This window comes from Leuconostoc sp. UCMA20149, assembly GCF_030400235.1.
Taxonomy (GTDB): domain Bacteria; phylum Bacillota; class Bacilli; order Lactobacillales; family Lactobacillaceae; genus Leuconostoc; species Leuconostoc pseudomesenteroides.
This window is the reverse complement of record NZ_VJYC01000008.1, coordinates 1-84,805: the sequence shown is the minus strand read 5'-3', so window position 1 is coordinate 84,805 and position 84,805 is coordinate 1. Positions and strand designations below refer to the sequence as shown.

The following is an 84,805-nucleotide window of genomic DNA, read 5'->3' as shown; positions in this document are numbered from 1 at the left end:
TGTAAGCGTGGCGACACGTTTCGAGGGTTCGAATCCCTTCCTCTCCATCATGGACGCTTAGCTCAGCTGGGAGAGCACCTGCCTTACAAGCAGGGGGTCACAGGTTCGATCCCTGTAGCGTCCATTGGTCGCATGGTCTAGCTGGTTAGGACGCCTGCCTGTCACGCAGGAGATCGCGGGTTCGAGCCCCGCTGTGACCGCTACAAGTTTTAAAAAGACATGTACAATTTTCAGTGTAAAGTAAGGCGCAATTCCTTACCATGTTATTTCGGCCTTGAGTCGATATATATTTTATTTAGTATTAGGGATATAGTTAAACGGTAGAATAGCGGTCTCCAAAACCGTTGATGGGGGTTCGATTCCCTCTATCCCTGCCATGGCGGTAGTGGTGAAGTGGTTAACACACTGGTTTGTGGATCCAGCATGCGAGGGTTCGATCCCCTTCTACCGCCCTAAGCTTTAGGGCTTTATCATATGCCGCTGTGGCGGAATTGGCAGACGCGCTGGACTCAAAATCCAGTGGTGGCAACACCGTGTGGGTTCGACTCCCACCGGCGGCATTATTAAACAACCTTTCAGGTTGTTTTTTTTTATATTTCATGTATAATTAGTACCTGTAGTACTGTGAATAAATATGATTTTTGCGAAATATTGTCCGCAAGTTCTTTATATTGAAGCAAACGTTATCTGCGGAAACAGGGGCGATTGCTTTTTTTGTGCTCATAGGTTACTTTTTCAAGCCACATAGCTTGATTTGTAATCAAACAGTAATGTAAACACGGTAAATAATTAATGAGGTGATAAGTGTGGCAGGACATTTAGTTAAGTACGGTAAGCACCGTACTCGTCGGTCTTATGCAAGTATCAAAGAGGTCTTAGATGTACCAAATTTGATTGAAATTCAAACGGCATCATATCAATGGTTCTTAGATGATGGTATCAAAGAAATGTTTGGAGACATCATGCCAATCGATGATTTCCAAGGAACATTATCATTGGAATATGTTGATTATCAGTTGATGGAACCCAAATATAACATTGATGAAGCACGTGAACATGATGCTAACTACTCAGCACCATTACACGTAACTTTGCGTTTGACTAACCATGAAACTGGTGAAATCAAGTCTCAAGATGTTTTCTTTGGTGATTTTCCATTGATGACGGAGCAAGGAACGTTCATTATCAACGGTGCTGAACGTGTTATTGTTTCTCAATTAGTGCGTTCACCAGGTATCTATTACAATCAAGAAACAGATAAAAATGGTCGTCCTCATTATGGCACAACCGTCATTCCTAACCGTGGTGCATGGTTAGAATATGAAACTGATGCAAAAGGTATTGCAAACGTTCGTATTGATCGTACACGTAAATTGCTCATGACTGAGTTGGTTCGCGCGTTGGGATTTGGCTCTGATTCTGATATTATTGATATTTTTTCAGATCAGTATGATGCTTTGAATATGACTTTGGAAAAAGACGTTCACAAAGACATGTCTGATTCTCGTGTCGAAGAATCTTTGAAAGATATCTATGAACGCTTGCGTCCTGGTGAACCCAAAACGGCAGATTCATCACGTGCGTTGTTGGTTGCACGTTTCTTTGATCCAAAACGTTATGATTTAGCATCTGTTGGTCGTTACAAAATCAACAAAAAGTTGTCTTTGAAGACACGCTTGTTAAATCAGACATTAGCAGAGACTTTGGCTGATCCTGATTCAGGTGAAATTATTGCCGAAAAAGGAACCTTAGTTGACAAGTCAGTGATGGCTAAATTATCACCATTTTTGGATCGTGATGATTTCAAGACAACAACTTATACACCTTCTGGTGATGCTGTTCTTGAAGAACCTGTAACATTACAAAAGATTAAAATTGAAGCACCTGAAAATCCTGATAAGACGCTGCTGTTGATCGGAAACGGTCATATTGATGAACATGATCGTACAGTTCGTCCAGCCGACATTTTGGCTGGCATGAACTACTTCTTGAACTTACAAGAAGGTGTTGGATCAGTCGATGATATTGATCATCTTGGAAATCGTCGTATTCGATCAGTTGGAGAATTACTACAAAACCAATTCCGTATTGGATTAACACGTATGGAACGTGTTGTACGCGAACGTATGTCAATTCAAGACGCCAATACAGTTACGCCGCAACAATTGATTAATATTCGTCCTGTTGTTGCTGCTGTTAAGGAATTTTTTGGTTCTTCACAGTTGTCACAGTTTATGGATCAAACCAACCCACTGGGTGAAATGAACCATAAGCGTCGTTTGTCAGCTCTTGGACCAGGTGGTTTGACACGTGATCGTGCCGGTGTTGAAGTCCGAGATGTTCATTACACGCACTATGGCCGAATTGACCCAATTGAAACACCTGAAGGTCCTAACATTGGTTTGATTAACTCACTGGCTACTTATGGCCGTATTAACAAGTATGGTTTTGTTGAAACACCATACCGTCGTGTTGATTGGACAACTCACAAAGTTACCGACAAAATTGACTATTTGACGGCTGATGAAGAAGATAATTACATTGTTGCACAAGCCAACTCACCATTGAATGAAGATGGTAGCTTTGTACACAATACGGTTATGGCGCGTTTTGGTGAAGAAAACATTGAAACACCAATTGATCGCATTGATTACATGGACGTTTCGCCTAAACAAGTTGTTTCCGTTGGAACAGCTGCAATTCCTTTCTTGGAAAACGATGATTCCAACCGTGCTTTGATGGGTGCCAACATGCAACGTCAAGCTGTACCATTGCTTGATCCACATGCGCCACTTGTTGGTACAGGTATTGAATACAAGGCCGCGCACGATTCAGGTGTTGCTATGATTTCTCGTGCAGCTGGTGAAGTTGAATATGTTGATGGACGTCAAATTCGTGTGCGTCGTGAAGATGGACAACTTGACACCTATGAATTGATGAAGTTCCGTCGTTCAAATGGTGGTAAAAACTATAACCAAAAGCCAATTGTTCATGCTGGTGAGCACGTTGAAGCTGATGAAGTTTTGGCTGATGGTCCATCAATGGAACAAGGAGAGTTAGCTTTGGGTCAAAACCCACTGATTGCTTTCATGACTTGGCAAGGTTACAACTTCGAAGATGCTATCGTTTTGAATGAACGTTTGGTTCGCGAAGATGTTTATACATCAATTCATATTGAAGAATATGACTCAGAAGCGCGTGACACAAAACTTGGACCGGAAGAAATGACACGCGAAATTCCTAATACTGGTGAAGACCAGTTGAAGGATTTGGATGCTGATGGTATTATTCGTGTCGGTGCTGAAGTTCATGATGGTGATATTTTGGTTGGTAAAGTGACACCAAAGGGTGTCACAGAATTATCTGCCGAAGAACGCTTGCTTCATGCTATCTTTGGAGAAAAAGCACGTGAAGTGCGTGATACATCATTACGTGTCCCTCACGGTGGCGGTGGTGTTGTTCAAAACGTACGTATTTATACACCAGAAAATGGTGATGAGTTAGCACCAGGTGTTAATATGATGGTACGTGTCTACATTGCTCAGAAGCGTAAGATTCAAGTTGGTGATAAAATGGCTGGCCGTCATGGAAACAAAGGAACTGTTTCTGTGGTTGTCCCTGAAGAAGATATGCCATACATGCCAGATGGCACACCAATTGACATTTTGCTCTCACCAATGGGCGTGCCTTCACGTATGAACATTGGGCAAGTTTTGGAACTTCACTTAGGATTTGCTGCAAAACAACTTGGTATTCACGTTGCCTCACCTGTCTTTGACGGTGCTAGTGATGATGAAATTGAAGCCGCATTACGCGAAGCCGGCTTGCCACAAGATGGTAAATCAGTTGTTTATGATGGCCGTACGGGTGAAGCATTCGACAAACGTGTTGGCGTTGGTGTCATGCACTATATGAAGTTAGCCCACATGGTCGACGATAAGATACACGCGCGTTCTATTGGACCATACTCGCTTGTTACGCAACAGCCTTTGGGTGGTAAAGCGCAATTTGGTGGACAGCGTTTCGGTGAAATGGAAGTTTGGGCATTGGAAGCTTATGGTGCTGCTTATACCTTGCAAGAAATCTTGACATACAAGTCAGATGATGTTGCTGGACGTGTTAAAGTTTATGAGTCAATCATCAAGGGTGAACCAATTCCACGCCCTGGTGTGCCAGAATCATTCCGTGTCTTGGTAAAAGAATTGCAAGCACTTGGTCTAGACATGCAGGTCTTGGATGGATCGGGCGATGAAGTAGAATTGCGTCAAATGGATGAAGATGATTCGATTTTACCAGTTGATGCACTTGAAAAATTGGCTCGTACAAATCCAGATTTGTTAAATAAAGAAGACGAAGAAGTTGCAGCAGCCTTTTCTAAGGTTGAAGCACAAGATACAGCTGCATCAGACGGCAATAATTAAGAAAGGTAACAGCAAATAGATGGCAATCGATGTTAACAAGTTTGAAAGTATGCAAATCGGTTTGGCATCACCAGATAAGATTCGTTCATGGTCTTATGGTGAAGTAAAAAAGCCAGAAACGATTAATTATCGAACATTAAAGCCTGAAAAAGACGGTTTGTTCGATGAACGCATTTTCGGACCTACAAAAGATTATGAATGTGCCTGTGGTAAATACAAGCGAATCCGATATAAAGGTATCGTCTGCGACCGTTGTGGTGTTGAAGTAACATCATCAAAAGTACGTCGCGAGCGTATGGGTCACATCGAATTGGCTGCACCTGTTACACATATTTGGTATTTCAAAGGTATTCCTTCACGAATGGGTCTTGTTTTGGATATGTCACCTCGTTCACTTGAAGAAATTATCTACTTTGCGTCATACGTTGTCATTGAACCTGGTGATGCACCAGTTGAGAAGAAGCAAATGGTGACGGAACGCGAATACCGCCAATTGAAAAAAGAATATGGTGCTGGCTTTAAGGCTGGTATGGGTGCGGAAGCAATTAAAGAATTGTTGGCTAATGTTGATTTAGCTGGCGAAGCTGATGAGTTGAAGCGCGAATTGCAAGAAGCTACTGGTCAAAAACGTGTACGCGCTGTACGTCGTTTGGACATTGTTGAAGCGTTCTTACAATCTGACAATAAGCCTGAATGGATGGTAATGGACGTTGTGCCTGTTATCCCACCAGACTTGCGTCCAATGGTCCAATTGGAAGGTGGTCGTTTTGCGACTTCTGATTTGAATGATTTGTATCGCCGTGTGATTAACCGCAACAATCGTTTGAAGCGTTTGTTGGACTTAAATGCCCCAGGTATTATTGTTCAAAACGAAAAGCGTATGTTACAAGAAGCTGTTGACGCCTTGATTGATAATGGTCGTCGTGGTCGTCCAGTGGCTGGTCCTGGTAACCGTCCATTGAAATCACTTTCACACATGCTAAAAGGTAAGCAAGGTCGTTTCCGTCAAAACTTGCTTGGTAAGCGTGTCGATTATTCTGGTCGTTCAGTTATTGATGTTGGACCTTTCTTGAAGATGAACCAAATGGGATTGCCTGTACCAATGGCAATCGAATTGTTCCGTCCATTTATCATGAAAGAATTAACAACACGTAAGTTGGCTGGTAACGTCAAATCTGCTAAGCGTAAGATTGATAAAGCTGACGGCGATGTCATGGATGTTTTGGAAGATGTTATTAAAGAACACCCTGTTTTGTTAAACCGTGCACCTACGTTGCACCGTTTAGGCATTCAAGCGTTTGAGCCAGTGTTAGTTTCAGGTAAAGCAATGCGTTTGCATCCGCTGGTTACTGAAGCCTATAACGCAGACTTTGATGGTGATCAGATGGCGATTCACGTGCCATTATCTGATGAAGCACAAGCTGAAGCACGTTTACTAATGCTTGCCGCTGGGCACATTTTGGCACCAAAAGATGGAAAGCCAATCGTTGCGCCATCACAGGACATGGTTATTGGTAACTATTACCTAACTACTGAGGAAGCTGGTCGCGAAGGCGAAGGGATGATTTTCTCAAGTGTTGATGAAGCACGCATTGCTTTTGCAAGTAAAGTTGTTCATTATCATACACGTGTTGGAATCCAAACGTCTTCATTCCCAGCTGAAAAGCCATTTACAGACGAACAACGTTCTAAAGTAATGGTTACATCAGTTGGAAAGCTAATTTTTAATGAAATTTTACCAACTGATTTTCCGTTTATCAACGAACCATCTGAGGATAACTTTAAGGGCGTCGATGATCGTTTCTTCATTGAGTCAGGTGAAGATATTCATGATTATCTAGCAGAAACGCCAATCATTGGTGCTTTCAAAAAAGGATTCTTATCAGATATTATTGCTGAAGTTTACAAGCGCTACAAAGTGACGGAAACGTCACTGTTACTGGATCGCATGAAAGACTTAGGCTATGAAAAGTCAACTGAATCTGGTTTGACAGTTGCTATGACTGATGTGACAGATTTGAAAGAAAAGCCTGCTATTCTTGAAGATGCGCATAACCAAGTTGCTACTGTAACCAAGCAATTCCGTCGAGGACTGATTACGGATGCTGAGCGCTACCAACGAGTTACTGAAATTTGGACAAAAGCCAAGGATATCATTCAAGATAAGCTGATTGAATCATTTGAACCAACTAATCCAATTTTCATGATGCAAGACTCAGGTGCTCGTGGTAACATTTCAAACTTCGTTCAATTGGCTGGTATGCGTGGTCTGATGGCCGGACCTGGTGGTAAAATTATTGAATTGCCAGTTACAGCTAACTTCCGTGAAGGTTTGACAGTGATGGAAATGTTTATTTCTACTCACGGGGCCCGAAAGGGAATGTCAGATACAGCCTTGAAGACGGCTAACTCAGGATACTTGACGCGTCGACTAGTTGATGTTGCGCAAGATGTTATTGTTCGTGAATTCGACAATGATTCTGATCGTGGTGTTGCCGTTAAAGCAATCATGGATGGCACATCAGTTGTTGAACCACTTTACGATCGTATTTTGGGACGTTATGCAATGAAGTCAGTGTTTGATCCAGAAACTGGTGAAAAGATTGTTTCTCGTAATGAAATGATTGATGAAGATGTTGCCAAAGCGATTGTCAATGCTGGCATTGAAGAAGTAACGATTCGTTCTGTCTTTACGTCAACAACAGAGCACGGTGTTTCAGTACTCGACTATGGTCGTAACTTAGCATCTGGTGAAGAAGTTGAAGTGGGTGAAGCTGTTGGAACTGTTGCTGCACAATCAATTGGTGAACCAGGTACGCAATTGACAATGCGTAACTTCCATACAGGTGGTGTTGCCGGTGGTAATGATATTACGCAAGGTTTGCCTCGTGTCCAAGAAATTGTTGAAGCACGTATTCCTAAGGGACGTGCAGAAATTTCTGAAGTGACTGGTGTTGTGACTGCAATTGAAGAAAACCCAGCAGAACGTACGAAAGCTGTCACTATTGAAGGTGAAACGGATACGCGTACGTATACTTTGCCGCTCACTGCACGCATGCGTTTTGCAGAAGGTGACGAGATCCAACGTGGTGATGCTATTAATGAAGGACCAATTGATCCTAAGGAATTATTAGCTGTTACAGATACGTTAACAACAGAATCATACATGTTAACAGAAATTCAAAAAGTTTACCGTTTACAAGGTATTGAAGTTTCGGATAAGCATATTGAAGTTATGATTCGTCAAATGTTGCGTAAAGTGCGTGTGATGGATCCGGGCGAAACAGACTTATTGCCAGGAACATTGATGGATATTGCTGATTTCAAGCGCGCTAATGAACCAGCATTGTTTGAAGGTCTTGTGCCGGCAACTGCTCGTCCAGTTTTGCTTGGTATTACTAAGGCTGCGTTAGAAACAAATTCATTCTTGTCAGCTGCGTCATTCCAAGAAACAACACGTGTCTTGACTGATGCTGCTATTCGTGGTAAAAATGATCCACTAGTTGGTTTGAAAGAAAACGTTATTATTGGAAAGATCATTCCTGCCGGAACGGGTATGGCGGAATATCGTAAGATTAAGAGTAAGGTTGTTGGTGATGTTATCGCACAACCTGAACTTGAGACAGAAGATACACCCGACATTCCAAAATTAGATGATGTCGCTAAGGCATTTGAAGATTAATAGTGATGACTACAAAGCCGCTCATTTTTCGAATGAGCGGTTTTTTTGATTTAAAGAAAATAAAATCAACAGGCGAATGTGCACGTTATGCCAAAAATGATGTCGATTATGCCAAAAGGGTATGTGTTTTCAGTTGTTTAAGATAAACTAATTATTGTTCTGCAGAACGATGTTTGAAAAGTTATACGCAATCTATCATAATTGCGTATAATTGAATTATGCATAATTTAAATTACGAACAAATGAACGGATTGGCATTGGCTTATATTGGAGATGCAATTTATGAATTAGAAGTGCGACAACATTTGTTAGCAATGGGTTTGACAAAGGTAAATGATCTTCAAAAAAGAAGTAAACATTACGTGTCGGCTAAAGCCCACGCAGCAATTTTTCAACGCATGTCAGACGATCAAATTCTTTTCGAAGATGAACTAATCTACTTTAAGCGTGGTCGAAACGCCAAATCACACACGAAAGCAAAAAATACTGATGTCGTTACCTATAGAATTTCGACAGGCATTGAAGCATTGTTTGGTTATTTATATTTGTCTAACCGTCAAAAACGATTGCAAACGTTAATGGCATGGATCTTTGACGAAATTGAAACTGGGAGAATAAAGAAATGAAACGTGATGAAGCAGGTGAATTCATTTATGGTCATCATGCCAGTGTTGAAGCACTAAAAAGCAAACAAGAAATCAACAAAGTTTGGGTACAAACTGGCCTGCAAGATAAAATGCGCAATGAAGTTTTGCAGTTTGCAAAAAAAAGGGGATTAGTTGTTCAGCAAGCCCCTAAATCGAAATTAGATGAATTAACTGATGGCGGGAACCATCAAGGTGTTGTGCTGAGTGTTGCCGCTTTTGAGTATGCCTCAATTGATGATTTATTTGATCGAGCCAGTCAACAAGATGAAGAGCCATTTTTTTTGATTTTAGATGGTATTGAGGATCCACATAATTTAGGATCAATTTTAAGAACGGCCGACGCTGCTGGCGTCCACGGTATTATCATTCCTAAACGTCGCGCGGTTCAACTGACCGCGACAGTGGCCAAAACATCCACGGGTGCTATCGAACACGTGCCAGTCGCTCGTGTGACTAATTTGGCAGCAGTTGTCGAGTCACTCAAAAAGCGTGGCGTCTGGATATTTGGTACCGACATGTCTGGTGAAGATTATCGTCGCTTGGATGCCAAGGGAGCCACGGCTTTAATCATTGGCAACGAGGGGAAGGGCATTTCGCCACTTTTGAAGAAAAAGGTGGATGGTATGTTAACAATTCCAATGATTGGGCATGTTCAGAGTTTAAATGCCAGTGTTGCAGCTAGTTTATTGATATATCAAGGATATAATTCACGTCATCCGTTATAATACGCATACCAAATAAACAGAATAGCACGATGATATCTATCTTATATTCTGTTAATGTATGCGACAAACGGGAGCATAATATTGACGAAAGATAGGCTGTTAGCCACAGTAATTGCGGCAAAAAAAGGACATGATTGTGCATACAGTGTGCTAATAAAACATTTAAAACCTGCTATTTTTAACGTTCATAAGCGAAAAATAAGTGGGCATATTAAAAAGGATGATTGGTATTCCGAGGGACTTGAAATACTAATGAAGTGTGTGAAACGGTATGAAGTAGCATGCCCACGTGCAAAATTTTCGACTTACTTTATTACTGCGCTATCAAATCGAGCTATTGATTTGTTGCGACATCATAACACTGAAAAAGCACAGTTTTGTCAAAAGATGATTTGGGTCGATGATGATGAAAAACCCATAGATATTGCTACAGACACGTATAATCCAGAAGTTATTGTTGGTTTACGAGAGTCTATTAACCAATTAAGTTTAGCAAAATCGACTTCATTCAAGCATGCAGTCCTACAAATGATAGGTGCTTTGAAATACGATATTGCTGAGAGTGATAAACGGCGGTTTGAACAAATGCAATATCGTCTCAAAAAAATGATAGAAGCTGGTGTGAAATAATGAAAAAAGCCTTGTAACGTGATTATTATTCACGCTACAAGGCTTTTTGAGTGTAGGAGTTTTAAGGTGTTGGACGGCCAGTATTATCTGTTTTTGTCAACAAATACTCTTGAATTAGTGAAACAACTTCACTATTTTCCGGTAAGCTTGAATGTTGGGCATCACTGCCAGAAACAGTGATTTGGGTATAGGCTTTAACATGTTTTTGAAAGATGTATTTTCCAGCGATGACACTTTGTACAGGCACAATACCGTCGTCTGTATAATCTTCTGTGCCGGCAATTGAGTAAACCGACAATCCTTTGGGCAAGTTTTTACTCTTGTTGATATAATCAGTTAACATCACTGTCCGACGAGCCAACGTCACTTCAGAAAAATTATAAGGCGTGCCTAACGTCATGAGCGTTGTCATGTTAAAATTGTCAGAGCTATAATAGTTTTCCAAAAATCCAGTCCAAATCAAACCGCCGTTGGAATGCCCGATTGCTTGAAAATTTCTAAAATGATAACGTTCTTGCAAATCGGTCATGGCTGTGTTTAGCCAACGATATTGTTTTTTGATATTATCATATCCATCTCGATTGTTTTGAAAACCAATGACGATAAATGGTTGTTCATCATTAGCTCTAATATGCCCTGAGTATACTAATTTGCCATCAGTATTGACTTGGACCTTTAAAATGCTGTGCGTTGATTTAGGATTATTTAATTTACTTAGTAAATTATCAAACCGATTAATTGTGGCGCTAGATCCGGGAATAAAAATAATCGGTGCCATTCGAGAGTTTTGAATTTTTGCTTGATTATTATTAGTATGTGTTACCCAATCGTGACCAAAAAAACCAATGATAGCCATGAGTAACAAACTTAATATGATAATTACTTTATTTCTCATAGCTGACCTCGGATGTTTCTATGACAATAAATGGTCTGTAAATAACAACGGATAGTGCAAAAATGATAACGACAATTAGCAATGACCAACTGTCATTACTCCCCAAGAAAGAAACGAGTGTGCTTGGTGTCGTGTTGGGTGTTGAAAGTGTTGCTGGCTTAATGAGATGGGTCACAATAGCGGTATAACCGATTAATGTGCCAAGTAGGCTTGTCAAAATCATGGGGACAAGCATTAACGGTCGTAAAAATATTGGTAAGCCAAAGTATAACAGCTGATTACTATTGAATAAGCTAGGTAGGAGTGACAGCATACCTAAATGCTGTTGCTTTTTTCTAATGGAGAATAGGAGAATAAAGCTGATTGCTAATGTGCTGCCAACACCACCAAATAAAGAAAAAGCTGTGTAGACACTATAAAGGTTAGTTGGATAAGGCAGTGTAGCATTTGTGTTTGTCAAAATTGTATCTAAATTTTTAATGACAGCATTAATAGTGCTGGGATTATTAATTAATTCACGCGGCAAACCAATTCCTAGCCACCACAGTAGTGGCGCCACTACGCTAATAATCACCAGACCAATGAAGGTTGTAAAAAAATTGTTAGATAACAAGGTATTCAATGCAGATCGAACCACGCTGCGTTGAATAGCAAAATGTAAAGCAACATCAATTAGTAAAATCAGGGCAGCCCAAATCAAAAATCTGACAGCAAACGGTTGCGGATTATCACCGCTGACAAATTTTTGATAAAAATAGAAACTTTCACAACTAATGAAAGACAGCAGAATGACTAACAAATACTGTGAAGTATCATAAGTTGGTGTTTGGCCTTTACCTAAAAATAAAAAATAAGTGCCTAAAAAATTAGTGAGGGTGGGTAAGGTCGTTTGCGTTACTTTCCGAACCGACAAATAGCGTTTGGTAAAAGTTGCTGATAGAATCATCAGAACAAATACTTCTAACAAGGAGAGCATTTCTTGTAATTGGAAAATAGCAGGTATTCTTAATCGCCAATCAAATAGTGTTACGAACAACGCATTTGGTGACAAGATGAGCTGCGAGATAAGTCGTGCGTAGACACAAACTGCCAGAAGAGGGAGTGTCTGTTTCATGGCGAAGAGCGTGGTACTAATCATCCTATTTTTAAGGACGAAGTTATCTAGTTTCGTAGTGATATCGATTGTTTTTTTTATCATGTTGCTCCAGTATTGAAACACAATATTAACATTTTGAAATATATGTGTTATAATTAGTTCTATTATGTCGTTGTAACTGTATTTTTTTGTTACTTCGATTATACATTAATCCATTCAGATGGGGGTATTTTGAATGATAAAACAGTTCTTTCAGCGTCCAATAGTTAATTTCATTGGTCGTACACTCTTTTATTTCATCATCATTTTGGTATTATTATACCTTTATGGTTATTCAGGTGTTGGTGAGGGGCACTTTATCTATAACGAGTTTTAAATGGGGGAATTAACATGATTAGTAACGTGATTAATCAAATTGATGCAATTGCGCAAAACACCGGTGACTTGATTGCATACGATGAATTAGGACGTACACACACATATGCGCAGCTAAAGTCAGGATCAGACAGTCTGGCGGCTCATATTGATAGCCTTAATTTACCAACTGGAGCGCCAATTATGGTTTATGGCGGGCAACAGTTTGAGATGATTGCTAGCTTTTTAGGTAGTACCAAGTCAGGACACGCTTATATTCCAGTTGACAAGAGTTCTGCTGATGAGCGTCTAACCGACATATTAGAGATTGGCAAGCCAGCGCTTGTGATTGCTGTTGATGAGTTGCCGATTGAGATTACTTCAGTGCCGGTGATTGATCCAAAAGCACTTACCAGTATTTTTGACAATGAAACGTCTTATCAAATAACACATCCAGTTGAGGGTGACGATAATTTCTATATCATATTCACATCTGGTACAACAGGTAAACCGAAGGGCGTTCAGATCTCACATCGTAACCTAATTAGTTTTGCAGATTGGATGTTGAGCGATGACTTCAATTGGCCAGAAAAAAGCCAAGTTTTGTCACAGCCACCTTACTCATTTGACCTATCTGTTATGGATTGGGCACCAGCACTATTGTCTAGCAGCACACTAAAAGCGCTGCCAAAAGAAACGGCAGATGATTTCAAAACATTATTTGGAACATTGCCTAAATTGGACCTCAATATTTGGGTTTCGACACCATCGTTTGCTGATGTCGCTTTGCTGGATCCTAATTTTACTCAAGAAAATTTGCCACAGTTGACGCATTTTCTTTTCTGTGGTGAAGTGCTGACGAGTACAACTGCTCAAAAGTTACTATCACGATTTCCAAATGCAACAGTATATAACACCTATGGTCCAACAGAAGCGACGGTAGCGGTTTCTGGTTTGCCAATTACCGAAGCGGTTATTGCAACTAACGACAAGATGCCAATCGGCTACGTCAAATCAGATACAACAATCAAAATTCAGGATCCCGATGGGCAAGACGTGCCAGCCGGAGAAACTGGCGAAATTGTAATTTGTGGACCTTCTGTTTCAAAGGGATACCTTAATAATCCTGAAAAAACGGCACAAGCTTTTAAACAAATTGATGGACATCAGGCTTATAAAACTGGTGATTTGGCAACCATGGATTCTTCTGGATTGTTGCATTATCGTGGTAGAAGTGATTTTCAAATAAAGTTGCATGGTTTCAGAATTGAACTAGAAGAGGTTGCACAACAGTTGCAACAGAGTCACTTTGTGGCACAAGCAGCAGCAGTACCACGCTATGATGACGAAGGAAAAGTGAAACAATTGCTAGCCGTCATTGTTGCTAGCGACAACTCATTTGAAAAGCCTATGCAATTAACCAATGCCATTAAAGACGAATTGAAAGACATTATGATGCCTTATATGGTACCTGGTCGTTTTATCTATCGAGAAGCGATGCCGCTCACACCCAACGGCAAAATTGATTTAAAAGGATTGATTGCTGAGGTGAATGGGGATGCTTAATTTACAACCTTATGCTGATCCAAAATATTTTATTATTTTGTTACTGGCATTATTGCCCTTGGCTATCGGCTTGTACTTTGGCAAGCGTTTTGCCTGGTATGAAGTAATAGTCTCAGTTGTCTTTATCTTTTTGATGTTTGATGGGCATAAGTATCATGAAGGATTCGCCTTAATTGGTTATATGATCTGGCAATGGTTACTAGTCTGGGCTTATACGATATATCGTAAAAAAGCTAACAATAGCTGGGTATTTTATGGCGCAACAGTCTTGGCGATTGTGCCACTGGCACTCGTAAAAATTGCTCCTGCTGCACATTGGACACATGTTACGACGCTGCTTGGTTTTATGGGAATTTCATATTTAACTTTCCGATCAGTTGCCATGATTATGGAAACGCGAGATGGGACTATTAAAGCGTTTAACCCTTGGCTGTTCCTGCGCTTCATGCTTTTCTTACCAACAATATCATCCGGACCGATTGATCGATATCGTCGTTTTGTGAAAGATATTGAAAGTGTACCGGCGCGAGAAAAATACTTAGACATGCTTGGAAAAGCTGTTCACTTTTTCTTTCTTGGATTTTTGTACAAATTTGTTTTATCTTACATTTTTGGCACCTTGCTTCTGCCAAGAGTTGAACATATGGCAATGCTATCGGCGCATGCTAATGGTGGATGGTCTTGGTGGCTAATTGGTGTCATGTATGCGTATGGATTTGATTTGTTCTTTGACTTTGCTGGATACTCATTGTTTGCAGTTGCAACTGGTTATGTCATGGGTATAGAAGTGCCAATGAACTTTAATTTGCCATTCTTGTCCAAAAACTTGAAAGAATTTTGGAATCGTTGGCACATGACACTATCATTTTGGTTCCGTGATTTTGTTTTCATGAGGTTGGTCTTCATGATGATGAAAAACAAATGGTTCAAGAGTCGAATTACGACTTCTAACGTGGCTTATATAGCCAATATGTTGTTAATGGGCTTCTGGCACGGATTAACTTGGTATTATATCGCCTATGGTTTATTCCATGGTGTTGGCCTAGTGGTCAACGATGCATGGTTGCGATATAAGAAAAAGCATCATGTACCGCATAATAAGTTTACAGAAGCGTTCGCCATTGTCTTGACGTTCCACGTCGTGATGATTAGTTTCTTACTCTTTAGTGGTTTTTTGGATACCTTATGGTTCCATCATCATCATTAATCGTTAGTAGTACAATATAACTTACAGGAGAAATAACATGGATGTAAAAACAGAAGTAGTAGAAATTTTAAACACTATTATTGGTGAAGACATTTCAGATCAAATGGACGACGATTTTTTTGAAAGTGGATTGCTCGATTCAATGGCAACTGTTGAATTGCTACTTGATTTAGAAACCAAGTTCGACATTCAAGCACCAGTTTCAGAATTTGATCGCAATGATTGGAACACGCCTAATAAGGTGATTGCTAAAGTTGAATCTTTGATGGGTTAATACGATGAATAAAAAGCGGGGGCTGTGGTGGATTTTTGGTCCGGTAATTTTGGCATTTGTCATGGTTACTGTACTGTTATTAGTACCATTTTCATTAAGTCAAATCTCAAATAAAGATATTCAAGAGGCGTCGGTTTCATTCTCAAAAAATGTGTTTAAAGGTGAAACAGTTAAAATGCAAGCATTTAATGATCCGGATACGCACTATGTGCCATTCTTTGGATCAAGTGAATTATTGCGATTAGATACGATGCATCCTAGCATGTTAGCAGAGAAGTATGATCGTAATTATCGACCATTTTTACTTGGACAGGCAGGAACTGAGTCATTGGCGCATTATTTGGGGATGCAGGAAATGACGCCAGCATTGCATAAAAAGCAGGCAGTTTTTGTTATTTCGCAACAATGGTTCACTAAGCGGGATACAAAATGGGCATTTCCAGAATTTTACTCACCTTTGCAAACCGTGAACTGGTTGCGTAATATTACTAAAATCACACCAACTGATCGGTTCATTGCGCGCCGATTGTTACAGCAAAAGCAAGTGTGCGATAGTGATTTTTATGCTAACCTAATCACTAAAATTAAGAATAATCAACCACTATCTGAAACTGATCAGAATATGTTGATTATTCGTAATCGTATGTTGGTTCGTGAAGATCAATTGTTCTCAAATATAACGCTAACGAATAACTGGAACAAAAAAGTTAAGCCGGCGTTAAAAAGATTACCAAATGCTGATAATCAAAGTCTTTTGATTAAACAGGCGGATAAGTTTGCTAAAAAGCAAACAAGCAATAATCCGTTTGGCATTAAAAATAGTTTCTTTAAACAACGTGTTAAGCCGCGATTGAAGCGCTTAGCACAATCACAGACAAACTTTGATTACCGCCAGTCGGAAGAATATGGTGATTTTCAAGCAGTTTTACAAGAATTTGCTAAGGAACATACAGATGTGTTGTTTATTATTCAACCTGTGAACCAAAAATGGTCAAAATATACAGGGTTGAATACTGAGATGTACTATCAAAGTGTTAACAAAGTTAAAAAGCAATTGAAGTCGCAAGGATTCAATAATATTGCTGACTTTTCACACGATGGTGGGAAAAAGTATTTCATGCAGGATACTATTCATATGGGCTGGCGTGGTTGGCTGGCAACCGATCAGGCTCTCAAACCTTTTTTTGCGAAAGGGTATCAAGCACCTAAATACAAAATTAACAATAATTATTTATCAGAAAAATGGCAAAATTTAATGCCAACGACTAATAATTTAGCTAATTTTAAATAAAACAGGAATGTAGAAGGTTAAGTGAGACAAATTAGTATTGTCATTGCTTAACCTTTTGCTACAATAGAGACATGATAATAGGAATTGGGAACGATACGGAATCAATTAGTCGCGTGAGACAAATTGTTGACCGACAATCAAACTTCATGCTGTCAATATTGACACCGGCAGAGCAAGAAGCGGCTAAACAGCGAAATGGTAAACATTTTGCTGAATTTGTTGCGGGCAGATTTTCCGCTAAAGAAGCGTTCTCAAAAGCTACTGGTTATGGCATTGGTGAAAAAGTTCATTGGCAGGATATTGAAATTCTAAATGAAACTAATGGACGACCAGTTATGACTGTTAAAAATTTTCCGTACCATACTTATGTTGCCATCACCCATAGTGGCGATCAAGTTAACACAATTGTTATTATTGAGCGTTTGACAATTTGGGAAAAAATAAGTGTAAGGTTATTGCCAAAAAGGGGTGTTCTCTCATGACAAATGATGAGATTTTAAATTTGAGACCAACATGGCTTGAGATTGATTTGAAGGCCATACAAGAAAATGCAAAAAAAGTTATGAGTTATGCCGGGGCAAAACGTTTAATTGCAGTGGTAAAGGCTAATGCATACGGGCATGGCATGGCGGCTGTTGCTCAAGCATTATTAGAGATTGGTGTGACGGACTTTGCTGTTGCAACAGTGGGTGAAGGTGTTGCATTACGCGAAAAACTGTCACAGGAAAATGTGACCATCACATTATTGGGTGTTCAAGATGTTAAGCAGACACCTATCATGGTTAAATATAGGCTGGCTCCTGCTGTGGGGACGACTGCTTGGTTAGAAGAGGCAATGAGCCAAATTACAAGTGGGCAACAGTTAAATGTTCAATTAGCGGTTGACACTGGTATGGGAAGAATGGGCGCACATTCTGAAGCAGCGGTTAAATCGCTCTATGATGTGATTAAATCTTCTGAACAGCTTGTTTTGTCAGGGGTATTCACGCATTTTGCAACCGCAGATGACAATAACGAGACCTATTATAAAAAACAAGTGGATAGCTTTTATCAATGGGTACAGGCGGCTAATATTCCCGCGGATTACTGGCATTTAGCTAATTCAGGTTCAGCAATTTGGCATCACAATGAAATTGATACTAATACTATTCGCGTCGGATCAGTTTTATATGGCTATAATCCAGGAACACCTGATTTGCCAATGCCTTTTGAGTTATCATCTGTTCTCTCACTAAAGTCTAAAATTGGTTCTGTACACCGCCTAGAAACAGGTGAATCTGTCAGTTATGGTGCAACATATACTGCAGAAATGCCACAATGGGTGGCCACACTACCAATCGGTTATGCCGATGGTTATTTACGCCGCATGTCGGGGATGAAAGTATTAGTTGATGGGCATATCGAGCATGTGATTGGACGTGTCACTATGGACCAAATTGTGATAACATTAAATAAAATGTATCCTGTTGGCACGGTAGTTACATTGATTGGTCAAGATGGTGAGCAGAAAATTACGTTAGAAGATGTTGCAAACTATGCAAAGTCTATCCCACATGAAATTTTAACAACGTTAGGGCCAAGGTTGCCCCGACACTACTAAAACAAAGCGCCAACTGGCGTGTACATATTAAAGCGAGAATATTATGACAATAGAACAACAAACAGTAATGCGTGGCGATGTTTTTTACGCCGATCTCAAACAGGGGCTTGGTTCTGAGCAAGCTGGTGTCCGACCTGTGTTAATCATTCAAAATGATGTTGGTAATGCTAATTCACCAACAACAATTATAGCGGCGATTACCTCACAGATTACGAAGCCAAAGTTACCAACGCATGTTTTACTTCCTGCACATTTAGGTGGGATGAAAAAAGATTCTGTCATTTTAGCGGAACAAGTTAGAACAATTGATAAACGCCGACTACGAGATAAAATTGCTCATATTCAGGCTAACTCTAAGGAAATGCAACAAGTTGCGCATGCTCTACGCATTAGCGTTGGGTTAAAATAAAAAACCGATTGATTTTATCGGTTTTTTGGTTGGTTTAAATTTGATATAGATGTATTGAATAAAATATCAGCACGATGTATGAGTTGGGGTACTGGTAAAAGAACGTCTGCTGTTAGCCAATCAACCATCAGCTTAATTAGCATTTGACTTAGAATGTTTGCAACAAATTTTTGTTCAGTTGTATGGCAGTTCTTAAATGGTAACCAATCACGGCGTAGGCGGGCGAGAAAGTCATCGAATAACTCGAAATCTAGGCCACCAGCATTTTGATAGGCAGCGGTGATAGCTTCACGGTAACGAATTAAAACGTTAAGGACAATTTTTGTTTGTTTATGATTGGTAACATCAAGTGTATGACCAATAGGATCGCAAGTTTGCTGTGTTAATTCATACAAAATTTCAGATAAAATTTTGTCCTCTAAACGGACGAGGAGAACTTGAGTGGGTGTATCAAAATATTTGTAAAAAGTTTTGCGATTGATGTTGGCACGTCGGGCAATTTCGGCAACTGTGATTTTTGATAATGGAACCTCGTGAAGTATGTCAATGACAGTCTCAAGAATTTTGTCTTGAGTTGCTTCACGACTTGCATTTTTCGACATTGTATTCTATCTCCTGATACACCAATAATCATATTATATGAGTTATTTTTTCATTTAAAATGGTCATATTATCGAAATGTGTCCAGTGGTTGAAACGATAACTATATTATTTTTGGTGCATATTTACTGAAATAGGCGTTTTGAATGCAAGAGAAAATATTGAAAATCATGGTAAAATGACGTGTAGTGTTATTTAACTTCCTTTTAACTTTGAATTCGTATAATAACGGTATAAAATAGGTACAATGGAGATATGAAAATGTCTAAAGCAATCAAAATATTATTAATCGAAGATGATGTCAATTTAGCGGATAACGTGGTTGGATTTTTGCAGGATTTTGCTGATGTTCAGGCAGTTACGGATGGTTTGGATGGTGAATTTGAGGCGCAAGAAGTGCCTTACGATCTGATTATTTCTGATTTAATGTTGCCTGGCGAGAATGGACTTGAGGTCATTAAGAATTTAAGGCATCACAATGTTGAGACACCAGTGCTCATTTTAACGGCGAAAAGCTCACTAGACGATAAAATTGAAGGCTTTAACGTTGGTGCTGATGACTATTTGACTAAGCCATTTCACAGAGAAGAATTGTTAGTGAGAGTGAAGGCTTTGTTACGTCGATCAGGTGTTTATTCTGAGGATAATACGATTACAGTTGGTGATGTGTTAATTAACTTGGAAAATAGAGGTGTCCAAGTTCATGGGCAACAAGTTAAATTAGTTGGTAAAGAATTTGATATATTAACTTATTTAGCTCAAAATAAAAATATCATTGTGACGCGCGATCAAATATTTGATCGCGTTTGGGGCATTGATTCTGATACCACAATCAATGTTGTTAATATTTATTTGAATAATTTACGTCGTAAACTAGAGGCGGTTGGTCAAAATGACTTAATCAAAACACTACGAAATATTGGATTTATTTTAGAGGTAAGCGATGCCTAGTATTATTAACAAAAAGCAGCAAGTCCGTGGATTTATTTGGCTCCTCGCCAGCTTTTTTGTTATCTTTTCGATTTTGGCCAGTGTGATTTTTCTATCGTACACACGGACAGTTTTTCAAAGCGCTGATAATGCAATTAACGAAGCCATTCGATTGTACGATAATCAAGGCCTATTATCGACCTCAGACAATAACGTAAAAAAATCTCAACCAATTGTAAGTTCGAGTACACGCGCAGATACTTGGTCATTTGATAAAAATGGCAAGTTGATTGTCGACACCTCTGTTACTGATCCAAGACAAAAAGCAATGCAGAAAGCGCTGCAAGCCACGGTTAAGTTTAAAAAGTCTACGTTAACGGACAAAGCGGAAACCTATAAAATAGCTGGAAACTATTATCGCGTTATTGGCGTTAAATTCAAAAAGAATGCGGCTAAAAGTTATGATACCATTGCTGCAAATGGCTTAATCATGGTAAATGTGACGGATACGATGATTAATTTAGCCCACTTCAAAAAAGTTCTTTTTTGGTCCTTTGGATTGTTTGGTTTACTAGCAGTGTTGGTTTCTTATATTATTTCACGTTTCAATATGCGACCTATATTGAAATCTTGGCAGCAACAACAAGATTTTGTCAATAATGCGGCACATGAGTTGCGGACACCAATGGCGGTCATACAAGGTAAGCTGGAAAATATGCTGATGAAGCCTGAGTCAACTGTGCGTGACCAATCGAATGCCATTATTTTGTCACTTTCAGAAGTTCGCCGATTAACTTCTTTAACTAACAATATGTTAACTTTGGCAAAATCTGGATCAAATATGACTAAAATCGAGAAAAAAGCGACGAATGTGTCGGAATTTTTGGGTGAAATCATTGCACCATACGAAGAAATGGCACAGTTTGATGGTAAGAAGGTGACGTTAAACGTTGATGTGGATCAAGAAGTTTTTATTGATCAAAAACGAATTCATCAATTGTTGGTACTGTTGCTTGATAATGCATTAAAATATTCAGATGAGGGCGCATTGGTCTCGGTTAAGGCCGGAATTGAAAAGAAAAAGTTCATTTTAAGTGTTGCGGATACTGGTCGCGGCATTAGTGATGAAGCTAAGAAACATGTTTTTGACCGCTTTTATCGCGAAGACAAGACTGGAAATCGTGAAACAGGTGGGACTGGATTAGGCTTATCAATTGCTGAATGGGTTGTACAGGCGCATGGTGGTAAAATAACGGTTTTGGATAATACCCCACAAGGTACTATTTTTAGGATTGCCCTACCACTTTAATATAGAATTTATGTTGATTAAATATGATAAACATATCAAATATGTTCACTGACATTTTTTTGAGCGACAGGGAACCAAAATGGAGGAAAAAACATGAAAAAATATTCTCTTTTTGTCGTTGCAATCGTTTCAGCTTTAGTCGCCAGTTTGACAGTATATACAGGCATGCAATCAAACTCATGGTTTCAACAAACAACTAAACAGTCAAAAACTTCGAACTCGGCTGGAACTGCAACGGTAGCGACTACCGCCTACACAAGTAGTGACACGGCAACGACGGCTTACAATAAGGTGAAGAATGCCGTTGTTACGGTACAAAATTTGCAAAAAGCAGCCACGCTGAGCGACGGGTGGTCGTCTTTCTTTAATCAAGAAGAACAAAGTAGTAGTTCAGAGCTAGAGACAGCTTCAGAAGGATCTGGTGTTGTTTATAAAATTGCTGATGGATATGCTTATATTATCACAAACAATCACGTTGTCGCTGATTCAGATAAGTTGCAGCTAATTACGGCTAGCGGGAAAAAAGTTGAGGCAACTATTGTCGGCACTGATACAACAAAAGACTTAGCATTGTTAAAGGCCACAGCGACTGACATCAAAGTATCCGCATCATTTGGTAATTCTAAATCACTACTAGCAGGACAACAAGTATTAGCGATTGGGTCACCTTTAGGATCGGATTATGCTACTTCATTAACTAGTGGTATCGTCTCAGCACCGCGTCGAGAACTCACAGCAGAGGAGACCGGCTCATCTGCTACGACGGCAATTCAAACCGATACAGCTATTAACCCTGGTAACTCTGGGGGCCCGTTGATTAATCTTAAAGGACAGGTTATAGGGATTACCTCCTCAAAAATTGTTTCATCGACTGATGGCACAAGTGTTGAAGGCATGGGATTTGCTATCCCTGCTGATATTGTTCAATCCTTTATTGCTAAAACAGAAAAGTAAAAACCACTGTCTCGTTTTGAATTAAACCTGCTAACTTGATGATTGTCAAGTTAGCAGGTTTAATTTAGTTTAGACAGCGGTTTTTATATTGTACTTTGATACCAATCCAGTACTTGCTGCGGTGTTAAGCGTTCACCATGACCAACACGAGAAATTTCTTTTCCATTTTCAAATAAAACAAAAGATGGAATGCCTCGCATGTTGTGACTCGTAGCAAAGTCGATGTTGTCATCACGATCTGCATCAATCCAATCGGCAGTGGTTGTAACGGTATCTTTAATATTTTGAACAAAGGGTTTAATTGCTTTACAATCACCACACCAGTCGGCCGATAAGAATAAGACGTGGCGACCAGATTGGGCGATAGTGCGATCGAGTTCTTCGTTTGTGTGATGTAATTGTTCGTACATGTTTTCATCCTTTCTAATACTTGTCAGCATTATAGCATATTTTTCAGGGCATAATAAGGTGAATGATTATAACTTTATTGACATCTAATCTCATATCTGTATAATAAAAATGTGATATCACTTGATATCAAAACGTTTTTAAATTAACTACGATGATGTTTGTCATCGTCCAACCCGTGTTTGGAGGTAGCGCAATGATTGCGATGAATAATAATTTTGATGTTGAGTGTGCACAATTTATGCAAGCATAACTTTCAAAATTGTGCACTAGATTGCATGTAGGTTGTTCGAAAGTTTGACCTACTTATTTAGAGTACAAGGATAAAAAAATTGAATAAAATAAAACAATATCATGTCTCTTGCTTGGTGGAGGTGCGTCATGACAACGATTGAGGTACGTCACTTAAGAAGAACATTTACCGAAGTAAGCGAATTTGTGGCAGTTGATGATGTCTCTTTTAAGATTGAATCTGGCCAAATAGTAGCGTTATTAGGACCAAATGGTGCTGGGAAAACGACGACTGTCAAAATGATTTCTGGTTATCTGGCACCAACGAGTGGTGATGTATTAGTCGACGGTGTGAATATACTAACGCATCAAAAATTAATGGCTACAAATATTGCTACGGTTTTTGGGGGTGAATTAGGTTTTTATGCACGAGCCACAGCCTATGATAATTTGAACTTTTTTGCAACATTGTTTGGTATTTCCCGTCGAGAGCGACGTAACCGAATATCTCAGGCACTACAAGATGTTGACCTCGCCAATGTTAGTGACAAACAATTAGGGCAATTTTCTCGTGGTATGCGACAGAGAATGCATATCGCTCGTGCTTTATTGAAAGCAACAAATGTTATTTTGCTTGACGAACCCACCAGCGGATTGGATGTGGAAATTTCCCATGAAATACGACGATTAATACGCAAATTAGCAGATCAAGGAAAGACAATTTTGCTGACGAGTCATACAATGACTGAGGTTGAAGATTTAGCAGATCGGGTCTTGTTAATCGGTGGAGGTAAAATTCTTCATGATGGAACGGTGGCAAGCGTTGTAGCTTTATCAGGTGTCACCAAAGTTGACCGTCCAGCAACGCTTGAAGAGTCCTATTTGGCGCTTGCGCCAGAATTGAGGCGTCAACATGATTGACTTTATGACGTTGACTTGGTTTCATTTGAAGTTGTTTGCTCAAAACAGCTATTTTCGTACGATTGTTTTTGTGACCACGATTGGTTATGTATTGATGCAATATGTCGCTGCAAACGCTGTTCATGATTTGGGGAACCAAACGATTTGGTTGCGAGCAGGCATTATCGGTACTTGGGCGGCTGGTACTTCTGCAGCAGGTGTCATACCATATCAACGTGCACAAGGTACATTGGCTTATATTCTTGACACCACTAAAGGAGAAGCGATTAGCTTAGCGACTCTGATAATACCGGCAGCCTGTTTTGGTTTGTTAGCTTTTCCTGTGGCTTGGCTGACGAGTTTGGTCTTAGGAGTTAGTACTACAGGCATTACTTGGATTTTGGTGTTAGGGGTTATAACGCTGTGGTTAAGTGTCATATTACTAGATTTTGTTGTAGCCGGTTTATTTGTATTAACGCCAAATGCCATGCTGTACGAAAGTCTTTTATTAATACCGATTTTGATTGGTGCTGGCATCTACACTGTTCCGCAACGCTATCAAATGGTAGTCGAAGTATTAGGGTTGTTTCTGCCTATGGCAACACCTGTAAAAATGATTTTACAGCCTAACTTAGTCACGGGTATCGATGTGTTGCAAATGTTAATACTCAGTGTAGTATGGTTAATAATGGCACATTTTTTGTTGAAAATTTCTTTACGGCGACTACGTGTTACTGGCGATATGGCGGTGATCTAATGTTAAAAATAGACTTGCTTTCATTGCCTTATTTCAGAAATTGGCGAACGTTTGTTGTTAGTTTTGTGATTACACCCGTTTTAGAAATTTTAATGATTGGATTATTGCGTGCCCAATTTAGTTCAATTGCAGCGATTAAATCAGTGGTTGCCATTAGTTTAATGACCGCTGTTGGCACACTACTAGGCAGTTTATCAGCGCTTTTTGTTAACGATCAAGTCCGCGGAGTTGCCTTGGAGATGGCTGTTGAATCACCATACTCAATAAAATACTGGACCAGTAAATTTACCGCAGCCTTGATTGTTGCGTTAGGGCAGGTAATCATTACCTTATTTTTAGTGACAATTGTAACGCGAGATACTTCGTGGATAAGTCGAGCTGCTCTAGTGTTACCATTACTCTTGATTTATGGTGAAATCATTGCTTTTGTGGCGATTATTATATCGTGGCAACATGACGACCCTTATTTGACTGCAAACATTTTAGGGACAGTTATCATATTATTGAGTGGTGTTATTGTACCGGTATCACTTTATCCCAAATGGTTGGCTTTTCTCACGCAATGCTTACCTTTTTCTCAGACGATGCAATGGTTTTTAACTGGATCAGGGAGTCTATTCCTTGATAGTATTGTTGCGGGAATCTGGCTGTTGCTAGGAATCAGCATGTATCACTATCAAATTAAACGTGTTAAACGGCATGCCATGATTCAGTGATATCTTTTTTTATGTGGTTATTGTGAGATTTCATTTGTTAATTATGAAAATGCTATTGACATTATGTGGATATAAAGTTATAGTTAAAAGCAACATAAACGTTGAAGAGATAAGTACCATAAAATGCCTTAAAAAGAGAGTCTGTCGTTGGTGAAAGCAGATAAGGTTGCTTCTGGGAAAATGGTCTTGGAGTTTTCACGGATACGAGCAGGCGTACACTCATATGTGCAACGCAGTAAGTTGAAATCGGGTGTCACCCGTTACCAGACAACGTATTACCAAAGACTTTCACAGATGTTCTCGACGAAAGATTAGCGGCGTACGTTTGGAGGTGTGGGTGCGAGAACCTACATGAACACCGGGTGGTAACACGTTTTTCACGTCCCGCAATCTATTATTAATAGATTGCGGTTTTTTTGTGTTATTTTGCTAAATTGTCAAATTAAGGAGGTAAGTTATGAGTGTTATTTTAGAAAATGGCTTGTTAAAACAGCAGCAAACAATTATTGGTTCATACAAATTACTACAACCAACAATAACCATTTTATTAGTTAATCTGATGCCTAATCGTTTACAAACAGAAAAACAATTTGTCCGGCTGTTGAATTTTCTGCCAGTCAACGTGCGGGTTACTTTTGCAATACCAGCCACTCATAATTTAAGACATAATGCAGTCGAAGTGACTAATCATTATTTGACATTAGGGGGCGTTTGGCACCAACAATATGATGGGTTGATCGTAACTGGCGCGCCTGTTGACCAAATTAAGTTTGAGCAAGTCGATTATTGGCAAGAATTTCAACATTTATTGGAATGGCGAAAAACGCATGTTACGGAAAGCTTATTTGCCTGTTGGGCAACTTATGCGGCAGGTTATACTGAAAGAAATTTTCCAGTCAAAGCGATTAAAAACAAAGTGTCGGGCGTCTATCGCCCTGGGCATGTCGCGCAAAGCGAGCTAACTTGGGACTTAGATGTGTTGAAAATGCCACAATCTCGATACTTTACTATACCGTCATTGGGTATACCACGACGGCTAAGAGTGGCTGATGATGACGAATTGGGTGCTTTTATTCTCCGAGATGAAAGCGTGAACTCGACGTATATCAGCGGTCATCTGGAGTATGACACAACAACTCTGGCTGATGAATATTATCGGGACTCAGCCGGTGACAATCAGACACTTGAACCGGAAAATTATTTTGTTAATGGGCGTCCACGCAACAGTTGGCAAGACACAGCAAACCAATTTTTTAAAAATTGGGGGCAACTAATTGTGGCAAAGACAAACAAAATAACAGCAATTAACCTAATATCAGCATTGAATTGAGAAACTTATGACAAATATAGATACTTTATTAGCACAAGGTGGTAATGGCACCGATGACATGAAAACTGGCGCCGTTGTAAGTCCACTGTATTTTTCAACGGCTTATCGGCATCCAGGTTTAGGAGAATCAACAGGATTTGACTACGCCCGAATGAATACACCAACCAGAAGCATTTTGGAAGAACAATTGGCCGAGTTAGAGTATGGTCGGCAAGCATTTGCTACAAGTTCCGGCATGGCGGCAATTGACCTAGTGTTTGATGCTTTAATTCAATCAGGTAATCATTTTATTACATCTGATGATTTATATGGTGGCACATATCGCTATTTTGATGGATTGGTCGAACATAATGGTGTGACCTATGACGTCTGGACAGATGGGGATGATATTTTGAAACTCATTAAACCAGAGACCAAGTTAATCTGGATTGAGACACCTTCCAATCCAACTATGAAAGTTATTGACATTCATTGGTTATGTGAAACGGTTAAAGCGGTGCGTCCGGATATACTAGTCGCGGTAGACAACACATTTTTAACACCCATTTTCCAAAATCCGATACCACTCGGCGCTGATATTGTCGTTCATTCTGCTACAAAGTATTTAGGTGGGCACAATGATATTTTAGCTGGTGTTGTCGTTGCTGGGCGAGATGATTTAGCCCAAAAAATTGAAGATACATTGGTCACACGTGGGCAGGTGCTAGATTCATTTAGTGCTTGGTTGTTGTTAAGAAGCCTGAAAACCTTACATTTGAGAATGGCAAGGCATAATGAAAATGGTCATTTTCTAGCTGAAAAATTAGCAAGTGTTTCAGGAGTAGATCACGTTTTGTATGCAGGATTAGGTGGTATGGTGAGTTTTTATTTGTCAGAAGATTATGATGTTGATCGTTTTTTAAAAGGGCTTAATATTTGTTCATTTGCTGAGAGTCTAGGTGGACCTGAGACGTTGATTACAATACCGTCTGTTCAAACACATCATGATATGACAGCCGAGCAACGAGAAAAACTCGGAATTACGGATCATCTTGTGCGTGTCAGTGCAGGTCTTGAGGAAAAACATGATATTCTAGATGATTTGGTAAATGCAATACAGGGGGCAAGGCAATGAGCGAGTGGACAGATATTATTCAGGCAGCAACTGTGCACGATCCTATATCTGGTGCGATTAACACGCCTATTCAATTAAGTTCGACATTTGATCAACCATCATTTGATCAGTTTGGTGAATATGACTACGCACGATCCGGCAATCCGACACGCGAGGCAGGCGAACAAGCAATTGCAACACTAGAGCATGGAAAATATGGTTATTTGTTTAGTACTGGCATGGCGGCAATCAGCAGTGTGTTGTTTACCTTATCGGCTGGGGATCATTTAGTTGTAAGTCAGCATGTATACGGTGGGACATTTCGCGTGTTAGAAGAAATTTTACCGCGTTGGGGGATTACACATGACTTTGTCGATTTTGCTGATGAATCGGCTATTGAAGCAGCTATTAAACCAGAAACCAAAGCGCTGTATATTGAAACACCATCCAATCCCATTTTGCATATTACGGATATTAAAGCAGTGGTAGCCATTGCTAAAGCACACGGGTTACTCACAATTGCTGATAATACATTTATGTCACCATTTCTGCAAAAGCCATTAGATTTAGGTGTAGATATCGTTGTCCACTCAGCAACCAAATTTTTGGCGGGGCATTCAGATATTTTGGCAGGTGCAGTAGTGGTCAATGACCAGCAATTAGCTGATAAAATTTATTTTATTCAAAATGCCGTCGGTGCAACACTTGGTGTTTTGGATACATGGTTATTATTACGAGGTATTAAGACATTGGGAGTTCGAATGTCTCACGCTGCTCATTCTGCACAAGAAATTGCGGAACATTTAGCACAACATCCTAAAATCGTCAACGTACTATATCCCGGCCTGGCAACACATCCAGGGCACGATGTTCACTTAGCACAAGCAAAAAATGGTGGCGCTGTACTGAGTTTTGATGTTGGTAGTGAAGCCAATGCCAGACGACTCGTTTCCGCACTTAAAATACCCGCATTTTCAGTTAGCTTGGGTGCAGTGGAAAGTATCATCAGCTATCCACCTAAAATGAGCCACGCTGAACTCAATCAAACAGAATTGGACAAGACTGGTATTAGCCCTGGATTATTGAGATTTTCAGTGGGATTAGAAGATGTGGCTGATTTAATTAGTGACTTAGACGCTGGATTGGCAACAATTTGAATATTAGAAGGAGAGAAAACATGACAACTGCAGGAAAATTAAACTATCATTTTGACCAAGTAGGTTCGTATTTGCGTCCCAAAAACTTGAAAGAGGCACGTGAACAGTACGCTGATGGTGAAATCACAGCTGATGCATTGCGCGAGGTACAACAGACAGAAATTAAAAAGTTAGTAACTAAGCAAGTAGAAGCTGGTCTATTGGCAGTGACTGACGGTGAATTTAATCGTTCATGGTGGCATTTGGATTTCTTGGGTCAATTGGGTGGTTTTGAATTTTATGATCAAGCAGATTCTTACAAATTTCATGGTGAAAAAACACGGTCTACTAACGTACGTATCAATGGTAAGGTCCATGCTAATTTGGATCATCCATTCTTTAAAGATTTTCAATATTTGAAATCAATCGTGCCAGACGGTGTGGAACCTAAACAGACGATTCCATCACCTAGTTTAATCATCAATCGTGATCACCGTTCTGATTTGTGGTCAAAGTATTATGATACATGGGAAGCCTTTTTAGATGATTTGGCACAAGCTTATCATGACACGTTACAACATTTTTATGATTTGGGCGCCCGTTATATTCAACTCGATGATACAACTTGGGCATATTTGATTTCACAACTCAATGCGAGTGCAGAAAATCCAGAACAACACGCACAATTTGTTAAGACTGCTGAAGATGATGTCTATGTCATTAATAAAGCACTAGCAGGGCTACCTGATGATCTTAAATTATCGACGCACATTTGTCGTGGTAACTTTAAGTCAACTTATTTATTTGAGGGTGGCTATGAACCGGTGGCTAAATATTTGGGCCAACTAAACTATGACGCTTTTTTCTTGGAATATGATAATGATCGTTCCGGTGATTTTGAACCTTTGACGACCATTTATAACGGACGAGACAATGTGGAAATTGTGCTAGGTTTGTTGACGTCTAAATCTGCGGATTTAGAAAATGTTGACGATGTGGTGGCACGGATTAACGAAGCTGCCAGATTTGTACCTAAAAAGCAATTAGCATTGTCAACACAATGTGGTTTTTCGTCCACTGAAGAAGGAAATATTTTGACAATTCCTGATCAGTGGCGCAAACTTGACTTGATTAAGCGGATTGCGGATGCAGAATTAGCTTAATTAGACTAAATAAGGAGATGGTATGGGCAAAAAAACTTGGTTTGTGATATTGGCCGTTTTGGTCATTATTGTGGGTGGTGTGACATATGCAAAGGCCTCAAAAAGGGCATCAACTAACACCATTACAATTGGTTCAGTCACCAGTGACGCCGATATTTGGCGACATTTAGCGAAAAGTGATGCTGCCAAACGCTTAAAATTAAACATCAAAGTCAAAGAGTTTACAGATGGCTTGACGCTTAACAAAGCAACCGCGGAGGGGCAAGTAGATGTTAACGCTTTTCAGTCATATAGCTACTTTCAAGCATTTAATCAAGACAGTAAAGATGGAAAGTTAGTTGCAATTGGAACAACTTATTTGGAACCGCTGGGTATTTATTCTGGTAAATATAAGTCGGTAAAAGATATTCCGGATGGGGCAACGATTGCGATTGCCAAGGACCAAGCAGATGAAGCGCGTGGGTTAAAATTATTAGCCGATGCTGGTTTGATTAAAATTGCGTCTAATTTTGGCGCTTTAGATGGTTTGGAAAAAGTAACATCTAACCCGCACCATTTCAAATTTAAAGAAATTGATGATACAACCGGTGGGCGGCTACTAAATGACAATGGCGTCGATGCTGTATTGATATCTAATTCGGTTTCACAAGCTGCTGGATTAAATGTTTTAAAGGATGCCATTTACTATGAACACATCAATAATCACACCCGCGCAAATGTCAATATTTTAGCAACAGCAGCTAAAAATAAAGGCAATAAGACGTATCAAAAGTTGTTAACGCTATACCGTGATAAAGCGTCACAAAAATACATCACCGACAAATATCATGGTACAAAAACTGAAGTGGTTAAGCCACTATCGTATTTTAAAGGAGTGAAATAATGTCAGAAACAGTTGTTGAAAGTTTTACCTTAGATCATACAAAAGTTAAAGCGCCTTATGTGCGTGTGATTGAAACACAAGCCGGTCCCAATGGTGGCAGTATTACCAACTATGATTTGCGCCTCACGCAACCTAACGAAACAGCCATTGAAACTGGTGGGTTACATACTTTAGAGCATCTTTTTGCGGGTCTAGTACGTGATGAAATTGATGGTATTATTGATATTTCGCCATTTGGTTGCCGCACTGGTTTCCATGTTATTTCGTGGGTAAACTATGATTCTGAAACATTGGCTAAGGTTTTCAAAAAGGTTTTGGAAAAAATTGTCAGTGATGAAGTGACTGAAGTACCAGCCGCTGAAATTGAAAGCTGTGGGAACTTTAAAGACCACAGTCTTCATTCTGCCAAAGAATGGGCTAAAATTATTTTGGCGCAAGGCATTTCAAGTGATGCCTTTGAACGCAAAATTGTTTAGATTTAAATGAAAATAAGTTGACAAAATAATTAAAATAAGATATATTATTTCTAACGTAGAAAAGATAAGTAGTATTCTATCAGATAAAGAGAGTTCGCGTTTGGTGAGAGCGGATTGTGAGAAAATACGAATATGGTCTTGGAGTGATTAATAGTGTGAGTGATCATTAGATATGAACACAAGCATTGTTCGGGTGCGCCCGTTATAGCCGCGCCAATTCTTAATTGTTTTTCAGCAATTGATGATTGATGTTGAGGTGTGCTCGCGTGAGCAGCACATAAACACCGGGTGGTAACACGACAAGTCGTCCCGCAGTCTATTAATTTAGACTGCGGTTTTTTGATGGTTGCATTTAGAAAAGGCAGCGCGGTGTGTCATTAGAAAGGAAGTCGCAATGACTAGATACCAAAAAATACAGTATTTACACGCAGATAAAGTTGCGACAGCAGTGTTTTTACGAGGCAGTGGTGCTCAAATGAGTGGGTAAATGCTTACTAATTTGATGTCAAAAAATATTGCATGATAACAACAGGAGAATAATAATGACAACACAAACATTACAAAAAATTGGATTCCAACATGTCGGTTCATTTCTAAGACCAGAAGCATTGAAGGAGGCACGGCAATCGTTTGCTGCAGGTAATATCACAGCTGAGGAACTCGAAGGTGTCGAAAATGCAGCAATCACAGAACTTGTGAACAAAGAAGTTGAGGCAGGTTTAGATGTCGTCACAGATGGTGAGTTTCGTCGTTCTTATTGGCATTTGGACAATTTCTGGGGATTTGATGGTGTAGAACGCTTTAATTACGGCGAAGGCTATTTCTTTGCACATGAAGAAACGCGTGATGATTCAGCGCGTTTGACGGGAAAATTAGGTTTTAATGCGGATACGCATCCATTTATCCAACACTTTAAATTCGTCAAAGCTTTGGCAGATGAAGCTGGTGTGGCAGCTAAAATCACGATTCCATCACCCTCGCAATTCTATGGTGAGCTGAGCCGTGGCGTTAATGTGGAACGCATTGCCGAACATTATGATAGTAATGAAGAATTGTTTGAAGATATTAAACGCGTCTACCATGAAGAAATACTAGCTTTGTACAATGCTGGTGCACGAACTGTTCAGCTTGACGACTGTACTTGGGGGTTGCTAGTTGATCCAAAGTTTAAGGATGTCTATGCCGCAACTGGATTTGATATTAATGATTTGAAAAGATTATACCTTGATTTGAATAATGGTGCGATTGCTGATTTGCCTGACGATTTAACCATTAATACACACGTTTGTCGCGGTAATTATCATTCTGATTGGGCAACAAGTGGTGGCTATGATGATGTAGCAGATGAGTTATTTGGTCAAGAAAATGTAACCAATTACTTCCTCGAATATGATTCTGAACGCGCGGGTGGCTTTGCACCGTTGGCAAAAGTATCTGGCGACAAGCAGGTTGTGCTGGGATTAATCACCACAAAATCTGGTGAACTGGAAGATAAGGGAACTATCATCGCAAGAATCCACGAAGCGACTAAATATTTGCCATTGGATCGGCTTTGGTTATCAACCCAGTGTGGCTTTGCGTCAACCGAAGAAGGGAACATTTTGACTGATGCACAACAATGGGCTAAATTACAGTTGGTAAAAGAAATTTTAGATGAACTTTGGGGATAAGCGAATTATTGTTTTAAAATTAAATTTATCTTTTTTAAATTAGACTATTGACATTTTAAAACAATGGTGTCATAATAATTTTATTAACTTAAAGGAAAAATGTTACATGCAACGTCTCAGTGTAAACAACTTCACACAAAGCATTCAAATCAACATTGTCGTCATTATTATTTGACTTCAAGGTTGGTTCACTTTGTGATGCTAGCCTTTGATAAAAAGGCTGGCGTGAAGTTGTCGACTTGAGTCGTATAACTTAAAGGAGCGCTAGTATATCTAGCGCTCCTTTTTTCTTAGAGTTTTTTCATAAGATGCGCAGCTTATGAGCAAAAAATGGAGCAAGGGCAACAAGCCCAAAGGGGAATTATTATGGACGCAACAGTATCAAAAACGCAATCATCACATGCGACTGACAAAACTGAAAAATTACGTGATCGCAAAGCAAATCCGCGAACTGTTCGAGAAGTTGTTTATGACGTCTCACAAGGCATTTCACACGCCATCCTTGCCGTCTTGGGTATGGGATTATTAATGGCATCGCTTGGTAACGCATTTCATTTCACACCATTAGTACAGGTTGGATTGATGGGTCAAAAAATGTTGGCACCTGCTTTGGGTGTTGGTATCGCAATTGCGATGCGTTCAAATTTGCTCACAACTGGTGCTGCCTTAATTGCGGCCACTGTTGGATCTAACGCTGTTTACTTTACTTCGGCAGTTGCACCAGCTACCCATACTGCTACGGGATGGGCTGCAGATCAGGCCGCTGGTTCACTAGTGATGACGTCTGGACAACCTATTTCTGCGGTGTTGGCTGCTTTGATGGCAGTGCTTGTCGGTAATTGGTTAACAGGCAAAACGCCTTTGGACATGATGCTAGTACCATTTGGTGCTGTGTTGGCTGGTACATTCTTTGGCTTAGCTACTGCATCTGTGACAACGCCATTCTTGAATTGGGTATCAGAATCACTTGCCTCAACCATGAAAATCAATCCATTCTTGGGTGCGTTTGTTGTCTCAGTTGTTTGGTTCTTGTTTTTGATGACACCTGCTTCTTCTGCAGCGCTGGCAATTGCGGTTATGCTTGATCCACTATCTGGTGGTGCTGCATTAATTGGTACCACTGCAGGGTTTGTCGTTTATACAGCAATGGGTTGGAAGCAAAATGATTTGGGTGCCAATTTTGCACAAACGATTGTCACGCCAAAAGTGCAATTTCCAAACTTGCTTAAGAGTCCGTTATTGATGTTTGGTCCAGCTTTGATTGCCGGAGTTTCTGCGATGGTAGCTGTTGGTATCTTCGGATTGAAAGTTCCATTTGCCATTGCTGGATTAGGATTGAATGGCTTTATCGCACCGATTGCTTTAGCCTCAAGTGACCCTCGCGGATTGCTGTTAGTGGCAGTCTTTGGTATTGTTGTACCAGTTGTTGCTTCATTAACCTTTTATTATTTCTTGCGCAAAACAGGACACACTAAAGAAAACGATTTGCATCTTGAAGTTGTTTAACAATGTGTGTTGTTTGTTACAAAGTCGTCATATTGACGGCTTTTTTAATACATAAAAGTAGCGTAGAATATGTTGAGTAATAAATAAATGTATTGAGAGATTATGATATGTTTCAAAATATCAAACGCATCTTGATTGGAAAGCCATTAAAAACGTTGGACGAGGGTGGGCAGTCTTTGTCAAAGACAAAAGCCTTGGCGTTGCTTTCATCAGATGCTTTATCATCAGTTGCTTATGGAACAGAGTCAATTACAACAGCCTTATTGGCTGCAGGTGCGGTTGCACTGTGGCTGCAGGTACCAATCGCATTGCTTGTTTTGGTGCTGTTAGCGGCTATTGTAATGAGTTATCGACAAATTATTCACGCTTACCCATCGGGTGGTGGTGCATATGCTGTGGCAAGTGAAAATTGGGGATCTAAGGCTGGTTTAGTGGCTGGTGGCTCACTGTTAGTTGACTATATGCTAACGGTTGCCGTTTCAGCGTCGGCAGCGGCAGACGCAATTACGGCAGCTGTGCCTGCGATTCTACCATTTACGGTACCACTGTCGATTATTGTGGTTTTGCTTTTAACTGGTATGAACTTGCGTGGCCTTCGGGAGAGCGCCAATTTCTTAATGATTCCAGTCTATTTTTTTATAACGGTTTTGGCGATTATGATTGCTTGGGGTGTTTTTCAAGCAGTGACTGGACAGTTGCCTTATCATGCTGCGGCTAAAATTGGGACTAGCTTTAGTGGCTTATCATTTGTCTTGTTCATGCGTGCCTTTTCAAGTGGGTCATCTTCTTTAACTGGAGTTGAAGCAATTTCCAATGCGGTACCTAATTTTAAGGTACCTAAAGAGAAGCACGCGGCATCAACATTAGCTTTGATGGCATTAATTTTGGCAGCATTCTTTGGTGGTATTACTTTTCTAAGTTATTGGTATGGCATCCACCCTAATGCCCATTCAACGGTATTATCACAGATTGCAATGACAACATTTGGGGGACAAAATATTGGCTTCTATATTGTGCAATTAGCGACAGCGATGATTTTAGCTGTTGCGGCGAATACTGGATTTTCGGCTTTTCCGATGTTGGCATTGAACCTAGCGCGTGATAAATATTTGCCACATCTTTACATGGATAAAGGTGATCGTTTAGGATATTCAAATGGTATTTTGTCATTATCTTTTGGGGCAATCATCTTATTGCTTATTTTTCATGGTTCTACGGATGCCTTGATTCCACTGTATGCTGTTGGTGTCTTTGTACCATTTACATTGTCACAATCAGGCATGATAATTCACTGGTGGCATAAAAAACCAAAAAATTGGGTTTTGAAAGCAGTTATTAATTTTGTTGGCGCCTTTATTTCAGCTGTTTTGGTGATAACGTTGTTTGCCACCAGAATTGAACATGTCTGGCCATACTTGTTGATTATGCCTGTGGTGATGTTTACTTTTCTAAAAATCAAACATCATTATTTGAGCATTGGTAAACAGTTGAGGCTCCAGTATGCCAAAAATGATAACGCCGTTCGTCATCATTACGATGGCGCAACGGTAATTGTATTGGTGTCAAATATTACTAAGGTGACGACTGAAGCGATTGATTATGCACAATCAATTGGCGATTATGTTGTTGCTATGCATGTTAGTTTTGATGTTAATCCAAAAAAAGAGCTGGAAACTTCAACACAATTTAAGTTGGACTTTCCAGATGTGAGATATGTCGATATTCATTCGTCGTATCGTTCCATTGTCAAACCAGCATTGAGCTTCGTTGACGCAGTGGCAAAACAAGCCAAAAAGCGCAATCATTCAGTCACTGTTTTGGTGCCACAATTCGTGCCTAAAAAGCCTTGGCAAAACGTTTTGCATAACCAAAACTCTTTACGCTTACGAACGGCATTTGCTTCGCGAGAAGATATTTCTGTTTCAACATATTATTATCATTTAACTGAGTAATGTGGTCTGCATCGGTGTCTCGACCGGTGCATCACGTACATAAATGTGCTATTTAGGCACAATTTTTACCATTATAGGAGGCTATAACCATGTCAATGGAAACAAAATGGACGCTATTTTTTATTTGGGTGGTCATTGCAATGACAATCTCAACCGTTGGTTTAGTTATGATTATACGGTGGTACCATCGTGAAGTTAAAAAGGTCAAAGCACAAAAACATGAAGAAACAGACCAAAAAAAATCATAATTTCTACAAAAATAGGTGTTCATGTATGAATATACGTGCATAAAATGCTATCATGACGTATAATCTTAGATATAAGATAATAATTAAGGATAATTGCGATGAAAATTTTGATGATTGAAGACAATAAATCTGTATCCGAGATGATGAGCATGTTTTTCAAAAAGGAAGGTTGGCAAGCAACATACAGCTATGATGGTAATCAAGCAGTTGTACTATTCGCTGAAGATCCTTTCGCATTTGATTTAATTACATTGGATCTCAATTTACCGGGATTAGGTGGCATGCAGGTAGCGGCAAAAATACGTGAGATGAATGATAACGTGCCACTAATCATGTTAACTGCAAGAGACAGTGAATCAGATCAGGTATTAGGTCTTGAAATGGGAGCTGATGATTACGTCACCAAGCCCTTTAGTCCGATTACATTAATTGCTCGTATTAAAGCGATTGCCCGCCGTGCAGAAAAGGCGGCCATCAATTCCCAACCGACCCACGAAAAATTTGACGTGACAACGGAACATTTCCAACTTAATTCGAATACTCGTGAGGCATTCTTGGATGGCAAACCAGTTAAAGCATTGACACCAAAGGAATTCGAATTACTCAAGACGCTAGCGCTTAAACCTCGACAAGTGTTTTCTCGAGAACAATTGTTGCAGATGGTGTGGGATTATGAATATTTTGGGGATGAACGTACCGTTGATGCTCATGTGAAAAAGTTACGTCAAAAAATTGAAAAAGCTGGACCTCAAGTTATTCAGACAGTTTGGGGAGTCGGTTATAAGTTCGATGATTCAGGAGTTGAACCAGAATGAAAATTATGCACCAACAGATGCTCGCTTTTCTCGCCATCCTTATGACGATGATTGTCATTGTTGGTTTTTTATTTGCGCAATTTATGTTTCACTCTGTTTACGAACAGACATACAGTAATCTCAATAATTACGCGACGACTTTTTTTTCATTGGTGGTTGATACTGAAGATGACAGTGGCAACAAATTAAATGTAGATCCTAGTGCATTTAAAACTGCTAAAAAAGTCATGTCAGATCAAGGTGTTGAAGTGTCGATTTATGATAACAAGACCCACAAGCGCGTTTATGGTAATACTGGCCCTAAAAAGATTAGTGAAACACTTTGGCAAGAAACTTTTTCTGGTGACTCACGAGTTAAACGAACACGAACAGGTGAACAACTATCAGTGTATCGTGGTTGGATGTATGGTGGTGAAAAACTAGGTGTGGTTCGTGTTTCACGCCAAATTGTAGGACGCAGTGCGCAATCAACAATGTTGTTAGAAGAAATGGTTGCTGCCATGGTGATAGGTGGTACGTTAGCAATGTCATTAGCAGCTGTTATTTCGTGGCGTTGGTCACACGTGATTACAGATATGCAACAAGCCACAGAGCAAATGGCCGAAGGTAATTATGAACTCAAGCTAAAGCGAACTGGTAAAGACGAACTCGGTCATTTAGCCGGTGATATCAATAATTTATCATTAGCATTACGCGCCCAAAGTGATGAAATTATTGAGCAAGAGGAACGACGAAAGCAATTTATGGCTAATGCCTCGCATGAAATGCGTACACCACTGACGACTATGTCAGGTCTGCTAGAAGGATTGGCTTATGATGTTTTTCCGGAAGAAGAAAAGTCGCGTGCTTATGCATTGATGCAAAAAGAGACACAACGGCTCATTCGTTTGGTAGAAGAAAATCTTGACTATGAAAAGTTAAGGGCGAATAAAATTGTCTTACGAAAACAAAAAATTGATGCTTACAAAATGATTAGTGATTTAAGCAACCAGTTAGCTAGTAAAGCAGCCCATGAAGAGACGACTATTGAGATTTCAGGTGATCAACAAGCTACGGTTTTTGGCGATCAGGATAGACTGACGCAGGTGCTTTTTAATTTGATCAATAATGCTATCCAATTCACGCAGAGGGGACAAATTAAGGTGTCAGTGGCCCGCCAAGGTAATGCCACAATCTTTAAGGTGGCAGATACTGGCATTGGCATGACAGCTGAACAAGTTGACAATGTTTTTGAGCGTTACTATAAGGCTGATCCGTCCCGTATGTCAACTAAGGGTGAATCAGGCATTGGTATGGCGATTGTCAAACAGATTGTCACATTGCATGATGGTGATATCACGATTGATTCCACACCAAAAGTTGGTACGACAATCACTGTTACTATACCAGATCAGCAGACTGTCAATTAATTTTCGTCAAGGGCATGTTTACAAGATTTTGACGGAAATATAACATCAATCCCTTATACTGAAACTATCAGATATGAGGAGATTGAGCCATGCAATTAACAGGCAACGATGCCAACATTAAGGCATTTGACACGACAGATACTGATTTTCAAACGACGGCCAGCGAGAAAAAAATACTCACAATTTTATTAGGTGTGGGTGTGCTGAGTCTCTTGGTGGCGACATTTTTTGATAAGAACGTCACTAATGCAGTTATGGACCAAAATTCAATTTTTGGTAATGTTTTTCAAAACTATGCCGACCAAGGCGCTGGCATTGTATTGTTTGCTGCATTTGAAATTATTGCGTGGACTATCTGGCGACGGGTACAAGATGATGTTTTGCGCTATGTGATGACGATTGGTGCGCTAGCGTTTGCGTTTAATCAAATGTTGGCTATTTTGCAAGATATGTTGAGCTATACTTATTCAATGTTGAATAATTTATCTAAGGGTATTCCAATGGGCGTGGCAAACAATACTTCTGCGGTGAAAAATTATCCCGAAGTTTTGCGCTGGGGACTGGCTGTCGTTTTAACCGTTGTGCTGTCATTCTTCTTTTATAATTGGTTACAAAGTAAAAGCGATGCAGACATTCGTTACTTGGTCACAGCGGCGTTAGTTGGTATTGCAGTGGTCTTTATCGCGCAAACGACGATTGGTGAAATGAAGTCATTATGGGGACGCTTTCGACCTTATGAAATGACGACAGTTGCCGGCAATACGATGAGTGAATTTACCCCGTGGTATCATTTAAATGGTATTAATGGTCATAACTCATTTCCCTCAGGTCATACCATGTCTGGGTGGTTATTCCTCTTCTTGGTTTTCTTTGTTCCTCGTGGCAACATTAGTGCTCAGAAGAAAATGACGATTTTTGGGATTGCTATGGGAATATTGACCGCAATGAGTCGTGTGCGCATTGGTGTTCACTGGTTGAGTGATGTTACGGTTTCAAGTATTATTGTTGGCTTGATTATTTTCATGGCAAGCCGCTTATTAGCTGCACACTTTGTTGAACCAACAAAATAAATATTTTAAAGCATACAAAAAGCGGTAATCAATGATTGCCGCTTTTTGTATGCTTTAAAATGTTTCGGTTGGAATAGCGTTGAGTTTTGATTGCCAGTCAATGGTTGGATATTTACGCGTTAACGCAGTGGTTAAGACGCGCTTTGCTAAATTGCCATTGCGGGTAAAAATAGGGCCGTGGAAGTAGGAACCGTAAACGTTACGGTAAATTACACCTTCTGTTTGATCCATACCATTATTACCATTTCCAGAAACGATAGTACCTAAGGCACGTTCACTTTCACCTAGAAATGTGCGGCCCTGGTGGTTTTCAAACCCATGATATTCTTCACCAGTTTCGTTATTTTTAATCACAATGTTGCCAGTCAAACGTTCATTGTTGCGCACAGTTAATTTAGGATCGTGCATATTGGTTGTGTAGTGATCCATGACACCAATACCGTCAACTTTTGTACCGTCAGCCATCATCATATAGTGACCTAGTAATTGGAAACCACCACAAACGGCCAATAACGGTCCGTCATTTTCAATATATTGTTTCACTTGAATTGCCTTGTCTTGTAAATCATGGGCAACGATTGTTTCTTCGTAATCTTGCCCACCACCGAAAAGAACAAAATCATATTTGTCAGCGTCAAAATCATCGCCTAATGATACTAATTGATAGTCAACATCTACATCAATTTGTTTGGCGTAGTAGGTTAACGCGATAATGTTGCCATAATCGCCATAAGTGTTCATTAAGTCGCCATAAAGATGGGCTACGGCAATCGTATAATCAGCCATTAGAATCCTCCTTTAATATAACCAGCGCTACGCAATTGTTCGCGTAATTGTAACATTGCAGTATAAGTGGCTGCAATGTAAACCTTTTGTGTGGGTAGCGACTTGATAGCATCAACAACTTTTGTCAAATCCTCGTAGACACTTTGGTCAGCAAATCCAGCCATTTTGAGACGAACCTGCATGTCACGGTAACGCTCACCACCAGTGGCGATGGCTTTTAAATGTGACTCATGTAATTTTTCAAACTCTGCATCCCAAATCCAACTTGTGTCAATGCCATCGGCATAGTTTGCGTTAAGTAGTGCCAATAATGAAAAATCATCGTTTTCAGTCAGCATCATATCAATCACTGAGTTAGTGCCAACTGGATTTTTGATTAGGACAATGGTGACGTCCTTGCCGTCAACATTAATGGCTTCTTGGCGACCAAAAATTTGTGCATTGGATTCAAAAGCTGCTTTGATGTCTCTGGCTGGCACTTCAAATTCTCGACCAACGGCAAATGCAGCCAGCGCATTATAGATATTGTACAAACCACCAATTTCAATTCGTAAAGGGGTATTGTCAATACTAAATTCAGAATATTTTGGCGTCAATTTGGTGACGTCGGTGACTTGATAGCGTAAGTTAGGTCGTGCAAATTGATCGGTTACGCTGAAATATTTGCCTAAATTAGCATAAGTGATGAAATCGTAATGTAGTACTGAATCATCGGTTGGTGACAGAATGCCATCAGTGTTAGTGGGTGCTTTACTTGGTTGGTAATCCTCAGGAGACACGTGGTTAAATCCGAAGTAAAGACGCTCATTTGGAAAATCACCACGCGTGAAAATGGGTGAATCACCGTTGGACAAGACCACTGCTTGTGGGGCGTTTCGGATACCTGCGACAATTTTGTCGTAGGTCGTATAAATTTCACCATAGCGGTCCATTTGATCGCGGAAAATGTTGGTCAATACAAACATTCTTGGTTTGATGGCGCTAGAGACTTTTTCGACATTGGCTTCATCAACTTCTAGCACCGCGATTGGTTTCTTGCCATTGTTTGATGTCACACGACTTGTTACCAGTGTGCCCGTGATGCCTTGAATCATGTTAGAACCAGATGGATTAGTAATCACTTGGTGACCACCAGCCTCTAGGACACGGGTGATCAGTGCTGTGGTCAAGGTTTTTCCGTTGGTGCCAGTTACAATCACCAAATCAAAGTCTTGTTGAATACTTTTTAAAATATCTGGGTCGATTGCCACGGCGAGCTTGCCGGGCAAACTTGTACCCCCGCGATGCAAAACATCATGTAACAGCCAATATGCTGATTTAGCTGTTGCTTTGGCTAATGAATTTTTAAGTGTCATAATATCCCCACTTTCATAAATATCATTTTAACATATCCCAAGCGGTGATGACGTGGTTTGTGAAAGGGGTAAGTGCCGTTGGACACAACTTCTTCACAAACTGTTTGATCTTTCTTCACACCCCCCCCCGAATTTTTAGCATATTCACACTGTAAAATGGCATTAAGGTCTGAAACTAAGGAGAAGCGCTGTGAAGGTGAGACAATTATTTTTGATAACAGTACTGATTATGAACAGTTTACTACCATTGATGTCTGTACAGGCAGACGCTATTGAAAAGCCACAGGCTAGTGCGAGTAGTAGTGCTGAAAAAACGATTGCGGATGTTAAAACGGTCACACAAGAACCTCAAACGAGTTCATCAGTAACTATTGCGTCGGAAAATAAGACAGAATTAAAAGCGCCAGAAAATCAGGCAATCACTTCTGAAACCACACCGCTGCAAAAAGCGGCAGGTATCGTAGAAGTAACTGACTCTGAAAGCTTTGTAGCGGCTTGGAACGATCCTGATACACAAAAGATTATTGTGACAGACAATTTCGATTACACACAAAGCGCAGTGACTCAGCCACGTCAAACTGATATTGAGATTACGAGCGATTCAACTTATCCGACTAACAAGACCATTACATTTGTTAATAACACAGTTTATGGCTTACAAGTTGATGGCACAGGTAGTGTTAGTCCTAATATTAGTATTCACGATATTAATTTTAAATCGACTAGTGGTGATAATAGTTTGCCAACTATCCAAAGATTATCCGATGTTCAGAACAGTATTCTGTACCGTAACACCTCAGAAAGTAACAGTAATACGGCTGGCACATTAACTTTGTCTAATGTGACCTGTGAGTTAGACAATAACAGCGCCCAACTTTCTGGAAATGCCATGTCAGCTTTTGTGGTGCCTGGCATGCAGATTACGCTGCAAAACCATTTAGCAATGTCCACCCGTGGCACGCAACTCGTTGGTTTGAGTATTCATGCTGAAGATACTGTTCGCTATAAAGGGGTTCACGATAATTTAGATTTATATTCAGGTAATACTCATAGTTTTTCTTTCCTGGCAGCGACTTGGAGCACTTATGCGAACTTAGCATACATTGGCACGCCCAGCAATGAGTATTTCTATAATACTAATGCTTCTTCTGGTGATATTGATATTGACTCAGGGGCAAAAGTTTATTTATCGCGATTAAATGATAGTTGTGGTGACGCCAATCTGTTGGCGGCTCAAACAGGTGTAATTGCCGGTGAGTACACTTCAGTCACAATTAAAGGACAGCTTGTAATGTCTGCTAAAGATGCTGCTTTTGTCTTTAAGTCGAGTCGTGGCCCAAATGCACCAGAAAAAATTGTTGAAATTAATGTCAACTCTGGTGGCGTCCTTGCAATTCAAGGGACAAAAACTTCGGCACCATCAACTGGGCAGAGGTCAGCATTGGGCGTTATTCAAGCGTTTGGGGATAAACAATTAGGGCGAATCAACATTAGAAAAAATGCAACTTTTTATCTGAAAACAGCTAATGGTTATGGGCAAACTTTTGTTTCTTATGCCCAAACGCGTAATTGTCGTGGGATTGAATTAAATATTGATTCCCCGAGATATGTTTTGATAGCAGATGCAGGGACGAGTTCTAGCACAGGTACTTGGGCCGGATATTGCCGTAGTGGTTCTAGTGGCGCGTTTAATGCCAATTTCAAAGCCGATATTACTGATTCTAATGTGAGTTTTTATCAGAATATTTCCAGTTTCAACAGTGGCAGTTATTTGACGAATAACCCACCTGCTGATTCTAGTAATTGGGGTAACATCGATATCAAGCAAATCTCACAGCGTAACGACGGTACAACGAAAAATGGTTACTACCAATTAACTGGGGCAACAGAAGCTGTTGAACAAGATTTAATGGTCAGAGGACAACAACATGTCCTTGAAATTACATCACATAAAATGAACTTTTTGGACTATGCATCAATAACTGACGCTGATACTGCAGCAAAACGAGCGGGAATACCTAACGCATCCGATCAGGCTAACGCTGTTAGTGATGCTGATCACTTCATTCGTGGTCAAATGTCAGCGACATCAAAATTAGTCCCTGTATTTACCACGCCAGATAGTGAGTGCAGTGGAATGGCTAATTTCGCAACTGAAAATGAAAACGATGGCATTACAGTAACATGGCAGTCACCCGGTTCACCTGGGGTAGTTGATGATACGGTGACAACTGATAGTAATGGTATCTTTGTATTTGAAAGTAAGAAAAGCATGGATGATTCTGTTCCTGAGGGGGTAGCAACAAGTCACGTTAAGTACCAAATAGGTAATAATGCTATCAGTGTGAGCGCTGGTGGTCAGACTTATGAAACTAATGTGCGCAAAACGCCAACTTATGCCCCTCCGGTATATGATTTGGCTTCAATGGTTATTGTCGGCATGCCAAATATTACGTTTAAAACAGCGATTGCTGCTGACGAGATAATACTTAATGCCGAAGACAGTGCTGAACTGTATGTACCATTGGTCACACTGACTAAAGCAGCTAACTCGGAAAATGGTGAAGGAAAAAATTGGACGTTTGATATGGCGGCGTACAATAATGACTATCCTGACAAACCAATTACGGCTAATATGGGAATTGAATTTTGGGTTAAAGCACAGCGTGATGGCGAATCCATTGAATCAACACGTATTACTCATGTTTATCATGATTATACGGCTGAGGCAGTAACATATCGCAATATTGCCCCAGATGCCGCAATGCCATTTATCAGTGACACAATTGAAATGATGCGTTTTAATCCGTTAAAACGTGGTAAAAACGGTATGTTTAACGTGGAACACCTTGATTTAAGTCGAAATTATGGTTATTTAACCGTAGATGATGGCTCGGTACATCACAACAAGCCATGGCAAATGACTGCTCGCTTAGAGTCAACGGGTGCTTTTGCAGATACAGGGTTACAACTACAATATGTTGATGAACAAGAAAATACTTCAACTTTGTCAAGTGCTGGGGACAGTTTGATAGTTGCAACCGCTCCTCAAGGAAATAATGGAGCATCCAGCGTGCGTTTAGACACATTGTGGAATCAAACAGCAAACGGGCACGGATGGTATTTGACGCTGAATAGTTGGCGCACTGATTATTCGCCGGCTAAGTTCAATTACGATGATGACGATGGACCGGTGCTATTATGGCAACTTGGTGACGTACCGGACATTGAATAAGGTGATGAGTAGAATATTCTGAATTTAGTCGATAATTCCTCGCAAAATGATCACAATTTTAAAGTATCCTAAAACACACGGCGTCATGACCAAAGTGTATGGGTCAAAATTGAAGTAAGCGGGGGGTGTATGAAATAAAATAATTATAAATGTGCATAGCATTGCGCTTTTAACGGCTAAATGACTAGTGAAAGAAAACAAGTAGTGTGATAGGAGAAAACATGATTAAGGCTAAAATTTTAATGACGTGTTTAGTGGCTATAATTTTGGCCCCGATAACTGTTTCTGCTGATAACTATGGTTCGATTTCAAACGGTTTTACATTTGACGTTGAAGACAACAACACGTTGCACACAACAAATACCAATCCAGATTGGGGCGATATGGGCGCTGCAATCAACGATTCTGAAATAAACTTAGTTGGTGGAGAAGGTTTTGGTATCTCTCATTTGCCAGTTTACAATTTTGGTGAAATTAGTGCTAATGATCTGCGAAACGAAAACATTGCTACTGATGTGGGTGGATCGTACCACATCAAGCCAATGGTCAATGCCAATCAAATTGCTACAAGCACAGGATACCAAACCAAGTATCTACGTCCATTTGTGCAATTGGTTGATCAACGTGCAGGAAAAGTGGCTGACTCACAACTAAATGTTTCAATTAGAATGTCACAACCGTTTACAGGTAGCTATACAGGTGATGATAGCGAGACATCTTTTGATATTCAACCGGGTATTTTACTGAAAGCAGATGCAGGATTTGACTACACAATTTCGGGTAATATGGTGGTTGCTGGAGATACTGGTCATGCAACACAATTCAAGTCAAGTTGGCATGGTGATTTGGGCGCCGGTCCTGCAACAACACTAAATGATAGTGTTACAACCATGGCTAGTGGTATGTCGGCAGCTAGTTTTGGCACGATTACTTATGAGTATGGCTCACTGAAAGGACAAATTAATAATCCAGATAGTGATAACTGGGCAACGGCAGGCAATATTGTTGGTAGTTCATTGTTTTCACAAGGGGATCGTGTTAATAACGGTTTTTACCTAGAAATTCCAAAGAACATCACGCTCAAAGCAAAATCATATCAGGCTGAATATACGTGGACGATGGGAGACACACCAACAGGTACTTGAAGCGGTAGTGACCTATAAATCACGAATGCGAGAAAAGAGATGAATCCATTTAAGTTTTTAATGGCGGCACCAGATGCCACCCAAAAAGTACCACAAGAAAAAATTGCAGCCACCTATAAGTGGCGCCAAGCAGGCGTACTATTTTCAGCTGTGGTGGGTTATATAGGTTACTATATTATTCGCTTGATTTTTACCACTGAGCAAAATGATATTATGAAAGCTTATCATTTTACGACCGCAGATATTGGTTTAGTATTAGCCTGTTTCGGTGTAGGATATGGGATTTCCAAGTTGTTTATGGGTGCGTTGAGTGACAAATCTAATCCACGTTATTATTTAGCAGCAGGATTAATGGGCTCAGCAATTTTGAATTTATTCCTCGGTTCAACTCGAAATATTTATGTCATGATGTTTCTGATGATTTTGATTTCTGTGACACAGGGGATGGGGGCACCTGCTGCTCAAAAACTCATTCAATTATGGTGGGGTAAAAAATGGCGTGGGACTGTTTATGCTGTTTGGTCTTCCGCCCATAATGCGGGCGCCTTTGCTTGTGTGGCAATTGTTGAGTTTTCGATTTTGATGTTTTCACACTCAATAGCTGCTATCTTTTACACAGCATCAGCCGTTTCTGCTATTATTGCGATTTTGATTGCGATTTTAGGCGCCGATCGGCCAGCAACCGTCGGATTGCCGTCGATTGCTGAATATACAGGTGAAGTGACTGTCCTACAAGATGGTGAGACAGTTGAAGGCGACACCACGCAACATTCAATTTGGTTTGTTTTCCGACACTATATTTTAAATAATAAAATTGTTTGGGCAATTACGTTGACGTCAATGTCACTTTACTTAGTGCGGTATGGTGTCATGTCTTGGATACCAAGCTACTTACATCAATTTAAAGGTTTTGATGCTTCATGGGCAAAATGGTTGGTTGGTATTTTTGAATTAGCGGCTGTACCAGGTGTGATTATTTTAGGTGCAGTCTCAGATTTTTTGAAAGGCAAACGTGCATTAGTATGTATCGTCTCAGTTTTGGCGCTGATTGGTTGCTTGACGGTCTATTTCACCGCAACTAATCATACGGTCATTGTCGTTGCGTTGATCTTGATGAGTACTTTAATTTATGCTCCGCTGACTTTGGTGGGTTTAATGGTTAACGAAGCAGTTCCAAAGTTTGCTGTTGGGTCATCAACAGGATTTATGGGATTTTTCCAATATTTAGTTGGTGAAGTGGCGGCGACGGCACTAATTGGTATTTTAGTGGCTCATTTTGGATGGACGGCTAGTAATACAGTGCTTTACTCGGCGGCAGGTTTGGCATTTGTATTATTAATTCTAATCATGATTTGGCAAAAGCAAGCGTTAAACAAAGCAAAGCGCGATAAGTAATATGCAAAGGATTCTGAATAATGACTATTCAGAATCCTTTTTGCTTGAGATAATTTTAAACAATTATTATCAGGGTAATAGTGAGTAAATTCACGATTACATTAACTTGACCTTTTGTTGACATTAACCAAATATTGGTTTAGTAACATTGATAATAGAGGTAAATCAAACGAACAGAAAATTTATCTCTTAAAAATAATTACTACGCTGCAACGTCCATGAGAAGGGAATCACAAATGATTAACAGCAAGCGCAAAAATATTTTACTTACTTCTGTCCTTTGTTTTAATGTATTGGCAACAGCGATCACACCAACTGCGGTTATGGCTGATACAGTGACAAATAATGACTTAAAAGCAACGAAGTCGGTGGTGTCAACCGGTAATGCTGACCATGCTTTATTGTCGATTGTTTCGGGCAATGATGTCAACCGTCCGATTAATCTACGGACACTGTTTCCTGATGACAGATTGCGATCGGCAGTCGTTGAAGCAGTTAAAAAATTAGGCTACAAAATTACAGTGAGCGCTAATAATGTTACATGGGATCAGTTACTATCTATTCATGAACTCGAAATTCACAATACCGATTTGAAAAACTTGGACGGTATTGAATGGTTAGTTAACTTGGAAAGTTTGGATGTATCAGACTCAGGTTTGTCAGGCACACTAGTACTCAAAAATTTGTCAACATTAAAAGAAATTGATATTAGTCGGACAAAGGTAATGAAACTTGATACTACTAGTGAGTTAAATGTGCATGCTGATGGTTTACAATTGGATGATCAAGTTAGCTTGAATCACCAAAAGTTAACTTATGAAGCTAAAGCTTTTTTGGAAAATGGTTTGAGTTTTAGTGAACTAACAGTGGCTCAAAATAGTCAACAGGACTGGTCACTCGAAAATGGCGAATTTGTCAGTCAGAATCAGAATGTGGATCAGAGTAAAGGCATTGACATTTTAGCTCATCAGGAAAATGGTGTTGTATTGCCCATTCATGTTTGCTTCACAAACGCTGTGGCACCAAGCCAATTGACTGAACCAGCACCTGTGCCAAAAACAGATCCGGAAATGACGATCAGTCATTTTAAAATTGGTGGACAGACTGAACAAAATGATTCAAAAAATCTCACACTATTTGATGATACAAAAGACGTATCGTTCGATTTGAAATTATCCGATGGTGTTAAACATGATTACGTCTTCTTGAACAAAATAGTGACACAAAATGTTGTGCCTAAACTCGTGCTAGGCGGTACGCTTTTTGGTGCTAATCAAGAAGTCACAATTGATGACAATGACAATAGTTTGTTGCACGTGAAGCTGACGGGTTTTGATGCACAGATTGGTGATGATTTTTCAATTGCTGTTGCAGAAAATAACAGTCGCTTCAATCAGAATTTTGTAATTGCCGGAAAAACGCAACAAATTAAATTGCAGCTTGACGCCAATGGTGTCAAGTCCGACTTCAAAGATGGTGAGGCACCTGAAGAAAGGCCGCATTACACAGCTAATCTCACTGTTAAATCTGGTCTTTTAGTAAATGATTTGAATGCCGGAGACATTAGCTTTGGTGGCGTTTTCAGCGATGCAAAAATTGAAAAGCTGACAACCGATATCACTCATAATCAAATTGTTGTACAGTTTAGCCATCCAGCTGTACGCTATATGGATCAAAGTCGAAATGGTCAAATTACGATTAAAAACGGTTTAGGTTATGCTGATAAACAAAATCGTAATGTTACGCGTCCAATTACCGTTAATGTTACAGACCCGTACCGACCAAAACTGCAATATGACAACTCAAATGCTAATACACCAAATATTAATGGCACTTTTATTGCCCAAACGGTCACAAATTCGGTCATCAAAGCCGTCTGTGATACTTTAAAAGAGTATGGTAAAGGTGCATGGTTGAAGGCTAATCCGTTGTTGACGGGTATGTCAAGCATACTATTTTCAATATTTGGGGATGACAAGAATCCCGTCATGGACAAACTCAATGAGATGGATAAAAAGCTTGATGACATTAAAGCAGGGATTGATCATCTCAGTACAGCGGTCATGGACGAAAATAAGAAATCAGAATTAAAAAATAGTATTGATAAAGTAGAAGATAAAGTACGAAATTTGTTAGAACCAGGTATTTCGGCGCGTATCAATAATGCTGGGCATGCCATTGATAGATTGAAAAAATATGAGGGTGACGTGACAAATAAAAATGATTCTCAGACGATTGATGATTATTTTCAGCAACTCTATTCAACAGGACGCAATGGCAAGAACACGCATTATGAAGATTTACGATCATTGCAAGATTTCATGTATGATGCCACCGGTATGAAAGCATTGACAACAACAAATTCGATTATGAATAAATTTGCAGAATATCAGTCTTATGAAAAGGATTTTAGCACGCAAGCTACCAACGACAGAAAGCAATTTGATACAGCGTTGAGTAATGCTTATGAACCGGCCTACCTCACAATCATGGCAGCTATTCAGTATGATAGGAATAAAATTGAACAAGAAGATGCGGCTGCTGATAAGTGGGCGGACCAATTAGCTGACGAAGCCAAAAAAGACCCTACTCAAAAAGCTAAGCTAGAAGCTACTGTGGCAAATATCAAAAACCAGATTAAAAAAGATACAGAGGATAACATTAAACAAGATAATAAATACTTAGATATGAGTGAGCAGCCCAATGCTGATAGCATGGTAAAACGAGATGATACATTTGTTAAAAATATTGAAACAGATGTGAATAATATCAAAAAAATTGACGATGATTTGAAAAATGGTAAAATTTACAGTTATCGTTTGAAAAAAGATTTAAACAAAACACTGGGGAACGATAGTGATTTACATTTTTATAAATTGAGTGGTAAACGAATTCCTGATGGTGACTGCAAAATTACTTGGCAGGGTAAAAGTCGGACAATCAATGATATTTGTAATGGTTCGATGCCCTCCTTGGGTGATTTTAATAAGCGTGTTAGCACTGAAGATATCAAAACACTAGTTAGTAATCAAAATGCACGTGCCAACTGCGATCCAGTTGGGGCGAATTTGGTCAAAGATTTGAAGTCAGCAGGTTTCGTGGTACCTAGTCAGGTGCAGTATTATGATAATATCTGGAATGGGACACTTGACGATTCCGACTATGAGCCATGGGGCCCTTTGTTTGATACAGGCCATTTGAAAGCAAAAGTTGGTGTCATTAAAGAAGATTCACCAAAAGAGGTGTTGCACCAAGTGATTGATTACAACATTGGTGCATTTAATAATATTACATCATGCCATTTTGAGGAATGGCAAATGAATTTTTTGCAATATGCTAATTAACTACAGTCATTTCATTAAATCATGGGAAACTTAATTGTTTATCATGATTTTTTTGTTACTTACTGATTTGGTGTAATTTGGTATAATTGAAATAGTTTGATTTGAGAAGAGGTAGTGATTTGGCACAATTATTTTTTGAATACGGCGCAATGAGCTCGGGCAAGTCAATTGAAATTTTAAAAGTGGCGCACAATTATGAATCGCAGGGACGCAAGGTGCTGTTAATGACACCAAGTGTCGATACGCGTGATGGTGTTGGCAAAATTGCTAGTCGTATTGGTATGTCGCGCGACGCCATGGCCGTACACGAAACAGAAAATTTGTACGAAGTGATTAAAGCGGCCAAAGATGATAAGTTAGCCGCAGTATTGGTAGATGAAGCACAATTTTTGCAGCCAGAACAAGTCGACCAATTGGCTTATGCGGTGGACACGCTACACATACCGGTCATGGCCTTTGGACTGAAACAAGACGCGTTCAATCAGTTGTTTGCTGGTTCCAAGCGCTTGATCGAAATGGCTGACAAATTAGAAGAAATGAAAACGATTTGTTCTTTCTGTGGCAAAAAAGCAACGACACAACTGCGAATTGTTGATGGCAAACCGCAACGTGAAGGGGCGCAAGTGTTTATCGGTGGTGATGAAGCGTATATTCCAACTTGCCGTTTTCACTGGTATCACCCCGATCAAGACAAAATTGACCAACTACTATCGCATTAATTTGATGAGAACTAATTGTTCTCGTACATAATAACGGAGGAAAATATGAATCCAATCTTTCAACAATTACAAACCGTCGTTGATCGTTACGACGAATTAAATGAACAACTCGCTGATCCCGAAGTGATGAATGATGGTCAGCACTACATGGCACTCTCAAAAGAAGCGGGTAGTATCCGTGAAACAGTAGAGGTCTATCATCGTTATCAGCAAGTTATCCAAGATATTCAAGATGCGCAGGATTTGTTAGATGATCCTGAAATGGCGCCATTAGCCAAAGAAGATTTGAATAGTCTCAAGCCTGAACAAGAAGAACTAGAAGATAAACTCAAGGTTTTGATGCTACCTCAAGATCCCAATGATGACAAAAATATTATCATGGAAATTCGTGGTGCTGCTGGTGGTGACGAATCATCTTTGTTTGCAGCCGATTTGTTAGATATGTATCGTCGCTATGCTGAACGGCAAAATTGGTCATTGAGTATTATTGATGAGTCCACAACAGAAGTTGGTGGTTACAAGGAAGTTGCGGTGATGATTACTGGTGACAGTGTCTACTCGAAGTTAAAGTTTGAAAGCGGTGCGCATCGTGTGCAACGTGTCCCTGCAACAGAAACACAAGGACGCGTCCATACCTCAACAGCAACGGTTGGTGTGATGCCAGAATTTGAAGATATTGATTTTGAGCTTAATGAAGCCGATTTGGAAGAAGAGTTCTTCCGTTCAGGTGGTGCCGGTGGTCAAAACGTCAATAAAGTTTCAACAGCAGTGCGCTTAATCCATAAACCTACGGGTATTATGGTTAAAATGCAAGAAGAACGCACACAAATTAAAAACCGTGATAAAGCGCGAAAGCTATTAGCGAGTCGTGTCTATGATTTTTACGCGCAACAAAATGAAGCAGAATATGCCGAAAAACGTAAATCTGCAGTGGGAACGGGAGATCGCTCTGAACGGATTCGGACTTATAATTATCCGCAAAATCGTGTTACCGATCACCGCATTGGTCTCACGTTGAACAAGCTTGACCGAATCATGAATGGTGATTTAGGTGAAGTTATTGACGCCCTTGTCATTGCTGATCAGACAGCAAAACTGGCGGAATTAAACAAATGACAGATAAGCATTTTGATACGCCGCCACAATTTGGTTCATCCAAGCCACAAGTCAACAATCAATCGGGCAAGCTAAATGCACCAAAATGGTTTGAATGGGATGACATTAAAAAGCCAACTGACTTAAGTCATGTCAAAATTTCATTAATTGAGGCCAAAAAGTGGGCGTTAATTGAATTGCGTCAAGCTGGTATGTCTGAGCAAGATGCGAAAGACAATCTGGACTTTTTGCTAAGTGGTGCGCTTAATATTAACTATGGCATGTTGCGCGCTAACATGAGTCGACAAATGCCAGCAGCACTAGCAACCATTTGGCCCAAGTGGGTCTCTGAGTTGGTAAAGAATCGGCCGCCACAATACATTTTAGGTCATGCCCCTTTCTTTGGTCGTGAGTTTTTAGTAGATGAACGGGTGTTGATTCCAAGACCGGAAACCGAGGAGTTAGTAGATTGGATTCTAAAAGACGCTGGATCAGGCGTTCAACCGGTCTCTGTGTTAGACATTGGTACTGGTAGTGGTGCTATTATTGAAACATTAATGTTGGAAAATCAGCGTGTGCGTGGCTTTGCAACAGACATTTCTGATGATGCACTAACTGTTGCACAAGCTAATGCCCAACGCTTTGAATTGTCATTCTTACACTTTGCCAAAAGTGATGTGTACAATCAATTAGATGGTCTGGTATTTGACATTATTGTTAGTAATCCGCCTTATATTGCGACTCAAGATAAGCACGAGATGGATGCGAGTGTGTTGACATTTGAACCGCATAACGCGTTATTTGCGGAACATGATGGTTTGGATATATATGAACGAATCGCTGCTGGTTTAGATGAACATTTAACAGCACACGGGCGTGCGTACTTCGAAATCGGTTATCAACAAGGACCGGCGGTAGTTGATATGATGCAAGCGGCGTTACCCAACGCCAAAATAACATTGCGGCAAGACTTTGCGGGACTTGATCGCATGATTCGAGTGGAGAAATGAAAACAACAATTTTTAAAACAGATGAACAATCGTTAGCTGAAGCAAGTGCATTATTACAACAAGGTGAGGTTGTCGCATTTCCAACAGAGACGGTCTATGGTTTGGGTGCTGATGCCACAAATGAAGCAGCAGTGCAAAAGGTATTTACTGCAAAGGGACGTCCAAGTGATAACCCGTTGATTATGACTGTTGCTGATGAATCGCAATTAGATGAGTTTGTGGTGATTTCTGAAGCTGCTAAGACTTTGATGGCGGCATTTTGGCCGGGTTCTCTGACCATTATTTTACCTATCAAGCCAGGACGTGTTGAGATGATCGTCACTGGTGGTTTGCAAACAGTGGCCTTTCGACTACCAGATAATGAAGCCGCGCGTCAATTAATCCGCGTGGCTGGTGTACCAATTGTCGGACCAAGCGCTAATATTTCTGGCAAGCCATCACCTACAACGGCGCAACACGTATGGCATGATATGCAGGGCAAAATTGCAGGAATTGTGGATGATGGTCCGACAACTGTGGGTGTTGAATCGACAGTAATTGATATGTCAGCAACGACACCCACAATTCTTCGTCCCGGTGCGGTGACACAACAACAGTTAGAAGCGGTATTAGGTGTCAGGGTTGTTGACGCAACCAGTACGAAATCAGTTGCTAGTGATGTCACACCAAAAGCACCAGGTATGAAATATCGTCACTATGCGCCAGACAAAAATGTGGTGATGTTTGACCGATTAGATGCACTGACATTAAAAGAAGTGTTGCAAAAAAATGATGTTGTGATGGCACAAGATGCAACGATTGCAGCAATGGCAATTCCCCAAGATAAAACATGGTCACTTGGCGAGTCATTAGAAACAGCCACAGAACAACTATTTGCTGGTTTACGTTATTATGACGATGAAGCCACAGTTGCTACCATCTATGTTGAAAAAATGCCACCAATTGGCATTGGTAAGGCATTTAACAATCGGCTGGGTAAAGCGGCAGGAAATCAAGAGTTTAACATCTAAACTAAACAGAGCGCCTAAGGACGCTCTGTTTTAATTTGCGCTAATATTTCCGACGCGGTTTTTGAAGGGTGATTGACGAAGTTGGTCAATTGACCATGAGTATTATAAAAAGGATGTTTAATATTATTCATTTGTGTTTGGTGGACTAGTAGTAGCGAACGAATGTTGGGATAGTTTATCGTTTGTAACGCACGATAAAATTCGTATGCTTCTGACTGCGTATTTTGATAATCTATGTAAAGATTGGTATAAAGTAATGTGGCCTTTAGGGTGATCTGAACTTCGGCATTACTATCATTTTGGAACAATTCTTGGCTGTGTTTCATGACCTGTTCTAAAAGCGTTTTTGAAAAATGTCTGAGTAAAATATTTTGGACCGTGTTGAAATAATGAGTGGCATGTTGCGTGATGATTTTGCTATCAAGTGCGTGAAATTTGAGGTATTGACGATCAACTGCCCAAAATAGTTTGGCAAATTCATTCTCATTTTCAATTGTCATGAAATAATTATCGGCGAGCTGTAATTCAAATAATGTCCAGCCATCCACGTCGGTTTCTCTCATAAAAGTGATGAGTTCAGTTAACGGTTCTAAAGAATACAAATTTTGATTGTTACCAGTGCCATAAAAAAGTAGATAGGCGCGCATCGCGACAAAACGAATATTGCGTGATCGATCATGTCGATATTTTTCAGACAATGGTAACAGGGCGGAGATGTTTCTTTCATTGTATAAATCATTCACGAGTTGCGTCAATTCATTTTCGTCATCAAAATCGTAATGATTAGCGATGAAAAGAAATTCTGATATATCAACGTTGAGATTCTTTAAGAGGGCGATGAATTGATCGACACGTATGTGGTGACGGTTATGTTCAAACTCACTATAAAACGATCTTGACATCACACCAGCATAAATTTCAGGTTGTGTAATACCTTTAGCAAGACGAATTTGTCTAATTGTTTGACCAAAGTTAATTGTCATCACACTATTTCTCTCTAAATTAAAATATGTCGCCAATTGGCGACGTTTGTTTTATTGTAACACGATAATAAAAAGATGATAATCGTTTTATAAATTTTATAGTGAGGGCATGATCATGTGGCAAATTATTAAAAAATTCAAGCGATTAAACATATTACTTTTACTAGGTCTTTTGATTCAACCTTTAGCGCAAACACTCGCCTCAGTGACGATTTCACAATCGATTAACGCATTGGCAGGCCACCACGTAGCAACTTATCTGTTTTATGTGATTTTAAACCTTATTGCATGGGTTGTTTTGCTTTATTGTGGCTATTATTTTGTGCCAAAATTTGAGGAGAAAGTGGTCCAAATTCAAAGCAATTATATTCGAAATCAGGTGATGAATCGACTATCACAAACTGATTTTCATCAGTTTCATCAAAAATCATCAGATGTATACGTCTCATATTTTACAAATGATATTAATCGGATTCAACAAGAGGGTATGTCAGCACTTTATAGCACTATTAATGCAACGGCACTCGCTATTTTTTCGGGTTTGGCTTTGATTTATTTTGACTGGCGCTTGTTAGTTTATGCCATAGTGTTTGGGGCGTTTTTAACGTGGTTGCCAAGGCTTTTTGCTAAAAGAATGCAAACCGTAACACAGAAACAAAGCGCTGCAAATGAGACTTATACCGGCAGACTCGCGGACATTTTAGCGGGATTTGATACCTTTAAACAGTTCAATCGCAGTTCGTTAATGGTAGATAAAATGCAATCGACTCAAGATAAAGTGATGACACAAAACATTGCTTATACGAAACAGCGTGGCGCTATGCAAGCCAATATTTCAATGGTTAATGTTTTAACGCAAGTTGGCATGAGTCTGTTGAGCGCAATTTTATTTTTTAATCATGACATAAAAATTGGGGCACTATTTTCGGTTGGTACTTTATCGGGACTGTTATTTAGTTCTGCCGCAACAGCTGCTGCGAGCTACGCTCAAATTGCCGGAACGCAAGCAATTTTTCAAAAATATCAGACGATTATCGTAGCACCAAATCAAGGGCATAGTATCAAAACAATTAAAAAAATTACGTTGCAAGATGTCGTTGTGCGATTTAAAAATGATGACACAATTCATTTTCCACCGTTAACATTCTTAGCTAATCAAAAATATATGATTGTCGGACCAAGTGGCAGTGGTAAATCAACACTACTCAGAGTAATTGCTGGTCAATTAGTGCCGGAACATGGTCACGTTTTGTATAATGACCGACCTGAAGAACTCATTGACAACCAATCCTTACGTCAAGGCATTGTTTTTGTCACACAAACGCCTTATTTATTTTCTGGTACATTGAAAGAAAACATCACTCTGGATCGCAACATTCCTGAAGCACAGTTAAGGCAAGCAATTAAACAGTCTGGTCTATCAGAATTTGTATCTGAAAAAGGATTAGACTGTCAAATTAAAAGTGGTGCAGAAAATTTATCAGGTGGTCAAAAACAACGGATTGCGTTAGCACGGGGATTGGCACTGAATTGTCAGGTCATTTTACTGGATGAGGTAAGCTCAGCTATTGATCAACAGGCTGCTGTCGCCATTGAGCGTGATATTTTATCAATGTCAAATAAAACAGTGCTGATGATCACACATCAGCAACATGCTGCTGTTTTACCACTAATTGATAAGGTGGTTTCGATTTCCTAATAAAGCGCTGAGATGACAGATATATTTTCAATTTACAGAAAATAAATTGTGAACAAAATGTAAACGTTTACATTTAAAACGTTGTTAGATAGGCGTTTTCAGCGTTATGGCTTGATACAACGGCGATTTGTGCTTTTTTTTACTTGATATTTTGTAAGCGCTTTGATAAACTATATTCAGAAGCTGATTAACAGCTAAAAAGGAGAAATTAATCATGGCACAATCAAAAGATTTTCATATCGTAGCAGAAACTGGTATTCACGCACGTCCAGCAACTTTGTTGGTTCAAGCAGCTTCAAAGTTTGCTTCTGATGTTACTTTGTCATATCAAGGTAAGGATGTTAACTTGAAGTCAATCATGGGTGTGATGTCATTGGGTGTTGGCCAAGGTGCTGATGTTACAATCAAAACTGAAGGTGATGATGAAGAAGCTGCTATGGCAGCTATCGTAGAAGCAATGGGCACAGAAGGACTCGCAGAATAACAATGACTAAGAACTTCAAAGGAATCGCGGCAAGTAATGGTGTGGCAATCGCCAAAGCCTACTTGTTAGTTGATCCTGATTTGTCTTTTGACAAAAAAACAATTAATGATGTGACGGCTGAACAAGCACGTGTCGACGATGCTTTGAAGGCTTCTAGTGAAGATGTAACTTTAATTAAATCAAAAGCTGAAAAAAACCTTGGTGCGTCTGAAGCACAAGTTTTTGAAGCGCATTTGATGGTGTTAGCTGACCCTGAAATGTCTGGCGCAATTAAGCAAAAGATTGCTGACGATAAGGTTAACGCTGAAACTGCTGTCAAAGAAGTAACAGATATGTATATTAGCATGTTTGAAGCGATGACAGACAATGAGTACATGCAAGAACGTGCAGCAGATATTCGCGATGTGACGAAGCGAATTATGTCGCATTTGTTGCATGTTTCGCTACCTAATCCTGCGCTGATTGATGAAGAAGTGGTGCTAGTCTCAAAGGATTTGACACCATCTGACACAGCACAGTTAGATCGCCAATTTGTTAAGGGTATTTTAACTGATTTAGGTGGTCGTACAGCGCATGCTTCAATCATGGCGCGTACATTGGAAATTCCTGCTGTTGTTGGTTCTGATGTAGCCACAAAGGAAATTGCTGCAGGTGATTTGGTCATTGTTGATGGTTTGACTGGGGATGTGATTGCCGATCCAGACGACGATACATTAGCAGCGTATCAAAAAAAGGCTGATGACTATCTCGCACAACGCGCTGAGTGGGCAAAGCTTAAAGATGAACAATCTGTCTCCGCGGACGGTAAAGAGTTTGTCGTTGGTGCCAATATTGGTTCACCAAAGGATATGGCTGCAGTCTTGGATAATGGTTCTGAAGGAATTGGGCTTTATCGTACAGAATTCCTTTATATGGAATCAGACCATTTGCCAACTGAAGATGAACAGTTTGAAGCCTATAAAGCTGTTGTTGAAAAGATGGGTGACAAGCCGGTTACTGTTAGAACAATGGATATTGGCGGTGACAAGCATTTGAGCTATTGGCAATTGCCAGAAGAAGAAAATCCTTTCTTAGGCTACCGTGCCATCCGAATTTCATTGGATCAAACTGAAATATTTAGAACACAATTACGTGCGTTACTAAGAGCGTCAGCCTTTGGTAATCTGTGGATTATGTTCCCAATGATTGCGACACTTGGTGAATTCCGTGCCGCCAAGAAAATCTACGTTGAAGAACGAACTAAGCTTGAAGAATCCGGTGTTAAAGTTGGTGACATTAAGCTTGGCATCATGATTGAAATTCCGGCAGCTGCCATGTTAGCGGATAAATTTGCTAAAGAAGTTGACTTTTTCTCAATTGGTACCAATGATTTGATTGGTTATACAATGGCTGCTGATCGTGGTAATGATCGGGTTGCCTATCTTTACCAACCTTACAATCCATCAATTTTGCGTTTGATTAATAATGTCATTGCTGCGGCACACAACGAAGGCAAGTTTGTTGCGATGTGTGGCGAGATGGCTGGCGATCCAATCGCTGTTCCTGTTTTGATGGGTATGGGCTTAGATGAATTTTCAATGAGCGCCCCATCAGTTTTGCAAACACGTTCATTGATGAAAAAATTAGATACAACAAAAATGGCTGAATTGGCTAAGCAAGCATTAGATGCTGAAACCAACGACGAAGTGATTGCACTCGTTAAAGAAGTCACACAATAATGTATTGAACGGCTGCCTTATGGCAGCTTTTTTGTGATAAAATTAAACCTATGAAGATTTTAGCATTTGATACAAGTAACCAACCACTGACAGTGAGTTTGGCAGAAGACGAACAAATTAAACAGATTTTTACGACCAATATAGCGCGAAATCACTCGATTCAGTTGTTGCCGGCTATTAAGTCTGCTTTGGCAAGTCAAAAATGGCAGCTACAAGAGATTGATCGGATTGTTGTGGCACAGGGACCGGGCTCATTTACTGGATTACGAATTGGTGTTACCGTGGCGAAAGTTTTAGCGGATACATTAAATACCGAATTAGTTGGTGTTTCCAGTCTTGCTATTTTGGCATCACAAATTTCTTTTAATGGTCTTGTTGTGCCATTATTTGATGCACGTAATCAAAATGTTTTTGCTGGTGTTTATCAAGAAGAAAAGTCAATTTTTCCAGAGTCTCATCAACCTATTAGTAACCTATTTGCTTTTTTGCAGACGCAACCAGGTAATATTTTATTCATGGGTGATACGACACCGTTCCTTGACCAAATTCACGACCAATTTGGTGATCGTGCGTCAGTATTGACGCCTGAAGATAGTTTACCTGAGGGAGAAAGCATCATCAAATTAGGTATTGCCGCAACGCCAACGTCTCATATTGCCAATTTCAATCCTAATTATTTACGGAAAACGCAAGCCGAATTGAATTGGCTTGCAGCCCATCCCGGTGAGGACAAGCCAGAAAATTATGTTTTTGAAGTTTAAACGACAACAGCATTTACCGTTTAATTTACCAAAATTTGAGGCACAACAGGTCGAAATTGGTGGGGTATCTTTTGCTTTGCGTCGTGCAACACTAAAAGATATCGATACTTTAATCAAGATAGAAGAAGCGGTTTATGAGGGCGTTGCACCGTGGTTATTGCGTGATTTCATGAGTGAATTATCGCGACCACATGTCCGTTTATATTTAGTCGTTGAACGTCGCGGACAAGTAATCGCTTTTGCCGGCGCAGCGTATCGCTCAGACATTGGTGATATGCATATTACTAATATTGCTGTGGTTCCAATTTGGCAGAAACACGGTATTGGTACGATGTTACTTGAATCAATTCACGAATTTGCACACAACATGCACATGTCGACAATGACATTAGAAGCGCGTCGATCTAACACCAATGCGCAGACATTATATCGTAAATTGGGTTATGAGCAAACAGAAATTAAGAAGGGCTATTATCTTGGTGACCACGAAGATGCGGTCTCAATGACATTAAATTTTGATAATCAGACGGGCAACAATTGAAGATCTTGATGACATTTGGCAATTAGCAAATGAGTCTTTTGCGCCGTCTCCTTGGCCAAAAGAAGTATTTGAGCATGAACTTGGTAGTCCACGTTCTATTTATTTTGTGACGACAGGTGGCTTTCTTGGCGCGACGCAAATCTTAGATGAGGTTGAAGTTGGTAGTTTAGGTGTTTCGCCTAAATTTCAACATCAAGGCATTGGACAAGCCTTACTGATGGCGGTCTTTGCTTTGCCTAAAACGAAGCGCGTACTTTTAGAAGTAGCTAGCACTAATACAGCAGCACAGGCACTGTATCACAAAGTTGGTTTTCAACCTTATTATCGACGAGAAAAATATTACAAAAATGGTGATGATGCCATTATGATGGAGCGAAAAATTGACTAAAATAATTGCATTTGAATCGAGTGCTGATGAAACCAGTGTAGCAGTAGTTGAAGACGGGCATATTGTGTTGAGTAATAGTGTTGCGACGCAAATCAATTCCCACCAACGCTTTGGCGGTATTGTACCTGAAGTAGCGAGTCGTCATCATATTGAGTGGATCACCAGAGTGCTTGATGATGCCTTGGCGCAAGCTCAGGTTAAACCATCTGATTTAGATGCGGTTGCAGTGACTTATGGCCCCGGTCTTGTTGGGTCGCTGCTGGTTGGATTGATGGGGGCCAAAACGTTTGCCTTGGCGCACGACTTGCCAATCATACCCGTTAATCATCTAGCAGGACACATTTCTGCTGCCAATTTTAATCAACCAATCGTATATCCAGCTATGGCCCTGATGGTTTCTGGTGGTCATACTGAATTAGTTTTAATGACATCTGAGAATAAGTTTGAAGTATTAGGTGAAACGAGAGATGATGCCGCTGGTGAAAGCTTTGACAAAGTCGGAAGGCTATTAAAACTACCTTATCCAGCCGGTAAAACCATTGATGAAATGGCACACCGAGGTAAAGCAACCATTAAATTTCCAACGGCTATGGCCCACGAAGATAACTATGATTTTAGTTTTTCAGGATTAAAGAGTGCCGTTATTAATTACGTGCATCATGCCGAACAAAAACAAGAAACGATTAATCAAGATGACTTAGCCACCAGCTTTCAAAATGCTGTTGTGGATGCGTTGATCGGTCGCACGGAGCGCGCATTACGTCATTATCCAGTTAAAAGCTTTGTTTTGGCTGGTGGTGTTGCCGCTAATTCACAATTGCGCGAGTCACTAACGACACTTTTAAATGACTTCAATGATACAATATTTATTCCAGTCCCACTGACATATACCGGCGATAATGCTGCGATGATTGGTGCTGCTGGTTACTGGAACTATAAACAAAATATCTTTGCGGATTTGGATCTTAACACGGATCCAGGATTAGATTTTGAATTGTTACAATCGTGACATCATTGTGAATATTTCACTATCTTTTCGCAAAAGCCTTAAATATATGGTACAATTACTATGCAAAAGTTCACAAGTGAAATTACTGGAGATATATTATGACGCAACAACCAAAAATACCACGCGCAACCGCTAAGCGGTTACCAATTTATTTTCGTTATCTAACTTTCTTACATGATGCTGGTACAGATCGTATTTCATCATCAGAATTAAGTGATGCCATTAAGTTCGATGCTGCGACAATTCGTCGTGATTTTTCTTATTTTGGTGCACTAGGTAAAAGAGGTTATGGATATGAAGTTAAAGCGTTACTAGACTTTTTTGCCAATGTTTTGGACCAAGATAGTTTGATTAACGTTGCTTTGATTGGTGCTGGAAATTTGGGACAAGCCTTACTTAACTTTAACTTCCATCAATCGTCAAATATGCGCATTTCTGCTGCCTTTGATGCTGATGAAAAGCGAACAGGCACTATTTTAGCCGGTGTTCCAATTTATAAAATGAGTGAATTGAAGGAACAGATTAGTGCACAGCGCATTAACATTGCGATTTTAACCGTGCCACAAGGTGTTGCTCAAGATATTACAGATCAATTAGTGAGTGCCGGCGTTAAAGGTATTTTGAATTTTACGCCTTTACGTGTCACAGTACCTGCCAACGTTCGTGTTCAAAACGTTGACTTAACCAACGAATTGCAAACGTTGGTTTACTTCATTGAAAATTACGGTTCAATTACGACAGGATTATAAGTTAAATGACAATTTTAAATTTAGATGATCAAGCAAAAGTCTCAGCATATCAAAAGTTTGTGCGTGAAAATCCAAGAGGACAAGTCACACAAGATCCACTATGGGGTGAATTGAAAGCAAACTGGAACCACGTGTATGTTTATCATGAAACAGATGGTCAAATTGATGCAGTTATGTCAGTGCTAACAGTTGAGGCCGTCCCTGGTAAAGTTTTAGCTTATGCTGGACGTGGACCGGTTGCCGATATCGAAGATGTTGATTTAATTAAGGAGTTGATTAAGGAAGCTTTAGCAGCCTTACCAGATAATGTCTTCTTGTTGAGAATGGACCCTGAGGTACAGTATTCTGATGAGTTGAATCAAAAATATCTTGATGCAGGTTTCCAAACGCGTAATACGCAGGTTACACACATGCATGGCAATATTCAACCACGCAAGAATGTCGTCTTATACTACGATGGTCGTGGTGAAGGTGCTACGCCAATTACCAATGAAGATGAATTGATGTTACATTTCAAACCTAAACTTCGTAATGATATCAGACGTGCATTTCGCGATGGTGTGACAATTACATTTGGTGATAGTGAAGATGACGTTCGGGCGTTATTTGATACCTACGTGGCAATGGCAAAAAACCATGGTATTACCCACAGACCATTAGACTACTTCCTTCGTATGCAAAAATTGTGGGCAGGGACAGGATTATTCCGTGTCTACTTGGCTCATTTTGAAGGACAAGTGATTGCTGGTGGTTTAGGCTTTGCTTATGGTGATGAAATTTGGTACATGTATGCCGGTTCTTATCGCGAATTTGGCAAACATAACGCACCCGCTGCCATTCAATATGAGATGCTTAAATGGGGATTGTCGCTGGGCAAAGTCGAATATGATTTTGGTGGCATTGGTGAATTTGATGTTTCTGATGGGCTTTATAAGTTCAAACATGAATTTGCTTATCACGATCCTAATGCTGAATATATCGGTGAACTTGATTGGGTCGTTGACGAAGAAGGTTATAAAGATTACCTCAAACAATTTGATTGATTAAAAAAACGCCTACTGGCGTTTTTTTAGTGCAGTAATTAAGGACCTAATATTCAACAATCGTGTGTCAATTCTTGACAATACCAAACAGGGTTATACCGAATTCGAGCTAACTACAAATGTAATCATTACAAAAGGAGATGAATCATCAGCGTAACTATTTTAAGTGAATAAGATGATACAATGGCTTGAGCAAAGAAATATGCTGATTTTAAAGGCATGAGTGTTACAGGTTTAATAGCTTACTTGATCGAAGAAGCACGCCAAGATGATGAAAAGAAATAGATTAAATTATTCCTTTTTCGTTTGTTTTAGGATTTACACGAACGTAATTGTCCGCAGATAACTGCAATAATTCAGTATTACGTTATTTAAATCGAGATGCGCTTGTGCTTGGTTGTGCGAATGGATTATGCTTCAAAATAAGCTGATAAAGGCTATAAATGACGTAGAGAAAAAGCCGGCGGTCGATTACTTCGAATCGGCTCATTTCTATCAATACTATAATGATACACTACCATATTTGCACAAATCATCATTTTTTGATAACCTGCTATAAAAAGAGGATGATTAATTCATGTATTTTGATTTTGACGAACTGGTGTCGAATTATGGCACCAAAACAGCTGTTATTGTGGAAGGGGAAAAATTTAATTATGACGAATTGGCTCAATATGCTCGTGAATTGCTAAAACAATATTCTTTTAAAAAAAAATACATTGTCTTAATTGCTGATGAAAGCCTGTTATTTATTGCTCAATTTATTGCTACCCACTACGCTAAACGTGTGCCTGTTGTAATTAGTAAACATGATGTAGATAGAATCGATAAAATACTGCTTAGAGTGGCAAATCAATGGCAATTTATAACAGATCATGATAACAATGATAATGACCAACAATATAATGATAATAACTATTTATTTTGTGGGGCAACATCTGGTACTACTGGAACACCAAAAATTTATCAACGGAATTGGCAATCTTGGCAACGAGGTTTTGAAATTTGTAATGAAATATATAAACTAGATGAGTATTGTTTTCTGACAACCACAAGTCCAATGTCAACATCACTTGGAATGCACACACTACTGTTGAGTTTATACTTGGGAAAAGCCTTCCAAATTTTTAATAAGTCATCAAAGCAAACAAGTGGCATAAAAACGTTGCTTTTCACTGTGCCTACCTATTTGTCGTCTGGAATTAAATATGAGCTTAACTATTATAATATTTTGGGTGTTGTGTCTTGTGGTGGCGAAATATCGAATCAATTGGTAGCAAAATGGCGGGCACAACATCCACAAATTAAATTATATGAATTGTATGGCTCTTCAGAAACGAGCCTAGTTGCTTGGCAGTTGCTTAATCGTGGTAAGAAAGATGGCTGTGTAGGACAATTGTTTCCTGATGTAAATGTTAGTTTTACCAACAACGAAGAATTAATAGTGCAAAGTCCTTATTTATTTAGTGGATATATTGGTGATGATTTTCGGAATTCGGTCATTACAGACGATGTTGGGACTTTACAAAACAATCTGTTATTCATTCACGCGCGAAAAAGTGATGTTATTAATCACGGTGGTAATAAAGTTTATCCTAGTGAAATTGAAAAGTATTTACAAAAATATTTAAATGAAGTAGTTGTTTTTGGCGCGCCTAATGTGATTTACGGTGAAAATATTATTGTGATGACGACAACTCATTTAATAGACACAGAAAAATTAGATAAAATTTTAGCTAATGTTTTACCAGCATATAAATTACCTTCAAAATATATTAGTGTTGATAAAATTCCAAAAACTGACAATAATAAGATTTCTAGACAACAAATACTATATTTATATGAACAAGGAAAAATTCAATGAGAAAAATAGTACCAAAAGCGGTTATTGTTAGCGCTAAAAGATTGCCAATAGGAAAAATTAACGGCATTTATGTCAACAAAACACCAGAAGAGCTATTTTCACAATTGATCCAACAGCAAATAGCAACCGTCCCTCATTGGTCAAAGAAAGAGATTGATCAAGTCATTTTAGGTAACGTTACTAATTTAGGCGGTAATTTGGCCCGAAGGTGCGCTTTAGCAGCACAATTACCAGTTGCCACACCGGCCTATACTATTGATTGTCAATGTGCATCTGGATTGATGGCTGTGATATCTGGCGTTCAAAGTATTGTTAGTGGGGATGCAAGATTTGTTTTGGCAGGTGGAGTTGAAAGTACATCAACTGCCAACCCTATTATAGATAGTCAGACAAATAAGCGAATGCAGCGCTTTCCTATGGTGCCCAAAGGGCAATTAGATTTAGACATGGGTATTATTGCAGAAAATATGGGTGAAAAATACCATATTTCAAGAAACATGCAAGATGAATACGCCTACAAAAGTCACATGAAAGCTAAAAAAGCATTTGAACGAAAAGAAATAATTCAAGAAATTATACCTTTTGATCTTGATCAACACATAGTTGATCAAGACCAATGTCCACGTTTTAATACTTCCGTGGAACAATTGGCTCAACTTAAATCGGCTTTTCGAGAACATGGGACAGTGACAGCGGGTAATAGCTGTCCAATCAATGATGGAGCAGCTGCAACATTTTTAAGCGACTGTCATCAAGTAAAAGATGCGCAAGGGTATTATTTAGATCATGCTACAGTAGGTGTTGCCCCCAATGAGTTTATAATTGCTCCCATAATGGCGACAAAAAAGCTATTATCACAGCTTCATCTAACCATATCTGATATTGATGTAGTTGAGCTGAACGAAGCATTTGCAGTGCAAGCCATACTATGTTGTGATCAACTCGGCATTTCAGAGAAGCAACTGAATCCTTTGGGTGGTGCACTAGCGTATGGTCATCCTTATGGGGCAACAGGTGCCATTTTGGTATCACGTTTATTAAATAGTTTAAACCGTTTGCATCGGCCGGCTCTAGGGATTATTACATTGTGCGTTGCGGGCGGCATGGGTGTCAGTGTTTTGATTGGTAATAAATTTTGGCAAAAATGACTGTGGATTATTATAAAACCACAGCATTCACTTCGATTAAGTTGCTCTTATAATTAGATGCTTATTAACATTAAAAGTTGACGATTATTCTCCATGGTGATAATCGTCAACTTTTTTTGATTGATTCAAAAATTAGTATTAGGAGGTTGTAGGAATTGTCCGAGACATACATATGCCAGAAAAATTCTTTGGTAGTTAAAAGCTATTTCTGTTGTACGGTCCTTGTTCTGGAAAATTTTTGGCAGGTCGTTTTTGGCAGTAATGTCAAGAGATGGTATAATAATAAAGTTTTAAGCAAACAGCATATATAATGTATAATACTGCGGCTTTATCACGTTTTTAATTTAATATACTGACTAAATTGCATATATATTTCATACATAGTTGGGGAAAAGTTGGGAGCTAGAAGAGGCTTATGATTTTTTCCATTGCGTCTGTTTGCCCTTCTTTAGTACCGTTATTATAATACAATGACATATCAATTTTTGAATGGCCCAGAATGTTTGCGATGTCTTTAGGATTCAATCCGGGTATACCGAAAGCTATGGTTGAAAATGCATGTCTCATTTTGTGTGGCCAAACATGTATATTCGTTTCGCGACTTATGATTTTGAATATTGTTGATAGCTCAGAATATCGTACTTGTTTTGCTAAATGATTGACAAATATCAGATTATTTTTTGACATGATCAAGTTGTTAGATGCATATACCAACTTCGACTGTTGAATGCATTGCTGTAGATGTTCTTCAATAATCGGTGGCATTGGGACCCAACGATTTGATGAGGAGGTTTTTGGTGTGGAAACTTGGCCATGTATATTGATAGTTTCAAAAATGCCTAACATGTTTTGTTTGACATACTTAACTCTTATCCCCATAATCTCTTCGTGACGTAGTCCAATAAGTGTTAACAAAGCCATTGTTCTTTGTTGGAGTGTTAATCTTTCTGAATCTTTAATGAAATTGAAGACAGTGTTAAATTCTGAACGTGTAATCGAAGTGTCCCTGGAGGGCGAGCCAGATACTTTTATCTTTTGTATAGGACTTTTGCTTATTACATCATTTAGAACTGCATCAGTAAATACTCCTGCAACAAGACCGTTAAGTAAGCGCATGTAATTTTTTGAATATCTTTTTGTTTTTGCGTACTTAGTAATCCATGATTGATAGTCTAGACGTGTTACGTCCTTTAATTTAAACTCTCCCCACGTAGGAAATACGTTTCTTTCAAACATATAAGTACTTTGTTTATATGTTGTATAACGCCAAGAACCATTGTCAATTTTTTCCTGGCAGTATTGGTTGAAATATTCGTATACGGTGATGTTTTTGTTATTAAAATTTGTTGAAACTTGATTCAAGAGATCTTGTTTAGCCGCCCTAGCTTCGTCAAAAGATCTAAAACCGTTTTTTTCAATGAATTTCTTTTGGTTGCGTACGGTAATTGAAAATTTTATTCGCCATTTTTTGCCTTGTGTAGTTATATAGCTTTGTATTTGTGGGTCTCGTCGTTCTTTCTTATATGTGTACCTCATTTTTTGTTATCCTTCCTGTATTTTAAACGATAGCAAGGTGTTTAACTAGGAAGTAGGGCAGTTTATAGTCATGACCATGTGGACTAATATCGAGATAAATTAAAGATAATATTAGAATATTTTTAAGCTTTTTTTTTTAAAGAACAACCACTCCAAAAATTGATGTTTCATGGTTGGCATTAATGGGCATATCATCATATTTTTTATTGAGTGAAACAAACCGTGCGCCACTATCATCACTAACAAACTTTTTGACATAAGCTTGCTGATCATAGTTTGCAATAACAATTTGTCCTGAGCGAATATCGGTTCTTTTTTTGACAAAAATTATCTGCTTGTCTTCAAATAAGGGTAACATCGAATCACCATTGACGATAACTGCATAATCATGATCAGGCACGATACCGTCATATGAGATGGTTTCTCGATATTCGTCACTCAAATATTCTCCTGTGCCAGCAGAGACGGCACCGTATAGTTCAATATCTTGTTTCGGACGCTTAAAAAGTCGTGGTTGACTATTTTGTAGTTGGTATTGGTGCTCGCTATAAGCTAATACCTTTTTTTGGCGGGTAATAGAGAGGTTGGCTAAAATGGCATTTACCTTATCACTAATATTTAACGAATTTTCGGATTCGATAAGGGTTGATTTTGGCACACCAAAATATTTTGACATCATTTCAATTTTATCAATTCGCGGATAAGTATTGCCTTTTATCCAGTCAGTCAGTGTTGTGTAACTAATTGCTAAATCGTCGGACATTTTGTTGCGTGTTACACCCTTTGATTTCATTAGTCGAGAAATATTTTGCGACATAATTTTTTTATTGCCTAATGAGCTCATAACGTTGACCTTTCAAGTGATTTTATATTAATATTATACGGCCAAACCGTAAATAAATCAAACCAAACTAGTCTCGATCATTATTTTCTATTGACATTACGATTTAACCGTAATATAATAAGGTTGTTCAGAAAGGAGAAGACATGAAGGTAACGTTGAAAGCTCTTCGAGCTAACTTTAATCTAAACCAACGTGAAATGGCTCGAATTGTTGGTATTTCTAAACGAACTTGGCAAAATTATGAACAGGGGAGAACTGTTCCCAGTACAGCCGTACTTAGGAATATTGAGAAATATTTTAATGTTAGTTATGATGAGCTTATTTTTTGTCCTGGAAAACGGTTTAATCGTAATAAAGATCCGGTCATACAGTATATAGAAAGTTAGGAAGTAGTAATCCATTGAGATAGCAAGGTATTTTATGGCTGAAGTTGAATTAAATGATGTAATAGATAATATGGAAAAATTGTTTTCTCAACAAATAACAGAACTTGACAAGCTTCATCGTCAAAATGATGTGATTGTATGGAAATCTGATAGCCAAGCTGCCGCAGAAACAGGTCTTGGTAGAACGTATTTTTCTCGTATTAGATATCAGTTACCGCACATTGAGATAGAAGATGCAGCCACCGGTGTTAAATCAACTGTCTATCCTAAGGCAGCGGTAAAAAAATGGTTAGAAGATCACATTGAGTATTATCATTAAATTTTGTAACTAGTAGAATCACAAGTTTAATTGTGAAATAAAAAAGGACACATAAGTGTCCCCAAATAATTGAATATCAAGTTACAAAGATAACCATCATTCGTTTAAAAGTTTGCACCTTTAGCATAACGGTTTTTGATGGAAAAAACAATAATTTGTTAAAAATTAAGGTTAAACATGGCAAGTTATTGTTGAAATTGTAGCGATAGTTACGGAGGGTCGATTGATTTCGGGTCGCAGCGTTACTTTGATTTGAGTTCTGACGTTGCACTATTAAAACACCGTAATCGTCTGGTTGATGTCAGGGGATCCAAGGACAATGAGATAAATAGAATATCAATGGTGTCCGAGAATAAGGTTTTATTCGATTTTAGGTTTATTTAGTGTGCCATGAAGCAGTGTGAATGTGGAGCGTGCAATTTGTAGCTAAAGATCAAAGTATAGTTACATTTTTGATTTTAATTTTTATAAGATAATAAGTTTTTTGATGATGGAGTTTAGTGAAAGAAAGGACGATAATGATGGATGATGACAAACAAAAATTTGTTCTCGTCGTACGTAGTGATTATCAACGTCTCATGACATCAAGGGAACATGCAGAATTGTTAGCTGATTTAAAGCCATTGGCTGGTAAGTATGAGTTCCATGTGTCGGTTGAGACTAAAATTTAATGTATTGTTGCTAAGAACATTTTGGTTATTTAATCTAGAGTGTTCTTTTTATTTTGATTAAGAAAGCGAGTTTTGATTTTTATGAGTAAGATGTTGAAGTTGTTACCTGAAAAGGGTAACTTGAAGTTTTTGTATTTAGGAACACCTGATAATGGACGACCACAGTTTTTGATTGAAGGTTCAGACGCTGATGCCTTGACTGTTACACCAGTTGGTAAGTTGCCAGAGGGTTTGAAGCCAAAAGATGTTGTGAATTTTGAAAATATGACGTTAGATTTGGTGCCAATTGGTGGTTCACGGACTAAGGTTTCTGGTTTGACCGCTGTTATTAAGAAAGAGAATGAAACAGTAGCGACTACCTGGGCAAATGAGTCAGCGCGTACTATGGTTGTGGTTAAGGGTGAGTATTTCCCTGTTGTTGATACAGATTTCTTTACGGGTTCATTTATGTATGGTGCCACTCGTGATGTCTTTGAAACTTTGAATTATCAGGAACAACAAGATCGTGGTTCCCGTGTTGGTGATTTGATTGCTAAAGATGTTCGTGTGAGTGATGAAAATGGTAAGGCATTAACAGTTCGTGTTCCTGTGGGCGTATTCCCAGAGGGTGCATTTAAGCCATTTGATAAGGTTGAATTTGAAAATTTGGTGGTATCGTTGTTTGACGGTTCAACTAATGATGATCCAGATCAAGATGTTTTGTTCTTCTCTGCTAGTGGCATTTCAAAGGCAAGCGCTGACAATAAGCCACAAACACCTGCTAAGCCCGCTGAAAGCAAAGCAAAGTAATGTTAGGAAAGGGGTTAATCAATGAGTAAATTATTTCCCCGTGGTTTCCGTGTTCGTTATTGGCATAGGCATTTAAGGCGTGATGTGTTTATTGCGATTGGACTGGTGCCAGTTGTCATATTTTTGATCACGATTATCTTTCGGTTACTTGCAAGTATGCCACCTAGTAAAGGGCTGGTAAGTTTCACAAAAGCACTGGTCACACAAGTTGATTGGTTTGCTTTTGTGAATAGTTTGTTACCAGGGCTTTATGTAACTTTGATTGCTATGGTGGTCTTAGTGCTTGGTGCTAGTTACTGGTATTGGAAGACTTATCAATTTCAAGGCTTCTGGGCGACTATTTTTCGTTTAGAACGCTTATCTAATTGGTTGATTGCTAATCAATATTATTTAGTCAAGGAAGTTGATGAAAAAGAACACCGTTTGAGTTTCAATTTGAGTGGTGAGAAAGGTGGTTGGCATTGGTAAAACAAAAAATTAAGCTGCCAAAAGTCAGTTTAAAGAACAATGGAAAGGTTGGTTTCTCAATCTATTTACCAATGGACGGACAAAAGTATCAAGATCGTTTTCGTGATCGACGTATTTCACAGCCTATGTCGGCTATGTTGTTTGCTGACGGTGTGGGAACAAATGACATTTTTGGGTTTAAGTCATTTGACTTTATTTCTAATCCGTTGGGATTACGCTTAGGGCTATCTGACATGACCATAACAGATCATACGATTGAAATTATGAAAGGTGTGGTTTGGGATTATGAAAAATATCCCCAGGCACTTATTTCTGGTGATACGGGTTCTGGTAAATCATTCTTTTTGTTTAGTTTGCTGAATGGTCTGATTAAAAGTGGTGCGATTGTTGATGTTGCGGATCCAAAAGAGACTGATTTATCAGTGCTTGGTAAAACTGCTTCACTTAAATATCGTGTGTCTTATGGTCGTGACCGTATTCTAAAATCGTTTTATCGTTTTTATCTGGAAATGATTAAGCGTGGTCGTGAATATCATGATTTGTTGAATGATAATTTAGAAGAAAATGTTGGGAACTATCGTAAGTATGGATTGAAACCACATTTTTTTGTTTTTGATGAATTTGGTGCGTTCGTTTCTGGTTTGAAATATAACGAAAGTGAAGCGATCCAGCAAATATTGGGACAAATTACTATGTTAGGTCGTCAATTAGGTTACTTTGTAGCTATTGCTATGCAGAAACCAACAGCTGATACGATTGGTAGTGCGTCTCGTGATCAATTTCAATTCCGTGTGGCACTTGGTAAGATGAAATCTAGTGGACTGACTATGATGTTCCCTGATGATGTTGACGAAGTGCAATTTAAGGAACTCTCAAAGAATTTAAAGGGTTGGGGTTATTTAGCTATGACACCAGGGCAAGCAAGATCGTTTTTTGCGACTGTTATTCCTAAAGATTTTGTTCCGTTTAAATATTTTGATGAATTAGGTCAGCAATATCCAGCAAATCCAGTTGAGCCAATGGGTGAAATTAAGGACTTTTTGGATAGTAAAAGCGCTAAATATGTAGAATTGAACTTTTAGTTAGTCCCTATTAGTTATTTGGCAGGTCTAATTTGATTTAGTGATTGTAGGCAGTCGGGGTACATGAGGCGTTAAGCAAAGCACTTACGGCACGTTGACCCTTTTCAGCCATGGAACAGCTCTGCTGTGGAAAAGGAAGCGCCCAGCTCTGCTGGTGCGCGACTGGTGGCGTTTGAAAAGGGGATTACGTGCCGTTGTGTCTTTGTAGCCGATTGTGCGCTGAATAACGTACAATCATTTGATCAAATTTGCCAATCCCCCAAATTACTAATAGGGGGGGTAAATTTACAGAAAAGCCAACAGGCAAAAAGCCCTCATTCTTACGGGGCGTTGATTTACAGCGATTTAAAAGCAGTGTGTAAATTTGTTTTTAAATTAAAAAATAGTGATAAAAAATAGGTTTAATATTAAATTTGACTAATAAAAACAGAAAAGAGGTTATTGAAACAGGATTTGTTATATCAATATCTTGGTATTCTACCAAATGAATTATATGGCACAACGCATAATACAGGTTATGCATTTTTATTTGGTCATTTTCTTGACGAACATGTCATTGATACACGGGTATATCAAGTTGCATTAGATAAATTACCCCCAGCGCTTGCATTGGGGACTATCGTGGATCCAGAACAGGTCTACCAGAAAGGAGAGGGTGATTGGTACATGACGTTTGCTACAAAGTCTGTTGATGAAAAAATGGATCGTATGCAGGTTTGGGACGTTATTTACAAACAAGTAAAACATGTCAGAGAGATATTTTAAGTTAGATTATGAAGTTACTAGAGGAATTGATTTAGTGGCGTTTCGTAAAGAGTTAGATTTATCGCAGGTTCAAATTGCTTTGTTTCTTAATGTTTCACGGTCAACTTACATCAAAAAAATTGAAGCTAGTGATGAAGTGATTGCCAGATTATTGAATGCTGATCAAAGGCATACGTTAAGAGTGCTGTTGAATGCAGACGGTATGAGTTTATGGCTGGATTATTTAAGTATTTCGTTTAAAATGCGTACAGCGGAATGGCTAGTCAAGACGCTTTTACAGTCAGGATATGATTTATTTATCCAACGTGACGGTGGACGTTTTGGTTACTCAATTACCTACGCTTTTGCAGGGCAAGCCTTTATTACGGTTTATGGCAAAAAAGACGCGCCAGAGAGTTTGATTACGGTATCAGGACAAGGCATACGTATTTTGGAAAATATGCTCATGCAACAGGATAGAAATATCTTTGATTTTCTAAGTCTTGCTTTGGATAACGGTGGTCATGTGACACGAATTGATTACGCTTTTAACGATATGGAACGAATTTTTAATATTTTCGATCTCTACAAGATTGTTGAAGCCAAACGCTACACGCAAAAATTTAGAAGTGAGCCAACCTTTATTGGTAATGGTCAATCGGGTGGTGCAACCATGTACTTTGGTTCTCGTAGTGGTCAAGTGTTCTTTCGTTTTTATGAAAAAGACAAGGAACAAGCAACTAAACGGCATATCCCACATGAAGACATTGGGATTAAAAACCGTTATGAAATTGAATTAAAACAAGATCGTGCACAAACATTAGCCCAGCACCTTGTCAAAACCCGCAAAGTCGGACCCGAATTATTTGCTTATTTGCAAGAGTACGTCAGATTTTATGAGGTGCCTGTCGATAAAATGGATAAGAAAGAAATTGACAAGTTACAGCAATGGGCGCCGTGGCGTGCCTTTTTGCAACAGGCTAGTGTTGTTGAGTATGTTGCGCAACCAGTCGATTTATCTATGGCGCGTTCACTTGATTGGTTTATCACCCAAGTTGCACCAACGCTAAAGGCCTTGATCTTATATTTTGGTCAAGAAACGATAGATGAAATTATTGATGACGCAGAATTAAGTCCGCGTCAAAAGAAATTATTGTCAGTTGCTGAAAAGGTCAACTTACCTTTTTAAAAGTTAAAAATTGGAGGACACACAGATGTCAGAACAAGGAACACAATTCAAAAAAGCACTTAGCGCTACTGCAACCGAAGTCGCTAATTTTAAGGCATTGTCAAAAATTGAAGACACTAATTTGTATGCTGCTGTGAACAAAGCTAAGGAAATCATGGAAAATGATCCAAAGTGGAGTGATTTAATTGGTGATGATCTTGCTAGCTTACGCCGTAACTTGTCTGTGTTGAACAAACAATACAAGTCATTGCCAAAGGTGGCGGATAACGTTATCAATTTAGCCGAGGAAATTACGCAAAAAGTAGATCGGTTTGGGGGTATGTAAAATTTGTGTTTGATAAGTTAAAGTCAATCAAAAAAGGTTATGTCAAATCTCGTGATAAACCTGATCAATCATTGCCTTATGCTAAAGTCCAAAAACGGGGCAAATGGATTAGGCGTTTTGTTAAAATTGCCCTGGTGTTAGTTGGATTGAGTGGTGCGGTTGCCTTTATTAAAGCTAGTAACGTGAGCCAAACTAATCATAAGCTGATTGCTAAGATGAAAACGTATGATGATAAGCTAGAAAAAGCTAGTATGGGACAAAGTGTTTATTCACCTAGTCTTAATCGCTATGCACAAGGCTTTTTTCAAACCTATTTCACACAATCAGATAATGATGATGATAAGCAAAAACGTTTGAAACCCTTAAAAAAGTATTTTGCACCAAATATTAGTAGCACCATTTATGATAATCAGGACTCCCAAAAAGAGACGTATGTGGGATCCAGATTATTAAATACGTTTACCAAAAATGACGTGAAGATTGCACAATATCAAGTCGGCTATACCGTTGGCAATGATAAAAATACAATTATTCGCGTTTTTAATTTGCCTTTTGCTCAAAAAGCAGGGCAGTACACTGTTTTGGCGTTACCTTATGCCACAACCGAACAAGATATTGTCGGTCATGTTGGCAAGATTGATCAAGATGACACCAATAATGCCACGTTGGCAAGCAGTGATAAAATTCAAAAGTTTGTACAAGCTTTTAGTGAGAAGTATGTGAGTTCAAAAGCTAGTGATATGTCGTTAATCATGAAAGAGCCAGAGGGACTAGAGGGACAATACGCTGTTAAGAGTATTGATCAAGTTAGTGTTTCAGGTTCAAAAGCTAACATGAATATTAAGTACCTTTTGACATTGACAGATACAGAAACAAAGCTTGAACATTCAGAACAGATTACCTTGACCGTTTCGCCAAACGGATCAACCTATTATGTGGTTAAAATGATCCATACACAAGGCGGTCTACTAAATTAAGAGGAGGTTATGATGAAAGCAATCGTAACAAATTTTATGTTTCAAATTCCCACAGGATCCATTAGTTTTACAGGTCTTCAACAAGAAGTAGCTGGCTGGGTGTCAGCTGGTATTGCTATGGTTATTATGTACTTAGTACTTAAACATTTTACCAAAGGGTCAATTGGACAATTAGTAATCAGTATTGCAATTGGTGGTTTAGTCTACTTTGTTGTTAAAAATCCAGATACTGTCCTTAATTCTGTTGGTGGTATCTTTAAAAATCTATTTAGTTAATATGGCAGAAGTTTATAACTATCAAAAGGCGTTGAAGCAAGATATTGTTATTCGCAAAATTTCAGAAGATAAGAGTTTACCTGTTGGCATTAGTTTGAAACCAGCGGTTATATTTATAGCTTCGTTTATCGTGATTTATTTTATTTTGCATGAGCCTTTGCAAGCCTTTTATCGTTCTAATTCAGACTTAGGTAAATTAGTTTATGTGGGTGCATACATTGGCATGCCTATCGGGATCGTCTCTTTATCAAATAGAGTGAAGCCTGACGGCTTAGGACTAGTGCAGTATGCCGTTTCAATCGCGACATTTGGTATTAAAAGAATACTCAATCGAACGGTTTATTATCATGATCATGTTTTGCCGACTGGTTATTTTGAAGCTAGTCACATGGCAGACACGCCTATTATTATTCAAAAATCTAAAAGTCGTGATTGACGTTAAATATCAGAAAGGATAAGCGCTAAAAATAGCGCTTTTTAATTACAAAATTATGGAAAATTCAAAGACGTACAAGTTGTATAAATCAGGTAAGTTGTGGGTGATTGGGGCCGTTGCAGTAGCTGGTGTTGCTGTGAGTGCTACCACCACACAAGTAAGCGCTGATACCGTTTCAAACGCTGATACACAAGCAGTGACAGCGACTGATACCACGCAAAATGATAAGCAAGTGCAATTGACTGCTTCATCAACTGATCAGGCTAAGACTGATGATACGGCAAAGGCTGACACTGTTTCTTCAACCGCTGAAAAAAGTACAGTGCCAACAACTGCTGGTACTAGTGTGACACAAGACCAGGCAAAGGATAGTGTCGATAAGGCACAAGATACAGTTAAAAATGACGCAGATACGGCTTCAAAAGCTGGTGTAGATGTCACAACTGGTAAGACAACTGATGTCACAATCAATGATGACAACGCTTCATCAAAAACAAATGAAGTGCTATCTGATTTGAACAAGCAGGATCAAGCAGTGAAAGACGCTACAGCAAAGCAACAAGCTAATGATCAAGCCTATGATAAAGCAACAACTGATCAAAAAGACGCTACGACAAAGGGACAGGCAGATATTGACAAGTCAACTTCTGATTTAGATAAAGAAGTTGACAATGCCAAGCAGGCAGGAATTGATGTCAGTGTTGAAGTGTCAAAGACTGCTCCAGAATACAAGTCATTGAAAGGACTTGAAGGGCAGGACTTGTTAGACGCAATGGCTTATAACATTGACTTGTACAATAAAGCGATTGCGGACGGTGTGGCAACTCAAAATCAAGACGCACAAACATTGGCTAACTTGACGGCTGAATATCAAAAGCAAGTCGCTGATTATCAAGCCAAAAAGGCAGCCGTTGATAAGGCAAACGCTGATAAAAAAGCAGCTTATGATAAGGCAGTGGCAGAGTTTGAAAAAGCGGTTAATACCGAAATTAGTATGAGTGCTAAGACACAAACGGACGCTTCAAGCGGTCAATACAAAACCTTTATGACTTCTACTGTTAATCAAAAGACAGGCGAATTTACGCTTGAACACGATATGAATGACGGTGTGCATGTGATTGGTCATGGTGTTTTGAAAGGTAAGGTTAATTGGAAAGTCGTTGCCAATGGTGACGGCTCAGAAACAATCACCGTTTCATCAATTGAGTTGTACTCATACACCTATACGAACTATTATCAAAACTCGGCTGTTAATCAAAACATTAACTTCCATGTTTATGATTTGAATGGTAAGGAATTGTTCTCTGTTTATCATGACGGCAATACGACCTTTACTAAGAACATCAACTCAACGACTGCAATTAACAAGACGTTTACTTTGGCACCGAATGCGACAAGTTCGGCTATTCAATTCCTAACCGTTGATGATAACTGGATTTGGAACACTCATGGTCAAGTTGATTGGCAGATTAAAAATACTAATGTCGCACCAAAGTCACCAACGTATGAACAAGAGCCAACAGCACCAGTTGCCCCAAAGGCAAGTGTTCATAAGATTACTGTAGCAGATATGCCAACGGCTGATAAGCCACAGGTACAAAAAGTGGATGTGCATTATTACAACATCAAAAAGACACCTAAGGTTGAAAAGACAGTAACGCCTGCAACACCAGCCACACCAAAGGCAGTTGAGACGGCAAGTATTTTGCCACATACCAATGCTAAAGAGCAAGGTAGCGGTGCGGTATTAGGTATTATGGCAAGTATTGCTAGTCTAGGTTTGCTTGGTGCAATTAGCAAAAAGTTTAAGAAACAAAACTAATTAGATTAACTGCTGGTCGTGACGTTATCACAGAATATAGCCAAATGGGGTGTGAAGCCCAAATAATGTAAAAGGGGGCAGTTATGTCATTGAGTACTAATCAGGAAGTGAAGAAACGTATCAATTACTTACAGTCACAGTTAGATTTAGTTGATATGGCAGTGCATTCGTTACCTATTTTGGTGGCTAATGTTGAAAATCATCAAACGGTAGAACAGTGTAATGAAGCAATTGATACATTCACAAAAGATTTACGCCAATTGTATCGTGATTTGTCTTTGTTTAAAGATATTAAATTTTAAGAAATGGAAGTATGGGAAATGCAAAAACAACTTTTAATCGCAGGGTCAGTGCTTGGGGCTTTGGCATTAGGTCATCAAGCAGTCAACGCTGATACTGTACCAACAACTGATACTAGTACCGCACAATCAGTACAAGCCACTTCTACTGTATTGCCACAAGTAAAAGCAGTCGCCTTAACGTCTAGTGTTGATCCAGTGGCAAGTACGACATCATCAAGTGATGATGTTTCAGATAATGATGATAGCAATTTGCCAGGTGGCGACACAGGTTCAAGTTCATCATCAGACAATGGTGGATCGAGTTCATCGGATGATAATAGTGGTACTGATACGCCAACACCAACACCAGGTGATGATGATGATAATGGTTCAACATTGCCAGATGATAATGGTGGATCACATTCATCAAGTGATCAAGGTGGCTCATCATCAAATAATGGTGGGACAGATAATTCAAACGCTGGTGGATCGAGTTCATCAAGCTATAATAACACAGTACCTTTGACACCGACAACACCTGATAAGAATGATAATGGTGAAACTAATCATGTTAAACCAGTTGAAGTAACGCCTGATAGCACTGGTAATGTTGTTTCAGTCCCAACACAAGTCGCTAGTGTTCCTAGTGTCGCCCGTACTGTTGAAGCCTATAATCAAGCGTTAACAGCTAATGATAAGGACGCTAGCAATGCTAAGGTGGTTGAAGCAAAGAAAAAGCTAGATGACGCTGTTGCTAAAGCCTTACCAGAAACACATGCAACACAAACAAAATCATCAATTGGCATTTTAAGTGCTATTTCAGGCATTTTGGCAATGACAGGCGCATTGGCATTGATATTCAAACGTTTTAAAAATTGATGAGTTCGCACCTAAAGGGGGTGTTTTTTTAATGATTAAGTTTAGTGAAATTAAAATATTTGTTGGCGCTGTGAATGTACCGTCTCTTGGTCAGTGGTTTACATTGCCAGTGGCACCTAGTCGGGTAACACAAGTTTTAACTGAAAAAGGCGCGATTGGATCAGATACTGGTAACAAAGAAATCATGATTAGTGATTATGAAGCACCATTTAAAATAGATCCTTATGAGTCAATTGTTAAGCTCAATAACATGGTTGAGAGCGCTAAAAGAGCGGTTGAAGATGGTGTTGATGAAAAAACTCTAGCTGATTTATATGATCAAGGGTTAGTCTTACTTGACAACACAATTGATAATCAAGTTAAGAATTTAGTGATTATTAAGGCAGAAGATGAAGATGACTTAGCCAACGAAGTGATCGCAAGGCGTGGTGGTGTTGGTCAACTATCCAATGATGAGATTGAGACCTATTTTGACTTTAAGAAGTACGGACATGATCTGATTTTGGGTGGTGATTTCACGAAGCTACCTCATGGCGATTATGTAGAGTTGTAGTGTTAGTTGCCGAATTTAAAGCGATATATAATGCTTATCTCTATGACCTTAATGTCACTGATATTAAGTGGACGTATCTCAAAACTACCCTTGAATTGCGCTATTTTGATGCGAACGGTTTAATTCAAATCAGGTGGCGTATTAAGAATGGTTTTGTGTTGGAAGATACAAAAAAAGTGATTGTCTATTAAAAAAGACCACTGATGATGAGGTCAGTGGTCAAAAATGGGTAAGAAAAGTTAGCATTATATTTTGTAAAACGAAAAGAGAGCTTCTTACCCAACAGAAACGATTATACACCTAAATAGAGAAAATAATCACATGAGTTAATGTCATTAAAAAAAACTACTGTTGATGCGACAACAGTAGTTAAGTTAGTTAAGTCATTGGATGATGAAAACGTCATATATTCATAAAAGGAAGATTTCAGATATTTTTGAGCGTTGCTGACAAACTTAACTAACTGATTTATATTATAACGCTATTGTCAATTGAAGATACTACAAAGCTTTGACTTTGTAGGTACATAACAAATAAAAAATAAGGGGACATCAATGAAACTAGCAGTACCATTTAAAGCCGTCAAAGATAATATTTTATTAACCCAGGACAATCAAGCTTGGGCGTATTTTAACATTGAAGCACTAAGTATTTCAGATAATGATGAGGAGGGTATTTCAAAACGACAGACACAATTGAGTTTGTTATTTGATCGTCTCGCTGATTTTGAAGATTTTGAGTTGCGTCTTTATAATCGTGATTTAGATTTGGTTAATCGTTATAAAGAGTTACAGCCCTCTTTGGCAACAGATATGGGTGATACACCCGTTCAAATGATTGTAGATGAAATTAGTGCAATCACTGCTACTGGTGTCTCACAAACAATTGAGCGCTTTGTTTTGGGTATTAAATTACATAATCAAAATTCTGGTAAAGTGATTAAACAAGCCACTAATGCTATGAATAATTTTGTAGATGAGTTGGCTGGTTGGTTTAATTATGAAAAGCCATTTGATGAAAAATTGTTTGATGACTTTAGACCTAGTGAAAAAAAGGCTTATGAAAAAGTTGGTTATTTGGATCATACTAGGCGTTTGACCACTGATGAATTAGTGCATTTAATGCGTAATAATTTTATCCAGGGACAGCTACATGATTTTAGAAAAGTCGGACAAGAACGTGATATTTTCAAATTAAGTGATACGGTGATTGATGACGGGGCAGTCAGTGGCTACGTTAAATTGGTTAATGATGACAATGTGCGTTATGTTGCCAAATTAGTGTTATCGACAACGCCAGAAAACATCACAGGCTTTCATTTATTCCGACTAGTACAAAATATGAGTTATCCAATCGACATCAATTTCAAAGCACATTATTATAAGTCTGAGGGTATCTATGGCTTATCGGTTCGTGCTGGTCAATCGTTAAAGACTGCTAGTAATAATGTGAAAGAGCGTTATCAAGCAGAGGGATTTTCTTCTAGTAAAGATGATAATACGGTTGAAATTGCCGAAGTGCTAAACGATCATATTTCAGAAAAGAAAAACTTCTTTTCAACTTTAGTGACGTTTACGGTATCAGCGGAAGATATTGAAACGCTACATGATCGTGTTGCTAATTTAATAGAATCATTTAGGAGTATTGACGTAAATATTGTGAAACCAATCGGTGAACAAAAACGTCTTTTCTATTACGATTTAATGGGGTCTGATGTGTCCCAAAACCGCTATTGGGTACAATTATTGACCAGTGAGGGTATCGGTGAGTTGTTGTTTGCGGTCAATCAACAAGTTGGTAGTAATATTGGCTTTTATATTGGACGTGGTGCGCCAAAAACAGTTGCCAATAGCACCCAAGACGCATTAGACAGTTCAAAGCGCTTGGTCTTTTTTAATCCGTTGATTACCAACGAAATTTTAGACGGATCCACCAGCACAACCAGCCCTAATATTATGATTACGGGTAAAACAGGTAGAGGAAAGTCTTACCTCACTAAAATTATTTTGAAAATTATTCAACTTTCAAATGCCAAAGCAATCTATTTTGATCCTAAGCAGGAAATGCGTAAATGGTATTCAGCGGTATTAAATGATCAGACCTTTAAAGAAGACTATCCAGATGAATATACATTATTGAATAATGTGCGTTTTGTGACGCTTGATGTTTCTGATAATACAAACTATGGTGTTTTAGATCCCTTTATAGTGATTGATGTTCGTCATACAATGGGACAAACGCAGTCAGGCGAAGAAAGCTTAAAAGCGACGGTGCAAGAAATTTTTAAACAAATTTACCGTGATTATGGTTCGTTAATTGCCGAAACAGAATTAGATCTAGCCATTAATAAAATTATTCAAAAACGACAAGCTGGTGAAACAGTTGGTATGTTAGATGTGATTGAAGAATTAGCCAAAAATGAAGATGATGACGTGAAGCATTTAGCTAAGTTTTTGTCAGGAAAGGTCACTCGTAGTTCACTATCATTGGTCTTTTCACATGGTGAAAGTGAGGGTTTGAAGTTAAATAATCGGATCACTATTCTTGAAACAGCAGGATTGACATTGCCACAACATGACAAATCGACACAGGATTACACTGAGTTTGAGGTGGCAAGTATGATTGTGATGACGGTGTTAGGGGTCTTTAGTCGGACGTTTGCGACACGGGATTATGACGAGAAAACGGTTGAAATATTTGATGAAGCCTGGACGTTTACAACGTCTGATATTGGTATTCGTATTTTTAATGAAATGGCACGTATTGGACGTTCTGCCAATAACTTGTTAATTCCCGTGACACAATCAGTTCATGATGTTAAAAGTGATAATTTTGGTGTTTTATTTGCCTTTGATGAGGATAAGGAACAGCCAGATATTTTACAACATATTGGCTTACCAGTTAATGATGACAACATCAAAGAATTAGGCAATATGGTCATGGGACAGTGTTTCATGAAAGATATTTATGGACGAGTTGAAAAAATAACGGTTGATGAGCCATTGGTTGCTATGCAACGTTCCTATCAGACGGTTAAAGCTGGTGACACGGCACAAGCCGAAAAAGCTTATCGCTAATATGTTAAAATAGAACAGTCGATAGTGATGTGAACCCGATAACTTGGACAGAATAAAAATCTGTTCAGAAAGTTATCGGGTATTCTTATGTCTAAATATTCAAATGCATTTAAACTAACGGTTGTCAAAGAATGGCTGTCTGGTCAAACTGGTTTACGTACGTTAATCAAAAAATATGATATTAAGAGTAACCAAGCAATCTCTGAGTGGCGAGATGAGTTTCTGATAACTGGATCAATTGGGTCTAAAAATCACAGAGTCTATTCACCAGAATTCAAAATGACCGTATTGAATTATCGTGTAACACACTCACAGAC

General features: G+C 39.1%; 78 protein-coding genes, 5 tRNA genes, 1 pseudogene and 1 other annotated feature. Of the genes and pseudogenes, 75 read left to right on the top strand and 9 right to left on the bottom strand.

The annotated features are described in order from the left end of the window. Positions 1-51 precede the first annotated feature (51 nt). The 10 genes from FF105_RS07715 to FF105_RS07670 all read left to right on the top strand — a co-directional run bounded on the left by FF105_RS07715 (position 52) and on the right by FF105_RS07670 (position 10,105). A tRNA-Val gene (locus FF105_RS07715) sits at positions 52-124 on the top strand. Between the two features lie 2 nt (positions 125-126). Then, positions 127-200, top strand: a tRNA-Asp gene (locus FF105_RS07710). Between the two features lie 103 nt (positions 201-303). Then, positions 304-377: transfer RNA gene (locus tag FF105_RS07705), tRNA-Trp, on the top strand. 2 nt (positions 378-379) lie between these two features. Further along, a tRNA-His gene (locus tag FF105_RS07700) sits at positions 380-452 on the top strand. A 24-nt stretch (positions 453-476) separates the two neighbouring features. After that, a tRNA-Leu gene (locus FF105_RS07695) sits at positions 477-560 on the top strand. Between the two features lie 246 nt (positions 561-806). Then, positions 807-4,421 carry a DNA-directed RNA polymerase subunit beta gene (gene rpoB / locus FF105_RS07690; RefSeq protein WP_148424296.1) on the top strand — a complete coding sequence of 1,205 codons (3,615 nt, stop codon included), beginning with the start codon at positions 807-809 and terminating at the stop codon, positions 4,419-4,421. 19 nt (positions 4,422-4,440) lie between these two features. Next, the gene (gene rpoC, locus FF105_RS07685) at positions 4,441-8,103 is read left to right on the top strand and encodes a DNA-directed RNA polymerase subunit beta' (protein ID WP_147651173.1); all 3,663 of its coding nucleotides are present in this window, start codon (positions 4,441-4,443) and stop codon (positions 8,101-8,103) included. Positions 8,104-8,321: 218 nt separating this feature from the next. Further along, positions 8,322-8,729: a Mini-ribonuclease 3 gene (locus FF105_RS07680; RefSeq protein WP_010278195.1), complete on the top strand. Its 408-nt coding sequence runs from the start codon at positions 8,322-8,324 to the stop codon at positions 8,727-8,729. Then, positions 8,726-9,475 carry a 23S rRNA (guanosine(2251)-2'-O)-methyltransferase RlmB gene (gene rlmB, locus FF105_RS07675; protein WP_147651174.1) on the top strand — a complete coding sequence of 250 codons (750 nt, stop codon included), beginning with the start codon at positions 8,726-8,728 and terminating at the stop codon, positions 9,473-9,475. The genes FF105_RS07680 and rlmB overlap by 4 nt, the downstream gene beginning before the upstream one ends. Before the next feature lie 81 nt (positions 9,476-9,556). After that, the gene (locus tag FF105_RS07670) at positions 9,557-10,105 is read left to right on the top strand and encodes a sigma-70 family RNA polymerase sigma factor (protein ID WP_010278193.1); all 549 of its coding nucleotides are present in this window, start codon (positions 9,557-9,559) and stop codon (positions 10,103-10,105) included. Positions 10,106-10,166: 61 nt separating this feature from the next. Here the strand turns inward: FF105_RS07670 and FF105_RS07665 are convergent, their stop codons facing one another. Further along, positions 10,167-11,000 (bottom strand): alpha/beta hydrolase, encoded by an 834-nt coding sequence (locus tag FF105_RS07665; RefSeq protein ID WP_010278191.1) that lies wholly within the window; start codon positions 10,998-11,000, stop codon positions 10,167-10,169. Beyond that, the gene (locus tag FF105_RS07660) at positions 10,990-12,114 is read right to left on the bottom strand and encodes a PTS transporter subunit EIIC (RefSeq protein ID WP_228934951.1); all 1,125 of its coding nucleotides are present in this window, start codon (positions 12,112-12,114) and stop codon (positions 10,990-10,992) included. The genes FF105_RS07665 and FF105_RS07660 overlap by 11 nt, the downstream gene beginning before the upstream one ends. 217 nt (positions 12,115-12,331) lie before the next feature. Here FF105_RS07660 and FF105_RS07655 point away from each other — a divergent pair, with 217 nt between their 5' ends. The 8 genes from FF105_RS07655 to FF105_RS07620 all read left to right on the top strand — a co-directional run bounded on the left by FF105_RS07655 (position 12,332) and on the right by FF105_RS07620 (position 18,797). Next, positions 12,332-12,472, top strand: coding sequence for a teichoic acid D-Ala incorporation-associated protein DltX (locus FF105_RS07655; protein ID WP_031940993.1), 141 nt, complete (start codon positions 12,332-12,334; stop codon positions 12,470-12,472). A 14-nt stretch (positions 12,473-12,486) separates the two neighbouring features. Then, entirely contained in the window at positions 12,487-14,016 is a 1,530-nt protein-coding gene (gene dltA / locus FF105_RS07650) for a D-alanine--poly(phosphoribitol) ligase subunit DltA (RefSeq protein ID WP_010278186.1), read from the top strand. Then, a complete protein-coding gene (gene dltB, locus FF105_RS07645; RefSeq protein ID WP_010278183.1) occupies positions 14,009-15,223 on the top strand; it encodes a D-alanyl-lipoteichoic acid biosynthesis protein DltB in 1,215 nt (404 codons plus the stop codon). The genes dltA and dltB overlap by 8 nt, the downstream gene beginning before the upstream one ends. Positions 15,224-15,260: 37 nt before the next feature. Next, a complete protein-coding gene (gene dltC / locus FF105_RS07640) occupies positions 15,261-15,497 on the top strand; it encodes a D-alanine--poly(phosphoribitol) ligase subunit DltC (RefSeq protein WP_010278181.1) in 237 nt (78 codons plus the stop codon). A 4-nt stretch (positions 15,498-15,501) separates the two neighbouring features. Next, positions 15,502-16,788 (top strand): D-alanyl-lipoteichoic acid biosynthesis protein DltD, encoded by a 1,287-nt coding sequence (gene dltD, locus FF105_RS07635; protein ID WP_010278179.1) that lies wholly within the window; start codon positions 15,502-15,504, stop codon positions 16,786-16,788. A 71-nt stretch (positions 16,789-16,859) separates the two neighbouring features. After that, a complete protein-coding gene (gene acpS / locus FF105_RS07630) occupies positions 16,860-17,270 on the top strand; it encodes a holo-ACP synthase (RefSeq protein WP_031940992.1) in 411 nt (136 codons plus the stop codon). Then, positions 17,267-18,388, top strand: coding sequence for an alanine racemase (gene alr, locus FF105_RS07625; protein ID WP_010278175.1), 1,122 nt, complete (start codon positions 17,267-17,269; stop codon positions 18,386-18,388). Before acpS ends, alr begins: the two co-directional genes overlap by 4 nt. Before the next feature lie 43 nt (positions 18,389-18,431). Then, positions 18,432-18,797, top strand: a complete 366-nt coding sequence (locus tag FF105_RS07620; RefSeq protein WP_010278174.1) for a type II toxin-antitoxin system PemK/MazF family toxin — start codon at positions 18,432-18,434, stop codon at positions 18,795-18,797. A 14-nt stretch (positions 18,798-18,811) separates the two neighbouring features. Here the strand turns inward: FF105_RS07620 and FF105_RS07615 are convergent, their stop codons facing one another. After that, the gene (locus tag FF105_RS07615; RefSeq protein ID WP_010278171.1) at positions 18,812-19,399 is read right to left on the bottom strand and encodes a TetR/AcrR family transcriptional regulator; all 588 of its coding nucleotides are present in this window, start codon (positions 19,397-19,399) and stop codon (positions 18,812-18,814) included. A 259-nt stretch (positions 19,400-19,658) separates the two neighbouring features. Here FF105_RS07615 and FF105_RS07610 point away from each other — a divergent pair, with 259 nt between their 5' ends. The 3 genes from FF105_RS07610 to FF105_RS07600 all read left to right on the top strand — a co-directional run bounded on the left by FF105_RS07610 (position 19,659) and on the right by FF105_RS07600 (position 22,590). Continuing rightward, positions 19,659-20,348, top strand: coding sequence for a response regulator transcription factor (locus FF105_RS07610; RefSeq protein WP_010278168.1), 690 nt, complete (start codon positions 19,659-19,661; stop codon positions 20,346-20,348). After that, positions 20,341-21,636 carry a sensor histidine kinase gene (locus FF105_RS07605; protein WP_010278165.1) on the top strand — a complete coding sequence of 432 codons (1,296 nt, stop codon included), beginning with the start codon at positions 20,341-20,343 and terminating at the stop codon, positions 21,634-21,636. Before FF105_RS07610 ends, FF105_RS07605 begins: the two co-directional genes overlap by 8 nt. A gap of 93 nt (positions 21,637-21,729) precedes the next feature. After that, positions 21,730-22,590, top strand: a complete 861-nt coding sequence (locus FF105_RS07600) for a S1C family serine protease (RefSeq protein ID WP_010278162.1) — start codon at positions 21,730-21,732, stop codon at positions 22,588-22,590. 83 nt (positions 22,591-22,673) lie between these two features. Here the strand turns inward: FF105_RS07600 and FF105_RS07595 are convergent, their stop codons facing one another. After that, positions 22,674-23,000 (bottom strand): thioredoxin family protein, encoded by a 327-nt coding sequence (locus tag FF105_RS07595; RefSeq protein ID WP_010278159.1) that lies wholly within the window; start codon positions 22,998-23,000, stop codon positions 22,674-22,676. Positions 23,001-23,379: 379 nt separating this feature from the next. On the opposite strand from FF105_RS07595, the gene FF105_RS07590 reads away from it, so the two are divergent. The 16 genes from FF105_RS07590 (at position 23,380) to FF105_RS07515 (ending at position 40,353) form a co-directional block, all read left to right on the top strand. After that, on the top strand, positions 23,380-24,150 hold the full coding sequence (locus tag FF105_RS07590) for an ABC transporter ATP-binding protein (RefSeq protein WP_010278155.1): 771 nt from the start codon (positions 23,380-23,382) through the stop codon (positions 24,148-24,150). Beyond that, positions 24,143-24,886 (top strand): hypothetical protein, encoded by a 744-nt coding sequence (locus FF105_RS07585; protein ID WP_010278148.1) that lies wholly within the window; start codon positions 24,143-24,145, stop codon positions 24,884-24,886. The genes FF105_RS07590 and FF105_RS07585 overlap by 8 nt, the downstream gene beginning before the upstream one ends. Continuing rightward, positions 24,886-25,602 (top strand): ABC transporter permease, encoded by a 717-nt coding sequence (locus FF105_RS07580; RefSeq protein ID WP_010278146.1) that lies wholly within the window; start codon positions 24,886-24,888, stop codon positions 25,600-25,602. Before FF105_RS07585 ends, FF105_RS07580 begins: the two co-directional genes overlap by 1 nt. A 457-nt stretch (positions 25,603-26,059) precedes the next feature. Continuing rightward, a complete protein-coding gene (locus tag FF105_RS07575) occupies positions 26,060-26,932 on the top strand; it encodes a homoserine O-acetyltransferase/O-succinyltransferase family protein (protein ID WP_010278144.1) in 873 nt (290 codons plus the stop codon). A gap of 7 nt (positions 26,933-26,939) precedes the next feature. After that, positions 26,940-28,046, top strand: coding sequence for a trans-sulfuration enzyme family protein (locus FF105_RS07570; protein WP_290046568.1), 1,107 nt, complete (start codon positions 26,940-26,942; stop codon positions 28,044-28,046). After that, positions 28,043-29,182 (top strand): trans-sulfuration enzyme family protein, encoded by a 1,140-nt coding sequence (locus FF105_RS07565; protein ID WP_010278137.1) that lies wholly within the window; start codon positions 28,043-28,045, stop codon positions 29,180-29,182. Before FF105_RS07570 ends, FF105_RS07565 begins: the two co-directional genes overlap by 4 nt. A gap of 20 nt (positions 29,183-29,202) precedes the next feature. Then, positions 29,203-30,324 (top strand): vitamin B12 independent methionine synthase, encoded by a 1,122-nt coding sequence (locus FF105_RS07560; protein WP_010278136.1) that lies wholly within the window; start codon positions 29,203-29,205, stop codon positions 30,322-30,324. Between the two features lie 22 nt (positions 30,325-30,346). Continuing rightward, a complete protein-coding gene (locus FF105_RS07555) occupies positions 30,347-31,207 on the top strand; it encodes a MetQ/NlpA family ABC transporter substrate-binding protein (protein WP_010278134.1) in 861 nt (286 codons plus the stop codon). Further along, positions 31,207-31,683, top strand: coding sequence for an S-ribosylhomocysteine lyase (locus FF105_RS07550; protein ID WP_010278132.1), 477 nt, complete (start codon positions 31,207-31,209; stop codon positions 31,681-31,683). Before FF105_RS07555 ends, FF105_RS07550 begins: the two co-directional genes overlap by 1 nt. Positions 31,684-31,730: 47 nt before the next feature. Further along, positions 31,731-31,998, top strand: a binding site (T-box leader). Between the two features lie 227 nt (positions 31,999-32,225). Next, positions 32,226-33,353, top strand: a complete 1,128-nt coding sequence (locus FF105_RS07545) for a 5-methyltetrahydropteroyltriglutamate--homocysteine S-methyltransferase (protein ID WP_010278128.1) — start codon at positions 32,226-32,228, stop codon at positions 33,351-33,353. 366 nt (positions 33,354-33,719) lie between these two features. After that, the gene (locus FF105_RS07540) at positions 33,720-34,859 is read left to right on the top strand and encodes a PTS transporter subunit IIC (RefSeq protein WP_290046567.1); all 1,140 of its coding nucleotides are present in this window, start codon (positions 33,720-33,722) and stop codon (positions 34,857-34,859) included. A gap of 107 nt (positions 34,860-34,966) precedes the next feature. Then, positions 34,967-36,811: an APC family permease gene (locus FF105_RS07535; RefSeq protein ID WP_010278122.1), complete on the top strand. Its 1,845-nt coding sequence runs from the start codon at positions 34,967-34,969 to the stop codon at positions 36,809-36,811. A gap of 89 nt (positions 36,812-36,900) precedes the next feature. Next, positions 36,901-37,059 (top strand): hypothetical protein, encoded by a 159-nt coding sequence (locus FF105_RS07530; RefSeq protein ID WP_010278119.1) that lies wholly within the window; start codon positions 36,901-36,903, stop codon positions 37,057-37,059. 98 nt (positions 37,060-37,157) lie between these two features. After that, a complete protein-coding gene (locus FF105_RS07525; protein ID WP_010278116.1) occupies positions 37,158-37,874 on the top strand; it encodes a response regulator transcription factor in 717 nt (238 codons plus the stop codon). Continuing rightward, positions 37,871-39,283 carry a sensor histidine kinase gene (locus FF105_RS07520; protein ID WP_010278113.1) on the top strand — a complete coding sequence of 471 codons (1,413 nt, stop codon included), beginning with the start codon at positions 37,871-37,873 and terminating at the stop codon, positions 39,281-39,283. The genes FF105_RS07525 and FF105_RS07520 overlap by 4 nt, the downstream gene beginning before the upstream one ends. A gap of 89 nt (positions 39,284-39,372) precedes the next feature. After that, on the top strand, positions 39,373-40,353 hold the full coding sequence (locus FF105_RS07515) for a phosphatase PAP2 family protein (RefSeq protein ID WP_290046566.1): 981 nt from the start codon (positions 39,373-39,375) through the stop codon (positions 40,351-40,353). Between the two features lie 54 nt (positions 40,354-40,407). Here FF105_RS07515 and FF105_RS07510 read toward each other — a convergent pair whose 3' ends face one another. Beyond that, on the bottom strand, positions 40,408-41,139 hold the full coding sequence (locus FF105_RS07510; protein WP_010278109.1) for a type 1 glutamine amidotransferase: 732 nt from the start codon (positions 41,137-41,139) through the stop codon (positions 40,408-40,410). Further along, a complete protein-coding gene (locus FF105_RS07505) occupies positions 41,139-42,494 on the bottom strand; it encodes a Mur ligase family protein (RefSeq protein ID WP_010278107.1) in 1,356 nt (451 codons plus the stop codon). The genes FF105_RS07510 and FF105_RS07505 overlap by 1 nt, the downstream gene beginning before the upstream one ends. A 190-nt stretch (positions 42,495-42,684) precedes the next feature. On the opposite strand from FF105_RS07505, the gene FF105_RS07500 reads away from it, so the two are divergent. From FF105_RS07500 to FF105_RS07465, 8 genes are all read left to right on the top strand, one after another. Continuing rightward, positions 42,685-45,729: a pectate lyase-like adhesive domain-containing protein gene (locus tag FF105_RS07500; RefSeq protein WP_290046565.1), complete on the top strand. Its 3,045-nt coding sequence runs from the start codon at positions 42,685-42,687 to the stop codon at positions 45,727-45,729. Positions 45,730-45,950: 221 nt separating this feature from the next. After that, positions 45,951-46,874 (top strand): hypothetical protein, encoded by a 924-nt coding sequence (locus FF105_RS07495; RefSeq protein WP_010278103.1) that lies wholly within the window; start codon positions 45,951-45,953, stop codon positions 46,872-46,874. A gap of 39 nt (positions 46,875-46,913) precedes the next feature. After that, positions 46,914-48,269: an MFS transporter gene (locus tag FF105_RS07490; RefSeq protein ID WP_010278102.1), complete on the top strand. Its 1,356-nt coding sequence runs from the start codon at positions 46,914-46,916 to the stop codon at positions 48,267-48,269. A 236-nt stretch (positions 48,270-48,505) separates the two neighbouring features. After that, complete coding sequence (locus FF105_RS07485) at positions 48,506-51,613, top strand: hypothetical protein (protein WP_010278101.1); 3,108 nt, start codon at positions 48,506-48,508, stop codon at positions 51,611-51,613. A gap of 119 nt (positions 51,614-51,732) precedes the next feature. Then, positions 51,733-52,332 (top strand): thymidine kinase, encoded by a 600-nt coding sequence (locus FF105_RS07480; protein ID WP_010278100.1) that lies wholly within the window; start codon positions 51,733-51,735, stop codon positions 52,330-52,332. Between the two features lie 45 nt (positions 52,333-52,377). Further along, complete coding sequence (gene prfA / locus FF105_RS07475; protein WP_010278098.1) at positions 52,378-53,448, top strand: peptide chain release factor 1; 1,071 nt, start codon at positions 52,378-52,380, stop codon at positions 53,446-53,448. Further along, the gene (gene prmC, locus FF105_RS07470) at positions 53,445-54,437 is read left to right on the top strand and encodes a peptide chain release factor N(5)-glutamine methyltransferase (protein ID WP_010278096.1); all 993 of its coding nucleotides are present in this window, start codon (positions 53,445-53,447) and stop codon (positions 54,435-54,437) included. Before prfA ends, prmC begins: the two co-directional genes overlap by 4 nt. After that, positions 54,434-55,447, top strand: coding sequence for an L-threonylcarbamoyladenylate synthase (locus FF105_RS07465; RefSeq protein WP_010278094.1), 1,014 nt, complete (start codon positions 54,434-54,436; stop codon positions 55,445-55,447). The genes prmC and FF105_RS07465 overlap by 4 nt, the downstream gene beginning before the upstream one ends. Positions 55,448-55,461: 14 nt before the next feature. Here the strand turns inward: FF105_RS07465 and FF105_RS07460 are convergent, their stop codons facing one another. Further along, positions 55,462-56,430: a helix-turn-helix domain-containing protein gene (locus tag FF105_RS07460; protein ID WP_010278093.1), complete on the bottom strand. Its 969-nt coding sequence runs from the start codon at positions 56,428-56,430 to the stop codon at positions 55,462-55,464. Between the two features lie 115 nt (positions 56,431-56,545). Between FF105_RS07460 and FF105_RS07455 the strand changes: the two genes are divergently transcribed. From FF105_RS07455 to FF105_RS07405, 11 genes are all read left to right on the top strand, one after another. After that, positions 56,546-58,129 carry an ATP-binding cassette domain-containing protein gene (locus tag FF105_RS07455; protein ID WP_010278091.1) on the top strand — a complete coding sequence of 528 codons (1,584 nt, stop codon included), beginning with the start codon at positions 56,546-56,548 and terminating at the stop codon, positions 58,127-58,129. A 214-nt stretch (positions 58,130-58,343) separates the two neighbouring features. Then, positions 58,344-58,613 (top strand): phosphocarrier protein HPr, encoded by a 270-nt coding sequence (locus FF105_RS07450; RefSeq protein WP_004914567.1) that lies wholly within the window; start codon positions 58,344-58,346, stop codon positions 58,611-58,613. A gap of 2 nt (positions 58,614-58,615) precedes the next feature. Continuing rightward, entirely contained in the window at positions 58,616-60,331 is a 1,716-nt protein-coding gene (gene ptsP, locus FF105_RS07445) for a phosphoenolpyruvate--protein phosphotransferase (protein WP_010278089.1), read from the top strand. A 50-nt stretch (positions 60,332-60,381) separates the two neighbouring features. Next, positions 60,382-61,092 (top strand): tRNA (adenosine(37)-N6)-threonylcarbamoyltransferase complex dimerization subunit type 1 TsaB, encoded by a 711-nt coding sequence (tsaB, locus tag FF105_RS07440; protein WP_010278088.1) that lies wholly within the window; start codon positions 60,382-60,384, stop codon positions 61,090-61,092. Further along, entirely contained in the window at positions 61,076-61,633 is a 558-nt protein-coding gene (gene rimI / locus FF105_RS07435; protein WP_010278087.1) for a ribosomal protein S18-alanine N-acetyltransferase, read from the top strand. The genes tsaB and rimI (FF105_RS07435) overlap by 17 nt, the downstream gene beginning before the upstream one ends. After that, positions 61,608-62,021 (top strand): ribosomal protein S18-alanine N-acetyltransferase, encoded by a 414-nt coding sequence (gene rimI / locus FF105_RS07430; protein WP_010278085.1) that lies wholly within the window; start codon positions 61,608-61,610, stop codon positions 62,019-62,021. The genes rimI (FF105_RS07435) and rimI (FF105_RS07430) overlap by 26 nt, the downstream gene beginning before the upstream one ends. Next, positions 62,014-63,030: a tRNA (adenosine(37)-N6)-threonylcarbamoyltransferase complex transferase subunit TsaD gene (tsaD, locus tag FF105_RS07425; RefSeq protein WP_010278083.1), complete on the top strand. Its 1,017-nt coding sequence runs from the start codon at positions 62,014-62,016 to the stop codon at positions 63,028-63,030. The genes rimI (FF105_RS07430) and tsaD overlap by 8 nt, the downstream gene beginning before the upstream one ends. A 98-nt stretch (positions 63,031-63,128) precedes the next feature. Further along, positions 63,129-63,779: a redox-sensing transcriptional repressor Rex gene (locus tag FF105_RS07420; protein ID WP_004914549.1), complete on the top strand. Its 651-nt coding sequence runs from the start codon at positions 63,129-63,131 to the stop codon at positions 63,777-63,779. A gap of 5 nt (positions 63,780-63,784) precedes the next feature. Continuing rightward, positions 63,785-64,822, top strand: a complete 1,038-nt coding sequence (locus FF105_RS07415) for a lipid II:glycine glycyltransferase FemX (protein ID WP_010278082.1) — start codon at positions 63,785-63,787, stop codon at positions 64,820-64,822. A 577-nt stretch (positions 64,823-65,399) separates the two neighbouring features. Next, positions 65,400-66,686, top strand: a complete 1,287-nt coding sequence (locus tag FF105_RS07410) for an AMP-binding protein (RefSeq protein ID WP_147651189.1) — start codon at positions 65,400-65,402, stop codon at positions 66,684-66,686. Next, entirely contained in the window at positions 66,683-67,834 is a 1,152-nt protein-coding gene (locus FF105_RS07405) for a thiolase family protein (protein WP_147651191.1), read from the top strand. Before FF105_RS07410 ends, FF105_RS07405 begins: the two co-directional genes overlap by 4 nt. Before the next feature lie 402 nt (positions 67,835-68,236). Here the strand turns inward: FF105_RS07405 and FF105_RS07400 are convergent, their stop codons facing one another. Both FF105_RS07400 and FF105_RS07395 read right to left on the bottom strand, forming a co-directional pair. Then, positions 68,237-69,370 (bottom strand): tyrosine-type recombinase/integrase, encoded by a 1,134-nt coding sequence (locus tag FF105_RS07400; RefSeq protein ID WP_290046564.1) that lies wholly within the window; start codon positions 69,368-69,370, stop codon positions 68,237-68,239. A 136-nt stretch (positions 69,371-69,506) separates the two neighbouring features. After that, positions 69,507-70,187 (bottom strand): S24 family peptidase, encoded by a 681-nt coding sequence (locus FF105_RS07395; RefSeq protein WP_290046563.1) that lies wholly within the window; start codon positions 70,185-70,187, stop codon positions 69,507-69,509. A 170-nt stretch (positions 70,188-70,357) separates the two neighbouring features. On the opposite strand from FF105_RS07395, the gene FF105_RS07390 reads away from it, so the two are divergent. The 19 genes and pseudogenes from FF105_RS07390 to FF105_RS07300 form a co-directional block, all read left to right on the top strand. Continuing rightward, on the top strand, positions 70,358-70,600 hold the full coding sequence (locus tag FF105_RS07390; RefSeq protein WP_290046561.1) for a helix-turn-helix domain-containing protein: 243 nt from the start codon (positions 70,358-70,360) through the stop codon (positions 70,598-70,600). Positions 70,601-70,634: 34 nt separating this feature from the next. Beyond that, a complete protein-coding gene (locus FF105_RS07385) occupies positions 70,635-70,919 on the top strand; it encodes a hypothetical protein (protein WP_290046560.1) in 285 nt (94 codons plus the stop codon). Positions 70,920-71,437: 518 nt separating this feature from the next. Beyond that, positions 71,438-71,590: a hypothetical protein gene (locus FF105_RS07380; RefSeq protein WP_290046558.1), complete on the top strand. Its 153-nt coding sequence runs from the start codon at positions 71,438-71,440 to the stop codon at positions 71,588-71,590. 81 nt (positions 71,591-71,671) lie between these two features. Beyond that, positions 71,672-72,379 carry a hypothetical protein gene (locus tag FF105_RS07375; RefSeq protein ID WP_228934926.1) on the top strand — a complete coding sequence of 236 codons (708 nt, stop codon included), beginning with the start codon at positions 71,672-71,674 and terminating at the stop codon, positions 72,377-72,379. Positions 72,380-72,400: 21 nt separating this feature from the next. Then, positions 72,401-72,847, top strand: a complete 447-nt coding sequence (locus FF105_RS07370; protein ID WP_290046556.1) for a hypothetical protein — start codon at positions 72,401-72,403, stop codon at positions 72,845-72,847. Then, positions 72,841-73,929, top strand: coding sequence for an ATPase, T2SS/T4P/T4SS family (locus FF105_RS07365; RefSeq protein WP_290046554.1), 1,089 nt, complete (start codon positions 72,841-72,843; stop codon positions 73,927-73,929). Before FF105_RS07370 ends, FF105_RS07365 begins: the two co-directional genes overlap by 7 nt. A gap of 126 nt (positions 73,930-74,055) precedes the next feature. Next, positions 74,056-74,328 carry a hypothetical protein gene (locus FF105_RS07360; protein WP_290046552.1) on the top strand — a complete coding sequence of 91 codons (273 nt, stop codon included), beginning with the start codon at positions 74,056-74,058 and terminating at the stop codon, positions 74,326-74,328. Positions 74,329-74,370: 42 nt separating this feature from the next. After that, a complete protein-coding gene (locus FF105_RS07355) occupies positions 74,371-74,694 on the top strand; it encodes a hypothetical protein (protein WP_228934918.1) in 324 nt (107 codons plus the stop codon). Further along, positions 74,675-75,862, top strand: a complete 1,188-nt coding sequence (locus FF105_RS07350) for a replication initiation factor domain-containing protein (RefSeq protein ID WP_290046550.1) — start codon at positions 74,675-74,677, stop codon at positions 75,860-75,862. The genes FF105_RS07355 and FF105_RS07350 overlap by 20 nt, the downstream gene beginning before the upstream one ends. Before the next feature lie 25 nt (positions 75,863-75,887). Further along, positions 75,888-76,187 carry a hypothetical protein gene (locus tag FF105_RS07345; RefSeq protein WP_004903385.1) on the top strand — a complete coding sequence of 100 codons (300 nt, stop codon included), beginning with the start codon at positions 75,888-75,890 and terminating at the stop codon, positions 76,185-76,187. A 5-nt stretch (positions 76,188-76,192) separates the two neighbouring features. After that, complete coding sequence (locus FF105_RS07340; protein ID WP_290046547.1) at positions 76,193-77,164, top strand: conjugal transfer protein; 972 nt, start codon at positions 76,193-76,195, stop codon at positions 77,162-77,164. 12 nt (positions 77,165-77,176) lie between these two features. Then, a complete protein-coding gene (locus FF105_RS07335) occupies positions 77,177-77,440 on the top strand; it encodes a TcpD family membrane protein (RefSeq protein WP_099045090.1) in 264 nt (87 codons plus the stop codon). A 1-nt stretch (position 77,441) separates the two neighbouring features. Next, positions 77,442-77,876 (top strand): TcpE family conjugal transfer membrane protein, encoded by a 435-nt coding sequence (locus FF105_RS07330; protein ID WP_228934912.1) that lies wholly within the window; start codon positions 77,442-77,444, stop codon positions 77,874-77,876. A gap of 55 nt (positions 77,877-77,931) precedes the next feature. Next, on the top strand, positions 77,932-79,698 hold the full coding sequence (locus FF105_RS07325) for a KxYKxGKxW signal peptide domain-containing protein (RefSeq protein ID WP_290046545.1): 1,767 nt from the start codon (positions 77,932-77,934) through the stop codon (positions 79,696-79,698). Between the two features lie 83 nt (positions 79,699-79,781). Beyond that, positions 79,782-80,000 (top strand): hypothetical protein, encoded by a 219-nt coding sequence (locus tag FF105_RS07320; protein WP_228934907.1) that lies wholly within the window; start codon positions 79,782-79,784, stop codon positions 79,998-80,000. Between the two features lie 18 nt (positions 80,001-80,018). Beyond that, on the top strand, positions 80,019-80,858 hold the full coding sequence (uasX, locus tag FF105_RS07315) for a serine-rich aggregation substance UasX (RefSeq protein WP_290046543.1): 840 nt from the start codon (positions 80,019-80,021) through the stop codon (positions 80,856-80,858). Between the two features lie 31 nt (positions 80,859-80,889). Further along, positions 80,890-81,411 carry an antirestriction protein ArdA gene (locus FF105_RS07310; protein WP_290046542.1) on the top strand — a complete coding sequence of 174 codons (522 nt, stop codon included), beginning with the start codon at positions 80,890-80,892 and terminating at the stop codon, positions 81,409-81,411. 554 nt (positions 81,412-81,965) lie between these two features. Continuing rightward, positions 81,966-84,488 (top strand): ATP-binding protein, encoded by a 2,523-nt coding sequence (locus FF105_RS07305; protein WP_290046541.1) that lies wholly within the window; start codon positions 81,966-81,968, stop codon positions 84,486-84,488. A gap of 87 nt (positions 84,489-84,575) precedes the next feature. Beyond that, a pseudogene (locus FF105_RS07300) lies at positions 84,576-84,805 on the top strand (helix-turn-helix domain-containing protein); the annotation flags it as partial.

Excerpts from the sequence above, each read along its gene's own strand:
- FF105_RS07325 (WP_290046545.1), top strand. The coding sequence starts at position 77,932 with ATGGAAAATTCAAAGACGTACAAGTTGTATAAATCAGGTAAGTTGTGG.
- FF105_RS07660 (WP_228934951.1), bottom strand. The coding sequence starts at position 12,114 with ATGAAACAGACACTCCCTCTTCTGGCAGTTTGTGTCTACGCACGACTT.
- FF105_RS07530 (WP_010278119.1), top strand. The coding sequence starts at position 36,901 with ATGTCAATGGAAACAAAATGGACGCTATTTTTTATTTGGGTGGTCATT.
- FF105_RS07525 (WP_010278116.1), top strand. The coding sequence starts at position 37,158 with ATGAAAATTTTGATGATTGAAGACAATAAATCTGTATCCGAGATGATG.
- FF105_RS07535 (WP_010278122.1), top strand. The coding sequence starts at position 34,967 with ATGTTTCAAAATATCAAACGCATCTTGATTGGAAAGCCATTAAAAACG.
- FF105_RS07305 (WP_290046541.1), top strand. The coding sequence starts at position 81,966 with ATGAAACTAGCAGTACCATTTAAAGCCGTCAAAGATAATATTTTATTA.
- FF105_RS07550 (WP_010278132.1), top strand. The coding sequence starts at position 31,207 with ATGTCAGAAACAGTTGTTGAAAGTTTTACCTTAGATCATACAAAAGTT.
- FF105_RS07585 (WP_010278148.1), top strand. The coding sequence starts at position 24,143 with ATGATTGACTTTATGACGTTGACTTGGTTTCATTTGAAGTTGTTTGCT.
- FF105_RS07515 (WP_290046566.1), top strand. The coding sequence starts at position 39,373 with ATGCAATTAACAGGCAACGATGCCAACATTAAGGCATTTGACACGACA.
- FF105_RS07505 (WP_010278107.1), bottom strand. The coding sequence starts at position 42,494 with ATGACACTTAAAAATTCATTAGCCAAAGCAACAGCTAAATCAGCATAT.
- FF105_RS07310 (WP_290046542.1), top strand. The coding sequence starts at position 80,890 with ATGATTAAGTTTAGTGAAATTAAAATATTTGTTGGCGCTGTGAATGTA.
- FF105_RS07665 (WP_010278191.1), bottom strand. The coding sequence starts at position 11,000 with ATGAGAAATAAAGTAATTATCATATTAAGTTTGTTACTCATGGCTATC.
- FF105_RS07545 (WP_010278128.1), top strand. The coding sequence starts at position 32,226 with ATGACAACACAAACATTACAAAAAATTGGATTCCAACATGTCGGTTCA.
- FF105_RS07590 (WP_010278155.1), top strand. The coding sequence starts at position 23,380 with ATGACAACGATTGAGGTACGTCACTTAAGAAGAACATTTACCGAAGTA.
- FF105_RS07620 (WP_010278174.1), top strand. The coding sequence starts at position 18,432 with ATGACAATAGAACAACAAACAGTAATGCGTGGCGATGTTTTTTACGCC.
- FF105_RS07610 (WP_010278168.1), top strand. The coding sequence starts at position 19,659 with ATGTCTAAAGCAATCAAAATATTATTAATCGAAGATGATGTCAATTTA.
- FF105_RS07345 (WP_004903385.1), top strand. The coding sequence starts at position 75,888 with ATGTCAGAACAAGGAACACAATTCAAAAAAGCACTTAGCGCTACTGCA.
- FF105_RS07595 (WP_010278159.1), bottom strand. The coding sequence starts at position 23,000 with ATGTACGAACAATTACATCACACAAACGAAGAACTCGATCGCACTATC.
- FF105_RS07465 (WP_010278094.1), top strand. The coding sequence starts at position 54,434 with ATGAAAACAACAATTTTTAAAACAGATGAACAATCGTTAGCTGAAGCA.
- prfA (WP_010278098.1), top strand. The coding sequence starts at position 52,378 with ATGAATCCAATCTTTCAACAATTACAAACCGTCGTTGATCGTTACGAC.
- FF105_RS07460 (WP_010278093.1), bottom strand. The coding sequence starts at position 56,430 with ATGACAATTAACTTTGGTCAAACAATTAGACAAATTCGTCTTGCTAAA.
- FF105_RS07605 (WP_010278165.1), top strand. The coding sequence starts at position 20,341 with ATGCCTAGTATTATTAACAAAAAGCAGCAAGTCCGTGGATTTATTTGG.
- FF105_RS07350 (WP_290046550.1), top strand. The coding sequence starts at position 74,675 with ATGTCAGAGAGATATTTTAAGTTAGATTATGAAGTTACTAGAGGAATT.
- FF105_RS07395 (WP_290046563.1), bottom strand. The coding sequence starts at position 70,187 with ATGTCGCAAAATATTTCTCGACTAATGAAATCAAAGGGTGTAACACGC.
- FF105_RS07455 (WP_010278091.1), top strand. The coding sequence starts at position 56,546 with ATGTGGCAAATTATTAAAAAATTCAAGCGATTAAACATATTACTTTTA.
- FF105_RS07580 (WP_010278146.1), top strand. The coding sequence starts at position 24,886 with ATGTTAAAAATAGACTTGCTTTCATTGCCTTATTTCAGAAATTGGCGA.
- FF105_RS07335 (WP_099045090.1), top strand. The coding sequence starts at position 77,177 with ATGAAAGCAATCGTAACAAATTTTATGTTTCAAATTCCCACAGGATCC.
- FF105_RS07400 (WP_290046564.1), bottom strand. The coding sequence starts at position 69,370 with ATGAGGTACACATATAAGAAAGAACGACGAGACCCACAAATACAAAGC.
- dltA (WP_010278186.1), top strand. The coding sequence starts at position 12,487 with ATGATTAGTAACGTGATTAATCAAATTGATGCAATTGCGCAAAACACC.
- FF105_RS07390 (WP_290046561.1), top strand. The coding sequence starts at position 70,358 with ATGAAGGTAACGTTGAAAGCTCTTCGAGCTAACTTTAATCTAAACCAA.
- FF105_RS07615 (WP_010278171.1), bottom strand. The coding sequence starts at position 19,399 with ATGTCGAAAAATGCAAGTCGTGAAGCAACTCAAGACAAAATTCTTGAG.
- dltC (WP_010278181.1), top strand. The coding sequence starts at position 15,261 with ATGGATGTAAAAACAGAAGTAGTAGAAATTTTAAACACTATTATTGGT.
- FF105_RS07510 (WP_010278109.1), bottom strand. The coding sequence starts at position 41,139 with ATGGCTGATTATACGATTGCCGTAGCCCATCTTTATGGCGACTTAATG.
- FF105_RS07555 (WP_010278134.1), top strand. The coding sequence starts at position 30,347 with ATGGGCAAAAAAACTTGGTTTGTGATATTGGCCGTTTTGGTCATTATT.
- uasX (WP_290046543.1), top strand. The coding sequence starts at position 80,019 with ATGCAAAAACAACTTTTAATCGCAGGGTCAGTGCTTGGGGCTTTGGCA.
- FF105_RS07485 (WP_010278101.1), top strand. The coding sequence starts at position 48,506 with ATGATTAACAGCAAGCGCAAAAATATTTTACTTACTTCTGTCCTTTGT.
- FF105_RS07520 (WP_010278113.1), top strand. The coding sequence starts at position 37,871 with ATGAAAATTATGCACCAACAGATGCTCGCTTTTCTCGCCATCCTTATG.
- FF105_RS07320 (WP_228934907.1), top strand. The coding sequence starts at position 79,782 with ATGTCATTGAGTACTAATCAGGAAGTGAAGAAACGTATCAATTACTTA.
- rlmB (WP_147651174.1), top strand. The coding sequence starts at position 8,726 with ATGAAACGTGATGAAGCAGGTGAATTCATTTATGGTCATCATGCCAGT.
- FF105_RS07560 (WP_010278136.1), top strand. The coding sequence starts at position 29,203 with ATGACAACTGCAGGAAAATTAAACTATCATTTTGACCAAGTAGGTTCG.
- FF105_RS07450 (WP_004914567.1), top strand. The coding sequence starts at position 58,344 with ATGGCACAATCAAAAGATTTTCATATCGTAGCAGAAACTGGTATTCAC.
- prmC (WP_010278096.1), top strand. The coding sequence starts at position 53,445 with ATGACAGATAAGCATTTTGATACGCCGCCACAATTTGGTTCATCCAAG.
- acpS (WP_031940992.1), top strand. The coding sequence starts at position 16,860 with ATGATAATAGGAATTGGGAACGATACGGAATCAATTAGTCGCGTGAGA.
- FF105_RS07385 (WP_290046560.1), top strand. The coding sequence starts at position 70,635 with ATGGCTGAAGTTGAATTAAATGATGTAATAGATAATATGGAAAAATTG.
- FF105_RS07375 (WP_228934926.1), top strand. The coding sequence starts at position 71,672 with ATGAGTAAGATGTTGAAGTTGTTACCTGAAAAGGGTAACTTGAAGTTT.
- FF105_RS07575 (WP_010278144.1), top strand. The coding sequence starts at position 26,060 with ATGAGTGTTATTTTAGAAAATGGCTTGTTAAAACAGCAGCAAACAATT.
- FF105_RS07655 (WP_031940993.1), top strand. The coding sequence starts at position 12,332 with ATGATAAAACAGTTCTTTCAGCGTCCAATAGTTAATTTCATTGGTCGT.
- FF105_RS07380 (WP_290046558.1), top strand. The coding sequence starts at position 71,438 with ATGATGGATGATGACAAACAAAAATTTGTTCTCGTCGTACGTAGTGAT.
- FF105_RS07330 (WP_228934912.1), top strand. The coding sequence starts at position 77,442 with ATGGCAGAAGTTTATAACTATCAAAAGGCGTTGAAGCAAGATATTGTT.
- FF105_RS07410 (WP_147651189.1), top strand. The coding sequence starts at position 65,400 with ATGTATTTTGATTTTGACGAACTGGTGTCGAATTATGGCACCAAAACA.
- rimI (WP_010278087.1), top strand. The coding sequence starts at position 61,076 with ATGTTTTTGAAGTTTAAACGACAACAGCATTTACCGTTTAATTTACCA.
- dltD (WP_010278179.1), top strand. The coding sequence starts at position 15,502 with ATGAATAAAAAGCGGGGGCTGTGGTGGATTTTTGGTCCGGTAATTTTG.
- FF105_RS07565 (WP_010278137.1), top strand. The coding sequence starts at position 28,043 with ATGAGCGAGTGGACAGATATTATTCAGGCAGCAACTGTGCACGATCCT.
- FF105_RS07600 (WP_010278162.1), top strand. The coding sequence starts at position 21,730 with ATGAAAAAATATTCTCTTTTTGTCGTTGCAATCGTTTCAGCTTTAGTC.
- FF105_RS07370 (WP_290046556.1), top strand. The coding sequence starts at position 72,401 with ATGAGTAAATTATTTCCCCGTGGTTTCCGTGTTCGTTATTGGCATAGG.
- FF105_RS07540 (WP_290046567.1), top strand. The coding sequence starts at position 33,720 with ATGGACGCAACAGTATCAAAAACGCAATCATCACATGCGACTGACAAA.
- dltB (WP_010278183.1), top strand. The coding sequence starts at position 14,009 with ATGCTTAATTTACAACCTTATGCTGATCCAAAATATTTTATTATTTTG.
- FF105_RS07420 (WP_004914549.1), top strand. The coding sequence starts at position 63,129 with ATGACGCAACAACCAAAAATACCACGCGCAACCGCTAAGCGGTTACCA.
- alr (WP_010278175.1), top strand. The coding sequence starts at position 17,267 with ATGACAAATGATGAGATTTTAAATTTGAGACCAACATGGCTTGAGATT.
- rpoC (WP_147651173.1), top strand. The coding sequence starts at position 4,441 with ATGGCAATCGATGTTAACAAGTTTGAAAGTATGCAAATCGGTTTGGCA.
- FF105_RS07680 (WP_010278195.1), top strand. The coding sequence starts at position 8,322 with ATGCATAATTTAAATTACGAACAAATGAACGGATTGGCATTGGCTTAT.
- FF105_RS07405 (WP_147651191.1), top strand. The coding sequence starts at position 66,683 with ATGAGAAAAATAGTACCAAAAGCGGTTATTGTTAGCGCTAAAAGATTG.
- tsaB (WP_010278088.1), top strand. The coding sequence starts at position 60,382 with ATGAAGATTTTAGCATTTGATACAAGTAACCAACCACTGACAGTGAGT.
- FF105_RS07495 (WP_010278103.1), top strand. The coding sequence starts at position 45,951 with ATGATTAAGGCTAAAATTTTAATGACGTGTTTAGTGGCTATAATTTTG.
- FF105_RS07415 (WP_010278082.1), top strand. The coding sequence starts at position 63,785 with ATGACAATTTTAAATTTAGATGATCAAGCAAAAGTCTCAGCATATCAA.
- FF105_RS07490 (WP_010278102.1), top strand. The coding sequence starts at position 46,914 with ATGAATCCATTTAAGTTTTTAATGGCGGCACCAGATGCCACCCAAAAA.
- FF105_RS07570 (WP_290046568.1), top strand. The coding sequence starts at position 26,940 with ATGACAAATATAGATACTTTATTAGCACAAGGTGGTAATGGCACCGAT.
- ptsP (WP_010278089.1), top strand. The coding sequence starts at position 58,616 with ATGACTAAGAACTTCAAAGGAATCGCGGCAAGTAATGGTGTGGCAATC.